Here is a 115,343-nt window from a genome sequence, read left to right as displayed (position 1 = left end):
CCGGCCAGCCGGCCGCGCATCTCGTCGGGGATCGTCTGGTTCCAGATCACCGAGCGGAACAGCACCGACACCATGTCGGCCGCGCCCGCCACCGCGAAGAACGCGATCGCGAACCAGATGTTCGGCGCCAGCCCGGCGATCCCGACCGCGGCGCCCCAGCCGATCGTGGCCAGCACCACCGCCCGGCCCTGGTGGTGGACGTGTTTCGCCCAGCCGCTGGTCAGGCTGGCGCACATCGCCCCGATCGCCTCCGCGCTGTACAGCAGGCCGAGCAGTTTCGGTTCCTTCAGGATGTCCGTCGCGAACGCCGGGAACAGCACGATGGGCATCGCCAGGAACATCCCGACCATGTCGACCAGGTACGTCGCCAGCAGGTCCTTGCGGCGGAACGCGTAGACGATGCCGCCGCCGATCGCCCGCAGACTCGGCGCCGTGGAGTGCTCGCCGGCGCGGTACGAACCGAGGCGGGCGTAGAGCAGCGTCGCGAAGACGATGCCGGCCAGCTCGACCGAGAACGCCCAGGTCACGCCGACCGATCCGACCAGGACGCCACCCAGCGCGGGACCGGCGAGCTGCCCGATCTGCGAGGTCAGGGAGCTCAGCGCGACCGCGGCCGGGATCTCCGCGTGCTTCACCACCCGCGGAAGGAGCGCTTCCCGCGAAGGCCGCTGCAGCGAGGTGGCGATCGCGTTCAGGGCGCCGCAGACGTAGATCAGCCAGACCTGCGGGTTCGGGAGCAGCGTGTTGGCAACCATCAGCGCGGAGATCACGACCTGCGCGAGGCCGGTGGCGACGAGCAGCGTCCGGCGTTCGACGTGGTCCGCGAGCGCTCCGCCGTACAGGCCGAAGACGACCAGCGGGACGATCGTCACCAGGCCCATCGCGCCGACCGCGAAGTTCGATCCGGTGAGTTGGTACAGCTGGTACGGCAGGGCGACGTACCCGACCATGCCGCCGAGGAAGAAGACCGACCCCGCGACGAGCAGGATGCGGAAATCGCGGGAACCACGCCACGGAGTCAGATCGACGCGCAACCGGGCCAGCCGCGCGCTCAGACTTGCTGCCACCGAGACATAGTGTCAGGCCCGACCGGCCGGGACGAACCTGATTTCGGCTAGTTCAGGGGGAGCAGCGCGGACAGGTCGGTGCGTTCGCCGCTGGCGCGGAGTTTGCCGGTCATCCGGGCATCGGGCCAGGTGGTGCGGCCGAGCGCCACGTCGATCCACAGGCCCGGCGGCATCTCGATGACCGCGCCCGGCGTCCCGCGAGTGTGTCGCGGGCCCTCGATGCACTGCACAGCGCCGTACGGCGGGACCCGCACCTCGACCGCGTGGCCCGGTGCTTTCGCGACCAGGCGTTGCAACAGTTCCTTGGTGAGCAGTTTCAGGTCGGCGCGTTCCGCCGTACCGTCGTCGTAGCGTTGCAAGGCCTGCCGGAACGCAGGGTCGGACATCTCCACGACGTGCCAGCGTACGCGGCAGTTTGCGGTGACGCCCCTCTCGTCGGCGATAATCGGGCGGGAGAGAGGGAAGCGAGGTCGGGATGCTCACGCCCAGGCACCAGGCGCTGCTGATGACGCTGGCGGGAATGACCGTCGGCGTCGCCGTGTTCGGCACAGTCGTCGCCGTGAACGGTGGCAATCCGTTCACCGCCCACGACACGCCGGTGGGGATCGTGAGTCCATCGCCGTCCAGCACCCCGAGCCGTGGTGACGGGCTGCAGGCCGATGGCCTTCAGTACGTCGTACAGAACTTCGGCACCGACGACGACCCGGTGTCGTCCGAGATCCCGACCGGGTGGAAGAGCGCTCAGAGCGGCACCCGCCCGAAGTTCATCGACGCGACCGGTGTGTGGCAGATCCGGTTCGACACGCGGGGCAGCAAGCAGACCCCGGACCAGCTGGTCGCGAACCGTGAGCGCAGCATCGACGAGCCCGGCCTGAAGGTGCTCAGCCGCGACAACGGCACGCTGGTCTACACGTACGTCGACAAGAGCCGCGGTCCCCGGATGGGTCTGTCGCGCTGGGTCTCGCTCGACGACGGCAAGACGTCAGCGGTCGAGATCACCGTCGGCGGCCGCCCGCAGGACGAGGCCGGCCTGCGCGCCGTCCTCCAGCAGGCCACCGACACCCTGAAACTCCCGGTCGACCCGAACGACACCCGCCCGAACTAGCACTTGATGTCGGCTGCGGGGGTGTTGCCCTGCACGAGGTAGCTCTCCACGACGTTCTTCACGCACGCGTTGCCCGACAGGTACGCCGTGTGGCCGTCACCGTCACGGGTGACGAGGATGCCGTTCTCGAGCTGGTGCGCCAGGCCGACCGCCCATTCGTACGGCGTGGCCGGATCGCGCGTCGTACCGAGGACCATGATCGGCTTCGAGCCGGCTGCCTTGATCTGGTGCGGCTTGTCCGTCGGCTTCACCGGCCAATTGATGCAGGACGCCGACGACCAGGCGAGGAACTCACCGAACCGCGGGGAGGCGGCCTTGTACTCCGGCACCTCCGCCTGGAGCTGAGCGAGCGAGGTGACGTCCGGCCGGTCGGAACAGTTGACCGCGATCTGGACCTCGTTCGCGTTGTCGGAGTACCCGGACGGCTTGCGGTCGGTGTACTCGTCGGCCATCGCGAGCAGGCGCGCGCCGTTCCCGGCGAGCCCGTCGACGACCGCGTCCTCGAGCCGCGGCCAGAACTCCTTCAGGTACAGCGGGTAGACCAGGCCGAGGATGACCAGGGCCTGCGTGACCTGCCGCTGCCCGTCACCCGGCAGCGGGTTCGCATCGCTGTCCTTGATCAGCTTGTCGACCTTGGCCAGCACCTCGTTCTTGCTGCTGCCGAGCTTGCAGGAGCGCTGCGCACAGTCCTCCGCGAACGCGTCCAGCGCCTTGTCGAAGCCCTTCGCCTGCGCCATCCCCATCTGCTGGGACGAGATCGCCGGGTCGACGGCGCCGTCCAGCACCAATCGGCCGACGTTCTTCGGGAACAACTCGGCGTACGTCGCACCGAGGTAGGTGCCGTACGACATACCCAGATAGTAGAGCTGGGGGTCCCCGACGATGCCGCGCAGTACGTCGATGTCGCGGGCCGCGTCCTTGGTGTTCACATGCGGCAGGAGCTCGCCGGAGCGCTGCTTGCAGCCGGCCGCGAAGGTCTTGGACTGCTTGTCGACGTCGGCGACCTCGGCGGGGGTGTCCGGGCTCCCGTCGGCGGCGATCATCGCGTCCAACTGCGCGGTGTCCAGGCACTTCACCGGGGTGGATTCACCGACGCCGCGCGGGTCCCAGCCGATGATGTCGAACTTCCGCAGCAGCGACGACCCGAACAGCATCGGCGCCTGCGCGGCGAAGTCCTGCCCGGACGCGCCCGGGCCGCCCGGGTTGATGAACAGCGTGCCGATCCGGCCGCCGCGGTCCTTGGCGAGCACCTTCCGGGCGCGCAGCTCGATGGTCCGACCGGTCGGCTTGGTGTAGTCGAGCGGGACCTCGATGGTCGCGCACTGCTGGTTGGAGCCGCAGCGCTCCCAGTCGGGCTGCTGCTGGTAGAACTTCTCCAGCCCGGCCGGGATCGGGCCCACCGGTCCGCTGGGCGGGTTGCTGCCGACGCCGGGCGCCGTACCGCCGTCGGCGTCCTGCGCACGACTCGCTACTCCACATCCGCTCGCGAGCACCGCCAGAGTTGCCACCAGTACGGTCGACCTGCGGAATCTCACTGCGCGGTTTCTCCCTCGTCGTCGTGGTGCAGGCGGCGCCGGCGGCGTGGTTTCCGCGCCCGCCGCTCCTCACGGGCGTCGGTCGGCTCCGGCTCTTCGGGCGCTGCACTCGCTTCCGGTACGACGGGTGCCGCGTCCGGGGTCGTCGTACCGGAGGCCTCGTACTGCTGCCGCGGCGAGCAGACGTCCGCCCGGCTGCACGCACAGCGCCGGCCCGAGGCCGCGAGCCGGACGACCACGGTGTCGCTCGGCACGTTGTGCCCGACCACCACTCCATCACCCGCGGGGGTCTCCACCGCGGACCCGAGCGCCGGAGCCTTCGCGTTGAACTCCTGGTAGAGCGGGTGCTCGTACTTCAGGCAGCACATCAACCGCCCGCAGGCGCCGGAGATCTTCAACGGGTTCAGTGGGAGGTCCTGGTCCTTCGCCATCCGCACGCTGACCGGCTCGAAGTCCTTCAGGAACGTCGCGCAGCACAGGTCCCGCCCGCATGGGCCGATACCGCCCTGCAACCGCGCCTCGTCGCGGGCACCGACCTGCCGCAGCTCGATCCGCGCCCGCAGGGCCCGCGCCAGATCCCGGACGAGCTCACGGAAATCGACCCGGTGCGGCGCCGAGAAGTACACGATCACCAACTGGTCGATATCCGGCCGCCGATCGACGAAATCGATCCCGACCACCTTCATCGGCAGGTCGTGCTCCCGGATCGTCCGCTTGGCGATCACCCGCGCGTCCGCCCGCCGCTGCCGGTTCTGCTCGTCCCGGTCCAGATCCGTGGCGGTCGCGATCCCCGCGCACAACGGCAGCCCACCGATGTCCTCGGTCACGTACTGCGGCGCCCACACACACTCCGCCACCTCGGGGCCGTCGTCGGTAGGCACCAGCACTTTTTCCCCCACCCGAGGCCGAAACTCACCCGGGTCAAGGTAGTAAAGCCGCCCGTACCGCTCGAACGACACCGCCATCACCATGCCCACGCCGTCAGAGTACGGGGTGCAGGTTAGGGCCTACTACCGGTGGCTGTTCTTCACGGTGCCGGTGAGTTTGTCGTCGTCGGGGCCGAACGCGGCGCACAGGACCCGGTGATCGCCGTCGTCCCAGGCGCCTTTGCTAGGCGTCCACCAGTCCAGGTACAGCTCGGACTGGTCACGCGACTTCCCCACGTACGTGCCGAACACGGGTGCACAAGCACGGTCAGCCGCCTTGTTGATGGCGCTGTCACCCGGGTACTTCGTACCAGGAAGCGTCACGATCCCCACCACCTCGCCGTCGTGCTCGTCCGGACAGGGCTGCCGGACCACCTCGTCCTCTTCACTGCCCTCGTCGAAGCACTCCCCGGCCGTCAACTCATCGACGTACGTCGTCGGGCCCGAGTTCGACGACGACACCGGATCCGGTCCGCTGTAGTTGTCGTCGGACGAACCGAGCGCGATCACGAGGACGATCAGCAGCGTGTAGCCGAGCGTCACCAGGGAGCCCATCACCAGTCCGGCGATCGCCATCCCTTTGCCCTCTTGCTTGCGCCGGCTGATCTGCACCAGCGCCGCGATACCGAGCCCGATCGCCACCGGCGCGGACACCCCGACGACGAACCCGCCGAGCCCGGTCACGAGCGCCGCGGTGGCCAGCCCGTTCGTCCCACCCGAACCGCCGTACCCATAACCGCCGTACCCATAGCCGTACCCGTACTGCCCCGGAGCCTGCCCGGCCGGCGGATACTGTCCGGGCCCGTACCCCTGCCCGTACGGCTGACCGCCCGGTGCCTGTCCGTACGGCGCCTGCTGCGACGGCTGCCCAGGCGCGGCCCACGGCGCCCCACCCTGCGCACCAGGCGCCTGCGGCGGTTGCGGCCGTCCGTACGTCGGGAACGCACGGGTCGGATCGTGCGGACGGTCCTGTGGCCTGTCGTCCTGTGGTCGTTCCGGCCCCGGGCCGTACGGTGGCTGACTCACGCTACTACCCCCACTGAATCCCCCGCGGGCATTACCGCTGTGATCCGCGCATCGTACCCGTCAGATGGGTCCCCGGCATGCCGACCAGACACAGGACGTTGCCGTCAGCAACAGCGCGATCCTCGAGGACCACGTAGTACATGTCCAGCTCGGAGCGCTCGTACGGCGTCCCCACGAACTCGACGAACGCGCCGGCGCACTGCTGTGTCGCGACGGTCCCGGTCTGCGCGGTCGACAACCCGACGAGGGCGGCCTGCACCTTCGCGTACGCCTCACCGGTGTGCACCGCGGCGCAGTCCGCGATCCGTACCAGCCGCAGCGTCGCGGCCTCCAGGTCCGCGTCGAAGCAGCGGCCGACCTCCACCTGCGAGATCGACACGGTCTTGCCGATGCCCCGCCGGTGCTCGCCGACCAGGTTGAGCGTGACCGCGACGCCGATCGCGATCACCCAGCACAGCGACACCGCCAAAGCGCCGTACGCCAGCCGCTTCCCGCGCCCGCCGGCGCGATTGATCCGCCGCAGCGCCACTCCGGCCAGGACGATCGCGATCGGCACCAGCCCGGGCAGGCTCGTCGCGAACGCGGCGACGGCGTACCCGTCCTGCCGGCCCTTCGGCGTCGGGATGCCCTCCAGCCAAGACTCAGCCGACGGCAACGGTGGCCGCACAGGCTGGATCGGGGAGGGCGGTTGGGTCATCTTTGTCCGTTCGGCAAGTTGTGCCGAGCGGTTCGCCCGGTTTACCCAGTCATCGGACCCGCTGGTCTCGGTGTTACAGGTTCCGCCCAGTTATCGGACGTGGCGTGATGAACGACTCAGCGCTGTGGGCGCCGCGGGATCGTGAAGCCGTCGCTGCGGCCCTCGAACAGTCCGACCGTCATGGCCTCGAGCGCCACCAGCGGCGCCACGTTCGCCTCGATCGCATCCCGGCACATCGAGATCGCGTCGATCCGGCGTACCGTCTGCTCGGGTGTCGTCCGGCTCCCGAGCTGCTCGATGTTGCGGTGCAGCTCGGCGTTGATCAGCTCGCTGCCGGACCTGGTCTGCACGACCAGCACATCCCGGTAGAGCGCCATCAGATCGACCAGCGAACGGTCCAGAACATCGCGTTCCCACCGCTTCGCGCGAGCCTTCTGCTGTTCCTCGAGCTCCTTCAGCGCCGCGTTCGCCTCGCGCGGCCGGGCGCCCTTCGTGCCGACGCCGAGCGCCTGCTCGAGCGCGGCCCGCTCCTTCTCGTCGACCTTCTCCGCGCTGGCCTTGGCCTCTTCCTTGGCGGCCTCGACCAGCCGTTGCGCCGCCTTCAGGCAGGCCCCGAGATCACGCAGCGCGAACGGCACCTCGAGCACCTTGTTCCGCCGCTCGCGAACCGCCTCGTCGCGGGCCAGCGCCCGCGCCCGACCGATGTGCCCCTGCGCGGCCCGCGCCGCGAACCACGCCAGGTCCTGGCCGATGTCGAGGGTCCGGCTCAGCATCTCCGCAACCGCGGCGACCGGCGGCGTCCGCAGCACCAGCAGCCGGCAGCGGGACCGAATCGTCGGTACGACGTCCTCGACCGTCGGCGCGCACAACACCCAGACGGTCCGCGGCGACGGCTCCTCGATGCTTTTCAGCAACGCGTCCGCGGCCTGCTCGGTGAGGCGGTCCGCGTCCTCGACGACCATCACCTGCCACCGGCCCTGCGTCGGGCTCATCGCGGCCCGACGCACGAGCTCGCGGACCTCACTGACCCGGATCGACAGCAGTTCGGTGCGGATCAGCGACACATCGGGGTGTGCGCCGCTCAGCGCCGTACGGCATTCGTTGCACTCGCCGCAGCCGTTGTTCGCGCACTGCAGCGCGGCCGCGAAAGCCCGGCCCGCGTTCGACCGGCCGGATCCGGGTGGCCCCGTGATCAGCCACGCGTGCGTCATCCCGGCGACCGCGGGACCTCGCTCGCCCCGCAGCGCGGCAGCAGCGCCGTCGACGGCCTTCCGCAGTACGGCGACCGCGGGCTCCTGCCCGACCAGGTCGTCCCAGACACTCATAGGCCCACCTTGGGAAGCATCGGTTGCAGCCGGGCGCGGATCTGTTGCGCGATGTCCTCGCGGTCCTGGGTCGCGTCGAGCACCAGGTAGTGCTGGGGCTCGGCAGCGGCCAGCTCGAGGAACGCGTTCCGCACCCGCTCGTGGAACGCGTCGGACTGCGCCTCGATCCGGTCCCGTTCGGCGAACCGGCCGAGCCCGCCCTTCGGCGGCATGTCGAGCAGGATCGTGAGATTCGGCCGGAGGTCGTTGGTGGCCCAACGATTCACCCGCTCGACGTCGGACAGATCCAGATCCCGGCCGGAGCCCTGGTACGCCAGCGCGGAGTCGACGTACCGATCGGTGATCACGACCGCGCCAGACTTCAGCGCCGGCTTGATCACCGAGTCGACGTGCTCGGCCTTGTCGGCGGCATACAGCAACGCCTCGGCGCGGTGCGAGATGTCGCCGGTCGCCGGGTCGAGGACGATCTGCCGGAGCGTCTTGCCGAGCTCGGTCGCGCCCGGTTCGCGGGTCAGCAGCACCTGTTGGCCCTGCTCCTCCAGCCATGTCACCAGGAGCGCGGACTGCGTCGACTTACCGGCGCCGTCGCCGCCCTCGAGCGCGATGAACAGCCCGGTCGTCGGATAGTCGCCACGCGTCTTCCCGAAACTTCGCCGTACGTCGCGCCAGAACGGAACCCCTGGGCGGTCGTCCATCTGCCGCCAGGCGAGCAGGCCGATCACCCCGGCCAGGACCGCCGCCGCGACCATCGTCATCGAGGCGCCGTTGTACGTCGCCGAACGGCCGCCGATCGTCCACGTGTGCCGGCCGATCGCGCCCGCGGCGAACGGCGCGATCGCCAACGTGACCGCGAGCACCGTCCGGACGGCCGACTGCACGAACGCGAACGTCCGCCCGCGCACGGCGTCCGGCACCTCGAGACCGAGCAACGTGTACCCGGAGACCCACGAGCCGCCGGCGCAGAACCCGAGCAGGACCGCGATCATCGTGGCGATCTCGATCTGCTGGATCAACGCCAGCCCGGCCAGGCAGATCCCCGACCCGACCAGCCCGGCCGCGAACAGCCGACGCCGGGACAGTCCGGAGAAGATCCGTGGCGCGAAACCCATGCCCAGCGCGAGACCGCCGAACACGGCACCGAACAGCACGCCGTACCCGGGGTCGCCGGCGCCCAGCCCTTCGACGTACGTGCGGCCGAGTCCGATCACGACCGCACCGGCCGCGAACGCGCCGGAGATCCCGATCACGAGACCGCGAACCACCGGAGTGCCGGTGACGTAGGACCAGCCCTCGACCACGGTCCGCCACAGCGTCGGATGGTCCTCGTGCTCGTGAATCGCGCGGCCGATCTCGGCGACCGACACGATCGCGAACGCCGAGATGACGAAGGTCGCGGCGTTCACGTACACGGCCAGGTCGATGGCGAAGTCGCCGGCCCAGCGCGACACCAGGGTGATCGCGGTGAAGATGGCCGCGGCCGGCAACGCGGTCCCGTACGTCGTGATCAGGCTGAGCTGATTGGCCGCCTCGAGCCGGTGCCGGGGCACCAGGTTGGGCACGCTGGCGTCCTTGGCCGGACCCCAGATCAGGCTGACGATCTCGATCAGCACCGTTGCCACCAGCACCCAGGTCAGCGTGCCGACGATCGGGATGCTGACGAAGAACGCGGCCCGGACCAGGTCGCCGACAATCATCGTCCAGCGCCGATCCAGCCGGTCCGCGATCCAGCCCGCCACCGGGCCCATCACCAGCGCGGGCAGCACACGCAGGAACAGCACGCCGCCGATCGCGAAGTTGGCCGCCTGGTAGTCGTCGCCGGCGAACGACTTCGCCATCGCGGTCAGCGCCAGCAGGCCGATCCAGTCCCCGAGGCTCGACAGCCCGAACGCGATCCACAGCCGCCGGAACGCCCGGATCCGCAACACCGCCCGCACGTCGTGCGCCGGTGCAGGATCAGTCAACGGGTCATAAGCCTCCGGCACACCGCAAGCCTAGTGGGCAGCGTGGACAGCCTCGCCCAGCGCATCCAGTGCGGCCTTCAACTCGCCCGCCGGCAGGAAGCCGAACCCGAGCCGGAACACCCGCGGCTCGTCCCCGAACCAGTCCCCCTCGGCCAGCCGGACGCCACCCTCCGCCGCCGCACGCCGGAACCGCTCGAGATCGACGGACGGCTTGAGCCGGATCACGCACAGCGCCCCGGCATCCGGCCGAACCCACTCAACAAGCTCGCTGTTCGCGTCGACCCAGTCCTGCGTCATCAGCAGGTTCTGCTCCAGCCAAGGCCGTCGTACGGCGAGGATCTCGTCCTCCTGCTCGAACACCCGAATCGCCAGCGCCTCCGTGACCGTGGACGCGGTGACCACCGTGTTGAACTTCGCCGTCGTCAACTGCTCGACCAGGCCAGCGTCGGTGCTGATCACCCACCCGATCCGCAACCCGGCCGCCCCATGGCACTTCGACAGCGACGCGACGGACACCACCTTCGGCCCGAGCCGGAGCGCTGTGTCCGCGACCGGATCGTCGCCGTACGCCGCGGTCCGATAGGTCTCGTCCACCATCAAGTACGCGTCTGGGCAGATCTCGCTCATCGCATCGACGATGTCGCGCAGGGTCTCCGGCGGTACGGCGACACCGGACGGATTCTGAGGTGTCGCCAAACTGACCAGCATGGTCTCCGACGTCAGCTGCGCACGCACCGCATCCGCAGTGAGCCGGTAGCCCGCGTCGAAGCTCAGCGGAACGACCCGCACCGACGCACCGACCGTGTCGAACGCACTGCGCGTCATCGGGAACTGCGGCGCCGTCGTCACCACCTCTCCCTCCAGTAGGTAGGCGAGGAGGAAGATCCCGTGCATCCCGCCCACAGTGACGACCACGTCCTCGGGCCGTACGCCGTGCCGGTCCGCGATCGCCGTACGGAGCCGAACGTCGCCGGCTGCCGTGCCGTAGCCGAGTTCGAGGTCGCCCAGCTCGGGCGTGAGCAGGTCCGCGAGCCGGAGATCCGGGCCGTAGCTCTCGCCCAGTTCGTGCCGCGGCTGCTCGGCGGTCAGAGACATGATCGGGTTGCTCGGGAAGGTCGGCATACCGCCATCGTTCTGGACTCGCACTGGTCGGTGGAGAGCCAATCCGGCAGAATTGGTTCGCAGATGAGACCAATCGAGGTAGTCGACCGATTGGGCCGCTGGTCGTCCGGCCGCGGCCCGCTGTACGTGCTGCTCGCGGCCCGCCTGCGGCAACTGATCGACGACGGTGAACTCCCGCCGGGCGTACTACTTCCACCGGACCGCGCGCTGGCAGGTGCTCTGGCGGTCGGCCGTACGACGGTGGTCGCCGCCTACGACCTGCTCCGGGCCGAAGGGCGCATCACGCGCAAGCAGGGCAGCGGGACACGCGTTGCCGACGTACCTCGAAACGGGCAGGTCGAGGACGCACCGGTCGACCCGATCTTCCTGGACTCCCTGGAGGCCCGGGATGACGACGTACTGCTGGCCATCTGTGCCGCACCAGGTGATCCGCCACCGCAACTGGCGGAGGCGTTCGCCACGATCGCACCCGAGCTCGCACGCGTCACCGACGACATCGGCTACTACCCGTACGGCCACCCGGCGCTCCGCGAGGCGCTGGCGGATCGCTACACGGCTCGCGGCGTACCAACCGGTCCTGGGCAGATTCTGGTGACGAACGGCGGTCAACAGGCCCTGTCCCTGCTGGCCCACGCTCTCGTGTCGCCCGGGGACCAGGTGCTCGTCGAGGCGCCGACGTACCCGGGCGCGCTGGAGGTGTTCCGGGAGGAGGGCGCCGTACTGCGTGGTCTGCCGGTGGGACTCGAGGGGCTCGAGGGGGCGATCCGGGAGCGGCGTCCGGCGCTCGCCTACGTGATCCCGACGTACCAGAACCCGACCGGCTCGGTGATGTCCGCCCTCGCACGTCAGCGGGTGGCCGGCGCAGGGATCCCGGTGATCGAGGACGAGGTGCCGGCCGACCTCAGGTTCCCTGGTGAGGCGTTGCCCACGCCGATCGCGGCGTACGGCGACTCCGTCATCTCGATCGGCTCGCTCAGCAAGAGCATCTGGGGCGGCCTGCGGATCGGCTGGATCCGCGCTGCACCACCCTTGATCAACCGCCTGGCCCGCCTCCGCGCGGTCCACGACCTAGGCGGCAACGTCCCGACCCAGCTGGCCGCCGTACACCTGCTCCCGCTCCTGGACGGCCCGGCCCTGCACCAAACCCTCAAGACCCGCCACGACCACCTACACACCGAGCTGACCCAGGCCCTCCCCACGTGGCAGACCACACCTCTGACAGGCGGCCAGTGCCTCTGGGCGCGCCTGCCGTACGGCGACGGCACGTCCTTCGCCCAGACCGCCCTCCGCCACGGTCTCGCAATCCTCCCCGGCTCCGGCCTCGACGTCACCGGCGCCAGCGACGCCTACGTCCGCCTACACTTCCGAGCCCGCCCAGAAGACCTCACCGAAGCCGTCCGACGCCTCACCAACGCTTGGTCCGCCTACCACCCACCAACCGACCGGGTACACCCGCGACCGGCCATCGCCGTCTGAGCGGATCGCCAGGCCATCACAAGTGGGGTTCGCAGGCGCACTCACGCGGGGGCGCGCCGGATTGCGGGGATTGTGATGGCCTGGCGATCCGGCATCACCGCGTCGTGAAGCGGAGCGTGAGATTCGACGCGGCGGTTTTGAGTTTGTCTCGGTCGGGGAGGGCGGGGCCGCAGGCGGCGGTGCCGACGCCGGTTTGGGCGATGTCGATGGTGACGTGGGTGGTGTCGCCTGAGGTGAGGAACGCGGTGTGGGTCGCGTTCTCCAGGTCGGCCGACGTCCAGTCGCGGACGGTCAGGCCGAAGAGCTGGTCGACCGCCTCGATCCGAAGGCCGTCGAGCGCGGCCCAGCGGGTGTCGATGCGGTGGCCGTTCTCCTGCGGGCGGACGTACGGCGTCTGCAGTTCGGCGACCGTGGCGGCGTACTTGCCGACCGCGGCGGCCTCGCGGGTGTCGACGTACGCCTCGTTCGGGCCGGTCCCGAACCACTCGACCTGCTGCACCTTCGGCAGCTCGAACGTGATGCCGAGCCGCGGCAGCACCTCCGGGAACAGCCCTTCCGGTACGACGCTCAGCTCCAGCACCACGCCGTCGTCGACAGCGGTCCAGCGCCAGGTGCTGCGCAGGCCCCACTGCAACTGCGGCGGCGCGGTCCGGGTGACGACCTCCCAGGCACCGTCGCGCTCGCCCTGCGACACGATCCGGTGCTGCACGCGGTGCAGCCCTTCCTCGCGCCAGGCCGCGGCGACGCCGGGGATCGCGTCGTTGTCGATCGGCGCCCGCCAAACATCCAGCCGAGCGTTCTTCACGCCGGCGACGGTGATCCCGTCGATCCCGGCCTCACCCGCGGCCGGCGAACCGCTCACCACAACCTCGGCGGCAGCAGGCTCGTCCAGCCGGATCTGGCCCCAGGCGATGCGGTGGCCGGCCTCGGTCCAGGACGTCGTCTCGGCCAAAGAAGCGGTGACGGTCACCCAGGTCTCGGGCTTCGAGGCATCCACCGACGGCAACTCGACCGTCACGGTCTCGCCAGGCGCGATCGCCGGAACCGACAGGCTCCCGCCATCAACACGTGAGCCTTCGGTCTCGACGACGTAGCTGAAGCTCAGGTGGCTGGTGTCGAGGACCTCGTAGCGGTTGGTGATCGACACGCGGTTGCCGTCAGCAACGATACGCAGCGGCTCGATCACCTTGATGTACTCGTGCATCCCGGGCGACGGCGTCCGGTCCGGGAACAGCAGACCGTCGCAGACGAAGTTCCCGTCGTGGATCGTCTCCCCGAAGTCCCCGCCGTACGCGTAGACCTCGCGGCCGTCGATCGTGGTCCGCAGGCCGTGATCGATGAACTCCCAGATGAATCCGCCCTGGCAGCGCGGGTACTTCTCGAAGACCTCGCGGTAGTCGAGCAGCCCGCCCGGCCCGTTGCCCATCGCGTGGCCGTACTCGCAGAGGATGAACGGCAGCCCTCGGTACGACGACGTGTCCTCGCCGATCTCCGCGACACCCGCGGGCGAGGTGTACATGCTCGAGTAGATGTCGACGAACTCGGCGTCCCGGTCGCGCTCGTAGTGCACCGGCCGCGACGGGTCGAGTTCCTTGACCAGGTCGTACATCGCCTTGAGGTTGTCGCCCATCCCGCACTCGTTGCCGAGCGACCAGAGGACGATCGACGGGTGGTTCTTGTCGCGCTGCACGGTACGGCGCATCCGGTCGACCATGTCGTCGCGGAACCGCTCGTCCATCACCGGGTTCGGCAGCTTCGGCGGCTGCGGCTCGTACCCGAACCCGTGGGTCTCGAGGTCGCACTCGTCGACCACGTACAGCCCGTACTCGTCGCACAGCGACAGGAAGTGCGGGTGCGGCGGGTAGTGGCTGGTGCGGACCGCGTTGATCCCGGCCCGCTTCATGATCAGTACGTCGTCCAGCATGTCCTGCTCGGTCAGCGAGCGGCCCCGGTCCGGGTGGAACTCGTGCCGGTTGACGCCATTGAACAGCACCCGGTTGCCGTTGACCGTGAAGATCCCGTCGACGATCGCGACGGTCCGGAACCCGATCCGCAGCCGCACGTCACCACCGGCAGTCCGCAGTACGGCGTCGTACAGCCGCGGCACCTCGGCGCTCCACGGCTGCACGCCCTCGACCCGGGTGTGCTCGCCGGTCGCCAACTCCACCCCGAGTTCGGGGACGGTCACCGTGCCGGGTACGTCGGACTCGACCAGCAGCGTGCCGGCGCCGTCGATGTGGTCCCACGCGGCCTTGACGAAGACGTCCGTCGGCGCGTCCGGACGCAGCGCGAGCAGGTTGACCTCGCGGAAGATCCCGGACAGCCACCACATGTCCTGGTCCTCGACGTAGCTGCCGGTCGACCACTGGTGCACGCGGACGGCGATCCGCGCTTCCTTGCCCGGAGCAACCAACGACGTGACGTCGAACTCCGACGCCAGCCGGGAGCCGGACGACCAGCCGACCCGCTCGCCGTTCACGTACACCGCGAACCGCGAGTCCACGCCCTCGAACCGGAGCACGATCCGGGCGCCTTCGAAGTCCGCCGGCACCGTCACGGTCCGGACGTAGTCGCCGGTCGGGTTGTCGGTCGGCACGTACGGCGGCTCGAGCGGGAACGGGTAGACCACGTTCGTGTACGCCGGCGCGCCGTACCCGTTCAGCTGCCAGTGGCCCGGGACCGCGATGGTGTCCCAGCCGGAGGTGTCCGGGTCCTTCAGATCGTCCGGCGCGTCCGCCACGGTCGGGGACAGCCGGAAGCTCCAGTCCCCGCTGAGCGCCACGCGCCCGGAGTCGTCATCCAGCCAGGCGCGCGGCGCCAGCACGTTCTCACCGGAAGCAAAGTCTTCGACATAGGTCACAGACCCTGACCCTAAGCCAACTCTGTTCATGAATCCACACCGATGAACAGATATGGACAGGTGTGACCGCAGTGGGCCAAGCGGCTACTGGCAGTTCTTGCAGACCCCGACCAGGGCCACCTGCTCGGGGGCGAGATGGAAGCCGAGTTCGCGGGCGAGCTTCTTGCGGGCGGACTCCAGGACGTCGCCAGGCGCGTCGTACACGGTGCCGCACCCGGAGCAGCGCAGGTGCAGGTGCCGCGGCGCGAGATCCCCGGCCAGGTGGTACGTCGTACCCGCCCGGCCCAGATGCACATGCGTGACGAGACCGAACTCACCCAGCGCGTCGAGCGCCCGGTAGACGGTGGCACGGTGGATGCCCGGGCGGAGCTGCTCGGCGCGTTCACCGATCTGCTCGGCGCTCAGGTGCTCCTCGGTCCCCGCCAGCACCTCGACCACCGCAAGCCGCGCCGGCGTGACCCGCTCACCCCGCTCCCGCAACCGCTGCGCGCTGACTTCGACAGCACTCGTCACAGGCGCTCCTTTGCAATCGGGCTTCAGCTACCGAGCCGTCACCCGGTGAGCAACCAAACCAATGTACTTTCCGCGTACGACGTCTCACACCTTGGGGAACTGCGATGAGTGATCAGTCGAACGCCGTCGTACGCCGCGGCGCCGGCGAGCTGAGCGGTGTAGTGCGGAACGTGCAGTTCCGCTCCGAACTGCGGGGTGAGAACGGCTCCGTCCAAGTGCTGACCTTCCAGCTCGAGCAGCACGACGCCGTCGGCAAGCAGCTGCAGCCCGTGCTGGTCGAGCTGCGCGGGCTGTCGCTCGAGGGTCAGGTCGCCGACGGCGAGCAGGTGACCGTCGCCGGGAAGTGGCGCAACGGCCGCGTCGTCGCGAAGCAGGTGGTCAGTCAGACCACCGGCGCCTCGATCCGCGCCCGGCGGCCGCCACTGTGGGTGGCGGTGCCGGCCGCGATCCTCTTCGCCGCGTTCTTCGCGTTCGTGCTCTACTTCCTCATCCGCGGCTTCGGCAGCGTCGGCGGCTGAGGCCGGTCAGCTCTTCTTCGCCGGCGCCTTCTTGGTGGTCGACTTCTTGGCGGCGGTCTTCTTGGCCGCTGTCTTCTTGGTGGTCGTCTTCTTCGCAGCAGTCGTCTTCTTCGCGGCGGTCTTCTTGGCGGCCGTCTTCTTCGCCGGACGCTTCACCGGACCGCGGGCGCGCTTCTCCGCCAGCAACTCGGCCGCACGCAGCAGCGAGATGGTCTCCACCGAGTCGTCCTTGCGAAGCGTCGCGTTCGTCTCCCCGTCGGTGACGTAGGGACCGAAGCGGCCCTCCTTCACCACCACCGGCTTCTTGGACTCCGGGTCCTCACCCAGCTCCTTCAGCGGCGGCGCGGCGGCCCGCCGGCCCCGCTGCTTCGGCTCGGAGTAGATCGCCAGCGCCTCCTCGAGCGTGATGTCGAACATCTGCTCCTCGGACGACAGCGACCGCGAGTCCGTGCCCTTCTTCAGGTACGGCCCGTAGCGCCCGTTCTGCGCGGTGATCTCGTCACCGGACTCCGGGTCCTTCCCGACCACGCGCGGCAGCGACAGCAGCTTCATCGCGTCGTCGAGCCCGACCGACTCCAGCGTCATCGACTTCAGCAGCGACCCGGTCCGCGGCTTCGCGCTCTTCGGCGCGTCCTCCGGCAGTACCTCGGTCACGTACGGCCCGAACCGGCCCGCCTTCGCCACCACGCGCAGACCGGTGTCCGGCGCCGTACCCAGCTCGTGCTCGACACCCGACGGCTGCTCCAGCAGCTCCTGCGCCTTGTCGACGGTCAGCTCGTCCGGCGGCAGGTCCTCGGGCACGTTCGCGCGCCGCTCGTCCTTGTCCTCGACGTACGGCCCGTACCGCCCGACGCGGAGCACGATGCCGCTGTCGTCGCCGCCGACCGGGAAGGTCGACATCTCCCGGGCGTCGATGTCGCCCAGGTCGGTCACCATCGACTTCAGGCCCTCGAGGTTGTCGTCGCCGAAGTAGAACCGGGACAGCACGCCTTCACGCTGCAGGTCACCGGACGCGACCTCGTCGAGCACATCCTCCATCGATGCGGTGAACGTGTAGTCGACCAGCCGGGTGAAGTGCTCCTCCAGCAGCCGCACCACCGCGAACGCCAGCCAGGCCGGCACCAGCGCCTGACCCTTCTTGTAGATGTACCCACGGGCGACGTTCGTGCCGAGGATCGTGGCGTACGTCGACGGCCGCCCGATCTCCCGCTCTTCCATCTCCCGGATCAGCGTCGCTTCCGTGAACCGCGCCGGCGGCTTCGTCTCGTGCCCCGAGGCGAGCACCTCGATCGCGGGCAGGACGTCGCCCTCCTCGACGTTCGGCAGCCGGGTCTCCTGGTCGTCGGTGCCCGCGGACGGGTCGTCCGCGCCCTCGACGTACGCCTTGAGGAACCCGTGGAACGTGATCACCCGGCCGGACGACGTGAAGTCGCACTTCTCGCCGGTGGAAGCGGTCGCGTCGATCTTGATCGACACGCTGTTCCCGGCGGCGTCCTTCATCTGGGACGCGATCGTCCGCATCCAGATCAGCTCGTACAACCGGAACTCGGCACCGCTCAGACCGGTCTGCGCCGGGGTCTGGAAGACCTCACCGGCCGGCCGGATCGCCTCGTGCGCCTCCTGGGCGTTCTTCACCTTGGAGGTGTAGACACGCGGCTTGTCCGGCAGGTACGACGCGCCGTACAGCTCCCGGACCTGGGCCCGGGCCGCGGTGATCGCGGTGTCCGACAGCGTGACACTGTCGGTACGCATATAGGTGATGTTGCCGTTCTCGTACAGCCGCTGGGCGACCTGCATGGTCTGCGACGCGGACATGCCGAGCTTGCGGCCGGCCTCCTGCTGCAGCGTGGTGGTTCGGAACGGCGCGTACGGCTTGCGGGTGTACGGCTTGGACTCGATCGACCGGACGGTGAACTGCGAGTCGCGCAGCGCGGCGGCCAGCGCGGACGCGGTCTGCTCGTTCAGGTGGACCGTGTTCGCGCCCTTGAGCTCACCGGTCGAGTTGAAGTCGCGGCCCTGCGCCACCCGCTTGCTGTCCACCGAGACCAGGCGGGAACCGAACTGCCGCGGCGTCCGGCTCTCACCGGCGTCCAGGGTCGCGTCGAGGTCCCAGTACGACGCGCTGCGGAAGGCGATCCGCTCGCGCTCGCGGTCCACCACCATCCGGATCGCGACCGACTGCACCCGGCCCGCCGACAGCTTCGGCATGACCTTCTTCCACAGCACCGGCGAGACCTCGTAGCCGTACAGCCGGTCGAGGATCCGGCGCGCCTCCTGCGCGTCGACCAGGTCCTCGTCGATGTCGCGGGCGTTGCCGACCGCGTCCTGGATCGCCTTCGGGGTGATCTCGTGGAAGACCATCCGCTTGACCGGGACGGTCGGCTTCAGCTCCTCCAGCAGGTGCCAGGCGATCGCCTCGCCCTCGCGGTCCTCATCTGTCGCCAGGAAGAGCTCGTCGGCGCCCTTGAGCAGGTCCTTGAGCTTGCGGATCTGAGCCTTCTTGTCGGCGGGCACGACGTACAGCGGGTCGAAGTGCTCGTCGACGTTGACGCCGAGCCGGGCCCACGGGAGGCCTTTGTACTTGGCGGGGATCTCGTCCGCCCCGCTCGGCAGGTCGCGGATGTGGCCGAAGCTGGACTCCACCACGTACCCGGACCCCAAGAAACCGGCGATCATCCGCGCCTTCTTCGGCGACTCGACGATCACGAGACGGGTCCCTACGGCTGTCTTCGTCCCTGCTGCCCCTGCCACTGCGCTCCCTACTCTCGACCTGCCGACAACGCCCCTACTCCGTCGTCTGTTCCCCCGGGCACAGACCGACCCCACCCGAGGACAGAGTACGGCCGACGGCAACGCATTTCTCAACGCACGGTAACCGCTGCGGCCCCCTTTATGCCCCTCAGGGTTCCAGAAAGTGGCGAACAACCCACCGTTACCGCGAGTCGCGACACTGCCACAGACTGCCCCGGGCCGTCTAACGAGAGTACGCCGTCTCAGCGTGCGAACCGGACCTCGGGGAATCTGGAGGAGTCTCCGCGCAGCAGGAGAGACGGGCGGCGGCGCAGCGTCTGGTCGAAGAAGGCAGCGACGTACTCGCGCTGGGCGAGCACGCTCCGCGCCGGCTTCGCACTGCCCACCAGAGCCTTCATCACCGACGTGATGATCGGGTCCTCGCCGTAGATCTCGTGGAACAGCTGGGAAAAGATGAACTGGTAGTCGGTGAAGGTCCGCTGCTTCGTGCTCGCCAGCGTCAGATTCAGCTTCCCGCCGCGCTGTGCCTCCCAGAAACTCGCCCACGACTTGTCGTAGTACTCCTTGCCCGGATCGGTCCGCTGCGTCCCGGCCGAGCCGAACAGCAGGAACGGCCTGTCCAGCCCCCGCTCCGCGACCTCACCGAGCGGCCCCTTGAGCCGGTCGTCCTGCAACGTGCCGTCCAGGTCGAGCCCGGCCAGCACCCGCTCGTCCTCGAGCATCGTGTTAGCGGCCGTGTACCCACCGAGCGCGAACCCGAACATGCCGACCTTGCGCAGCTCCAGCCCCTCCGCCAGCCCGCCCGGGAGATCCTTGCCCTCGGCATCGACATTCTCGCCGCGGGCGAGCCGCTCCAGCTGATCCAGCACGAACCGCGCGTCCGCGGTCCGGGTCTCGACCGCCTTCCGGATCTCCTCCGGACCGGCCGGTTCTTCCGTCGACGTGCCCGGCAGGAACCGCCCGCCCGGGAACTCCACCGGCGTCTCGTGCGAGTGGTCCATCGTCACCACGACGTACCCGCGGCCCGCCAGGTCCTCCACCTGCGCGGTGTTCACGAACCGGCTGTACTGGTAGCCGGGCGAGAACAGTACGACGGGATGCCGCAACCGCTGCATCGGTACGTCGACACGCGAATGCGTCTCGGTGTTCGCGAAGTCGAACGAACCGCTCGGCAAGGCGAGGCCGTACTCACCCGTCCAGGTGTCGTCGACCTCGACCGCGGTCCTTGGCGGCATGTACTTCGCGAACGGTGCCGGTCCGAACATGCCCGCCGGGTACCAGAGGCTGATCATCAGTTCCCGCTGCCCGCTCGGCATGCTCGGATCCGGCCGGGACCGGTCGATCAGGTGGATCGCGGTCGTCCCGAGCGCCTTCCGCCCGCTCGGCACCGGCAGCTTGAACTTCACCGGATGGAAGTCCGGATCGCCGTTCGGCCGGATCCGCCCGGCCCGCTCCGGGTCGAACGGCGAGGCCTGCGCCAGGCCCGGCGTGGCGGACGTCGCGCCCGCCGCCAGACCCGCTGTCAGGCCCGCCGCCAGCAGGTGGCGCCTGGTGAGTCTGTGACTACTGAGGCTGGTGGGACGTGAGTTCGCCATGCGACTCATCGTCATCGCGGAGTTTCACTCCGTGATAGCGACACCGTCTCAACTTGATGAAGCTGACCTGATGACAATCCGCGGCCGGTGCGTTTCAATGTGCGCATCTTGTTCATTGATGCGTGAAGTGAGGCAGTCGTGAGCATCTTTGTCCGCATGAAACGTTCAGTAGTCGCGCTAGCGTTGCTAGCCGGTGCGCTGGTGTACACGGCCGGTTCCGCGCAGGCCGCCGGCACCACGCTCGGTGACGTCAGCGGGTTCTCCGCCGACCAGGCGACGTACACCCTCAGCGCCGGGGCCGCGAAGGTCCGGGTCGTGTTCCTCAAGGACGACGTGTTCCGGCTCTGGATGGCGCCGGACGGGAACTTCACCGATCCCGCCAACACCGGCGAAGGCTCGAACATCGTCACCAAGACCGACTACGGGACGCCGCCGACGACCTGGCGGGACCGCGGCACGTACTACTCGCTGAGCACCGGAAAGATCGAGGTCCGCGCGCAGAAGCAGCCGCTGAAGTTCTCTGTGTACCGCTCCAACGGCCAGCTGGTCTGGTCCGAGGCAGCGCCGCTGTCCTGGACCGACTCGTCCACCACGCAGACCCTCGGCCGCGGGGCGAACGAGCAGTTCTTCGGCGGCGGCATGCAGAACGGCCGCTTCTCGCACCGCGACCAGACGATCAAGATCTCGCGGGACTTCAACTGGGAGGACGGCGGCAACCCGAACGCCTCGCCGTACTACATGAGCACCGCGGGGTACGGCGTACTCCGCAACACGTTCAGCCCGGGTAGTTACAACTTCACTAGTCCCGTTGTCACTACGCACGACGAGAAGCGGTTCGACGCGTACTACTTCGTCGGCGACCTGAAGACCTCGCTCGACCGCTACACCGAGCTCACCGGCCGGCCGTTCATGCCGCCGATCTACGGGCTCGAGTACGGCGACTCGGACTGCTACAACCGCGGTCACTACGGAACGGATCCGGACCCCAGCAACGACTGGAAGGTCAACCCGGACAAGGTGACGACGCTGGACGCGGTCAAGGTCGCGCAGCGGTTCAAGGACGAGGACATGCCAGGCGGATGGATGCTCGTCAACGACGACTACGGCTGCGGGTACTCCGCCAACACCGAGTCCGAGCAGGTCGACGGCACCTGGTGGGGCAAGCGTGACATCCCGGCGCTGAAGCAGGCCGGTGACGACCTGCGGGCGCGCAACATCCAGATGGGTCTGTGGACGCAGTCGAACCTGGACCGGCAGCCGGCCGAGGTCGGCGAGGCCGGTGTCCGCGTCCGGAAGCTCGACGTGGCGTGGGTCGGCCCGGGGTACCGGTACGCACTGACTGCCTGCGACACCGCGCACGACGGGATCGAGCAGTACAGCAACGCCCGCGGGTTCGCGTGGATGGTCGAGGGCTGGGCCGGCGCGCAGCGGTGCGCGGTGCAGTGGACCGGTGACCACAGCGGTTCACTCGACGCCATCAAGTGGCAGATCCCGGCGATCACCGGGTCCGGCAACTCCGGCATCGCCTACAGCGCGGGCGATGTGGACGGGATCTTCGGTGGCTCCGCGACGTCGTACGTGCGGGATATGCAGTGGAAGGTGTTCAACCCGGCGTTCATGACCATGTCCGGCTGGTCGACCCCGGCGTACAAGCAGCCCTGGGCGTACGGCGATCCGTACACCTCGATCAACCGCAAGTACCTGAAGCTGCGGGAGCGGTTGCTGCCGTACTTCTACACGTACGCCGCCGAAGCCCACCGGACCGGCGCTCCGCTGAACCGGTCGCTGGTACTGGAGTACCCGACCGACCCGAAGACCTGGGACGACACGACGAAGTACGAGTTCCTGGCCGGGAAGGAGTTCCTGGTCGCGCCGATGTACGGCGCGGACGAGGTGAAGAACGGGATCTACCTGCCCGCGGGCCGGTGGATCGACTACTGGACGGGCCGCGTGTACCAGGGCCCGACGACCGTGAACGGATACCACGCTGCACTCGACACACTGCCGCTGTTCGTGAAGGCGGGCGCGGTCGTGCCGATGTGGAAGCCCGGGATCAACACCGCCGCCGAGCAGGGTTTCGGCGACCGGGTGAGCGTCGACATCTACCCGTCCGGGAAGTCGTCGTTCTCGATGTACGAGGACGATCGCGTGACCCGGTCCGGGAAGTCCGCGACGCAGACGTTCGCGGTCGACGCGCCGACGCAGGCCCGCGGTGACGTGACCGTGAAGATCGGCGCGAGCACCGGGTCGTACGACGGCAAGCCGGCGACCCGCCCGTACGAGCTGACCGTCCACACCGGCGCCGCGCCGCGCAACGTCACGATCGACGGGCGTCCGGCTGCCTTCACCTATGCCAATGGCATCGTCCGCGTGCAGACCGCATCGATCCCGACCTCCCGCAGCGCTCTCGTGGTGCTGTCGGGAACGTCGGCGGTGGGTGGACCCGACGTCACGAACACCTTCGGGACGCCTGAGCTCACCACGCCGTCGCTGTGGAACGCTCCGGGTCAGGCGACCGAGGTGACCGCGTCGTTCCGCAACGGCACCGCGACGACGGCGCACGACGTACAGCTCGACGTGCAGGTGCCGAACGGGTGGAGCATCAGCGGCGCGAACACCTTCGCGTCGGTGGATCCCGGTCGAACCGTGACGACCAAACTGCAGGTCACGCCCGGCGCGGACGTGAAACCCGCGAGCTTCACGTTGACATTGAAGGCGTCGTACGTTGCTCAGGGCAATAGTTATACGAACACCTCGACGGGTACGGCGCAGTTGCCGTACGCCTCGGTGTCGCAGGCCGCCAACGTGGTCGGGGTCAGCGATGCGACGACGTACAAGCAAGGGAACTTCGACGGGTCGGGCAACAGCTTCAACGGTGAGGCGCTGGCGGCGGCCGGGTACACACCTGGCGCGACCGTGAACGTGCAGGGCGCCGACTTCACCTGGCCGACCGGGGTGCCCGGTACGCCGAACCTCGTGAAGAACCAGTCGGCTCCGATCCTCGTGTCCGGAACCGGATCGCATCTAGCACTGCTAGGCGCCGGCGCGAGTCTGAACGCCCGCGGGACGGTGACGGTCATCTACACCGACGGATCGACATCCGAGAGCGCGTTCCAGTTGCCGAACTGGTGCTGTCAGGATCCGACGACGGGTGGCGCCAAGCTGGCCGTGTCGGTCAAGGGCCGCTACACGGCGGCCGGATTGAGCAACACGACGACGGACTACCGGGTGTTCTACACCGCCGTACCGCTCGATCCCGGGAAGACCGTGAAGGCGATCAAGCTGCCGGGTGGCGGACTGGGCTTCTTCGCGGCCACGATCGCCGACAAACCGTTGCCACCGGCACCTACCGGGGAGAGCTGGGTCAGCGACCTCGAGTTCCTTGACTCCACCAACGGTTGGGGCCCGGTCGAACGCGACCACAGCAACGGCGAGGACGCAGCCGGCGACGGCGGACCGATCACGCTCGACGGCGTCCAGTACGCGAAGGGGCTGGGCGCTCACGCACCCTCGTCGGTGAGCGTTCGCCTCGGCGGCAACTGCACGAGCTTCACCAGCAAACTGGGCATCGACGACGAAATGGAGGACCGCGGCAAGGTCACCTTCAAGGTCCTCACCGACGGCACCGCCCGCTACACGTCGGACCAACTGACCGGCACCTCCCCAACCGCCACCACCACGGTCGACGTCACCGGCGCCCAAACCCTCACCCTCCAGGTAACCGACGGCGGCGACGGCAACACCAGCGACCACGGCGACTGGGCCGAAGCCAAACTCACCTGCAACCCCTAGTACCGCCCAGCCCTCCCACCCCACCGCCACCCGGCCGTGGGGTGGGAGGATGCGGGCATGCTGGAACTGACGGGGCATGTGGTGGAGGGGTTGCGTACGGCGTTTGCCGGGGCGGGGTACACCACGGACGGGGTTGCCGAGCGGCTCGGTGTGCAGGCGAACGCGGCGTTGGCGCGGAACGAGACCGCGGCAGCGGCCCGTCGTACGGCGTCGGGTGATGCGCTCGACACGATGATCCGGTTGTTCCTGCTCCAGCGAACTGTGCCGGAAAACGCTGTAAACAAGGCGATTCCAGGAGTTGATCTGGTTGCCTTGGGCATCGTGGAGCGTAGTGGGGACGAGGTTCGGGCGGCGGTTGATGTCAGGCCGTTTGCTGAGGATTGTTGGGTGGTGGCTGACCTCACGCCGGGGCTTGACGGGCGCCGGGAGCCGATGCGGTCGGACTACGTGCTCGGCATCGCTCCAGCGAGCCTCAGCCTCATCCACCTGACCGTCCCGATCAAGGCTGACCGAGCGCTCGACATCGGCACCGGGTGCGGCATTCAGTCGCTGCATCTCGCGGACCATGTCAACCAGCTGACAGCAACCGACGTCAACCCGCGCGCCCTTCAACTCGCCAAAGCGACGGCCGCGCTCAACCACATCGACCTCGACCTTCGCGACGGCAGCCTGTACGAACCCGTCCGCGGCGAGCGTTTCGACCTGATCGTCAGCAACCCGCCGTACGTGATCTCTCCGCCCGGCGGCGACCTCACCTACCGCGAGACCGAGTTCACCGGCGACGCCGTGGTCGAGCAGCTCGTTCGCCAGGCGCCGGACCACCTGACTGACGGCGGCTGGTGCCAGTTGCTCGCCAACTGGACCTGTGTCCGCGGCGAGGACTGGCAGGACCGCATCGCCGCCTGGACGGGCGACCGCTCCGCCTGGGCGGTCCAGCGCGAGCAGCTCGACCCGTCCGAGTACGTCGAGCTCTGGCTCCGCGACGCCGGCCTGCACGGCTCGCCGCAGTACACCACCAGGTACGACGAATGGATGCGCTATCTCGACGAGCACAACGTCGAGGCGATCGGCATGGGCTGGATCACGCTGCACAACGTCGAAGGTTCCCTCGCCGCGGAAGCTTGGCCGTACGAGATCGAGCGCCCGATCGGCCCGCACGTCCTGCACCGCTTCGAACGCATCGAGGGCCTCCCGGCCGACCTCACCGCTCTGCATCTGCACGTGGCCGACGACGTCATCCAGGAGACCACCGGGCAGCCAGGAGCCGAGGACCCGGCCACGATCGTGCTCCGACGGCAGCGTGGCATGCGGAGAGCGGAGCAGGTCGACACCGTCCTGGCCGGCTTCGTCGGCGCGTGTGACGGCGACCTGAGCACCGGACAGATCCTCGCCGCGCTGGCCGACCTCATGGACCGCCCAGTCGTCGACGTGCTCGCCGACTACCTCCCACAGATCAGAAACCTCGTCATAGAAGGCTTCCTGGACTACTGAACAGCGACTACTGGGCAGTGCGCCGGCGTCGGCGCTTCTCGGCGTACATGCGCCGATCCGCCTCGGTCAGCAGCTCGGCAACCGCCGTACCGTCCGTGCTGCTCGCCTGCCCGACACTCAACCGCAGCAGCGCGAACCACGGCTCCTCCGCCCGCTCCGCCTCGCGATCCGCCGCGGACTTGATCCGCTCGACCAGCTCGGGCGCACCCCGCTCGTCCGGGTTGTCGAGTACGACGACGAACTCGTCCCCGCCCGCGCGCGCCACGACGTCCTCCGCGCGGCACTGCTCGGTCAGCAGCGTCCCGACCCGCCGCAGCACCTCGTCGCCGCTGGCGTGCCCGTAGCTGTCGTTGATCACCTTCAGGTTGTCCACGTCGATCGCGATCACCGCGATCGAGCGGCCGGAGGCCTGCGCGACCGACATCCGCTCGTCGAGCGCACGCCGATTCCCCACGCCGGTCAGCGGATCCTCACGCGCCGCCCGCCACTCGGCATCGTGCCGGATCGACAGCTCGTGGTTGGCCAGCGCGCTCCGTACGGCGTACAGCCCGCGCAACCGCTCCGCCCACCAACCGCGGCTGATCGCCCGCGCGTACTGCAGTCCGGACGACGCACCGGTGTCCCCGGACTCCGCACTGATCTGTACGGCGGTGTGCCGGATCAGCGCCTCCACGGGCGGATCCGACGTCGGCGGCAGGTCACTGGCCGCCCGGTCCGCGGCGTCCATCGCCTCACCGATCCGGTCGCGCGCCATGTACGCCTTGGCCAAGTACGCGCCCGCGATCGCGGCGAGCTCGAGATCACCGAGCTTGGCCAGCTGGTCCCGGCAGTCCTTCAGGATCACGGCCGCCTCGCCCGCGTCCGCGGTGTCGTTGCTCGCCGCGAGCCACATCCGCCCGGCCATCGGCCAGTACCCGAGCAGGTCCGCGGCGAGGATCACCTCGACCGCCTCACCGGCCCAGCGGTGCGCGGCGCGTCGACGTTCCGTGATCTCCGCGTCGTACGACGTGTCGCCGAGCCGCTCGAGCTCGTGGGCCCAGCGCAGGTTCGACTCGGCCAGGTTCAGCCGGTTGATCGCCGGCGCCTCGGGCAGGCCGAGCGGGTCGTGGTCGCCCTCGGCGGCGAGCTCGAAGTGCGGGATGCACAGCTCGTACAGCCGGAGCAGGTCGTAGGCGTAGCCGAGGCCGGTGTGCGCCCAGCCCGCCAGACCGAGGTCGCGGGTCCGGGACAGCGCGTTCTCAGCGGCGACCAGGTCGGCAACCGAGTCACCGCCCTCACCGGTCCGGATCAGGGTGACGATCCGGAGCGCGATCGCGTTCGCCTCCCAGCCCGGCTCGTCGATCGCACGGGCGACCCGGATGCAGCTGTCGACCGCGTCCAGCGCCTCGACCGAATCGGTGGCGTGATGCGCCGCAACGGCCCGCACGTACTCCGCTGCGGCCCGTTCGTGAGTGGGCTCCGGGCCCAGCTCGGCGAGCAGCGCGTGCAGCTCGAGCGCCGCCTCGTCCGGACTGCCCGACTGCGCCCGCGTCATCGCCGCCGCGATCCGCGTCGTCACCCCGGACGTCTCCCGCACCACAGCTCCCCACCCTTCGTCACTTCTTGCGACGCTTCTCCCGGTACAGGCGCTCATCCGCCCGGAAGATCAACTGCTCCACGGCGATTCCTTCGGCGGTCGCCGCGTACCCGAGGCTCAATCCGAGCCGGCGCAGCCACGGTCTGTCCGTCGCCGCCGCGATCGCCTCGACGGCGATCCGGATCCGCTCGGCCAGCTGGGCACCGCCCTTGGCGTCGGGCTGGTCGAGCACCACGAAGAACTCGTCGCCACCCGATCGAATCACGGCATCGGTCGCTCGCGCCTGTTCTACCAGGAGATTTGCAACAACCTGCAGCAATTCGTCCCCGCAGGCGTGCCCGAACGTGTCGTTGACGAGCTTCAGGTCGTCCACGTCGATCGCCAGCAACGTCACCGCCCGGCCCGAGTCCCGGGCCGCGGTCAGCCGCTCGTCCAGGGCGCGGCGATTCCCCACCCCGGTCAGCGGATCCTGCCGCGCCGCGTGCCACTCGGCGTCGTGCCGGGCCGGCAGGTCGTGCGCGGCAAGCGCATGCCGTACGGCGTTCAGCGCGCGCTGCCGCTCCTTCCACCAGCCCCGCGCAACCGATCGCGCGTAGGCCAGGCCGGCCAGGGCACCCGCCGTACCGTCGACCGCCTCGACCTCCGATCGGGTCTGCAGCACCAGAACGTGGGTCGATGGGTCGGCCAACGGAAGCAGGTCGTCGGCCGCCCGGTCCGCCGCGGCCTTGGCCTCCTCGGACTTCCCCTGCGCCTGCAGGGCCCGGGCCAGGTAGGCGCCGGCGATCGCGAGTCGCTCGGTCTCACCCAGCTTGCTGATCTCGTCGCGGATCTCGGTCAGGTCGGCGACCGCCTGGTCCGGGTCCTCGGCGGTCGCGGCGGCGGCGATCCACAGCCGGGCGCTGAGTTTCCAGAACTCCTGGGTCTCGTCGTCGACGACCACCCGCTCGGCCTCGCGCGCCCAGTACGCCGCGGACGCCAGGCGCTCCTCGATCTCCCTTGTATACAAAGGATCGCCGAGGCGTTCGAGTTCGTGCGCCCAGCGCAGGTGCGTCTCGGCGAGGTTCAACCGGTCGATCGCCTGCGACTCCGCCAACTCGAACACGTCCTCGTCCAACTGGGTGGCGAGCTCGTAATGCGGAATGCACAGTTCGAAAAGCCGCAGGACGTCGTACGCGTAGCCGAGGCCGGTGTGCGCCCAGGCGGTCAGGCCGGCGTCCCTGGTGCGGTTCAAGGCTGCTTCAGCGGCGACCAGGTCGTTGACCGTGTCGCCACCGCGGCCGCTGCGGGCGAGGTTGATGATGCGGATCGGCAGGGCGTTCGCTTCCCAGCCCGGTTCGTCGATCGCGCGGGCGATCTCGATACAGGCGTCGACCGCGCGCAACGCTTCGTCGGCGTCGCTGGCATGGTGCGCCGTCACGCCCCGGACGTACTCCGCGGCCGCCAGCCGGTAGCTCGGGACGCCGCCCAGCTCGTTCCGGATCGCCTCGATCTCCGCTGCCGCCGTCGCATGCCCACCCGACTGCGCCGCGGTCATCGCGGCGGCGATCCGTACGGTCAGCGCGTCGTCCGCCGCAATCTCGCCATTCCCCATACCGCCGACGGCCCTTCCCTGTTCCGTCACCCGCACCTCGGGCCGGACCGCCCATTGTGACCACCCACCCCGGGTCCTGTCACGACCCGATCCGGACAACGGCCACCTAGTGCCACATCAGGCGTACTCGGCGTACAGGTTTCTCGACTCTTCTGCCAGATTCGCGGGTCATTCCCCGCACCCGCCGGATGCCCGGTCCTCGCGGCAGTGGTGACTGGAGATAGGAGATGGTCGGTGGAGACGGGCCATGTCAGGTGCCAACCCACCACGGCCTGTCCCAAGTCCCCGGATACGGCCACCACGACCCACACACCGGACCGGACAGCGGGCCCAGCCCCAGATCTGCAAGCTCGACAGGACGTATCACCAACCCGATCACCCAGCCGGCTTCCCCGGTGAGTCCGCCTGCCGGCCCGCCGGCAGGTCGCCGCTGGCGGGTTCTTTCACCGCTGGCCTGCTACTTCCCGTCATCGGACACATAACCCGTCAGCCGGCAGCACAACACCCACACATCGGGCGCAAGAGCCGTCTTGTCTTGTTTGCCTTGACCCCGGGGACAGGGTTTTACGGTTCGGTGATGAGATTCGCGGTGAGTTACAGCACGCCGGCGTACGGGATGGATCCGGAGCGGCTGGTCAGGTTCGCGCGGCGCGCGGAGGAGTGCGGGTTCGAGGGGTTGTACGTACCGGAGCACGTGGCGCTGTATCGCGGCGCCACCTTCGGCGGGTACGAGATGCCGACCGACCTGCCGTACGGCGATCCGCTCGAGCTGCTCGGGTTCGTGGCGGCGTCCACAGAACGGCTCCTGCTCGGGACGGCTGTGCTGTTGCTGCCGTACCACCACCCGGTGGTGCTGGCGAAGCGGCTGGCGACCCTCGACGTGCTGTCGAAGGGACGGATGCGGTTGCTGACCGTCGGCTTGGGCAGCTTGCCGGGCGAGGCTCGGGCGGTGGGTGTGGACTTCGCGTCGCGCGGACGACGTACGGACGAGGCAATCGACGTACTGCGGCTGCTGTGGTCAGGTGATCGCGTCAGCTACTCGGGCGAGTTCTTCGAGTTCGAGGACCTCAGCAGCTTCCCGCATCCGTTGGCGCCGTTGCCGATCCACATCGGCGGCTCCAGCCGTGCCGCTGCCCGCCGCGCAGGCACCCGGGGCGACGGGTACTTTCCAGGCGGCGCGCTAACCCCGACCGAACGCGCGACCCAGTGGAAGCTGGCCGCATCAACCCGCGACAACCTCGAGTACACCCGCTGGGCCTCCATCGACCTAACCCCAGAAGCCGTAGCCTCCTACGAGTCCCAAGGCGTCACACGCCTGGTAGTAACCACCCCAGACCTGGACGACCTAACCCACTTCGCCAAACGCTTCCAGTTGGTCTAATCCACCCGCTCGCCATGCTGACAGAGCACAACGGCGCCCTCGTCGACCGCTTGGAGCGCGGCTTCGATGCGGCTGGCGAGCATCGGCTTGCCGAGGGTACGGACCTGTGGCGGCGTGTACAGGCCGGCCGACAGGATCTCGCCGTCGGAGAAGGTGAAGGCCGCGACCTCAGCCTCGGTCACCACACCTCCGTCGAAGACGAACACCATGGCGTCCGGCCGTCCGTCGTACGCCTGCACGTGGTCGACAACCAGCAGTCGCCCCAGCGGCCGTTCCGTGTCGAGCTCCTCGAGCAACTCACGCGCCGCGGCGGCCCATGGCGACTCGTCGGCTTCGACCGCGCCACCGGGGATCTCCCAGTTCGGTTTGTACGACGGCTCGACCAGCAGCACCCGCCCGTCCGACGACCGGAACAGCACCCCGGCTGCCATCCTCTTCCGGGGCAGGTTGGCTACGTACTCCGATGTCACGGGTCAGCCGGCGACCTGTTCGGCGGTGGTTGCGTGGAGGCGGACCGGAAGGGTCTCGACGCCGTACACGATCGAGAAGTCGCGGAAGCGGAGCTGCTCCTCGGGAACAGCCAGTGACAGGTCCGGGAAGCGGTGCGCGAGCGCGGTGAACGCGGCGCGCAGCTCCATCCGGGCCAGCTCGGCGCCGACGCACCGGTGCATGCCGTGGCCGAACGCGAGATGCGCGGACGACACCGTACGACGTGGGTAGAAGTCCTCGGCGTCCGCGCCGAAGACCTGCTTGTCCCGATCCGCCCCGGACAACGACACTGCGACCAGATCGCCCTTCTTCACCTGCTGACCGAACAGCTCCTGGTCGTGCCGGGCGAACCGCGGGAACGCGACCTGCACCACGGTCAGGTACCGCAGCAGCTCCTCGACGATCACGTCGACCGCACCCGGCTCGTTGCGGATCCGCTCGAAGTTCGCCGGGTCGCGCAACAGCACCAGCGTGCCGAGCGCCAGCATGCTCGCGGACGTCTCGTACCCGCCCAGGAACACCCCGTCCGCCAGCCCGCCGAGCTCGATGTCGTCGAGGTCGTCGCCCTGCTCGCGGATGATCGACCCGATCAGCCCGTCGCCGGGGTTCTCCCGCTGCTTCCGGACGATCTCGAACAGGAAGTCCCGCGACTCCGACGCCGACCCGAACACCCCGATGCCACCGCCGGACAGGTCGAACCGGGCCGGTCCGAGCGCACGGAAGCGATCACGGTCGGACTCCTCGACGCCGAGCAGGTCCGCGATCAGCAGGAACGGCACATTGAAGGCGAAGTCGGCGACGATGTCGGCGACCGGGCCCTTGGCCTCCATCAGGTCCAGCTGGTCGTTGACGATCTTCTCGATCGCCGGCTCCAACCGGGCCAGCTTGCGCTTGGTGAACTCGGGCGTCAGCAGCTTCCGCAGCCGCGTGTGGTCCGGCGGATCGGTGAACCCGAGGCCCCCGATACCCTCCGACGGCTTGTTCGGGTCCGAGCCGACCAGCGGCCGGATGTCGTTGCTGAAGTTCGTGCTGTCGGCGAGCACAGCCTTCGCCTCGGCATGACCGCTCACCACAAAGACGTTCAGCCCGAACAGATGAGCCAGCTTGTGCACCGGCTCGGTCTCGCGCACCTGGGCCAGCTCCGGGACCGGATCGAGCCCCTCGCGGCGCAACGGCATCGAAACCTGGCTGGGAAACATCCGCATCTTCGACAGGTCGAGACCACCTCTACGGGTGGTCCTGCTCAGAATGCGGTTGCCGACCCATTTCTTCAGGTATGTCGCAACCATGACTTCCACGCGCCCTCTCTAGAACCCGCTGCCCCCAACAGGCGTTGTAACTCCAAGCTAACCTCGCCGGGGACCAGATCTGATGGTGTTTGCACTACTTCGGTAGTGGCGTTGGCTCCACCATGGGAGGGGGCCATGGCGTGCCAGCAGAGACCTTGTCACGGACAGAGCCTCCACTGCCACCTGAAACCACCTGTACTCCGCCCTGGACTGCGACATGCCGTTCCTCGGGGAGGATTCAGGGAAAGTCCAGACGAAAGTCGGATGCGCCCTACCCCACCAGGTAGTTGCCGCCGACCACTTCAGGCTCAGAGATAGTACGGCGTGACGATCCGGAGCACGTCCGCGAGCTTTGTCTTGACCTGATCGGCCTGCGGAATCCGTGTGAGTTTCTTCGCATCCCCGACCCGCAGACCGTGGTCGGCGAGCACGTACAGCACGCGCAGCGTGCGGACCGTGTTCGTCACCTCGGGCGTGATCCCTTCGGCCGGCGGGTTCGACAGCTGCCGGATCGCCGGGTCCAGCCAGTCGGTCGCGTCGCTGCCGGTCAGGTCGTCGCGCGTCAGCGTCGCCGCCAGCGCGTACCCGAGCCGGTCGTCCTCCATGTCCCGCAGCACGTACGGCGTCGGCGTCAGCAACCGCCCGATCCCGAGGCGCAGCATCTGCACCGGCTCCACGGCCGCGTGCTGCCCGAGCGTCCCGAGCAGGTCCGCACCGTGCGCCAGTGCGTGCAACCAGCCGAGCTTCTCGTCGTACCCCCGGAGGTCCTCCTCGGCGACGTACCACCGCTCGAACGGCGGCACCCAGCTCGGTTCGAAGACGCCGTTCGTCACGATCACGTCCAGGATCAACGGCGCGAACGTCCGCGCCTGGATCTCCGGGTCGGTGAACCGCGGCACCATCTCGTCGCCGAGCGCCCGCAGCTCGTCCGTCGACAGCACGCCGCGCCCGATCCAGGTCGCGAGCACGGAGTACGCCTGCCGATCCCGTACGACGGGATCCGGGGACCGCAGCATCCCGACCAGCTCGGCCACCATCTCGCCCACCGGCCGTCCTTCGGGAACCTCGAAACCCGCATCCCGCACCTGCGCCCAGCTGGTCACGGGGCCTCCCGGCCTGGACTGAGGAGCGGAAGGAGCGAAGCGACCGGAGCGACGTGGGAAGGCCGGGAGTCACAGCCCCGTGACCCGCTGCGCCGGAGGCGTGGCATCAGTGCCGTCATGCGCGGCACCGTAATCCGTCGACGGGCCACCCGGCCAGCCCCGAATCAGCATGGGAAACGGCCCGTGGTTCATCCGGAGACCGGATGCACCACGGGCCGTCGCGACCAGGACCCCTCAGCCCGGCCGGGCCCCTGCCCCGGTCAGGGCCCCTCAACCTCCGACCGGGGTGGCCTTGTCATGCGTCGCGCTTGCTCGCCGACACCAGGGCGATCGTCATCAGCGCGGCCGCCCAGCCGGCGAAGTACAGCAGCGCCCACCACGGGCCCATCGCGTAACTGGTGGCGTCGCCGGGACCTCCACCTGCTCCGACGTCCTGACCTTGGAACAGGAACGAGTTCGCGTTGGTGAACGGCGCCCACCGGTTCAGATCGTCGCCGACCTTGGGGATGAGCTGGACCAGCTGCTCCACCAGTAGCGGCCAGACGAGCAGGATCACGATGGCGCCTGCGCTCTGGCGGATCAGTGCCCCGACTGCCACGGCGATCACCGCTGACAGCGCGAAGATCAAGCCCCGGCCGGCCAGCAGACGCCACTCCGCGGCGCTGTCGATGGCCAGGTTGGCGCTGCTGTTGACCAGGTCGCCGATCGCCCAGGCCCCGAAGGACGCGATCACGCCGATCAGACCGGAGAGCATCGCCACCACGAAGGTCTTGCCGAGAAGAAGAGCGGCCCGCTGCGGTACTGCCTGGAAGCTGGTCCGGATGGTGCCGAACCGGTACTCGGTGGTGATGGCCAGCGCGGCCATCACCATGATGACCATCTGACTGAGCTGGGCGCCGCCCTGCGTGTCTGTGATGGTGGCGTGCAGCTTCTGCTCGCTGGGCGCGAGGCCGAGGAAGAGCGCGGACAGCCCGACGGTCAGCACGGCCGCGATGATCATGCACCACCACGGCGAGCGGGTGGAGAAGAGTTTGATGCGCTCGACTGCGATCACCGACATGTCAGTTGTCCTCCTTCGGACCCGCGGCCACCTCGGCGGCGTCGGGTGCGTCGAGCGAGGTCACAGCGGCGATCTCCTCGTGCGCGTGGTACTCGACCGAGTCACCGGTCATCTGCATGAATGCCTGCTCCAGCGAACCGCGCTGCAGCGTCAGCTCGTGCAGCACGATGCCGTGCGCGGCGGCGGCCTCGCCGATCTGGTCGGTGGTCAGGTCGCCCTCGACGAACAGCACCTTGCCCTGGTCCTCGACGTCCTCGATCCGGGTCGCCAGGTGCTGCTCGTTCAGCACGCCGGCGAACTGGTCGAGCTGCGGCGTCCGCACCTTCACCGTCGTACCGCTGGCGCGGTCGACGAACTCCTGGGTGGTGCTCTGCGCGATCAGCTTGCCGCGGCCGATGACGACCAGGTCCTCGGCGGTGAGCGCCATCTCGGACAGCAGGTGGCTGGAGACCAGCACGGTGCGGCCCTCGTCGGCCAGCCGGTGCATGAAGGTCCGGATCCAGACGATGCCCTCCGGGTCGAGACCGTTCACCGGCTCGTCGAACAGCAGCACCTCCGGGTCGCCGAGCAACGCGCCGGCGATCCCGAGCCGCTGGGACATGCCCAGTGAGAAGGCGCCGGCCCGCTTGTTCGCGACCGACGTCAGACCGACCATGTCGAGCGCCTTGTCGACCGATGACTTCGGCAACTTGTTCGACGCGGCCATCCACCTCAGATGGGACCGCGCCGAGCGGTTCGGGTGCACCCACTTGGCGTCCAGCAGCGCGCCGACCTTGGTCAGCGGCCGGTGCAGGTCGCGGTACCGCTGGCCGTCGATGGTGACTTCGCCGGACGTCGGGGTGTCGAGTCCGAGGATCATCCGCATGGTGGTGGACTTGCCGGCCCCGTTCGGGCCGAGGAAGCCGGTCACCCTGCCGGGTTTCACCTCGAAAGACAGGTTGTCAACGGCAACTGTTGCGCCGTATCGCTTGGTGAGGCCTTTTGCCTCGATCATCGCCGTGCTCCTCATTCGGTGGCGTGAATTGTCCCCAGTCGGGCGGGTTGTGTCGTGATGAGATCAGTATCGAGGCCTGAGGGGTGCCGGGCATCGGACCCCGGGCGGATCCGGTGTGTCCACCCGTGGGTTGATTCTGCCGCCGGTCCGCGGGCGGCTGCTATCGGTTATGCCCCTGACCACAACCCCGACGATCCCCCATGCCGCGGGCGCGCACATCAGCCGAAAGTCGACGTACGACGTACTTCGGTCTGGAAGTGACTACCAGAAGCTCAGTCGAGCGGAACGCCGTACAGGACGAGGTTCTCGCTGTAGCGGTGCGCCGTACGGTCATAGGAGCCCGTGCAGGTCACCAACGCCAGCCGGGGCTTCGCTGCACCGTGGAACAGGTCGGCGGGCAGGGCCTCCTGCTTATAGGTACGGCGCGCAACGATGCGGTACCAGTGCTCGCCGCCGTCTCCACCCGTCACCGCGACACTGGTCCCAACCGGTACGCCGGAGAGCGCTGCGAACACTCCACGCCCCTTGGCGGTGTCCACATGACCAGCGAGCAGCACTGTGCCACCAACAGAGCCCGGCGCCGCACCCGCGGCCCACCAGCCCACGTCAGCGGCCGACTTAGGTACCTCCAGCCGACCGTCGCCGCCGGTCGCAACCGGCTGCACCGACGCCTCCAGCACACCGGGCAGTTTCAGACGGACAGGCGGTACGGCGGCCTCCCGGTCCGTGGACGACTTGCCCGCATCCGGGACCTTTCCGGTGTTGTTGGGCTGCCCGCCGAACATCATCACGAGACCCGCCGCGAGTGCTGCGATCCCCACGACGCGCCGCTTCAGCGAGATCGACTTGCCGACCAGGAGCAGCACCACGCCGATACCCATCAGGATCAGCGCGGCCCGCGTGCGGGCCAGGTTGGCCTCAGCCTGCTGGCCACCCTCTCCGGTAGGCACCACCGGAGTGGTCGTCTCGGCGCGACAGGTACCTGTCATCGAGCGCTGGTGCATCTGGATGACGGGCTTGGCGCCGTCGGCCACTGCCTCGACAGCTGGCGATGCGCTGATCGGCAGCTCACCTTCTACCAGTGCCAGGTACTGCTGGTGCTGCAGCCGCTGCAAGGCCAGCCACGCCGCGTCGTACGCAGTGGTACCGGCCTTGGCCGCAAGTACGTCGAGCTGGCGACGCTGGGCCGTCGACGGTGCCGTCGGCAGCAGAATGCTGAGCCGCGTGGCGACGTCGAGCTCCTGTGCGGAGAGCTTGCGATGGTCACGTTCCAGCTGCGCGGCGACCCGCCGTACGCAGGAGGTCCGACCCTTGGTCGTCGCCGTGTGGGCGGCCTCGATGATGGTCAGGTTGAGCTGGTGAGCGGTGTTGAGATAGGCGACATCCGGTTGCGGTGTCGCCGCGTTCGCCGGCTGCAGCGTTGCCAGAACGCCCGCCGCAACGACGAGCAGCAGCGCGGGCACCCTGGCAATCCTCACCTCATGACAGTAAGTGAGCGGACGCTCCGGGGTCCAGACATACGAAACGGCCCGCCGGTCGGAACCGGCGGGCCGAATCGGGCAGATCCTGCGATCAGGCTGCGGCGTTCACCTCGGCCGGAGTGTCGGAGATGACCGACTCCCGGCGCTTGGAGACGTACACGGCCGCGGCCAGGATCACCACGGCGACGACCGCGATGACGATCCGCAACGGCGTGTTGGTGTCGTCGCCGATCGACGACATCCCGACGACGGCCGGCGCGATCAGCACCGAGACCAGGTTCATCACCTTGATCAGCGGGTTGATGGCCGGACCGGCGGTGTCCTTGAACGGGTCGCCGACGGTGTCACCGATGACGGTGGCCTCGTGCGCGGGCGAGCCCTTGCCGCCGTGGTTACCGTCCTCGACCAGCTTCTTGGCGTTGTCCCAGGCACCACCGGAGTTGGCCAGGAAGACCGCCATCAGGGTGCCGGCGCCGATCGCACCGGCCAGGTAGCCGGCCAGCGCCGCGGCACCGAGGCCGAAGCCGACGGCGATCGGCGCGGTGAGCGCGAGCAGACCCGGAGTGGCGAGCTCCCGCAGCGAGTCGCGGGTGCAGATGTCGACGACCTTGCCGTACTCCGGCTTGCCGGTCCCCTCCATGATGCCGGGGATGTCGCGGAACTGACGCCGTACCTCGTAGACGACCGCACCGGCGGCACGGCCGACGGCGTTGATCGCGAGACCGGAGAACATGAACACGACGGCCGCACCGAGGATGATGCCGACCAGGGTGCCCGGGTTGAACACCAGTGCGTCCGCCTCGAACTTGGCGTAGTTGTCGGCCAGCGAGGTCCGGATCGAGTCGGTGTACGAACCGAACAGCGCGGTGGCGGCCAGTACGGCGGTCGCGATCGCGATGCCCTTGGTGATGGCCTTCGTGGTGTTGCCGACGGCGTCCAGCTCGGTCAGGATCTGGGCCGCCTCGCCGTCCACGTCACCGGACATCTCGGCGATGCCCTGCGCGTTGTCGGAGACCGGTCCGAAGGTGTCCATCGCGACGATGACGCCGACGGTGGTGAGCAGACCACAGCCGGCCAGCGCGATCGCGAACAGCGCGACCACACCGGAACCACCGACCAGGAAGGCGCCGTACACGGCCGCCGCGATCACCACGGCGGTGTAGACGGCGGACTCGAAGCCGACCGAGATACCGGACAGGATCACGGTCGCGGCACCGGTCAGCGAGGTCTTGCCGACATCCTGGACCGGCTTGTCCTCGGTGCCGGTGTAGTAACCGGTCAGGGCCAGGATGACCGCGGCCAGCACGATCCCGATGATCACCGAGACGGTGGCGATCAGCCGCGGGTCGCCGTCGTACCCGGCGATCGTCTCGGTGGCGCCGCTCAGCTCCTTGAAGCTGCTCGGCAGATAGACGAACGCGGCCACCGTACAGAGGATCGCGGAGACCAGCGCAGAGATGTAGAACGCCCGGTTGATCGTGCGCAGGCCGTTCTCGCCGGTCCGCGGGCGGGTCAGGAAGACGCCGATGACCGCGGTGATGGCGCCGATGGCCGGCACGATCAGCGGGAAGATCAGGCCCTGCTCGCCGAACGCGGCCTTGCCGAGGATCAGCGAGGCCACCAGCATCACGGCGTACGACTCGAACAGGTCGGCCGCCATACCCGCGCAGTCACCCACGTTGTCACCGACATTGTCGGCGATGGTGGCGGCGTTGCGCGGGTCGTCCTCGGGGATGTTCTGCTCAACCTTGCCGACCAGGTCGGCGCCGACGTCGGCGGCCTTGGTGAAGATACCGCCGCCGACCCGCATGAACATGGCCAGCATCGCGGCACCGAAACCGAAGCCCTCGAGCACGGTCGGGGCGTCACCCTTGAAGAGCAGTACGACGAGCGCGGCGCCGAACAGGCCGAAGCCCACGGTCGCCATGCCGACGGTGCCGCCGGTGCGGAACGCGACCCGCATCGCGGGTTCGCGGCCCTCGTCCCGCGCGGCCGCGGCGACCCGGACGTTGGCGCGCGTCGCGAGCCACATGCCCAGGTAGCCGATCAGGGCGGAGAAGCCCGCGCCGACCAGGAAGAAGACGGAGCGGAAGATCTTCAGCGTGGTCTCGTTGGCGCCGTCTGTGTGAGCAGGCAGCAGGAACAGCAGTAGAAATGCGACCACGGCGAAGATCGACAACGTCCGGAACTGCCGGCTCAGGAATGCCGAGGCACCTTCCTGGACCGCCGCGGCGATCGTCTTCATGTTCTCGGTGCCATCGTTCGCGGCAAGCACCTGGCCCCGGAAGACCATCGCGATGGCGACCGCGAGGATCGCGATCACCCCGACGACGATCACCAGTGTGGTGTTGCTCGACGAAAGATCCACCGCTTGTGCAGCAAGCAGCGCGGACATCCGTCCTCCTTGTAGGCAACCCATCCAGGCTTGACGGCCCCCATCTGCCGCAACCGAAGGGTTGGGGAAATACGACACAGCGCCAGTGACCTGGCGCGGTGGGCTACTCTAACGGGTTCCCGACCAGACCTGACGACAGGGTGGTCTACGCCATACCCGGTCGCCCCGGCAAGTCCTGTGCCGGTACCTGGGCGGAACGATCACCGAACGTAGTGAGGCGGACACCGTTTCGCTGGGTCAGATCGCCGAGGCGACGTCCGGGTGGATGTCGAAGACCTTGGTCAGGCCGGTGATCCGGAAGATCTTCAGCAGCCGTTCCTGGGTGCAGACCAGGGACAGGGATCCGTCGTGGGTGCGCACCCGTTTCAGTCCGCCGACGAGAACGCCGAGGCCGGTGGAGTCCAGGAACTCCACGCGTTCCAGGTCGATGACCAGGTCGTAGACCCCTTCGTCGACGAGCGCGGCGATCTTCTCGCGGAGCTTCGGTGCGGTGTAGACGTCGATCTCCCCCGCCACCTCGATGACGGTGCGCCCGCCCTCGGCGCGCGCGGTCAGCGACAGATCCACTTCGGCCTCCGATCCCGTGAACTGCTGCATTCAACCATGTACGGACCGTGAGTGAGACCCGTTGCCGAAAACTCTTTCATCTCGCCCACCCGAAGTCGATTCCCGTCCGGAAAAAGGGCGTGCATCCGAACGTGCATCTCTCAGCTGGTCCTCAGCAAGCAACTGTCCGTGGCAGGGCCTAGGGTGCCGGTATGCGTGCAGGTGGTGAGGCGGCTGCCGTCCTGAAGCGCCTGGCCGCCGGTCGTGACGACCGGCTGACGCATGTCGAGTCGGTGCCGCCGCGAGTGGGACAAACGTGCGCTTGGCCGCGCTGGGTCCCGTCCGAGGTGCTCGACCAGCTGCGGGACGCCGGCATCACGGCCCCTTGGACTCATCAGGTGGCGACGGCCGAGGCGGCGTACGCCGGGAAACATGTGGTCGTCGCGACCGGGACGGCGTCCGGCAAGTCGCTCGGGTACCTGCTGCCGGCCTTTGCGACGTTGAGCATCGCGCAGGCGGCCTCACCACACCGCCGTACCGCCTCTGTGTTGTACCTGTCTCCGACCAAGGCACTCGCCCACGATCAGCTTCGCGCGGTCTCGGCGTACACCGTGCCCGGTCTGCGGGCTACGACGCTGGACGGCGACTCGGAGCGGACCGAGCGGGACTGGGCGCGCGACTACGCGACGTACGTGCTCAGCAACCCGGACATGCTGCATCGGTCGGTCCTGCCGAACCATCAACGCTGGGCGCGCTTCCTGGGCTGCGTGCAGTACGTCGTGGTCGACGAGTGCCACCACTACCGCGGCGTCTTCGGTGCGCACGTGGCCGGCGTACTGCGTCGGCTGCGTCGGGTGTGCGCGCAGTACGGGGCGCATCCGATCTTCGTCTGCGCCTCGGCGACAGTGGCCGAGCCGGCTGTGTCAGGTGAGCGTCTGACCGGGCTACCGATGGTGGAGGTCGTCGAAGACGGCTCTCCGCGCGGCGGCATCGCGTTCGGCCTGTGGGAGCCGCCCCTGACCTCTTTGCACGGCGAGAACGGCGCACCGGTACGTCGGTCCGCGACAGCCGAGGTGGCGGACCTCCTGACCGATCTGGTCATCACAGGTGTCCGTACGGTCGCCTTCGTCCGATCGCGGCGTGGAGCCGAGTCGGTAGCGATGACGGCCCGCGAGAACCTGGCTGAGGTCGACCCGACGCTGATCGACCAGGTGTCGGCGTACCGGGCCGGCTACCTACCTGAGGAACGCCGGCGGCTCGAGGGGATGCTGCAGAGCGGGGAGCTCACTGGCGTCGCGGCAACGAACGCTCTCGAGCTGGGCATCGACATTGCCGGGCTGGACGCCGTTCTGCTCTCTGGCTGGCCAGGTACGCGCGCGTCGCTCTGGCAGCAGGCTGGACGCGCAGGGCGGGCCGGTGGGGACGCGGTGGCGCTGCTGATCGCACGGGACGACCCGCTGGACACCTACCTGGTGCGACATCCGGCAGCGATCTTCGGGCGCCCGGTCGAGGCGACGGTGTTCAACCCGGAGAACCCGTACGTGCTCGGGCCTCAACTGTGTGCCGCTGCCCAGGAGCTGCCGCTTACTCCCGACGACTTCGAGATCTTCGGTGAGACGACGGCGCAGGTGATCGCGCAGCTCGTGCGGCAGGGTGCGCTGCGCGAACGGCCGCACGGGTGGTTCTGGACGCGCCGCGAGCGGGCCGTCGACGCCATCGACATCCGGTCGGCCGGCGGCAAGACGGTGCAGATCGTGGAGGACCAGACCGGCCGTCTACTCGGCACGGTCGACGGTGGCTCGGCCCACGCGTCGGTCCACGAGGGTGCTGTCTACGTCCACGCGGGTGAGTCGTACCTGGTGCGTTCGCTCGACCTCGAGGAGCACGCCGCGGTCGTCGAACCGGCCTCTCCTGACTACACGACCTTCGCGCGGGACGTCACCGAGATCAGCATCCTCGCAACCGAGGAGACGTGCTCATGGGGTACGGCGGAGTTGTCGCGCGGCTGGGTCCAGGTGACGAGCCAGGTCATCTCGTACCAGCGCAAGCTGATCGCGACCGGCGACGTACTCGACGAACAGCCGCTCGACCTGCCGGAGCGCACCCTGCGGACCAAGGCCGTGTGGTGGACCATGCCTGACACCGTTGTCGAGCACCTCGGGCTGGACGACGTACCGGGAGCGGCCCATGCCGCCGAGCACGCGTCCATCGGCCTGCTCCCACTCTTCGCCACCTGCGACCGCTGGGACATCGGCGGCGTCTCCACCGCCCGCCACGCCGACACCGGCCAACTGACGGTCTTCGTGTACGACGGCCATCCCGGTGGCGCCGGCTTCGCCGAACACGGGTACGCCGCAGCGCGCGAGTGGTTGACGGCGACACGTGAGGCGATTGCACACTGTGAATGCACGGACGGATGCCCGTCGTGCGTACAGTCGCCCAAGTGTGGGAACCAGAACAACCCACTCGACAAGAGCGGCGCGGTGGCGCTGCTCTCCGCACTACTGAGCAGTGAGGCCTGAGGGGCCGGCGTGAGCCGGCAGAGAGGCGGGTCGTCATGGCCGTTCTCGGAATCGTCCTGATCGTGCTGGCCGTGTTGTTCGGGCTGGGCGTCTCGGTCTCGTCGAGCGCTTCCACCAAGCTGGAGGTCTTCGGCGTCGACTTCGGAGTCTCGGTGCCGACCGTGTTCTTCCTCGGGGCGGTCACCGGTGCCGCCCTCGTCGTGGCCCTGTGGCTGCTGAAGAAGGGCCTCGGGCGCGATCTGCGCCGCCGCAAGGAGATGCGCCAACTGCGCGCCCAGGCGACGAACGGCGCCCCTGCGGTGACCTCGACTGCGCCCGGTGACGAGGTCGGAGGCGAGATCACGAAGAGTGATGCATCCGCCGACCTCCCGGTCAGCGCCGACAGCACCCGCGAAGCCCCCACCGACGAGCGCCTGGCCACCGAGCGGGAGCTGGCGCCGGACCCCAAGGACACCAAACAGCACCACTGACCACTCTGTTGCCTAGGGCATCAACCATGCACTGACGACTTCCGGCATCCCATCGGATTACCGTAGGATCTCGAACATCTCACAGCCTCCGCACGGCGATCGCACAGCGAGCCGACGACTCGATGTAGATGCCTTGCGCAACGAAATTCGGGTGGCAGTTAGTTGCCATTGGCATCAAGTTTCGCAAGATCGGCATAACCCCCTCGGTCACACCTGTGCCTTACTGGTTGTGGCGTCAACGTCGCGCTGAGTCACTGCCGGCATACCCGGCTCGCGCCACGGGTCCCGACGACCTGACGCCACGAGATGGCACGACCTCTGGAGGTTGTCTTGATCATCCGAAAGCTGTTCAGCCGCACCGGCGTGGTGGTGCTCGCGGTCAGCGTGGCCATCGCCACCGCGATACCGGCCCAAGCCGCGAACCCGGCACCCAGTGGTTCGAAGACCCCGGGCGTATCGGTGGGTGTGGCACAACAGATCGCCACTCGCTCCGACACGCGCTACTGCCTGACGTTCGTCGCGGCCCAAAAGGTCCCGATGGCGGTCATGATGGCGTGCGCCCCGGGCAAGGAAGGCAAGACCCAGGAGTGGATCTACACCGAGTCCGGCCAGCTGCAGGTCGCGATGAGCAAGAGCGTCGGTGGCGCCCTTGCCAAGACCGGAGCCTGCCTGGACAGCGGTGCGGACCTGGCCAAGGTGCCGGCTTCCGCTCCACTGCTGGTCCTGCCCTGCCGTAGCGGCGACGGGCAGAAGTGGAACTACGACGAGGACACCGGCACGTTCGTGAACGAAGCCAGTGGGCTCGCCCTGACGTCACTGCTTGGCAAGGGGAAGGCCAAGCAGGCACAACCGACCGGCACGATGAACGCTGCCGGCACGCCGATCCAGGCCTGGAGCGGTCTCCCGGTGCCGGGGCTGGACATCCTGGGCGCGGTACTGGCGCTCGTGAACGCGCTGCTGGCATCGCTGGGCCTGGCCCTGCCGCTGCCGATCGCGGGAGCGGCGGCCGGCCTGCTGTCGGCGATCGGCAGCCTGCTCCCGATCCCGGCCCAGATGACGACGCTGCCGAAGCAGATGATGGAGCTGGCTCAGAGCTGAGTCGATTTCGACCACTGGCCAACGAGAGGACGGCCGGCCCCGACATCGTCGGGGCCGGCCGTTTTTCACTCCTTGTCTCTCGCGTTGTCTCTCGCGGTGGGGCCTAGCGGTGCTCGGGGATGAATCCGGCAGGTCCCGCTGCTTGCGCGTCAGCGGGAGGCCGGTGTCGTCACCGCGCGGCCACTGTCACCACCAGCACCAGCAATGCCCGAGCAGGTTGTCGACAAGGCAAGCGACTCCATGGAGCAGTGTCACGTCTTTCACCTCCGATCCGCTGAACCGAACGGCTAGACAGTAGCTCCGCTAGTCACCCTCTGTATCTACTCAACTACCTGTTGCCACAGAACCTTGAGCATCCTTTAACTCTTCCGCAATGCATCACGCGGGATCCGAACTTGACAGTTCGCGGCTGGTTGCCTACAGCCCCTGACAACGTTCTCCTCGTGGTTGGAAAAAAGTCTTCACATAGTCGCGGATGAGTGCCAATGTTTGACCGGCACTGTCGCTGGACCACTTCTGCAAGGAGCCCTGATGCGATCACTCTCGCGGTTGACCACCGCCGGCGTACTCGGCGCCGCGGCCCTCGCCCTGCTCACCGGATGCCTCGGCTCGTCCGACTCCGGCAGCGGCGACCAGGACGCGAACCGGAACGCCGAGGCCAAAAAGGTCGAGCTGACCTTCGGGTCGAACTCGGTCAAGGGCGGCAAGAGCAGCGCCGGGGCAACCTTCATCCAGGACGTCCTGATCCCGAAGTTCGTCGCCGACCAGAAGGGCAAGGGCGTCGACGTCACGGTCAAGTTCCAGGGTGACGGCTCCGACGACGAGGTCTACAAGCAGAAGCTCTCCCTCGACCTGTCGAACAAGTCCGGACCGGATCTGTTCCAGATCGACGGCATCTGGGTCGGCGAGTTCGCCCAGGCCAACTACATCAAGCCGCTCACCGACACCGTCGGCGACGCCGCGAAGGTGGACGGCTGGGACGGCTGGAAGCAGATCCCGGAGTCGGTCCAGGCGCTCGGCAGCTACAACGGCCAGCGGTACGGCGTACCCGGTGGCACCGACGGCCGGGTCCTGTACTTCAACAAGAAGCTGTTCCAGCAGGCCGGACTACCCGCCGACTGGCAGCCGAAGTCCTGGGACGACATCATTTCCGCAGGTCAGGCGCTCAAGAAGATCTCCGGCGTGACGCCGATCCAGATCAACGCCGGCACCGCGATGGGCGAGGCAACCACCATGCAGGGCGTACTGCCGCTGCTGGTCGGCACCGGCGCGACAGTGAACTCCGACGGCAAGTGGCTGGGCAACACCTCGCAACTCCGACAGGTGCTGGACTTCTACCACCAGGTCTACTCGACGGGCCTCGGTGACCCGGTGCTGCAGCGCGAGGCCAAGGGCCGGGACAAGTCGTTCGCCGAGTTCGCCGCGAACAAGATCGGCATCCTGCTCGAGAGCGACTACTTCTGGCGCAGCGTCGTCGAGCCCAAGGCCGGCGTCGCGAAGATGGCCGACCGGGACGCCGCGGTCGGCTGGGCGCTGATCCCGGCGAGCAAGCCGGGCGCCGGGGTGAAGGGTCAGGACTTCGTCTCGATGTCGGGCGGCGGCGCGACCGTGATCAACCCGAACACCAAGTTCCCGCAGCAGGCCTGGGAGTTCATGCAGTTCATGAACTCCGCGGAGATGGTGAAGGAGTCGCTGGCCGGCGCCGCCAAGATCACGCAGCGGTCCGACGTCAACAGCGAGGTGCTGAAGAGCGACCCGATGCTGAGCTTCGTCGCCGAGAAGGTGCTGCCGATCACGCAGTACCGTCCGGGCCGGGCCGAGTACCCGAAGGTCTCCGCTGCGCTGCAGCAGGCGACAGCGGACGTGATCGGCGGTAAGAGCACCGACGCCGCCGCGACGGCGTACCAGAAGGTCGTCGAGACCGCGGCCGGCGGCAAGGACAAGGTCACCAGCAACTGATGACTTCTGCTACCGCACCCGCGCGGGGCCGGGCCCCCGCGCGGGACGTCGCGGGCCTCGGGGTCGGCCGCGCACTCGGCTTCGTCGCGCCCGCGATGCTGCTGATCGGCGCGTTCCTGATCTTCCCCGCGCTCTGGACCATCTACATCGGCATCACCAACTACCGGTTGACCGGCGTCGAGGCCGTGTCGCCGTCGATGGTCGGGTTGTCGAACTACACGAAGGCGCTGAACGACGCGCTCTTCCACAACGCGTTGTGGCTGACGCTGCTGTTCGTGCTCGGCTCCGCGATCATCGGGCAGAACATCCTCGGCTTCACGCTGGCGTGGGTTCTTCGCCGTGCCCGACCGGTGGTCCGCCGTACGGTCGAGGCCTTCACGCTGCTGGCCTGGATCCTGCCGTCGACCGTGGTCGCGTACCTGTGGGTCGCGTTCTACGACCGGGACGGCGGCACCCTCAACGGCATCCTGGGTACGCCGGGAACCGCGTGGCTCATCGACTACCCGATGGCGTGTCTCGTGGTGTTCAACACGTGGCGCGGCACGGCGTTCTCGATGATGCTCTACTCGTCCGCGCTGCAGGCCGTCCCGCCGTCACAGCTCGAGTCGGCGCGGATGGTCGGGGCGTCGGGGTGGCAGACGCTGCGGGACATCGTGTTCCCGCACATTCGCGGGCATGTGCTGACCAACACGCTGCTGATCTCGCTGTGGACGGCGAACGATTTCTCGCCGTTCCTGCTCACCAAGGGCGGGCCGAACCACGAGTCCGAGACGGTGCCGGTCTACATCTACAACGTGGCGCTGCAGGGCGGTGAGCTCGGGTACTCGTCGGCGATCTCGTTCCTGCTGCTGATCGCGAACCTCCTGGTCTCATTGGTCTACCTGCGGTTGCTTCGGAGGCGGTCATGACTCCGGCCTTTGTGCTGCGGCGGATCGGGTTCTACGTCCTGATCTGCGCGATCACGCTGTTCTTCGCCGTACCGATGCTGTGGATCGCGTCGGCGCCGTTCGATGCCTCGCCCGGCCTCGGCGTGCACTGGCCGGACTGGACGCTGGAAAACGTCCGGAAGACGCTCGACCATCCGTACGCGATGCACTCGATGGTCAACTCGTTGCTGATCTGCGTGACGACCGCCGTCGCGGTCACCGCGTTCGCCGCGTTGGCGTCGTACGCGTTGTCACGGGTCCGCATCCCCGGCCGGGACGCGTTGCTGTACGGCTTGCTGCTGCTGTCCTCGGTCGTCACCGGCACAGCAGCGATGGTGCCGATCTTCGTGATGATGTTCCAGCTCGGGCTGATCGACTCCCGGTTCGGCGTCGCGCTGGTGATGACCGGCGGGCTGTTGCCGGCGGCAATCTTCATCCTGAAGGACTTCGTCGACGCGGTCCCCAAGTCCTACGAGGAGTCGGCGCGGGTCTTCGGCGCGTCCACCGGCCAGATCCTGCGCGACGTCGTACTCCCGGTCGCACGCCCCGGTCTGGCGACCATCATGGTCTGGGCGTTCGTCAACTCCTGGGGCAATTTCCTGGTGCCCTTCCTGCTCATCCGGTCGATCGACAAGCAGCCCGGTGCGGTGCTGATGCAGACCCTCACCGACGAAGGCGGCAGTGTGAACCTGCAGGTGCTGCCGGTGTTCTCGCTGCTGTTCTCGATCCCGGTCGTCGTGCTGTACCTGCTGGTGAACTCGCGTTACGGGTTCCGCTTCCACGGAGGGATCAAGAGCTGATGGCGGGCATCGACATCGAAGGCCTCGCAACCGTCTACCCGAACGGCGTCCGCGCCGTCGACGGGCTGGACCTGCACGTGGCCGACGGCGAGTTCTTCGCCCTCCTCGGTCCGTCGGGCTGCGGCAAGACCACGCTGCTCCGAACGATCGCCGGCCTCGAGCCCGCGAGCGAGGGCACCGTCCGCATCGACGCCGCGGACGTGACCCGCACCGAGCCGGGCAAGCGCGGCGTCGCCATGGTCTTCCAGGACTACGCGCTCTTCCCCCACATGAGCGTCTCCGAGAACATCACCTACCCCTTGAAGGTACGCCGGGTCGCTGCCGCCACCCGCGCCGATGTCGCCTCTCGTACCGCCGGCGAGCTGTCCTTGGACGGACTCCTGGAACGCAAGCCCGGCCAACTGTCCGGTGGCCAGCAGCAACGGGTCGCTCTCGCGCGCGCGATCGCGTCCGAAGGCAAGGTCCTGCTGCTCGACGAGCCGCTGTCGAACCTCGACGCACGGCTCCGCCTCGAGGCCCGTACCTTCCTGAAGAAGCTCCAGCGCGACCTCGGCATCACCACGGTCTTCGTCACCCACGACCAGGCCGAGGCGCTCGCGCTGGCCGACCGCATCGCCGTCATGGACTCGGGCAAGCTCCGGCAGCTGGGTTCCCCACGTGAAGTCTTCGCGCGTCCCGCCAACACGTTCGTGGCGAACTTCATCGGCTCGACCCCGATGAACCTCCTCCCCGGCAAGGTCACCGCCGACGGCGCCGTCACCGTGGCCGGCGGTTCGTTGCCTGCCTCAACCTCCTCCACTCCGGCTGACGCCGAAGTCACGGTCGGCATCCGGCCCGAGTACCTGACCCTGTCGACCGGCGACGTCACCGGCCCTGCCCTCCGCGGCGAGGTCGTGGTCGCCGAAAACCTCGGCACCCAGTCCCTCGTCAGCGTCGACTGCGCCGGCACCCTCATCGGGGTCACCGTCCCCGAGGAAACCGAACCGACCCCCGGCACTCCTGTGGTCCTCACCGCCCCCGCCTCCCGAGTCCTCCTCTACACCCAGGACACCGGCGAACTCCTCACCTTCGCAGACAGCACCGCCAGGGCTCGTTCGTGAGCAGGGAGATCGCCTGATGGCTGTCACGTCGTACCGTCGGCGCTGGACACTCGACGACCGCGCCGAGTCGGTCTGGCATTCACTGCCCGTCGACATCCCGGCCGACTGCCCCGGCCTGCTCGTCACCCTCACCGTCCCGCCGGTCGAAGGCGCCGTGATCGACATCGGCTGCGAAGGCGCAGCCGGCTGGCGCGGATGGTCCGGCGGCGCCCGCCGAACCTTCGCGATCACCCCCGACGCCGCCACGCCCGGCTACGTCGCCGGCGAACTCGAACCAGGCACCTGGTGGGTCGTCCTTGGCCTGCACCGAGTACCGGTCGAAGGCGTCGAGCTCCTCGTCGAAGCAGTGACCGGCCCGGTCGACACCATCCCCGGCCTCACCGAGTACGCCGGTGTGTCAGCTGCCATCGCCGTACCCCCGCGGCCACCGCGCCGTACCCTCCCCGCATCCTCCGGTCTGAAGTGGATCGCCGGCGACTTCCACGCCCACTCCCTCCACTCCGACGGCTCGACCCCGGTCGCCAACCTCGCCGCGCTCGGTGTGTCGGCCGGCCTCGACGTACTAGCGGTCACTGACCACAACACCGTCTCCCACCACGCCGAACTCCCCTCCCTCAGCAAACGCTTCGACCTCGGCCTCATCCCCGGCCAGGAAGTCACCACCGACACCGGCCACGCGAACGCGTTCGGCGCCACCGGCCCGATCGACTTCCGCCAACCCGCCGCCACGTGGGTCACGGAGGTCGCCCGTCGCGGTGGACTCCTCTCGATCAACCACCCACTCGGCGGCGACTGCTCCTGGCGCCATCCGCTCCCTGAGCACCCACCGCTCGCCGAGATCTGGCACTCCTCCTGGCTGGACCACACCTGGGGCGGCCCCATCGCGTGGTGGCAGGCCTGGGGCCTCGAAGGCACCACCCCCATCGGCGGCAGCGACTGGCACAACCCAACCTCGATCACGCCACCCGGCTCTCCCACCACCTGGATCGCGGTAGACGCCTCCGCTGAGGGTCCCGACGAACTCCCCGCCGCCACCCTCGAAGCCCTAGGCGCCGGCCGAACCGCCCTCTCCTGGTCCTACACCGCCCCCGTACTGGTCCGAGCCGACGACGAGCTCATAGCCCTCGACGCCCCGAACTCACTCGTCATCTCGCCCGACGGCATCCGCCACCCCGTCCGCACCGAGAGAGCTCACCTCCCCGCCACCCCCGGCCCCCACCTCCTCATAACCCACACCGGCAAACTCTTATCCACCTGCACCTAACCGGGCAGTGCGTCCAGCTGCTCCAGGAGCCAGCGGGGACCGGTGGTGGTAGCCCCGATGGGTTCTACTCGTTGCCGGAGCCCGCGATCTGCGGTGACCACGGTGACTGCCGGATGATGCGACTGCGCGACAACCTCCGCGGTCACGCTCACGATGGTGTCGTCACCGGACCCTGACGCCAGCACAACCCGAACACGACCGGTTTCAGGCGCGTCCTCTCCCGACACCGCCCGGCAAGCAGCGCCCTCCAGAACCACGACCACATCCGTGTCAGGCAACCGCTCCTGCAGCGCCGCAAGCCGGGTCAGCAACCGCCGAGCCGCACCAACCCGATCCCGCCACCACCCATCCGGCCGTGACCCAACCACGTTCGCAGCATCAACAACGACGACCTGACTCCGCGCACCATCCACCACCTCAGTCTGCCCCTCGCCGCAGACCAGCGACGGCACTTAGTCGAGAAGCCAGCCGTTTCGTTCCGCAATCTCGACAGCATCGGAGCGCGTGTGCGCGCCGGTCTTACCGATAGCCGACCAGAGGCGAGTACGGATGACGCGCTCGGACACATCGAGTTCCTGCGCCATGACCGCAACCGATCCACCGTCGCGGGCCGCGCGCAGTGTGTCGGTCTCGTCCGCGTTCAGCGGAGTCTCGGAGTACCTGAGATTCTCGGCCGCGAGATTCGCATCGACCACGCGCAGGCCAAGGTGCACCCGACGTACTGCATCCGCAAGCTGCGGAGCCGGGCTGCCCTTCAACGCGAACCCTTTCGCCCCGGCATCGAGCCCGCGCCGCATGTGCACCGGCCGCCCGTACGTCGTGAGCATCACGACCCGGCACTCCGGCATCGACGTACGCAAGCTGGTCGTGACGGTGATGCTGTCGCTGCCCGGGCCGCCCGCATCGACCAGCGCGACGTTCGCACGGTGCCGTTTGGCCGCACCGACGACGTCGTCAGATCGGTTGAGCTCGGCAACGATCTCCAGATCGCGCTCACGCTCCAGACCGCTGCGAAGCAAGCCTCGGCTGAGGATCTGGTCGTCGACCAGCAGCAGCCGAATCCGGTTGGGCAAACGAGCCTCCGAGGTAACCGTCCGGGCGCCGGGGAAGTACGTCCGGGAAGATGAGCAGTACTCGGTTCCCGATCATGGAGCGCACTCCCGTACGTCGTCCACATCAACGCGGCATCTCTACCAGATTGCGACCAGATCGCGATCACTCCAGAACCGAGCGCGCAACGAGTGGTTGACGAGGCGAGGTCATAGCGGCCCGGCACGCGCCGCCGCGGTCAGAGTTGGACGCGTCAGCCGCAGATCAAGCTCAACCGACACTTCAACGGTTACTGCGTCGGAAGCAACAACACACGCAGTGAGCTGCACCTTGTTGAGCACAGCTACCCGCGCCGCTGTCGCACAGGGCGTTGCGGGTGGAGCGTTTCCGTGAGACTGCTCGTGATGCTCGAACTGACCGTTGGACCGGACGGGCCGGGCGGCACCGAGGGATTGGGCTGCGCTCAGGGCGGTCAGGTCTGCTGCGGCGGTGAGTTTGTGGCGTGCGGTGGAGATCGCCGACCAGAGGACTGCTGCGGTGAGGGCAGTGAAGAGGAGTACGGCTGCGAAGAGGGTGTGGAGGGTGGCACTGCCTCGTTCGGTACGGGTCATGGCGTGTCCGGTTCGGCTTGGAGGGTGGCGGTTGCTGTGAGGCTTGTGGGAGATAGGAAGGCGAGGAGGGGTGGCTTGTGGGCAGGAATGGCAGTGACTGTCACTTGGATGTCCGATGCGTCGCGGTTGATGACGATCGTGCCTGTGGGGACGGTGCGGCGACCGATCGCCTTCGCCTGATCGAGCGACTCCCCGCGGGCGACTGCCCGGGCTACATCGCGGGCAGCATCTATGCAGCGGATGTTCAGCACGACCAGACCGATGGACCAAATCCCCAACAGCAAAAGAGAAACCAACACCGGAAGGGCTAACGCCATCTCAGCCGTAACAGCCCCACGCTCGGCCCGGGTCATGTGGCTGGTGCGGGTCGCGGGGTCGGCTCGGGTTGGGGTGGTTGTTTGTGAGGTGGGAGTGCGCGGCGTGGGCGAGTCCGGGTGGTGGGGCATGAGGGCTCCTTGGGGTGGCGGCCGGCCGTGGAGGGGGACATCGGCCGGCCGCCGGATCGAGGGGTCGCCAGCTCGTCAAGGTCGAATGGCCTGCTGGCTTTACAGGGTTCTGGTCAGATGTGTACGCCTTCTACGCCAGCGATTTTCAGGCCGTAGTTGATGATCGCTTTGAGGGCGTTCTGCATGGCGGGGGATCTGAGGAGGGCGACCAGAACGCCGCCGATGGCGCAGGCGCCGACGATCATGATGGCGTACTCGGCGGTTACGGCCCCGCGTTCTGCGCGGTTGCGGAGGCGGTTGATGCCCTTGCCGCGGAGGACACGAATGCCTGTGCCGCGGGTGCGGTCGGCTGCTGTTCTGCGGAGGAGGTCCGTTCCTGCGCTGGGGACGAGGGCGGCTTGGGGTTCGGTGGGGAGTGGACGGTTGCTGGTGGCTGCGGCCTTGGGCATTTGGGCCTCCTGCGGGGTGGGCTGGGGCGCTGCGAAGGACTTGTCGATAAACATGCCGTTGTTGGATCGCCTTTTTTCAAAGGAGTTCTGGATTGTGGATAACGACTCGGGGTTAGGGGTGGAGGAGGTAGGGGATCAGGGCGTCGGCGATTGTTGGGACGATCGAGAGGAGGACGAACGCGGGGAGGAAGCACAGGCCCAGTGGCAGGGTGGCTCGGGATTCTGCGGCTCGGGCTTGTTGGTCGGCGGTGTGGTGGTGGGCTCGGCGGGTTTCGTCGGCGAGGTGTTCGAGGGTTTTGGAGAGTGGGGCTCCGGAGCGGAGTGAGCGGGTGATGGCTCGGGCCATTGGCGCGCAGGATGGTTCGGTGCGTAGCTGGGCCCAGGCGGTGGTTGGGTCCGTTCCTAACGCCAGGTGGTGGGCGATCTTGGTGAAGACGTCGGCCAGTGGGCCGGGGAGGGCTTCGGCTACGAGGGTCAGGGCGTGTTGGGGTGGGCGGCCGGCTCGTAGGCAGGCGGTCAGGAGATCGATCGCGAGGGGGAGGTCGCGGGCAATGCGGGCGTTGCGCTGTTTGGTGGTGGCTGGTTCGAGGCGGGAGAGGGCTCGGGGGATGGAGTAGTACGCGATCGCGGCTGGGATCAGGCCCCAGGGGAGGCCGATGAGTACGAGCGCGGCGAGAGTCGCGGCCGTGGCGACTAGACGGTGGGAGCGTGGGGACCGGCTGCGGACGCGACCTCGCGGTGGTGTGAGTCGGCGGAGGTTGGGATGGGGCGGGATCAGGAGATAGGTGCTTAGGGCAACAGCTGTGGCTGCGGTCAGTGCGTGGAGCATGCGGAGTCTCGCGTGCGGTGGGTGGGCGTCAGGTTTGGGGGGTGGCTATTTGGGTGGTCCAGTGGAGGCCTGTTGCGGTTAGGGCGAGGCCTGTCGCTAGACAGAGCCAGCCGGGTGGTGTGGTGGTTAGGAAGGTGAGGGGGTGGGCTCCTAGGAGGTAGCCGAGGGCAATGCCGAAGGCCGGGAGGATGGCGAGGATTCGGGCGGTGGAGCGGGCGCCGGCGAGGCTGGATTCGGTTTGGCGGTGGATTGCTTCGTCGGCTCTGAGGTAGTCGGCCAGGCGTTCGGTGAGGGTGGCGAAGGCGGCGCCGGATTCTTCGGTGACGCGCCAGGCTGCGGCTAGGGCTCGGAGGCTGGTTGCGCCGGGCTTGGCGGCGGCTCGGGTCAGCGCGGTGGGGACGTCGGCGCCGAGTTTGGCTGCGGCGTGGGGTAGTTCGAAGTCGGGGCTGATGGAGGCGGCGCCTTCCAGGGCGGCGATGGGTGGGCGGCCGGCGGTGAGGTCGGCGGAGAGCACGTCCAGAGCCTCGATGATGTTGGCTCGGCGGGTTGCGATGGATTTCTGGCGTTGGTGGTGGGCTCGTTGGTGGGCGATCAGGGCGAGGACGGCGACTGTTGCCAGCGCGGTGACGAGCGCTTGGGGGCCGAGGAGGGCGGTGGCCGCTGCCGTTGGTGGGGCTAGGAGCCAGATTCGGGAGACGGGGGATCTGAGGTGCCTGCAGGTTCGTTGTGGGCGGGCGGCACGAGTCAGGCGGTGGAGGCCTGGGGACCGGGGTGGGAGGGCGAAGGTGCAGCAGAAGAGGGTTAGGAGGGCGGCGAGGGCGGCTGGGTTCATGCGGCACCTGCGGGAGTTGCCTGAGCGGGGGTGGTGAAGAGGCGGGATGGGGGGTGGAGGGTGAGGGTGTTGTTGGGGTGGAAGGTGACTGCGGGGTGGGTCGTCAGGGGGCCGTTGGGTGGCCTGGTGAAGGTGTGGATCTCGTTGATTCGGCGGTGGCCAGTGGGGGTTCGGGTGAGATGGATGACGGCGTGTAGGGCGGAGGCTGCCTGGCTGTGGACGGCGGTTTGGGACAGGCCCGCGAGGGCGCCTAGGGCTTCCAGGCGGGCGGGTACGTCCGAGGCGGAGTTGGCGTGGATGGTGCCGCAGCCGCCTTCGTGGCCGGTGTTCAGGGCGGTCAAGAGATCTACTACTTCGGGGCCTCGGACTTCGCCTACGACGAGGCGGTCGGGGCGCATGCGGAGGGCTTGGCGGACGAGGTCTCTGAGGGAGATCTCGCCGATGCCTTCGATGTTGGGCGGACGGGCTTCCAGGCGGACGACGTGTGGGTGATCGGGGCGGAGCTCGTTGGCGTCTTCTACGAGGACGAGGCGTTCGGCGGGATTTGCCAATGAGAGCAGGGAGTTGAGGAGGGTGGTCTTGCCGGTGCCGGTGCCGCCGCTGATGAGGAAGGCCAGGCGGGAGTCGAGGAGGTCTTGGAGGATTGCGGCGCCTGCTTGCGGGAGCGCGCCGGCGGCGACCAGGTCGTCGAGGGTGAAGACCTTCCGGGACGGGACGCGTAGGGACAGGCAGGTTCCTGGCGCGGCGATCGGGGACAGGACGGCGTGGAAGCGGGTGCCGTCGGAGAGGCGGACGTCGACGTACGGGGTGGAGTCGTCGAGGCGCCGACCTGCTGCTGCTGCGAGGCGGGTGGCCAGGCGGCGGATGGCAGGTTCGTCTCCGGTGCGGATGGCGACGAACTCGAGGCCGCGGCCACGATCGATGTAGACCTCGTCAGGGCCGTTGACCAGGATGTCGGTGACGCCGGGCTCGGCGAGCAGGCTGTCGAGTGGGCCGGCTCCTAAGGCTTCTCTGCGCAGGGCGGTGACTACTGCTAGGACCATGGCATCGCCGCAGATGGTGCCATCGGCGCGGAGAGCTGCTGCTACGTGCACTGGGGTTGGCTCGGCGCCGGTGAGTGCGAGGGTGCTGCGGACGCGGTCCAGAAGGCCTGCAGGTACGACGGTGTTGGTCATGCGAACACCTCTCTTGTGCGGTTCAACCGGGCTAGGTGGGGGTTGGTTGGGGTGGGGGGAAGAGGTTCAGGAGGGTGGTGGCGGTTCGGGTCAGGGGGCTTCGGGGACTTAGGGGGAAGTGGCCTTGGTCCATGGCGGTGGGGAGGGTTCGGACGTGGCCGAGTTTTGTTGCTAGGGGCAAGGAGAGGTGGGTGGCGACGTCGATGGGGGCGAGGCCGGGGCGGGAGTCTCGAGCTACTATGCGGAGGTCGCCGGCGACGGCTCGGAGGGGGCCGGAGAGGCGTTTGGCGGCTGCGACGGAGCGGACGTCGCAGGGGACGACCAGGAGAGTTGCCGTGGAGCGGATGAAGCCCTCTTCGACGGCGGGGTCCGCGCGGCGCGGTAGGTCGAGGACGACCAGGTCGGTGCTGCGCTGGGCGGCACCGATGACCGAGCTCATCGTGTCCGGCGGTAGAACGGTGACGTCGGACTGGTCCCAGGACAGGACCGACAATCCGTCGAACGACGGCAGTGCGGAGCGGAGAGCGGCGGCGCTAACCCGGCCGGAGGCGTTCAGGAGCTTGGGCCAGCGGTCGCCGGGGTCGTGCTCGATGCCGAGGGCAAGCTCGATGCCGCCGCCGAGCGGGTCGCCGTCGATCAGCATCGTGCGGAATCCGCGCCGGTTGCCTAGGACGGCCACCGCGGCGGCGAGCGTCGTCGAACCCGCTCCCCCGCAGCCGCCGACGAACGCCAGGGTGACGGCGGAACGGTCGACACCGTCCAGGGCGTCGGCCAGCTTGCCGGCGAGCAGCGGCTCGTCGTCGGGTAGCCGGCAGACGGCATCGGCGCCGACGTCGAAGGCGCAGCGGTAGAGGTCGTCGCCGTCCGAGGTCGAGCCGACCACGACCACTCCCGGCCGGTGCGCGGGTTGAACGCGGGCCAGCGGCTCGGCCAGGTCGCGGCCGATGACGACCAGTGAACAGGTATGCCAGTTGCGCCGCAGGTCGAGGAGATTGGTCTCGACGAGGGGCGTGACGGATGCGGCCGCGGCCAGCCGGAGCAGGTCGTCGAGCAGGGCTTCGTTGGTAGTTGCCATCAGCACCGATGGGGTTGGTGAGTTCGTGTCCATACCAAGAACATGCCGTCGCCGGGCCGCTTCCGGGAACGCGACCGGATCCCTGTGGACAAAGAATTGTCGGGTTTCCGTCAGCAGCGGGAACCCGCCACGACGAGCCCGCGACCAACCCGCCGGGAACGGTTACGGTTCCTTTCGAAGCGTCTTTAACTAAATTTCACCGGACCGCTTCCGCCCCATCGCTCCGGAGGAACAGATGAGTCGATTGCGCATGCTCGCCGCCACAGCCACTGTCGCGGCCACCGCCCTGATCACCGCCGCCGGCGTCTCTCTCGCGAGCTCGGACGCCACACCGGCCAACGCAGCCGTCGCGGCGCCACAGGCGACCAGCGGCGGCGTCAAGACGGCGTACTTCACCCAGTGGGGGATCTACGCCAACGCCTTCTATCCGAAGAACCTGATCACCACCGGAGCCGGCGCGAAGCTGGACTTCCTGAACTACGCGTTCGCCAACATCGATCCGGTCAACCACACCTGCTTCATGGCCAACAAGGCCGCGTCGCAGGACGAGAACAACCCGAACGCCGGTGACGGCGCCGGGGACGCGTTCGCCGACTACGGCAAGTCGTACGGCGCGGACATCAGCGTCGACGGGGTCGGTGACGTCTGGAACCAGCCGATCCAGGGGAACTTCAACCAGCTCAAGAAGCTCAAGGCGAAGGTGCCGAACCTGAAGATCCTGATCTCGATCGGTGGCTGGACGTACTCGAAGTACTTCTCCGACGCCGCCTCCACCGACGCCAAGCGCAAGGCCTTCGTCAGCTCCTGCGTGAACATGTTCCTCAAAGGCGACCTGCCCGTGATCGACGGCTTCGGCGGTCCCGGTACGGCGGCCGGCATCTTCGACGGTATCGACCTCGACTGGGAATACCCGGGCTCGCCCAACGGTCACGTCGGCAACCACTACAGCGCCGCCGACAAGCAGAACTTCACACTGCTGCTGGCCGAGTTCCGCGCACAGCTGGACGCGTACGGCGGCCAGACCGGCAAGAAGTACTACCTGACCGCCGCGACCCCTGCCGGCCAGGACAAGATCGCCACGATCGAGACCGACAAGATCGGGCAGTACCTCGACTACAACAACGTGATGACGTACGACATGCACGGCGGCTGGGAGGCCACCGGGCCGACGAACTTCCAGGACCCGCTCTACACGGCGCCGAACGATCCGAGCAACCCGATCCCACCGGGTCAGGGCAAGTACTCGGTCGACTCCGCGGTGAAGGCGTGGACCACCGGAGACCCGGCGTACGGCATTCCGGGTGGGTTCCCGGCGAACAAGCTGAGCATCGGATATCCCTTCTACTACAGGGGATGGAAGGGTGTGCCGGCTACCGACAACGGTAAGTACCAGACCGCGACCGGACCGGCCGACGGACATGCGCTGAGCGGCAACGTGCCGGGGGTCTCGTTCTACAAGGAGCTCACCGGCTTCGTGGACAACCCGTCCGCCACGCACTTCGACGACGCCACCAAGTCGTCCTGGTTCTACAGCAACGGCACGTTCTGGTCCGGTGACAACGCCCAGTCGATCAAGGCGAAGGCCGACTACCAGCACTGCAACGGGCTGGCCGGCGCGATGATGTACTCGCTCGAGGCGCTGGACCCGGGGGTCACCCTCTTCAACAACGTGGTCGACTCCGTCAACGCCGACACCGCCGGCTGCAGCGGACAGCCCACTACTCCGCCGACGACGCCTCCCACGACGCCGCCGACCACACCGCCCACGACTCCCCCGACGACGCCGCCGACCACACCGCCCGGCACGGCAACCCCGTGGGCCCCGAACACGACGTACGCGACCGGTGCGCTCGTGAGCTACGACGGCGTCACCTACAAGTGCATCCAGGGCCACACGTCCCTGGCCGGCTGGGAGCCGCCGAACGTCCCCGCACTCTGGGGCCGGGTCTGATCACGTACCGCCCACTGATCGGAGCATCATGAAACGCATCACCTTGGCGATAGCGGCCATCACGGCCGTGGTCATCGCCCTGCTGACCGCACAGGCAGCGAACGCGGCAGGTGTCACTGCCAGCTTCACCAAAGTGTCCGACTGGGGCAGTGGCTTCGAGGGCAAGGTGACCGTCGCCAACGGCACCACCAGCTCTCTCAGCACCTGGTCGGTCGCGCTGGACTTCCCGTCCGGCTACACCGTCAGCTCTACGTGGGACGCCACCCACACCAGCAGCGGACAGACGCACACGTTCACACCGCCGAGCTGGGCCGGTCCGCTGGCTCCTGGCGCGACTGTCACGTTCGGCTTCAACGGCAGCCCGGGCAACTTCCCCGGTCTCGCCGCGTGCCGCTTGAACGGCGGCTCGTGCTCAGGTGGCGGTGGCGGCACCGTCCCCGGTGCACCCACAGGTCTCTCCGGTACGTCGTCCGCGTCGTCGGTGAGCCTCACGTGGTCGGCCGCGTCCGGTACGACCAGCTACAACGTCTACCGCAACGGCGCGAAGGTCGGCAGCCCGACCGGTACGTCGTACACGGACTCCGGGCTCACCGCTAACACGACGTACAGCTATCAGGTGAGTGCGTCGAACAGCGCCGGTGAGGGCGCGAAGAGCAGCACCATCTCCGTCAAGACCGGCACCGGTGGCGGGAACACGGGCACCAAGCAGGCCGCGCCGTACCTCTACATGGGCTGGGGCGACCCGCCGAACCCGGCGACCGTGATGAACGCGACCGGTATCAAGTGGTTCACCATGGCGTTCATCCTCTCGTCCGGTGGCTGCGACCCGGCCTGGGACGGCAGCCGCCCGCTGCAGGGCAGTGCCGATGCCAACGCGATCGCCCAGATCCGCGCGGCCGGTGGCGACATCGTGCCGTCGATCGGCGGTTGGAGCGGCAACAAGCTCGGACCGAACTGCAGCACCCCCGAGGCGCTGGCCGGCGCGTACCAGCAGGTCATCAACGCCTACGGCCTGAAGGCGATCGACATCGACATCGAGAACTCCGACGAGTTCGAGAACGAGGCCGTCCAGGACCGCATCCTGAATGCGCTGAAGATCGTCAAGCAGAACAACCCGGGGATCCAGACCATCCTCACCTTCGGTACGTCGACGACCGGTCCGACGTACTACGGCAACCGGCTGATCGACCGGTCGAAGGAACTCGGCGCGAACATCGACATCTTCACGCTGATGCCGTTCGACTTCGGCAGCTCGAACATCTACAACGACACGGTCGGCGCGTCCCAGGGCCTGAACAACAAGCTGAAGGCCACCTTCGGCTGGTCCACCGCGGAGGCGTACGCGCACCAGGGCGTCTCCGGCATGAACGGTCTGTCCGACCAGCAGGAGATGACCACGACCGCGACCTGGCAGAACATCACCAACTGGGCGAAGAGCAACGGGCTCAGCCGGCTGGCGTTCTGGTCGGTCAACCGTGACCGCGGCTGCGCCGGCGGCGGCGTGGTGTCCAACTGCAGCGGCATCGCCCAGGCCGACTGGGACTTCACCCGCATCACCGCAGGCTTCTGACCAAGACGGCTGGGTGCGGCGTCAGCGCCGCACTCAGCCGGCCCTGATCGCTTCGATGATCAGGCCGTTGCGGGCGTTCTGCCCGAGTGGCACCGACGGGTGCAGGCCGTCGCGGAGCAGGCGGGCCAGGCGGTTGGGGCTGGAGGCCAGGTGCTCGGCCCAGTGCACGATCCGCAGGTTGTCGTAGCGACGCTGGGCGTCGGCGAGCTGCAGGTTGATCCAGGCGCTGTTGCGCTGGTCGGAGACCTTGATGTCGGGGCCGTGCGCGGTGCGGGCCGCCTGCACGTTGACCCAGTAGACGATCCGCTCCTCGCCGACGATCCTCATGGTCCGGTCGACCTGGGCCTCGACGGCCGGCGGCGTGAAGATGTCGTTGGACCCGACCGACATCAGGATCCGGTGCGGGAGGCCGTACTGCTGCGCCCAGAGGTCGAGTGCGTCGACCGCGGGCGTCACCGGGCGTCCGGCCCAGTTGTGTACGGCGATGCTGATCCCGAGCTGGGTCAGCTGCCGGGCGAGCGCCGGCCCGTCCTGGACGCCGATGCTGTCGCCGAACATGAAGACGCCGTCGGTCTCCCGGGTCCTGCGGATCTGCTGCTCGTTAGAGATCGCCCGCGCCTGGCGCTCCCAGGCACCGAGCACGCCCGAGCCGTAGGCGCCGAGGGCAAGCTGCCCGGCCGCGGTGTCGAGGGGGGCTGCCGGGGAACCTGGGACCGCCTCCGCCGCAGTGGCGGCGACCGTCGACGCAGCCGCCGCGGTCCCGGCCGCGAACAGCAGCCGGCGACTCGGCCGGAACGAACCCAGACGCTTCCTCACGAGGGCAAGGGTGCGGGGGAAAGCCCTCTCTGTGCAAGTCGACACCGCGAAATTGGGACGAACGCTACGGAAGTCACGGCCAATGCAGTCAACTGGTCGTCACCGGACGCGATCGGACGAACGTACGGAATCGTTCGGCCGCCGGCGTCAGCGGCATGCTCAGCCGCCACGCCATACCGATCTCCCGCCGGGCCCGTACGCCGGCCAACGGCACGGACACCGCGCCGCTGTCATTCCCACGGACCGCACCGGCCGGAAGAATCGCCACACCGAGACCGGCGCCGACCAGGCTGTCGATCGTCGCGAGGTCGGTCGCCTCGAACGCCAGCCGCGGACTGAACCCCGCCTCCTCGCACAGCCGGTCTGTCACCCGCCGGAAGCCGAACCCGGGCTGCAGACCGACGAACGCCTCGTCCTGCGCCGCCTCCAACTCGACCCGGCGCCGGGACGCCAGCGCGTGACCGGGCGGCACGTGGAGATACAGCCGCTGCCGCTCGAGCAGGTGCCAGCCGAAGCGCGCCGGGTCCGGCCGGGGCGCGATGATCGCGATCTCGGCCTCACCGCTCTCCAGGTCCTGGACGATGTCGTGCGCCGGCTCCTGCCGCAGCGCGAACCCGATGTTCGGCGCCACCGCGCGGAAGGCCTTCAGCAGGTCCGGCATCAGGCTGGTCGCGACCGAGTGCAGGAACGCGAGCCGCACCGTGCCGGACTCCGGGTCGAGCAATGCGTCGATCCGGCGCTTCGCCGTGTCCACCGCCGCGGTCCCTGCCCGCGCCGCATCCAGCACCAGCCGCCCGTACGGATTCAGTCGTACGCCGCGACGCTCCCGCTCGAACAGCGGCACCCCGAACGCCCGCTCGACCCGCTGCAGCGACCGGGACAGATTCGGCTGACTCGTACCCAGCGCGGCCGCCGCCTCGGTGAGGTGCTCGGTCTCCGCGAGTACGACGAACCACCGCAGATCCTCGACATGCATGCGAGAAGCGTATCGAATCCTGCTGAGATAGACATTTTACGTATCGCTCCAGCCGTGCGACCGTCGAAGACATGCACCAGTCCGTCGCCCGCCAGACCGGGTACCTGCCCGGAGACCCGGAGTACCGCAAGCTGTCCGTCGCACTGTTCGCGGCCGGGCTGGCGACGTTCGCTCTCCTCTACAGCACGCAGCCGCTGCTGCCCCAGCTGGTCGACGCGTTCCACATCTCGCCCAGTCAGAGCGCGTTCAGCGTGTCCTTCGCTACCTTCGGTCTCGGTCTGGCGTTGTTGATCGCCGGTCCGGCGTCCGAGGTGCTCGGCCGGACCAATCTGATGCGCTGGTCGGTCGCTGCGACGTCCGTGTTCGCGCTGCTCAGTGCGTTCGCGCCGACGTGGCACCTGTTGCTCGCGCTGCGCGGTCTGCAAGGAATCGCGATGGCCGGGCTGCCTGCGGTCGCTATGGCGTACCTGCGCGAGGAGGTGCACCAGGACAGCCATGCACGCGCCAGCGGCCTCTACATCGCGGGTACGGCGGTTGGCGGTATGGCGGGCCGCCTCATCGCGGGCGGGTTGTCGGACGTCGGCGGGTGGCGGTTCGCGACCGCCGGGATCGCCGTGGTCGGCGTACTGTGCGCGGCTGTGGTCTGGCTGTTGCTGCCCGCGTCCAGGAACTTCCACCCAAGCGCCGCGCGACCACACGACTTGTTCCGCGTACTACGTGACCCTGCGCTGCTCGCGCTGTACGGGATCGCTGCGACAGCGGTCGGCGCGTTCGTGGCTGTCTACAACGGAGCGGTGTTCCGGCTGTCAGGTTCGCCGTACGAGCTAAGCGCCGGCGCGGCCGGACTGGTCTTCTGTGTCTATCTCCTCGGGTCAGCCGGGTCGGCTACGGCTGGCACGCTCGCCGATCGCTACGGGCGGCGGGCCGTGGTGCCGATCGGGTGTCTGATCACGCTGGCCGGTGTGGCGATCACTCTGGCGGCTCCGCTGCGGCTGATCGTGCTGGGGCTGGCTGTGATGACGGCGGGCTTCTTCGCGGTGCACGGGGTCGCCAGCGGCTGGGTACCGGCCCGGGCGCATGCAAGTGGCGTCGGGACCGGACAGGCGTCGAGCATGTACCTCTTCTCGTTCTACCTGGGCTCCTCGGTCTTCGGGGGCCTTGCCGGTACGGCGTGGAGCCGCGCCGAGTGGACCGGGGTGGCAGGAGAGGCCGCTGGGCTGTTCCTCATCACGCTGATCCTCGCGGTCCTGCTCCGGAATGTTCCCAGCAAGGTGCAAAACTAGCCGGGTGACCAAGGCGACCGATGCGGCTGATCAGTTGGGGCTCACCTACGAGGTGACCAGGCATGGCCGGGTGAACTCGCTGGAGGAGGCCGCGGCGGCGCGCGGCATCGAGCCGGCGCGGCTGATCAAGACGATCGTGGTGCGGCTGTCCGACGACGACTACCGGTTCGTGCTGGTACCAGGCGACCGCGAGATCGCATGGCCGAAGCTGCGGACACTGCTCGGCGTGAACCGGATCTCGATGCCGGACAAGGACACGGCGTTCGACGTCACCGGCTACGTCCGCGGGACGATCACGCCGCTCGGAAGCACGCGCGCCTGGCCGGTGATCGCGGACGAGCGGATCACCGGCACCATCTCGATCGGCGGTGGGGATCATGGGGTGGGGATCACGGTGGACGCCGAGGCCCTGACGAAGGCCCTGAGCGCCACCGTGGCGGACGTAACCGACTGAAAACGGCTAGACGAGCAGCCCTTGCTGCCCGGCCCGAAGGCCGGCTTGGAAGCGGGTGGTGGCGTCCAGGGCTTTGAGGATGCGTTGCATTCGGCGTTCTACGGTGCGTTGAGCCACGCCCAAGCGGCGGGCGATGGCTTGGTCTGTCAGTCCGGCTGCCGCCAGAGACAGGAGCTGCTGGTCGTCCGCCGTGAGTGGACCTTCGGAGACCGACGGGGTGAGAGGACTGGCCTGTCGCCACAGCAGGTCGAACAGGCACAGCAGGGCGTCCAGGAGGCTCGACGGCCCTAGCTCTACGACGACGTCCGGCCCGGTCGGGAGAAGAGCGGTGCGCCGGTCGACGACGACCAGTTTCAGCGGCACGTCGCGCAGCATCCGGCAGCAGCCCGACGACCGGGCCGCGACCAGATCACCAGGCTCGGACAGTGAGGCCATGTCGTAGATCATGCGGTAGGTCACCCCATGGGTGGCGAGCACGACGTACGGCAACCGGTCCAGCACGAGTACTTCGTCCTGTGCGCACTGTTGCGCCTGGTAGAACCGCTGGGCGATCGCTTCGGCGCCACGGATGACCGTGAACGCGTCCGGCTGTCTGAACTCGGCCGTCAGCGCCGCAGCACCCAGCCGGGCCTCCACGATCGCCGCCTGCTTCCGCAGCGCGAGCAGCTCGACCGCAGCCTCGGGTACGGCCGGCACGTAGCGGGCCGGCCGGCCTGGCGTCCGGGACGCCAGGCCGAGGGACAGTAGTGACCTGAGGTGCCGGCCGACGCGATTGGCCGGCCAGTCGACTGACAAAGCCAGAGAGGTCGCTGTGGACTCCGGGCGGGCCAGAAGCGCCCGGTAGAGCTGCTCATCCTCTGAGCAGACACCGAGCGCCTCCAGCAGGGGAGCCGGTCGATAGCTGTGCATGATCAGGGCAGCGCGTGCACGTGGCCGCCGACCTGGGTCGCGAACTGGTTGCCGTTCGACGCGTCCCAGTTGGTCGACCAGGTCATCGCACCGCGCAGCGACGGCCACGGGGTGCTCGGCTTGTAGTTCCCGCACCCGGTGCCCTTGGTCAGGCAGTCCAGCGCATTGTTGACGACAGTCGGCGACACGTACCCGCTCCCGGCCGCTTGCGACGACGCCGGCAGGCCGAGCCCGACCTGGTCGGGACGCAGGCCGCCCTGCAGCATGATGCAGGCCTGCGCGGTGATGAAGTCCACCGAGCCCTGCGAGTACACCTGGCCGTCGCAGCCGTTCATCGAGCCCGAGTTGTAGTACTGCACGTTGACGATGGTCAGGATGTCCTTGATCGCCAGCGCGAGCTTGAAGTACTCGAACGACGTGCTCTGCATGTCGATCGTCTGCGGCGCCATGGTGATCACCAGCCCGCTGCCGAACTGGCTCTGCAGGCTCTGCAGCGCCTGACCCATGTACTGCGCGTTGACCCCGTTCTCCAGGTCGATGTCGATCCCGTCGAACCCGTACTCACGCAGCACCGAGAGAGCGCTCGACGCGAAGTTGGACGCCGCCGTCGGGTCGGCGACCGAGATGGTGCCGTTCTGACCGCCGACGGACAGGATGATCTTCTTACCGGCCGCCTGCTTCGCCGCAATGTCCGCCTTGAACTGCGCGACCGTGTACCCACCGAGCCCGGCGCTGTCCAGGTTGAACGTGATGCCGCCCGGCTTCGACGGGTCCGCGTCCGCGAAGGCCACCGCGATCAGGTCGTACGCCGCGGGTACGTCGGAGATCTTCTGCACCGTCGCACCGTTGCTGAAGTTCTGCCAGTACCCGGTGAGCACGTGGGCGGGCAGGTTGCCGACGGGTGGGTTGGTGCCGCCGTCGGACGTGGTGCCCGACACGACCGCGCCGTACGGCGAGCAGTTGCCGCTGGTGTCACACGCCCGAACCTTGAACGAGTAGCTCGTCGAAGCAGTAAGCCCTGTAGCGGTCCAGCTGGTCACGTTGCCGACGCTCTGCGCGGCCCCGGTCCCCCGGACGACGTCGTAGTGGTCGATGCCGTTCGCGTCGGACGCGGCGGACCAGGTCAGCTTCAGCGAGCTCGAGGTCGGGCTACCGACCGCCAGACCACCCGGGGTCGACGGCGGCGTGGTGTCCTGCGTCCCACCAGGTCCGTCCAGTACGACGTCATCGACCTGGTACGCCGGGAGCGCGTACCAACTGTGGACGTAGATCGTCACGGAAGAACCCGTGGAGGTGAACGGGACGGTCAACAGGCTCCAGCCGGAACTGGTCGTCCACGTCGAGGGACCACCGTCCACACCGAGGTAGACGTTCGATCCCTTCACCCACGCCGACAGGGTGTACGCCGTATTGGGCTGGACCGCTATCGACTGGGAACACCGGGCGATGTCACCGCCACTGGGCGTCGCCTCGAGGGCGTACGAACCGGAATGCGGCGCGGACGTCGTGACGCCGCCGGCCGGACACGACCAGCCGGAGAGCGTGCCGGACTCGAAGCCGGCGTTCGTGACGAGATTGGCGGCCGCGGAGGCGGAACCGGGGACCAGGAAGGCCATGACAACGGCGAGCAGGCTGATGACGACCGCTGCCTGGGGGCGGTGTGCAGGCGGTTTCATGCCTTACAACCTGTGACTGCCCAATTACATTGTCAAGACCCTACATAAAGTGAGAACGCTCCCACGCGCAGAAAAACGAGAATCTTTACGCTTACTTGGCTGATCGGAGAAAGGCGACGGCCCCCGGCGGGGGGGTGACCGGGGGCCGTCTTCGGCCACGGGCTCGGGGGGAGGAGCCGGGGGCCGTTCAGGAGGCGACAGTCTGCCACTGTCAGGGAGTTTGTACCCCCCGAGATTGGGCTTCACACATCTCAGTTCGATTTCAACCGATTACGTGTCACCCAGGCGCCAGTCCCGCCCGACAGGGCGCTTCCAGACCAGTGTCACTGTCACACTGCCGACTAGTCTAACGGGATACCGGCCCACGCAAAAGCCCGGGTCCCCCGGCGTTTCTCCCGGCTGCCTATCCTCGACTGCATGGCGCATCCCGGGACGGCTCGATCCGCGGCTTTCTTCGATCTGGACAAGACCATTCTGGCCCGCTCGAGCACGCTGGCGTTCTCGCGGCCGTTCTACGCCGGCGGCCTGATCAACCGCCGGACCGTGCTGCGCAGCGCCTACGCGCAGTTCGTCTACCTGCTCGGCGGCGCGGACCACGACCAGATGGAGCGAATGCGCGAGTACATCTCCGCGATGTGCACCGGCTGGGACGTCTCGACGGTGCAGGCGATCGTCGCCGACACCCTGGACCACATCGTCCGCCCGATGATCCACGTCGAGGCGGTGGAGCTGATCGAGCAGCACCACGCGGCCGGCCGGGACGTGGTGATCGTGTCGTCGTCCGGCGCCGAGGTGGTGGAGCCGATCGGCGCGATGCTCGGCGCCGACCGGGTGATCGCCACCCGGATGGTTGTTGCCGACGGCAAGTACACCGGCGAGATCGCCGAGTACGCGTACGGTCCGAACAAAGTGACCGCGATCGAGGCCCTGGCCGCGACCGAGGGCTACGACCTCACAACCTCCTACGGTTACTCGGACTCGATCACCGACGAGCCGCTACTGGCCGCCGTTGGGCACCCCCACGCAGTCAACCCCGACAAGGCGTTGCGCCGGGTCGCGGTCGAGCGTGGCTGGCCCGTCCTGGAGTTCGCGGAGCCGGGCGAGCGGGCAGGTTTCCCCGCCGTACGACGCCCCGCACTGGCAGCCGGCCTGGTCGCGGCGATCGCCGCCGGAGCACTGCTGCTGGCCTCCCGGCGGCGGTCCCGGACGAGCTGAAAGCTGAAGCTAGCTTCATTGTTCTCAACTCCATGAAGGACTCCGCATCCCCTTCCCAGAAAGGGGTTTCAGGAGTACAAAGGAATCAACAAAGGGCCTTAGGGTCCGGTAGAGATTGCACGGCAACCCAGGTACCCACGCGGCGACCAGCCCATCCCAAACGGGCAGCGCGACCCAGGCTCGTCCTGTGGCGGCAGACAGGTGCACGCATGGTAACCAGGGTGACGTGCCAGCGACGGCGTTCTCACTGGAGAGCGCCGTTCGCACGTTCCCGGCAGCGCCCTCAGGAAGACAGCGGCGAGAGCTCGGCACCTTTTGTCACGACCTCGCAGGACCGCAGCAACCAATCACGAACCCCGGTCAATCCTTGCGCTGTGTAGTCGGTAAGACCCGACGCATAGGTCGCCCGCAACACATAGTGACCACCCTCCGGGACCGTGACCGCCACCGGATCGATGCCCCGGGCAACCAACAGCAGGCGCTCGGCGGCCCGGGCCACCAATCCGTTGGCCGCCGGGAACGGTCGCAGTACGGCGAGCTCGGCGTGCACGATCGCCGCGACGACGAGACCGGGCGCCTTGGTCGGACGGGTCAGGTTCTGCGCGAGGGCGCTCAGCCGCTCCCACATCTCGTCGGCACCGGGCGCCGGCGGCAGCCCTGGGATGTCGTCCGGCAGGGGTTCCGCACTGGTCCGGAGATGGCCCAACTGGTCCTCCGCGACCAGATCGGCCGCGGCCAGTTGGTGCAGTCTGGTCCAGACCTGCACCGGCGCCTTGTCCACCTGCGGCGCGAGCGTCATCAGCTCACTGGTCATCCGGACCGCGCCGGAGGCCAGTCCGTCGGCGGAACCCCGGCGTACGTCGTCCGGCGTGGAGGTGCTGCCGGCGAGCGCCGCTGAGGCGTGCGCGCCCCGCAGCAGGGCCTCGGCGGTCATGTCCGAACCGACCCGGCGCAGCCCGCGATCCCGGAGCAGTACGTCGACCGCGTCCCGGGCCGCCCGCGCCGCAGACCCGACCCCCTCCAGACCGGCCAATGGCTCGAACACATCAGTACTCATAGCTGCACCCTAGGATGACTAGGCATGGCGCTCGGCACCGTCCCCAGGTTCAGCATCGTGGTCCCCTGCCATGCCTCGCGGGCCTGGCTGCGGCCGTGTCTGGACTCGGTGCTCGGGCAGTCGTTCACCGACTTCGAGGTGATCGGGGTGGACGACGCCGATCCGGACGGCTCCGGCCGGATCCTGGACGAGTACGCCGCCGCGGACGCGCGGGTCCGGGCGGTGCACCTGGACGAGAACGTCGGCCTCGGGTTGGCCCGGAACGCCGGCCTGAAGGAGTGCCGCGGCGAGTACGTGCTGTTCCTGGACGCGGACGACGTCTACTCGCCGGGGTCGCTCGAGGCGATCGCGGGCCGGATCGACGCCACGACGACCCACCGGGGTCAGCCGGACATCGTGCTCTTCGACTACGAGCGGGTCTTCTGGGACGGCCGGGTCATGGGCAGCCAGCGGCACGACGCGTTCGCGCGCGAGGGCGCCGGGGTGTTCACGGCGGCCGAGCGGCCGATCTTCCTGACCTTCCTCGAGGTGGTCTGGAACAAGGCCTACCGCCGCCAGTTCCTGACCCGGCACGGATTCGCGTTCACGAGCGGCTTCTACGAGGACGCGCCCTGGACCTACTCGACGATGCTGACGGCGGAGCGGATCGCCACCCTGGACCGGGTCGTCGTGCACTACCGGCAGCACCGGACCGGCGGCAACATCCACGCCACCAGCGGCCGCCGGCAGTGGGACATCTTCGACCAGTACGACCGGGTGCACGCGTTCATCCAGTCCGACCCGGAGCTGGCCGGCTGGCGCCGGTTCACGTTCGACCGGTCGCTGGACCACATCCTCGCCGTACTCGCGAAGCCCGAGCGGATCGACACCGACGACCGGGCCGAGTTCTTCCACGCGGCGCACGCCTTCGCCAAGCGCTGGAAGCCGGAGGGGTACGGCGCCGACCGGACCGCCCGCGGGTTCAAGCGCTGGCTGCTGATCCACGACGACTACGCGACCTACTCGACGCTCAAGCTGAGCGCCCGGATGCTCCACGTCCCGAGCGCGGGCAAGACGGTCGGCAAGCTGCTGCGGCGCGGCAAGCTCGACCCGAACCTGGTCGCGTACGCCGCCTACTGGTTCAAGCAGTACGCCTGCAACCCGCGCGCGATCTACGAGAAGGCGGCCGAGCTGGCACCGCACCTGCGCGGGGTCTGGGTCGTCGACAACGAGCACGTCGGCGCGATCCCGGAGGGCATCGAGTACGTCGTCTCGGACTCCCCGGCGTACGAGAAGCTCCTCGGCAAGGCGACGTACTTCGTCAGCAACATGAACTGGCCGAAGAACCTGGACAAGCGCGCGGGCCAGATCCACCTGCAGACCCAGCACGGTACGCCGCTGAAGACCGTGACCTTCCCGGACGAGGGCAAGGACGAGGTGATGCGCGAGGTCGACCGCTGGGACTTCAACCTGTCCTCGAACCGGTACTCGTCGGAGATCTGGGAGCGCACCTACCCGTCGTACTTCGAGGAGCTCGAGTACGGCTATCCGCGCAACGACTGTCTGCTGACCGCGACGCTCGACGAGGTCCGTGCGATCCGGGCCGGGTTCGGGTACGACGACTCGCACCTGGTGATCCTGTACGCGCCGACGCTCCCCGATCGGGTCGACCTGGACCAACTCGCGGCCGCCGCAGGCGAGCACGCCCGCGTCCTGGTCGCGTCGCAGCATCCGCGGATCGAGGACCTGATGCTCGCGGCCGACGTCCTGATCTCCGACTACTCGTCGATCACCTTCGACTATGCCAACCTCGACCGGCCGATCCTGCTGCACCTCGATCAGAACAGCCGGCGTGACACGTACTTCGACGTTGCCGAGTTCCCGCCCGGCGTGGTGGCACGGTCCGCGGAGGAGCTGTACGCCGCGCTCCGGAACGGCGCGTTCGCGGCACCCGAGGCGGCCAAGCACCGGCACCTGTACCGGGAGAAGTTCTGCGAGTTCGACGACGGGCGCGCGGCAGAACGCGTCGTACGGCGGGTGTTCCTGGGCGACACCGACGTACCGGCGATCACGCCGTTGGCCGAGCGGTCACCGGCACCGTCGGCGTACTTCGTGCATAATGGCTGACATGTCGATCAGCCTGAAGCCTGTCCACGCCCGGCGCGTGCGCTTCAGCCTGCGACGACGCACTGTCTGAACACCTCAGCCTGTTCCAGTCGCGTCTCCTGAAGGACCTTCGTCATGTCCGCAGTTCTGCCTGTCCTGTCCACCAGACTGTCCGCTGCCGCGGCGGCCGCCTTCGGTACGTCGTACGATCCCGAGCTGCGGTCGAGCACCAAGCCGGAGTTCGGCCACTACCAGAGCAATCTCGCACTCCGGATCGGCAACGCCCTCGGCCTGTCGCCGCGGGACGTCGCCGCACGCCTGGTCGCCGCGCTGCGGATCGAGGACCTGTGCCGCACACCAGAGATCGCCGGCCCCGGGTTCATCAACCTGACATTGCTGCCGGAGACGCTGGCGAAGGCGGTCAACGAGCCGGAATCCTTTACCAGCAAGGGACAGCGGGTCGTCGTCGACTACTCACAGCCCAATGTCGCGAAGCAGATGCATGTCGGCCATCTCCGGTCGACGGTGATCGGCGACGCGTTGTGCAACGTGCTCGAGTTCGCCGGGTACGACGTGGTTCGGCAGAACCATGTCGGCGACTGGGGCACGCAGTACGGGATGATGATCGAGCAGTTGCTGGAGGAAGGAATCGCGGCGGAGTCCCTTGATCTGGAGGGATTGCAGCGGCTCTACGAGCGGAGCCGGAAGCACTTCGATGCCGATGGCACCTTTGCCGGCAAGGCGCGGCTGCGGGTCGTCGCGTTGCAGTCGGGTGATCCGGAGACGCGGGCGATGTGGCGGCACATGGTCGACGTGTCGCTGGACGACTTCGACAAGGTGTACGAGTTGCTCGGCAGCAACCTCGAGCGAGCCGATGTCGTCGGCGAGAGCGCGTACAACGACGACCTGCCGCGGGTCGTGGCCGAGCTCGAACAGCAAGCGCTACTGACCGAGTCCGACGGGGCGATGTGCGCCTTCCTCCCGGGATTCCTCGGTCGCGACGGCGATCCGCTGCCGGTCATCGTGCGGAAGTCCGACGGCGGATTCGGCTACAGCGCGACCGACCTCGCCGCCGTACGGCATCGGGTGAGCACGTTGCACGCGGACCGGATCGTGTACGTCGTGGACCACCGGCAGGCCCTGCACTTCGACATGATCTTCACGCTCGCGCGGACCGCCGGCTGGCTCCCGACAACTGTGCCGGCGGAACACGTCTCGTTCGGCACCGTACTCGGGCCGAACGGAAAGCCCTTCAAAACAAGGGAAGGCGGCACCGTCAAGCTCGTCGACCTGCTGGAGAGCGCGGTCGCCCGGGCCGACGCGCTACTGGCCGGCCGGGAGGGCGTCGACCGGGCCGCGACCGCGCGGGCGGTGGGGATCGGCGCGGTCAAGTACGCCGACCTGTCGAGCGACCGGGGCAACGACTACGTGTTCGACCTGGACCGGATGGTCGCGATGACCGGCAACACCGGCCCGTATCTGCAGTACGCGCACGCCCGGCTCACCCGGCTTCTCTCCAAAGCAGGGGCAACAGGTGAGCTCACCGAACTGAAGGACCCGGCCGAGCAACGGCTCGCCCTCCTGCTCACGGGCTTCGCCGCGACTGTCGAGCAGGTCGCCGAAACGCTCCAGCCGCACAGACTCTGCACCTACTTGTACGACGTCGCGTCCGCGCTCTCCAGCTTCTACGAGCAGTGCCCGGTGCTGAGCAGTGAGGGCGCGACCAGAGCAAGTCGGATCGCCCTCTGCGCGGCGACACGGAAGGTGTTGCAGGATGGACTCGGCCTGCTGGGCATCGAGGCCCCCGACGCGATGTGACCCACGTGGAACTACGGAATGCTGTCGAGCGCGAAGCTCAGAACTTGCTGCGAGAAGTCGGCGTCGGCGAGAAGGCGGCGCTGAGCCTGAGGACCTTTGCGAGCTCGCTGACCTTGTCCACAGGCAGGAGGCCATCGCTCTCGCCCGAGCCGATCATGACACCGCCGTTCTCAATCCTCAGCAGGTGCTTCTCCAAACCATCCGGCAAGACCTGCGCCCTCCCCTCAGAGACGTAGCTCAGGTATCCGACCTTTGGACCTGGCTTTCCAGCAGGCTGCACCTCGGCAAGCGCGTCCATGAGGGACCTCGACGTCACAGCGGCCCAGTCCGGATCCCAAACCGAGACAAGCCGGCGCAGTATCGGGTCAGCGAGCACCGCCGCATCCACCCCACGCCACCTGACCATGAAGCCGTTCTGCACATTCGGGGAGTCAGAATATCCCCCGACACTCATCGTGATCGCAGCCTGCTCGAGTCGCTGACCGCGCGCCCTGTAGGACTGACTGATCCCGAGATGTGCAGCGTCTGTATTTTCCCGGAACGCGTCAGATATCACCCGCAGTGCGTTTACTCGCTCGGCAATCGACTGTCCCGGCAGGCTGTGAGAGACCCACGGAATACGCTCCCCCACGACGTCATCCAGAGTCGTCAGGAACGCAACCAGCTTGTCGGCGACCCGGTCCGGCGACTGCCTCGGACCCCAAAATCCGCGTGCGATCACTGCGTCGTCCACGGTCATCAGACGGTCAGCGTACTCCGCGGCCGGTAATTGGAGTGCTGGCTGGTACGTCGACGCCGTACCTTCGAGGCATGAGCTGGCCGGAGGGGATCGAAGCGCGTCCGATGGACAAGGGCGACGTCGACGCGTGGGCGGCGTTGCTGTCGGCCGCGGAGAAGGTCGACCAGGAGGGCGAACACTTCAGCGCGGAGGATCTCGCCGAACAGCTGGACCGCCCGAATCTCGACCTGCCCAGGAACAGCATCAGCCTGTGGGCCGACGAGCGGATGATCGGCTACGGCATCGCCCACATCTCGCCGTCCGTGGTGGACGTCGACCGGGTGCGCGCCCAGGGCACCATCGACCCGGAGTTCCGCCGGCGTGGCCTGGGTACGACGCTGATGCGCTGGCTGATCCAGCGCGCCGGCGAGCTGCACGCCGCCACCCATCCAGACTTTCCCGGCCAGGTCGGCGCCGGCGCGGTCAGCAACAACGTCAGCGCGATCAGCCTGCTGGAGAGCCTGGGCTTCAAGGCAGAGCGGTTCTTCTTCGACATGCGACGGTCGCTCGACCAGGCGGTGCCCGAAGCGTCGATCTCCGACGGACTGCGGCTGACGCCGTACGACCCGTCGTACGAGGAAGCCTTGCGGCTGGCCCACTTCGAGGCCTTCTCCGACCACTGGGGCTGGGCGCCGCCGGACCCGGAGGTCTGGCGATCCCGGAACGTCGGATCGCGGGCGTTCCGTGCCGCGCAGTCGTACCTGGTGCTGGACGGTGAGACCGTCGCGGCGTACGTCAACGGCTACGAGTGGGAGGCGGACACCGAGGCGACCGGCGTCCGGGAGCTGTACATCGGCCAGGTCGGCACGCGGCGCGCGTACCGCGGCCGGGGTCTGGCCCGCGCAACGATCGCGAAGGTGCTGACCGAGGCCGCACAGGCCGGCTACCAGCGGGCTGGGCTCGGCGTCGACGCCGACAACCCGACTGGTGCGCTCGGCCTGTACGAGAACCTCGGTTTCATCACTCACAACAAGTTCACCAGCTACGCGCTGCCCATCCCGTCAGACGTGTGAGTCCACGACTGTTGGGGTCTCGACCGGCTCCGGTGCGCCGCGGAACCATTTCCACGGCTGGACCGTGAACACGATCATCGCCAGGCTCACCGCGGCGTAGACCAGCGCTCCGACGAACGCGGCGTGGACGCCGTCGACCAGCACCTCCCGGGGGATCGTCGACGTCGAGTTGCGGCTCGCCGTACCGAAGATCGTGACCAGGATGCCCAGGCCGAGCGCGCCACCGACCTGCTGGACAACGTTCAGCATGCCGGACGCGGCCCCCGCGTCCTCAGGCGCGACGCCCGAGATGGCCCTGCCGACGAGCGGGATGAAGATCATCCCGGCGCCCGCGCCGAAGAGCAGCAGCGGACCGACCACGTCGTGCAGGTACGTGCTGTGCGACCCGAGCCGGGTCAGCCAGACCGTGCCGAGCGCGACCAGCGTGGAACCGATCAGCATCAGCTTGGCCCCGTCGACCCGGGCTACCAGCTTCGGCACGATGCGCGACGCGGTGAACAGCAGACCGGTGAGCGGCAGGAAGGCCAGACCGGCCGTGAGCGGGCTCAGCGCGAGCACGCCCTGCAGGTACTGCGTCAGGAAGAAGAACATCCCGAACATCGTGCCGACCACCAGCAGCATGGTCAGGTACGACGCCGACCGCTGAGCGGACTTGAACAGCCGCAGCGGGACGATCGGGTGGCTCACCCGGCGCTCGATCAGAACGAACGACACGAGCAGCACCACACCTGCCGCGAACGCGACCAGCACCTCGGGCGACGACCAGCCGACGTCGGCGACCCGGATGAACCCGTACACCAGCGACGTGATGCCGAGCGTCGAGGTGAGCGCGCCGGCCACGTCGAACCGGCCGGTCTCCGGCTCGGTCTCGGTCAGCACCTGCCGGGCCGCGAAGACCAGGCCGATACCGATCGGGACATTGATGAACAGGCCCCAGCGCCAGGACGCCCAGTCCGTCAGCATGCCCCCGAGCACCAGGCCGACGCTGCCGCCGCCGGACGAGATCAGGCTGTAGTAGCCGAGTGCCTTCATCCGCTCGGGGCCTTCGCGGAAGGTGAGCATGAGCAGGGTCAGAGCTGCCGGCGCCGCGATCGCGCCGCCGATGCCCTGCAGGACCCGTGCGGCGAGCAGTAGTTCCGCATTCGGCGCGAGACCGCCGAGCAGCGAGGCGAACGTGAAGACGATGACACCGGTGATGAACACCCGGCGACGACCGAGCAGGTCACCGGCGCGGGCGCCGAGCAGGAGCAGACCGCCGAACGCGAGCGCGTAGGCGTTCTGCACCCACGACAGGCTCGACGGACTGAAGTGCAGGGACTGCTGGATGTGGGGCATGGCGATGTTCACGACGGTGGCGTCGAGGATCACCATCAACTGGGTGACCAGGATGACTGCAAGAACTACCCCCGGCCGCCGTCCGGGCGTGCCAGAGGTGGCGCCGGCCGGCGCCGCGGCTGATGCCGACATATTGCTCCTTACCCCTGAGGGGCTACAGTTGAGACAGAAAGCGGAGCGCTCCTCCGGATACGATACGGAGGCATCCTCCGCTTTGCAAGCGATAATGTTGGGCGGAGTTGCGAGGAGGCTGGATGGCGCCACAACCTTTGCCGTGCGCACGGCCGACCCGTGCGGACGCGGCCCGGAACTACGACCGCCTGGTGACGGCCGCCCGGGAGACGTTCGCGGAGCACGGCACCGACACCTCACTCGAGGAGATCGCCCGCCGGGCCGGCGTCGGCATCGGCACGCTGTACCGCCGGTTCCCGAGCCGGACCGCGCTGCTCGAGGCGGTCTACGTCGACGAGATCCAGTCCGTCTGCGACCGCGCGTACGACTTCGACCGGGAGCTGGAGCCGTTCGACGCACTGGCGGCGTGGCTGCGCAGCTTCCTCGGGTACGGACTGTCCAAGGGCAGCCTGGCCAGCGAACTGACCGTTGCGCTGGGCAAGGAATCGCCGTTCTTCCAGATCTGCAAGGCGAACGTGCAGGAGGCCGGGCATCTCCTCCTGGACAAGGCGAAGGCGGCCGGTGAGGTCCGGGACGACCTGGAGCTGGCCGACGTGATGCGGCTGGTCGGCGGCATCAACATGGGCCGCGACATCGAGCCGAAGCAGGCGAATCGCCTGCTGGACATCGTGCTCTGCGGACTCAGGCCCGCTGCCTCCTGAGCGCTGCCAGCGAAGGGTTCCCGGCGTCCCGCTCGGTGTACTTGAGCTGCTCGAGCGGCCACGCGATCGCCAGCTCCGGATCGAACAGGTCCACAGTGATCCGCTCCGGCGACCAGTGCTCGTTCACGAGGAAGTTGTACGTCGTGTGCGGCGTCAGCGTGCAGAACGAGTTCCCGACACCACGGGGCACGTAGAGCGCATCCGACGTACCGAGCTCGAACGTCTCCGCCTGGCCGAAGCCGTCGCCGGAGCGGAGGTCGACGATCGCGGCGAACACCCGCCCGGACGACGGCGACAGGTACTTGTCCCAGGGCTCCGCGTGGATCCCGCGGACGATCCCGGCCGCCTCGAAGTGCGCGACGTTGTGCTGCACAACCTCCATCCCGAGCTCGGCCAGCTTCTCGCGGTGGAAGTTCTCCTTGAACCATCCGTCGTCGTTCGGCTGCACGTCCAGCTCGATCCGCAGTACGCCGGGGATTGCGGTCTCCTCGATCTTCACCGGCGTACCTGCCTGCGCCCCTCGAGCTGCGCCTGATTGGCTGCGGTCACGCCAGCGTTCCACCCGGCGCCGTTGGTGATGCGAGTCCGCCGGGTAGTCGTGTTCGGGAACAGCTGGGTGAACAACGCGTCCACCTGCTCCTCGCGCTTGGCCAGCACCGGCAGCAGACGGTCCGCAGCCGCTTCGGGTACGGCGGCCTGGGTCGCGGCAGCGGTCTGCTCCAAGCGTTCGCCGATCCGTTGCGCGTAGGCCATCAGGAACGACTGCCGGAACGATCGCGTCCGGGACTCACCCCGGTGGCCGATGTGTTTGCCAGCAGCAAGCATCGCGCGATTCGCCTGCACCAGCAGGGATGTGCTGAGGATCTCGGTGTGTTGGAGGTCAACTTCGGCGCCGACGATGGTGACGACGGCCAGCTCGTCGATCACGACGGTGCGGCACCGATTCGCCGCAGCGACCGCGCCGACCAGCTGTGCCTTGGCCGAGACGTACGGCGTCTCGACCCACAACCGGCGCCCCGCGGAATCGTCCGGGATCTCCACCTCTGCGTCCAGGAGGGCACTGTCCAGAGAGAACTTGGCCATCAGCTCCTGCGCCTTACCGGACAGAGCCTCCGCCTCGTCCGGGAACTCGGTCGCCTCCGCCTTCGCGAGCAGACCGCGGATCCGCGCCAGCATCTTCCCGTTCGCCGGTACGGCGGGCTGCGTGCGGCGGACCGTCGTACCGGGTAAGGGGTAGAGCCGGGCCACGACCGGCAGGGTCTGGAGGAAGCCGGCCAGGGACAGGGCGTGATGCAGCGTGAGGTAGCGGCCGACGCGGGCGCCGGCCGCCCAAGCGGTCAGGCTCAGCTCGGTGAAGGGCTGCGGCACGCCGAGATCTGTCAGCTGGCCGAGCCAGCGAGGGTCGATGGTGGCCGGACGGTAACCGCGGTGTTCAGCCGAGATCGCTGCCAGCAGCAACGGCTCGACGCCCGCATCCAGTGTGCGGCGGCCGTGCTGGACCACATCGGTCGGCGCCCAGCCACGCTCCCAGGCGGTACGGAGCAGACCGGTGAGGAACGCCTGCACGCACCGATCCACCTGCGCCTGGTCGCGCTCGTCGTACGCACCCAGCTGGGCCAGGTGCGCGTCGGCGCGATCGTCACGCACAGCAACGACGGCAGCCGTGATCGGCAACAACCGCAGGATTTCCTGGTCACTCACGCCGTCGAGTCTGACACCCACCGAAGTTCCCGCCCAAAACGGGAATCCACCCCCTTGTGGATAACCCCGCGACTCCCGACAGTAACTCAAGACAGCGCACGAACGACTGCTGTCAACAGGGGGTCAGGCACCGAGCCTGACGGCATCACATCGGGGAGGGGAAGCAATGACTCAACTTGCGGAAACCGGATTCGACGCGTTACGCGCGACCCTGGAGGGGCTTGCGCTGCGGCCGGGTGAAGAGGGGTACGACGACGCGCGGCGGCTCTGGAACGCCGAACACGACCGCCGTCCGGCGGTGATCGTGCGGCCACGGTCGGCCGCGGACGTGCAGGCCGCGGTCCGCTACGCGGTCGCCGAGGGCTTGGAGATCGCTGTCCGCGGAGGCGCGCACAGCATGGCCGGGCTGTCGTCGGTGGACGACGGTCTGATGATCGACCTGAGCCTGTTGAACCAGGTGTCGGTGGATCCCGAGGCCCGCCGGGCGCGTGCCGCCGGTGGTGCGCTGCTCGGGGATCTCGACGCCGCGACGCAGGAGTACGGTCTCGCCGTACCGGCCGGCATCGTCAGCCACACAGGAGTCGGCGGGCTGGTGCTCGGCGGCGGCATGGGTCTACTGACCCGGCTGCACGGGCTCAGCATCGACAATCTGGAGTCGGTCCAGATCGTCACCGCGGACGGCAGCATTCTGCGCGCGGCCGAGGATGAGAACGCGGATCTGTTCTGGGCCGTCCGCGGCGGAGGCGGCAACTTCGGCGTCGTCACCGAGTTCGAGTTCCGGTTGCACCCGGCCGGGCCGATGGTGAACTACGGCATCGCGTTCTGGGGCGCGGAGCAGGGCGTCGAACTGTTCCGGGCCGCCCGCGAGGTGATCCCGGCACTGCCGCGCGAGGTGAACGTGGTGATCGCCGGCCTGAACGCGCCGCCGGCACCGTTCGTCCCCGAAGAGCACCACTTCAAGGTCGGATACGCGCTCATCGCGGTCGGATTCGGGTCGCCCGAGCAGCACGCCGAGGCGATGCGGCAACTGCGCGGGACGCTGCCGCCGCCGCTGTTCGAGTTCACGACGCCGATGCCGTACGTCGCCGTACAGCAGTCGATCGACGAGCCGAACGCATGGGGAATGTGCCGCTACGAGAAGGGCGCCTACCTCGAGACGCTGACCGACGAGGCGATCGACGTGATCACCGAGCAGTTCCCGCAGAAAACGTCGCCGCTGTCGGTCACGATGTTCTACCACCTCGACCACGGCTACTTGGAGACGGCGGACGACGCGACCGCGTTCAGCGGGCAGCGCACCGAGCGCTACGCGGTGTTCATGATCGCAACGACGCCGGTCCGCGAGGCGCTCGAGGCTGAACGCACGTGGGTGCGGACGTTCTGGGACGCCCTGCAGCCGCACACCATCAACATCGGCAGCTACGTGAACGGTATGACCGAGCCCGACGAGGCCCGCATCCGGGCGTCGTACGGCGACAAGTACGACCGGCTCCGCGAGATCAAGCAGAAGTACGACCCGGACAACGTCTTCCACCGCAACCAGAACATCAGGCCCTAGATCGAAGCGGCGCCGTCCACGACCAGCACCTGGCCGTTGAGGTTCGTGTTCTCCAGCAGGAGCATGCGGACGACCGGAAGTACGTCCTCCGGCTCGGTCAGGTGGCCGGTCGGCGTGCGGCGGACGATCTGGTCGAGCTGGGTCTGGCCGAGGACTGCGGACATCTCCGAGGCGAAGAACCCCGGGGCGACGGCGTTGGCGAGGATGCGGCCACCGAGTTCACGAGCCAGTGAACGGGTGGCCGCGTCCATGCCGCCCTTGGTCGCCGAGTACGCGACCAGGCCGGGGTAGCCGCGTTGCGCGCAGATCGAGGTGATGTTGACGATCCGGCCCTTCAGGCCCTTCGCCAGCATCCGGCGCAATACGAAGCGGGTGAGGATCAGCGGCGAGGTCAGGTTCGTCTGGATGATCTCGGCCAGGTGGTCGGCCGAGGTGTGGACGTGCAGCGAGTCCTGCCCGATCGCCGCATTGTTGACCAAGGCATCGATCGGGCCGAGCCTGCTCTCGACCGCCTTGACGAACGCCTGCCCGGCCGCGCTGTCGTTGACGTCGACCGAGCCGTAGTGCAGGTGGTTCGGGTACTTCTCACCGAGCGCGGTCAGCTCCGGTGTGACGGTACGGGCGAACGCGGCGACCTTGATACCGGCCGCGAGCAGGTCGGTGACGATCGCCAGACCGAGACCGCGGGAACCGCCGGACACCAGCACGACCGAGGCCGGCGGGACGACACTGGGGGCTTCAGACATCGCTCTTCAGGGTTTCCTTCTGCGGGATCTGGTCGAGGAACTTGATCCGCCGCGGTACGCCGTAGTCCGGCAACCGGGTCGAACACCACTGGACCAGGTCGGCGTCCGTGATCGGGCCGAGCGACCGGTTCGGGACCACCTCGGCCGCAACCATCCGGCCGACCAACGGCGCCTTGCGGGCGAAGACGCGCGCCCAGGACACGCCCGGGTGGCCCATCAGCACGTTGCGGACCACACCGGCCGAGACCTTGGACCCGCCGACGTTGATCTCGTCGGTGTCCAGGCGACCGGTGATCAGCACCCGGTCCCCGTCGTACTCGATCCGGTCGCCGGTGTGGACCGCACCGATCTGACCGGCGCCGTGGTGCGGTGAGCGGATGACGAGCTCGTCGCCGTCGACGCTCAGGACCGGGCGTTCCGGGTGGGGGTCGCGATCGAGCCAGGCCTTGGGGAACCCGGCCTTGCCGTCGTGCACCACGATCGAGGCGCCGACCTCCGAGGACGCGTAGATCCAGGAGATCCGCGTCGTCGGGAAGATCTCCCGGAGCTGGTCGAGGATCGCCTGGTCGACGGGCTCGCCGCCGAGCGTGATCTGCTCCAGCGGTACGTCGGCGAGCGCGTCGGCGTCGCGGTAGATCGCCTGCCGCCAGAATGTCGGCGTACCGGAGGCGGCCGTGACGCCGTGCTCGGTGGCGATCTTCGGCCATTCCTCGAGTTCGCTCGGCTCGATCACGACCAGACCCTGATCGGCCTGGGTGAGTGAGAGCGTGACGACCTGCCACCAGGCGTAGGTCCCCGGCGAGTACGGCAGCAGCCAGGTGCGCGGCGGTTGATCGGCGGTGACGGTGGTCAGGGACTCCAGGGTGTGGCCGATGCGCTTCGGGCGGCCGGTGGAGCCGGAAGTGAGCAGCCAGGCGCGGCCGGACTCCTCGACCCGCTTCAGCCGCGGGAGAGTGATTGCCCCATCGGGCAGGACGACCGCGAAACCGGACTCGCCCAGTTCCTCCCGCATGCGCTCGTCGACGCGGGACTCGGTCGCGACCAGTAGCTCGGTGCCATGCACCGCGTGGTGGCGGAGGGCGGCGAGCGCGTCGGCGCCGTTGTCGACCAGTACGGCCGCGGGTGACGGCAGTTGCGGCAGTTTGCGCAGCGTCCGCCAGGTCAGGCGCTTGCCTGCGACGACGACGGTGTTGTCGTCGCCGATCAAGGCGGTGGTCCGGCGCCGCGTGTTCACGCCGACTGGAGTTGCTCGATGAAGTCCAGTACGTCGCCGACCGTCGCGATCCGGCGCAGCCCAGGGGCATCGAAGTTCAGCTCGTCACCGAGTTCGTCCTCCACCCGGAGGGCCAGCTCGGAGAAGTCCAGCGATCGGAACCCGATCTCGCGCAGGTCCGCCGTGTCCTCGGCCGGCAATGCCCGGCCCTGGGCCGTCATCACCTCACCCATCAACTCCCTGACCCGACTCCGATCCACCGAACTCATAAGTCCGAAGCCTAGCGTCCCCCACCGGGGCGGTGTCCGGGTCCGGTCCGTTCCCGCGACGACGTACCCGCGCATTCAGGCGTTTGATTCGGCTGCTGATCTCCCAGCCGATCAGGGCGATCACCGGGCTCGCGGCGGCGAGTGCCGCCAGCAGGACCTCCTCCACCGGCAGGCCGGCGATGTGCTGCACGACCATCGAACCTCCCGAACGCTGCGGGGGCTGGGAGATTACTGAGTGTAAATGCGAAGTTCGTGGCAGTAAACGGCTCACCGGCCACGAGGGCGACTCGTCGGACTCATACACTTTGCCGGTGATCAGACCGGGGAAGCGGCGGGCGGCCGGGCGCGGCAAGCGAACCGCGGCCTTGGTGAGCTTGCCTGTGCTGCCGTTGGCCTGGTTCGTTGCGCTGCAGGAGCACCCGCCGTGGATGCCGGCCGCGTACCTCGCCTACCTGCTGATCGTGATCGTCGTACCGGGCACGATGTTCTGGCGGCGACTGACCGGCGGTGTCGGCTGGTTGTCCGCGGACGTGATCCTGGGTACGGCGTTCGGGCTGGCCGTCGAGGCGCTGCTCTACCCGCTCGGGATGCTGTTCAAGATGCCGTTCGCGGCGTTGCTGATGCCGGCGCTGGCGCTCGGGATGTGGCGCGCGCTGCCGCGTCGCAAACTGCCGGAGCGGCCGACGCCGTGGTGGTCGCTGGCCGGGATGATGGTCGCGGTCGGGGTCGCGGCCGCCTGGTTCGTCCGGGTCGGCTCGCAGCTCATTCCGCTCGACGGATCGAACGCGCTGCGGCCGAATTCGGACGCTCCACACAATCTCGCGCTGGCCGGTGAGGTCACGCACCACTTCCCGCCGAAGGTCCCGTACGCCGATGGCGGGTGGCTGACGAGCCATTGGGCGGCGTACGACCACATCGCGTCCACGCACTGGATCACCAGCGTGCCGCTCGACGTACTGACGCATCGAATGGCGCCGTTCACCTGGATCCTGCTGACCGTTCTGGGCGCGGCCGCGGTCGGCATGCTGCTGACCGGTCGTGCCGTCGCCGCTCCGATCGCTGCCGGGCTCGTGGTGGCCGGTGGCGACCTGGTGGCTTGGCCGTGGGCCGTGTCGGACCGGGTGTTCGCGGACGGGCTGTTCTCGCTCGGTGGGCTGACGAATCCGCCGCAGGCGTTCTCGACGGTGCTGTTGCTGCCGTTGATCGCGGTGACGGCGTTGCTGTTGCGACGACGGGCCGGGACGACGCGGGCCGAGTTGTTCCGGCTGTTTGTCGCGGCGGGTGTGCTGGTTGCCGCGTTGGCGTTGACGAAGGCGACGACGCTGCCGGTGTACGCGACGGGGCTCGCGGTCGCTTGGATCTATCTGACGGTCCGCGCAGGTCGACTGAACCTGCGTGCGCTGGTGCTCGGCGTCGGCGTTGCGGCGGCCTATACCTTGACGTTCTTCTTCGTCCTGCGGGGCGCGGCGTCGAGTGTCCGGTTCGATCCGGGCGCGACGTTCGAGAGTCTCGCGGACCGGATGGGTGGTGGGTCCGCGGTCGCGGTGATCGCGGTCGTGGTCGTCGTCGGGTGGGTCATGCCCCTGGTCGGCGCGTTGCTGATCAAGCGGCGGGTGGCCCGGGATCCGATGGTGGTGTTCCTGGTGTTCGGGTTCGTGGCGGCGGTGCTGGGCGCGTCGTTGCTGGCCGATCGTGGGGACACCCAACTGTTCTTCGTGCGGACCGGGTTCCTGTTCGGCGTACTGCTCGCGACCTGGGGGCTGGGTTCGCTCGAGCGCCGGCAGTACTGGGTCGCCGGGATCGCGATCGCGATCGGCGTCGCAGCGATCTACTGGGGCCGCTACCGATCGCCTCGTTCTTGTACGACGGCCAACTGCTTCGGGCAGGGCCTCACGGTCGCGCTCGTGATCGCAGTACTCGGGATCGGCGTATTCGGGCTGGTCCTGCGCGGTTCCCGACGTACCTGGGCTGTGATCGCAATCGCGGTGCTGGTCGGTACGACGGTGTCGCCGACGGTGGCGTCCGTACGGCGGTTCGCGAACCCGCCTCTGACGTCCTACGAGTCGATCGCACCGGGCGGGATCGAGGCGGCGCGCTTCATCCGGCGGAACTCGGGCTCGAACGACCGGATCGCCACGAACGTCCACTGCCACCAGCCGCGGGCGTCGCACTGCCAGACGGGTTCGTACTGGATCTCCGGGTACGCCGAACGCCGCGTACTCGTGGAGGGCTGGGCCTACCGGACGCGGGTCGACGACACCTACCCCGCGGGCGTGCAGGGACCGTACTGGAACCAGGACGAGCTGCGGCTGAACGACGAAGTGTTCAGCAACCCGAGCCGCCAGTTGATCGAGACGCTGCGGACGACGTACGGCGTCCAATGGCTACTGCTCGACGAGCGCGTCAGCGCCCCGCCGAAGAACCTGGACAAACTGACCGAACTCCGCTTCCAGCTGGGAACCGTCCGCGTCTACCAGATCTACCCGCCGCCCCCGGAGAACCCGTTCCCCACAAGAACGCCGTCCCCCACAGGCACCCCAACCCCCGGCTTCCCGACCGAGACGCCAGGCTCCCCGTCGAGCACGCCTAGCTTCCCGACCGGCACGCAGTTCCCCAGCCAGTCGACCCAACCCGTCCCGACCGGCCCACCACCAACCAGCACCACGCCGACGTTCCCCACCAGCCCGACGTTCCCCACGAGCCCCGTCCCGACGCAGCTCACCACCACGCCGGGCTTGAAGAGCCCCTAGTCCCTTGACTCAGGGGCCGAGCAAGGCCGCGGGGACGACCGCTATGCCGTCTTGGCGGCGGTAGGCGTCGGTACCGGTGCAGATCACCACCGCGTCCACAAGATCCTCACCGATCTCGGATCGCAGCCAGAGCAGGTGCTTCACATCGTCGTCGGTCACGTAGGGCGCGAGCTTCACCTCGATCGCCAGCACCCGGTGGTCGGCGCGTTCGACGATCAGATCCACCTCGTGATCACCGTTCCTGGTCCTCAGGTGCCGTACGACGGCCTCGGCAGCCTGTGCGTACACCCGTACATCGAGGGTGACCAGCGACTCGAAGAGCTGCCCGAGCAGAACGCCGTCCCTGATCCGTTGATGCCCCTTGACCGCATTGTCCAGCAAGGCGGTCACGCCAACGCCGAGCAGCGCCGCCGCCAGCGCCGGATCCGCGAGATGGTGCTTCGGAGACGAGGCGGCACGGCTGAGCCGGTTCCTGGTCGGCAACCAGGCCTCAACGGGATCCAGTAACCACAACTGGCTGAGTACGTCGCGGTACGCCATGGTCGTCGTCTTCGCGGGCTTGTCGACGTCTCCCGCGGTCGCGGCGTCAAGGATCGCGTTGTACGAAGCTGTTGTGGCAGTCGCTGCCGCGTACGCAGCCAGCCAGGCCCGCAGCGTCGCCGGCCGTCGCACCAGATACCCCTGCTCGGGAAAGTCCCGCTCGACGATTCGATCGAGGTACCCCGCGAGCTGTGCGCGTCGGGGCCTGTCGGTGAGTTGCCGGATGCCAGGAAAGCCTGACCGGACGATCTCTTCGGTGTAGTCCGTCAGGTGCATGTTCGTGGTGCCTTGCACCGCCTCCCGGCGACCGGTCAGCAGGCTCCGAAAGCTGACAGTGGGCGATTCGACCCCACGCTCGGACAGTGACATCGGGCGCATCCGCAAGCGGACGATCCGGCCCGCGCCGGAATGTGTCGGCGCGTTGACCGGGCTCGCACTGCCGGTCAGCAGGAAGCGGCCCGGCGTAACGTCTCGGTCGACGCTACGCCGAACCTGGTCCCATACCTGTGGATGCAGTTGCCATTCGTCGAGCAGCACGGGCGGCTCGGCGCGATCCAACCGATCAGGCTCGGCGTCGAGCAGCAGCCTCCGGGCCGGATCGTCCAACGCGTACACCGTCCGTGCCCGCCGAGCCGCCGTCGCGGTTTTTCCGACCCCCTTGGGCCCGTCCAGCGTGACCGCGGGAAGCCCGGCGAGCAGTTCGTCCAACTCTGCGTCGACAACGCGTTCCAGGTACTCATCCACTCACCCAACCTACCATTAGCAGGGATCAAACACTGCCATCAGCAGGCGTTCTACACTACCGTTAGCAGGATACTCAGCGGAGGGTGACCGCGGGGATGGGGATGCTTTGGTTGGCGAGGCGGTCCAGGGCGGTTACCGAGTAGATGTACGCCGTGCCCGGGGTGGCCGTGGTGTCTGTATAGGACTGCGCGGCGCCGGTGGAGCGGACCGTGGCGACCAGGTTGCGGGCGTCGTTGTCGGGGCAGTGGTCTCCGCCGCGGAGCTCCCGGCGGTAGATCGCGTACGACGTGGTGTCCTGCGACGTCCTGGACCAGTTGACCTGTACGCCGTCACTCGTCCGCGTCGCGTGGACCGCATGCACCGGAAGCGGCGCTCGCGAGTCGAGGGCGGGCATCGCGGGGATCAGCGCCGGCCGCGTGTACCAGGTGTTGTTGAGGAGCGTGGTCGCCCCGAGCCGGTCCGCGCGGACGTCCTTCGCGGAGAAGTAGATGTTGCCCTTCACCTCGGGGATCGTGCTGTCGAACGCCAGGTGGTCGCTCAGCTCGGCCGGGTCCGACCAGTCCGGCGACTGCGTCGACGTACCGACCTTGTACGTCGCCTCGCCGATGTAGAGGTGCACGTGCGTACCGCGGACCTGCTCCGCCCACCACGGCACGATCTTGTTGTAGTCCGCCGGCGCGAACCCACCGGCCCAGTACACCTGCGGGACGATGTAGTCGATCCAATCTTCGCGGACCCACTTGCGGGTGTCCGCCGCGAGGTCGTCGTACGTCTGCACGCCGGCCGTGGTGTCGGTGCCCTCCGGGTCGGTCGCCTTGTTGCGCCAGACGGCGAACGGCGAGATGCCGAACTTCACCCACGGCTTGGCCGCGTGGATCTTCTGGTTCAGCTCTTGGATCAGCAGGTCGATGTTGTTCCGCCGCCAGTCGGCGAGGTTCGAGAAGCCGCCGCCGTACTGCGCGTACGTCGCGGCGTCGTCGAAGACCTGACCGGCCACCGGGTACGGGTAGAAGTAGTCGTCGAAGTGCACGCCGTCGATGTCGTAGTTCGAGACCGCGTCCATGATCGCGTCCTCGACCAGCTTGCGAGCGGCCGGGATGCCGGGGTTGTAGTAGAGCTTCCCGCCGTACGTGACCACCCAGTCCGGGTGCTGCCGCGCCGGATGCGTCGGGAGCAGGCCGTTGATGTTGGTGTCCATCGAGAGCCGGTACGGGTTGAACCACGCGTGCAGCTCGAGGTTCCGCTTGTGCGCCTCGGCGACCGCGAAGGCCAGCGGGTCGTAGCCGGGGTCGCCACCCTGTACGCCGGTCAGATACTTCGACCAGGGCTCCACCTTGGACGGCCAGAAGGCGTCCGCGGTCGGACGGACCTGCAGGATGACCGCGTTGTGGTTCTGCCGCACCGCGTCGTCGAGCCAGCCGATCAGCTCGGACTGCTGCTGCGCGGCGCTCAGACCGGTCTTCGACGGCCAGTCGATGTTCACCACCGACGCGACCCAGCTCGCCCGGAACTGCCGGAGCGGCGTAGACGCGTTCGGCGCACACGTCTGCAGATCGTCCGCCTCCGCGGCGGACGCCGTACCGGTCAGCCCGCCCATCAACAGCCCCGCCGTCACGCCCAGGACACCCATCGCTCGCCAGACTCTCATGTCACTCTCCGACCGTCATTCAAGGTGAAGTCGAAAGATGTTTACACATCAAGGCACCTCAAGAGAAGGCGCTAGGTTAAGAGCATGCTGCGCGCCGCGACCGAAGACGATGTCGACACGATCCGGCGGTTGCGAAATCAGCAGGCGAACCGTGACGTCAGCATCACCTCACACGAGATCACCGCCGACGAGCACGCGGCGTGGTGGGCGAAGACCTCGGCCGATCCCAGCCGCCGGGTGCTGATCTACGAGCGGGACGGCATCGCCGGGGTGGTGAACTTCTTCGACCTCGACGGGACCACCGGCGCGTGGGGGTTCTTCCTCGACGCGGACGGGCTCGCGGAGCGCGGCGAGACGCTGCCGGCGTGGATCGAGATCATGCGCGAGGCCACGGCGTACGCGTTCGACGAACTCGGCCTCGAGGTGCTCACCGGCGAGGTCCTCGAACACAACACCGTGGTCCGGCAGATGAACCGGCGGTTCCGGTTCGCCGAAGGCACGCCGGAGACGCTGTACGCCGGCGGACGCGAGATCACCGTGATTCCGATCAGCCTGCGCAAGCAGGACCGTAGAACCCAGGGGAAAGTATGAGCACCATCGAGATCGGCGGCGTCAACGTCGGGCCGGACCACCAGCCGTTCGTCATCGCGGAGATGTCCGGGAACCACAACGGCGACCTGGAGCGGGCGCTGGACATCGTCCGCGCGGTCGCCGAGTCCGGTGCGCAGGCATTGAAGCTGCAGACGTACACGGCGGCCACGATGACGCTCGACCTCGACCTACCGGCGTTCCGGCTGCCGGCGGAGCACGAGCTGTGGAGCGAGGCGCGGCTCTACGACCTGTACGAGGAGGCGCACACGCCGTGGGCCTGGCACGAGCCGATCTTCGAGCTCGCGAAGTCCCTCGGCCTGGTCGCGTTCTCGTCCGCGTTCGACAGCACCGCGATCGACTTCCTGGAGAAGCTCGACGTCCCGGCGTACAAGGTCGCGTCGAACGAGATCGGCGACCTCCCACTGGTCCGCGGCATGGCGGAGACCGGGAAGCCGATCATCATCTCCACCGGGTCGGCGACCCTCACCGACATCGACGCCGCGGTGCGCGCGGCCCGGTCGACCGGTAACGAGCAGATCATCGTGCTGTCGTGTACGGCGAGTTACCCGGCGCCACCTGAGCAGTCCAATCTGCGCGGCATCCCGGTCCTTCGCGACGCCCTCGGCGTACAGGTCGGCCTGTCCGATCACACGATGGGGATCGGCGCAGCGGTGGCCGCGGTCGCGCTCGGTGCGACGGTGATCGAGAAGCACGTGACGCTGAAGCGCGTCGACGGCGGCGTCGACTCGGCGTTCTCGCTCGAACCTTGGGAGCTGGAACTGCTCGTCGAGAGCACGCGCGTCGCCCAACTGTCGCTCGGCGAACCGGTCATCGGCCCGAAACAAGCAGAACAGAACGTCCTCCGCTTCCGCCGCTCCCTCTTCGTCACCCAGGACGTCCGCGCCGGCGACCTCATCACCTTCGAAAACGTCCGCTCCATCCGCCCCGCCGGCGGCCTGGCTCCCGACCTGTTCACCCAGGTCGAAGGCCGCCCCTTCCGCACCGACGCCAAGGCCGGCACCCCTCTCACCTGGGACCTGCTCTGATGTACCTGCTGTTCCCTGGGCGGCATCATGTGCTGACCCGGTTTCAGGGTCAGTTTCTCAAGCAGTTTGCGGACCGGACCGTGGTGTGGGCGGTGACGTCGGCTAATCATCGGACGACCAAGCGGAATCCGGTGGCGTTTGATCGGCGGGAGGCGGCGATCGAGCGGTTCAGTGTGGCGGAGGGGATCCGGTCGCTGGTGGTCGGGGTGGTCGATACGCCGCCGACGGACGAGTTCGCCGAGGTGACGGTGAAGGCGATCGAGGCCGGTACCGACGATCTTGTGCGGTTGACGCCGGAGAACACGGTCGTGGCGTGCTCGACGCCCGAGGTGAGCAAGCTGTACGAGCAGCTCGGGTACTCCGTGATCGGCGTCGAGCCCGAGGGTACGACGCGGCCGTGGGACGTGCTGCTGATGATTGCTGCAGGCAACGAGCAGTGGAAGGAGCTCACGCACCCGGCGACCGTGGACGTGTTCGAGAGGTACGCCCTGGACGCGCACGTCGCGCGCTGCGTGAACGACCCGGTGGTCGGTGACGACGGCGGACTGACCACGACCCGCGACTACAAGACGTACGCCGACGCGTTCGAGACCGCCGCGGACCGGAAATGGCTGCAGATCAAGGACTTCGTGCATCCGGGACGGATCCTCGACATCGGTTGCGCGACTGGTGCGACCCTGCAACTCGTCGACCGCGACCCACGTTTCCACGAGTCGGATCTGATCGGCGTGGAGGTCGCGCGGCACCTGTTCGCCGAATGCGAGCACAAGAAGGAACAGGGCCTCTTCAGCAACCCGAACGTCTACTTCTACCAGCGCAACATGCTCGGATCCGCGGTCTTCCCGGCGCGCTCGATCGACACCACGCTGACGCTCGCGCTCACCCATGAGATCTGGTCGTACGCCGACGGTTCGCGGCCCGATACGGTCCAGCGGTTCGCCGACGCGCTCTACGCGCACACGGCTCCGAACGGTGTCTGGATCAACTCCGACGTCTGCGGCCCCGACGAGCCCGACCGACCCGTCGTACTGCGGCTGGCCGACAGCGACGGCGAGAACCCGGACGACATCACGGAGCTCGAGTCCCTGGACGACCCCGCGTCGTACGTCGGCAAGCTGTCGACGCGGGCGCGCTTCTTCCAGTTCGCCCACGATTTCCGGCGGAACGCGAAAGTGCCGTTCGGGTACGACGTCCGCGCCGACGGACTGGTGCTGCGGCTCGCCGACGCGATGGACTTCCTCACTCGGAAGGACTACGTCGACAACTGGCTGAGCGAGACCCACGAACAGTTCTGCGGCCTGAACTTCGCCGGCTGGACCGCCGTCGCCGAACGCGCCGGCTTCACCATCGACCCGTCCTCGACCGCCTGGCGCAACGACTGGGTCGTCGACAACCGCATCACCCCAGTCGCCTCCATCACCACCCCCGACGGCGACCCCATCGACTGGCCAGTCACCCACCAACTAATGATCGCCCGCCGCTGACCCGCCAACCGCCCCGAGCCCCCCAACCTCCACCTGCCCCGCCTCCACCTGCCCCGCCTCCACCTGCCCCGCCTCCACCTGCCAGGCCGGGTCCCGCGCCCCATTTGCTGGGTGAGCCAGCCAAATGCGGGGTTCCACACCCTGATTACAGGTACTAAACCCCCAATTTTCCTGGCCCACCCACCAAATTGCCTGGCCCACCCAGCGGATGCTGGCTGGACTAGGTGACCTCGAGGTGCAGCGTGCCGGCAAGGGGGCGTATGGCGAGGGTTCGGCCGGCTCGGTTGGCGATCAGGGGGAGACGGCTGGAGAGGAACGGTTCGCACTGGACTGCGTGGGATGTGCCGTCCGGGGCGGTGGCGAACAGGATCCACTCCGCCGGCTCCAACGCCGCCATCTCCACCACCGCGGCCCAGCCGTCGTCCGAGACGGTACGTCGGCACGCGACGTCCACGTGGTCGTCGGAATCCGGCAGGTACCGCCGCCAGCTGAAGTCCACTTCACCCCAGTCCGGCCCGCGCACCACCAACATGTTGCCCGCAGCAACCGCAGCGGTGGCGGTCATCCGGATCGGGGACTCGTGCAGGTTCACGTACCCGCCGGTCGACCGGGTCAGCATCACCGCACGCCCACCCTCGGCGTGTGAGATCAGCCGATCGCCCGCCGTCCACAGCAGCACCTGCTCCTGCCCTTCCGGCCCACGGACCCGGAACGCACGCGTCGTCCGTTGACTGAACGGGTCGTCCGGATTGATCTCCGCGAGGATCGGTCCGATCGGCAACCACGCGGTGAAGTCCCGGCCACGCACCTCGAGCGGTACCTGTTCCTCACCACCCGACAACGGCCGGCTCACGAACAACGACGGCTCGTCGAACGTCGATCGCCCGTGCAGCACCAGTGCATCGGGGGTCTGCTCGACCGACGTCAACCGGCACGGATCCGACAACCGCCGTACCGCGAACGCCCCGTCCTTGCCCGGACCAGGCTGGATCCAGTTCGTACCGTCGATCCACGCTCCCGGCGGCCACCCCGGGCTGCCGGCCTTCTGCCCGCGCAACAGGTCCCGCCGCCGGACCCCACCGACCCGCAGCCGTACGTCGAAGTGCGACGGGCCGGCTGTGCATCTGGCGAGCAGCTCGCGACTGACGCGAACCTCGAACCCCACCATGCTTTCCTCGCCGCGAAGGTCGGTCGCCGGATGGCGCCGTACCGGAAGCCGGTAGTTCTTGCCCGCGATCACCAGGTCGATGCGGAGGTTCGACGGCTTCGACTGCAGGTGTCGGATCTCGGCGGTGCCACGGACCGACAGCGCGCCGTCGATCCAGGTCACCTCGCGCACGCTGGTCGCCATCGTCAGGTCGTTCTTGGTGAGTTCGAGGTGTTCCTGGGCCGCGTCCGGGTCGAGCGCGACCTTGTGGAGCAGTTCGAGATCGCCCGCGCGCAGGGCCGCGAACTGGAGTTGAGCGAGGCGTGGCGAGTTCGCCAGCACAGCCTCGTCCAGCCGGTCGAGGAGCTCGGTGGTGAGCTCGACCAGGTGCTGCTCCTCCTCCGGCGGGACGGTGCCGAAGGCCGAGAGGATCGCGTGCAGGTCGATCTGCCGGAAGTGCGCATGTACCCGGTGCCGGATCGTCGGCGGCGCGTCCTCGATCTCGTCGAGCACCAGACCGGCCGAGACGACCCGGTCGCGGATGTTCGCGAGCTGGAACTTCTGCTGGGTGATCGAGTCCCCCGACTCGCGCTCGCGCCAGAAGTACACCGGTGCCGCGAGGGTGTCGACGGTGACCGCGTCGAGGTGCGCCTTCAGCGTGACCGGATAGTCCTCGTACCGGATCGCCGGGAACCGGTAGCCGTACTCGTCCCAGAACGACCGCCGGTACACCTTGTTCCACACCATCCGGTCCAGCACCAGCTGCGGCGTCTCGGAGATGTGCGTGGCCAGCCGATCGGCCGTGAATGCCTGTGCATGCAACCACGACGGCCGTACGCCGTAACTGTTGTTGAACCGTCGCGCGTTGCCGCCGGCGAAGTCCGAACCGGTCCGGTCGAGCGACCGGACCAGCATCCCGAACCCGTGCCGGGTGACCAGGTCGTCGCTGTCGACGAACGTGATGTACTCCCCCGACGCGTGCTCGACACCGGTGTTGCGCGCCGGTCCGAGGCCCGCGTTCTGCTGCTCCACGATCCGGAACCGCGAGTCGCGGACGCAGAACTCCTTCGCGATCACGGCACTGTCGTCCGGCGAACCGTCGTCGACCAGGATCGCCTCGAAATCGCCGAAGGTCTGCCGCGCGATCGAGTCCAGGCAGTCCCCGATATAGGCCCCCACGTTGTAGAACGGCACTACCACGCTGAGTCGTGCAGGAGGGCGCGGTGTGCTCACCGCTGTCTGATCCGGCGGGCGAGCTTGCGGGCGACGACCTTCGGCTTGCGGACCTGGGCTGCGTGGAAGATCACCCGCGAGACGGCGTACGTGCGGGATCCGCGGATCCGCTCGTGGGCCGTGGTCAGCCGCTGGAGCTGTCCGCGGAGTTCGCGGATGCGGTTCTCGCGGGTCTTCATCGCCTTGTTGCGGAAGCCGAGTGTGCGTTCGAGGCCGTAGACGTGGCCCTTCAACTCGAACAGCTCCTGCTTGGCCTCTTCGGCTTCGGCGAGGGTCGTGCGTACGTCGACAGTGGTGGTGCTCGTCTCCAGTACGACGTCCAGCGCAGCGGCGAGCTCTTTGCCGCGGGCAACTTGTTCGGTGGTGGCGGGGAGGGTGTCGGGGCTCGTGGCCTGGGTCGGCTCCGGTGCCTCGACGCCGGACATGCCGAGCCAGGCGGAGACGAGGTCGTCGCCCAGCATCCACGGCGGCCAGGGGTGTCGGCGGTGCTGTCCGATCAGGCGATCGTGGAATCGCGCCCAGGCGGCGGCCAGCAGGTTCTCTTTCTCGATGGGGTCCTCGGCTACCCAGCCCGAGACGCCGTACGCGAAGGAGTCGCCGTCGTAGATCACGTCGTCCCAGCGGACGATGATCCGAGAGGTGGTCACCCACTCACCCAGGTCGGCGGCCAGTTTGCGGAAACCGGGCACGTCCTCGGCGGACGCGAGCCGGAACAGCACACTCTCAACCGACACACCCGCGGGGATCGCGCTCGGGACAACCGAAGGGTCGAAGGCGAGCGTGGTTGTTGGGTTGGGGTCGCCTGTGACGGTCGTGTCCCAGCCGGTGAGGTTTTGGTCGGCGGTGAGGACTGCTTGGGCCGATTGGGCGTACACGTCGTGGGTGACGCCAGCGCCGGTGATTGCCAGCCAGCCTGTCGGGATCGAGGCAAGGAGTCCGGCTCGGGCGGCGGTGTCCACGCCCTCGGCTGCGGGCGACAACAGCGGTACGTCGACCGACTCGAGTGCAGCGCCGGCCAGGCGGGTGGGCAGTTCGCCGGGGCGAGCGGTTGCCGCAACGTCGGCCCGGACGAAGGTCCGCGAACCGAAGTCGGCGTACACCTCGGAGGCCCACGGGAGCGCGGACTTGAGCTGGTCGACCGAGACCGGCCGGGTCGGATCGTCGTGGAGCGGGCGCCACTCGTCGTCGCCGTGGCGTTCGTCCGCAGGGCGGCTGTCCAGCAGGTTGAGCAGCGAGAACTCGTTTTCCAGCCCCAGTACGACGACCGCGTCCGGAGCGGCCAACGCGGCGAGCGCGGTCAGACGAGCGGTCCACGACAAGTCCGCGCTGTCGTACCCCAGCACGCGATCGAGTCCGTCGCTCGCGATGATCACGTCGTACGGCTCGGTCTGCAGACCGTCCAGTGCACCGGCGATCACCTGCAGGCACGGCCCGAAGTCCTCGCCCAGCTGCTGCGCGTCCGCGACCGAGCGGACCAGGATCGTCACGTCCGCGGAGTGCGCGAGCACAGACTCGATCAGCTGCGGGGCATGCGGCCCGAGGATCAGCGTCCGCCGGTTGGCGGGTACGACGTCGGTCAGTAGCGCGGCAAGCGCCGGCCGCGGCGTCGTGTGATCGGTCCACGGCTGCATCTCGCCGCGCACCACCTGAACCTCAGACACGCTCTCTCCAATCGAACAGGCTTCGCAGTTCCGCGGGCGGCATCATCCAGGGTTTGCCGAGCTCGAGGTCGGTGGTCGCCCGGGCCGCTTCGAGATCGACGGTCTTTCCGAGCATTTCCGGCCACAGCCGCTCGATCCGGCTCTGGCCGCCGAACAACGGGTTCTCGCCGTCCATCTCCATGGGGTCGCCGTACACCGCCGGCTCACAGCCGGCCGCGACGCCGTAGAAGATCGCGGTCGACAGCCGGTTGGCCGCGACCCGCTTGTGCTTGCGCAGCTCGGCCAGCTGCTTGAACAGAAAGCGCCGGTCGGTCCCTTCGTACGAGAACCCACGCCGCCCGAACGACACGACCCGGAAACCCGCGTCCTCGTAAAACCCGCGCACCTCGGGCCGGTCGTACTCCGTGTAATACAACGAAAAGGTGACCGGGCCGGGCTCGGTCTCGCGGATCTCGTCGATCAGCCGCTGGTGGTCGCCGTGGATCTTGCCGCCCTCCCACCCATGGAAGAGGAACCACAAGGTGCCCTCGCGCTCGACCGGCTCCTCTTTCTCCGGCTCGAGCTCCATCAGGTACAAGAACGGCGCACCGATGCTGTGATAGTTCCGCCGGCCGAGCGCGTGCCCCCGCCGCTTCGGCGCATCGCTCCAGGTGAACCGCCAGGCGCCGTCGTAGAACTCGTGCACCGGGTTCCAGCCGCAACCGATGTTCCAGCCGTGCTGCAGGTAGCCCCGGAGCCGCGGTGGATGGTCGAAGTCGAACCCGGCGTAGCGAGACAGGATGTGCGTCTGACCGTAGTAGTGGTTGTGGTGATGCATCAGCGCACCTCGACGTGCAGAGTGCCGGCATGGGGTCGGACAGCGAGCGCGTGCGACCCGTGAGTGCCATGTGTAATTGCCAACGGCAACCGGCTGCACAGGAACGGCTCGCACTGTACGGCGTGAGCCGCACCGTCAGGAGGGGTGGCGAACAGGATCCAGTCGGCCAGCGCGGCCAGCGGATCGACCGAGACCTGCACCGCGGTCACCGGGATCAAAGCGTCCACGTCGACCGTCGCGGACCAGCCGTCGGCGGTGAGGGTACGACGGCACTCGACGTCGAGATGCTCGTCGGAGTCGGCCAGGTATCGCCGCCAGCCGAACGTGACGTCGCGACCCTCCGATCCGCGCACCGTCAACTGGTTGCCCTCGACAACCGCCGACACAGCGGTCGTCCGGATCGGCGACTCGTGCAGGTTCACGTACCCGCCGGTCGAGCGGGTCAGCGTGACAACCCGATCGTCAACGACCCGCGAGACCGCCGAGTCGCTCGCGGTCCACAGCAGCACGCGCTGCTGGCGCTCAGGCCCGCGCATCCGGAACACCCGGGTCGTCCGCTGGCCGAACGGGTCGTCGTGGTTCGCGGCCGCGAGGATGTCCTGGATCGGCACGCGGGCAGTGAAGTCACGCCCGTCGATCTCCAACGGAACCTCTTCTTCGCCGCCGACGACCGGCCGGCTCAGATACAACTCCGGCTCGTCGAACGAGGCCCGCCCGTGCAACACGAGCTCGTCGGCCGTCTGCTCGACCGCGGTCAACCGGCACGGGTCCGTCAGCCGTCGCAGCGAGAACCAGCCGTACTTCCCCGGCCCCGGCTGGATCCAGTTCAGCTCGTCGATCCACGCACCGGGCGGCCAGCCGGGACTCCCGGGACCCTGACCGCCGAGCATGCCCTTCCGCTCCCGCCGCCCCGACCGCATCCGCACCTCGAAGTGCGCCGGCGCACCCGTGCACTCGCCGAGCAACTCCTGGTCCAGCAGCACCTCGAACCCGACGAGCGTCTTGTCCCCGTGCAGGTCCAACGCGTCGTACCGACGTACCTCCAACGGGTACGTCGTCTTGCCGACGGCCAGTGCGACCTCGAGGGTCGACGTACGCAAGGTCTCCAGGTGGCGGATCTCCGCGGTGCCCTTGACCGACAGCTTGCCGTCGACCCAGCTCACCTCGCGCACGCTCGTCGCGAGGGTCAGGTCCTGGTCGCGGAGCTTGTAAAGCGCCTGAGGTACGGCGGACTCGCCGAGGCCCGGGTAGTTGTAGTCGAGCTGTCGCGACCGGCGCGGCCGCGGTACGGCGCGCGCTCCGCCGCGGAGTCCGCCCGAGTTCCGGAAGTCCGCGAGCCGCCGGAGCAGCTCCACGTCGCCGGACCGGAGGGCGGCGTGCTGGATCCGGTCGTACCGGTGGGTGGCGGCCAGAACGTCCTCGTCGAGCCGGTCGAGCAACTCGCGGGACAGATCCACCAAGGCCTGCTCGTCCTCGCTCGGGACCGAGCCGAACGCGGACACCAGCGTCAGTACGTCGATCTGCGCGAGATGCGCGTGCGTCCGCCGGCGGACCACCGGCACGGCGTCCTCGACGAGGTCGAGGACCATCCCGGCCGAGGTCACCCGGTCCCGGATGTTGCCGAGCTGGAACTTCTGCTGCGTGATCGACTCGCCGGACTCACGCTCGCGCCAGTAGTAGACGGCCTGCGTGATCGTGTCCACGGTCACCGCGTCCAGATGCGCCTTGAGCGCAACCGGGTAGTCCTCGTACCGGATCGGGGGGAACGTGTAGCCGTACTCGGTCCAGAACGACCGGCGGTAGACCTTGTTCCAGAGCATCCGGTCCAGGACCAGATCGGGGAACTCGGTGACGTGCGTGGCGTGCCGGACCCGCGCGAACGGCTGCTTGTGCAGCCACGACGGCCGTACGCCGAAGCTGTTGTTGAACCGCCGCGCGTTGCCGCCGGCGATGTCCGAACCGGTGCGGTCCAGCGTCCGGACCAGCGCGGCGAACCCGTACGTCGAGACCAGGTCGTCGCCGTCGACGAACGCCAGGTACTCGCCGGTGGCCTCGCGGATGCCAGCGTCCCGGGCCGGACCGGGGCCGGCGTTGTCCTGCTGGATCAGCCGGAACCGGGAGTCCCGGGCACAGAACTCCTTCGCGACGACAGCGCTGTCATCGGGCGAACCGTCGTCGACGAGGATCGCCTCGAAGTCGGACCAGGCCTGCCGGGCGATCGATTCCAGGCAGTCCCCGAGGTACTCGCCGACGCCGTAGAAGGGCACCACCACGCTCAACCGCGGGGTCACTCCGGTGGCCCTCCTCCGCGGTCGCTACGAATATCTACGTAGCGGCAACGAGGTGAACCGTCAGGAGGTTATGCACGGGCTCGAACCCGTAACGGGACCAGACCCGCTGGATGCCGATCTGATGGGTCTGGGCGGTGACGACCAGGCGTCGCGTCGTGCAGACGTCCTCGATCGCGGCCAGCAGGTGACCGTACCTGCCGCGACCCTGCTCGGCCGGTACGACGCCGGCCAGCTGGATCTCGGTCCACGACCGCTGCTCGTCGACGGCCGCCAGCGCGAGCACCCGCCGATCCGGACCCCGCAGTACGACGGCGCCCGCCGCAGCGATCCGGCGCCGGGCCCACTCCTGACGCCCCGCCAGCGCGAGCGCCCGGTCGAACATCGGGTTGGCGCAGTAGTGGTTGCCGGAGTCGCCGAAGACGTCCGCGACCAGGTCGTCCACCAGGTCGTCGTCGACCTCCGGCTCGAGCTGCGCGGTGAAACCGGCCAGCGGCGCGGGGCGCCGGCCCTTGCCGACCGGCAGCGCCCAGCCGGTGACGGCGTCGGCCAGCAATGCCTGACGCGGCCCGTCGGCCAGCGCGGCGAACCAGGTGGCCTCACGCGCCGGGTAGCGCAACACGATCACGTCCGCGGTCGACTTCTCGACGGCGGACAGCACCTCGGCGAGCGGCGTGCCGGCCGAGGCGGACACCGACATCCGGTCGATGGACACCCCGAACCGCTTGGCCGCGTCAACGGACGGACGCACGGTCAACTCACCGGCTTCGAGGGCGTCGTACCAACTCATAGGGCGCAGAGCTTAAGGCATGAGGGTTACGCCTACTCGCCCGGGCCTTACAAGGAGTGACACGTTGCATTCGTGGCGCGACGGATTTCACATTAGTGTTACGACATGCGCGCGAAGGCGAGGCGGCGGGGGCCGCGGACTGCGGGGCCTTCCCTTTCCGGTCTGGTCGCCGGGCTCGCGGTCCTGGTGCTGGCGATCGTGCTGCTCGCGCTGCAGGCGACAGTCTTCGAAGTCGTCCGCTTCGTGCTCTTCACCGGCGTCGCGGTGGCGCTGCCCGGGTTCGCGCTCTGGCGACTGATCGGCGGGTACCGGCGCAACCTGGTGGAGGACCTCGCGGCCGGGTTCGCGGTGGGTACGGCCGGGCAGGTTCTGGTCTACCTCGCCAGCGCGTCGATCGGGCTGCAGGCGTGGTCGTGGGTGTGGGCGCCCGTCGTTCTGGTGATCGCCTTCGTGGACAGCGACGCGCGGGCTCGGGTCTGGCGGCGGGTCGAGCGTCCGTTGCGTCCGCTGCAGGCCTGGCTGCTCGCGGCGTCGACCGCGGTCGTGCTGCTGATCGTGTACCGGCGCGGGCCGGGCCAGTTCCTCCCGGCGTACACCGATCCGCTGCGCGCGTATCCCGACCTCGCCTTCCAGCAGGCGCTCGCCGCCAGCGCGAAGTACGACGTACCGATCTCGACGTTGTGGCTCGGTGGCGAGCCGATGAGGTACCACACGTTCTTCCACCAGGCGACGGCCGCGACGCAGTGGGGGACGCGGATCGACCTGACCGATCTGATCCATTCGCTGAGTTGGTTGCCGCTGTTCCTCGCCGGGTGCGGGCTGGTGTTCGCGCTCACGAGTCGGCTGGCCCCGACTGCCGAGGCCGGTGCCACGTGGGCCGGACCGCTCGCGGTGTTCGTCGCCGGTCTCGGTGGGGCCGTGCAGCCGTTGGCCGGCGTCGGGCTGGGCGGGATCTCGACCGCGGTGGCGGCGTACCTGAGTCCGACGCAGAACCTCGGGGTCCTGATCGCGCTGGCGCTCTGCGTGGTGGCGGTGGACCTCCTGCGGGCTGACGGTAGGCCGCGCGGCCGCTGGGTGTTGCTGGTGCTGCTCGCGCTGATCGCAGCCGGGGCGAAGTCGACGATCCTGCCGTTGATCGGCGCGGGGTTCGCGTTCGCATTCCTGCAGCTGGGCCTGGCGCGGCGGAGTACACGGCCGGCGTTCCTCGGTGGACTGCTCTCGCTGACGGTGTTCGTGGCGGCGTTGATCGCGATCTTCGGCGGGAGTACGTGGGGGACGGAGATCAAGCCGTTCGAGACGTTCGTCCAGTTGGCGCCGTACCCGATGCTGGTGTCGAACCCGCACGCGCAACTGTTGTCGGGGGCAACGACTCTGCTGAGCTGGGCGCTGGCCGCGTCGGGGCTGTTCTTCCTCGGCCGGAGGTGGCGGGACTCCGGTGCGGTGTTCCTTGCCGGAGTCGCTGTCGCGGGTTTGCTGGGCACGTTGCTGACGACCCAGTCGGGAGTCAGTCAGCTGTACTTCCTGCGAACAGCCTTCCCGGTCATCGCCGTACTCGCGGCTGTCGGGCTGGCGAATCTCGTCGGGCGGCTCGGGGACCGGCGGGCCGTGGTCCTCGTCGGCGCAGCCGGGCTGCTCGGGCTGGTGGCACTCGCAGTTGCGCGCTCGCAGTCCGCCGATCTGCATGGCATCAAGGGCCCGTGGGGGTGGACAGGCGCTGCGGTGGCGGCTGTCGCGGTGCTGGTGGCCGTCATCTGGAAGCTGGCGCGGCGACCGGGCAACTTCTTCATTGCCTTGCTCGGCGGTGCGGTGGCGGCGTGCATGATCGGCGCGGCCCTGGTGCCGTTGCAGGGCTTCGTGTCGGACAAGGCATCGAACCTGATCTTCGCCCGCCCGTTCCGCGGCGGCGCGACGGCAGCCGAGGCCGGCGCGGCGCAATGGCTGCGCCGCAACAGCGCGCCGGGCGAGCTGATCGCGACGAACGCGCACTGCATCATCGAACGCGACGGACTCTGCGACAGCCGGCACTTCTGGCTCGCCGCACTCTCCGAGCGTCCGGTGCTGATCGAGGGCTGGTCGTACTCGAACCAGGCGAACCGGATCGCCCTCGCCAATGACAGCAACCCGAGCCTCATCCCGTACTGGAACAGCGAGGAGCTCGCCGCCAACGACATCGCGTTCAAGGCGCCCTCGCCGGCGGCGATCGAACGCCTGCGGGAGGCCGGGGTGCGCTGGCTGTACGCCGACAACCGGGCCGGGTACGTGTCACCGGCGCTCCGCAACTACGTCCGCCTGCGGCACGCCACGCTGGACGCGACGATCTACGAACTCAGATGAGCTGCAGCAGGGCGTCGGCGACTCGCTCACGCCCGCGCCCGTCGACGAGTTCCCACCCAGCTCGCGCCAGCTGACCACGCTCGGCCGAATCGGTGAGCAGTCTCTTGAGCATCGGGACCGCCGAGTTCGGATCCGCCTGCAGCGCGCTCAACAGGCCGAGCCCTGCCGCCGCGCCGGTGTCGATTGCGCGCTCGTAGCCCATCTCCTGGTTGTCGACCACGCACACCAGTCCCGCGGTCGCCCCGAGACACAGCAGCTCCCAGGTCGACGTACCGGATGCACTGATGGTCAGATCAGCGTCGCGTACACGGGCCGCCAGCTGATCCGTCGGCCCGATGACGTCGAGGTGCTGGTGCGGTTGCAGCTCGACGGCGGCGATCTTCGCGGCGAGATCCGACCCGGGTGCGACCACAGTGGCGTCGAACGGCAGACCGGTCGCGGCCAGCGCGCGGGCGACGTACGGACCGGCGCCGAAGGCATCCGTGCCGCCGAAGAACGCGAAGACCGTCGGTACGGCGCTTTGACGGTCGATGGGCGGCGCGGCGGGACGGTGGTCGAGGATCTCGTCGCGGATCATCACGTACGGCAGGCCGGCGAGCCGGATCGAGTCGCGTAGCAGCGGCGGGTGGTCGAGCTCGGCGGCGAGGTTCTGGTCCACCAGCACGTCCGCCTCGGCGCCGCGGAAGTCACCGTCGACGATCGCCAGCGTGGGCAGACCGGTCGCCCGGACGGCTGAGTAGACGACCGCGTCCAGGTCGTACGAGTCGAACACCAGCGCGTCGAGCTCCAACCGGTCGACAAGCTCGACGTGCTCGGCCGGTCTCCAGACCGCGGGCTGTACGGCGATCCCCCGGGTGGCGATCTGCTCCGCGGCCCACGGCACGGTGCGCGCATCGCAGACGAAGACGAGCTCCACGTCGCGACGACGTACCTCCTCGGCCAGCGCCAGACACCGCATCACGTGACCGATGCCCCGGGCCGGCCCCACATCACAGCGCACCCCGACCCTTTTCACGGGCCCAGCGTACGTTTGATCACGTTGTGCTGAGACGGTGGATTGAGCTGGGCGTTCACGGGGCAGCTATTGTTTCGAGGTCCGCACCGCGTGTGTGCAGTTCGGAACTGTCCGTCAGAAGGGTCCCGCTCGCGTGTCAATCCTTACCGGCTCCGACATCCTGGTCACCGGCGGTACCGGGTCGTTCGGCCGGACGTTCGTACGGCACGCGCTGAACCACCTGGATCCGCGACGGATCATCGTCTTCAGCCGCGACGAGCTGAAGCAGTGGGAGGTCCGCCAGTCGTTCGGCGACGACCCGCGGCTGCGGTTCTTCCTCGGCGACGTCCGCGACCGGTCCCGGTTGCTGCGGGCGATGCACCGGGTCGACTACGTCGTCCACGCGGCCGCGCTGAAGCAGGTGGACAGCGGTGAGTACAACCCGTGGGAGTTCGTCCAGACCAACGTGATCGGGTCGCAGAACGTCATCGAGGCGGCCATCGACTCAGGCGTGAAGCGGGTCGTGGCGCTGTCCACGGACAAGGCGTCCAGCCCGATCAACCTGTACGGCGCGACCAAGCTGACCGCGGACAAGCTGTTCATCAACGGGAACCACTACGCGGCGGCGTACGACACCCGCTTCAGCGTCGTCCGGTACGGCAACGTGATGGGCAGCCGGGGCTCGATCATCCCGAAGTTCCGCGCGCTGCACGCGGCCGGCCAGTCGCTGCCGATCACCGACCTGCGCTGCACCCGGTTCCTGATCACGCTGCCGGAGGCGGTCGAGTTCGTGGTCGACTCGTTCGACCTGATGACCGGCGGCGAGCTGTACGTGCCGCGGATCCCGTCGATGAAGGTGACCGACCTGGCCGAGGCGATCGCGCCCGGCGCGACCATGCACGACGTCGGCCTGCGCCCCGGCGAGAAGCTGCACGAGGAGATGATCAGCCCGGAGGAAGGCCGCCGCGCGCTGTCCCTCGGCGACCGCTTCGTCCTGCAGCCCGATCTCGCCACCTGGGGCTACCAGCCGCCGACCGGTGGTACGCCGGTGTCGGACGGATTCCACTACGCGTCGGACACCAACGACCAGTGGTACTCGATCGAGGAGATCCGCAAGATCCTCGAGAGCGACGCCTGACGTGCTTCCGTACGGGCGCCAGTCGATCTCGGAGCAGGACATCGAGGCGGTCACCGCCGTACTGCGCGGCGACTGGCTGACCACCGGCCCCGCGGTCACCGCGTTCGAGAACGCGATCTCCGAGCTCGCCGGCGGACACCGGGCGGTGAGCTGTACGTCGGGCACCGCGGCCCTGCACATCGCGTACGCCGCTCTCGGCGTCGGACCGGGCGACGAGGTCGTCACCACCCCCATGACCTTCGTGGCCACCGCCTCCTGCGCCGCGATGCTCGGCGCTCGCATGGTGTTCGCGGACGTGGACTACGACACCGGCCTGATCGACCCGGCCGCCGTCGAAGCTTCTTTGTCTGACCGGTCCAAGGTCATCAGCGCAGTCGACTACGCGGGCCAATCCGCCGACTACACCGCACTACAGGCGCTGGCAGATCGAGTCGGCGCGAGGACTTTGGCCGACGCGGCCCACTCGGTCGGCGGCTCAGCCGAAGGCCGCCCGGTAGGCGACCTCGCCGACGTCACCACGATGTCGTTCTTCCCGACCAAGAACCTGACCACCGGCGAGGGCGGCGCGGTCGTCTGCAAGGACCCCGCAATCGCCCAACGGGCCCACGAGTTCCACTTCATCGGCCTGGTCCGCGACCCTTCGCGCTTCGAGATCACGGACGAAGGACCGTGGCACCAGGAGGTCCACGAGTACGGCGTGAACTACCGCCTGACCGACCTGGGCGCCGCGCTCGGGCTGTCCCAACTGCGCCGGCTCGGGGAGTTCAAGCGCCGCCGGACCGAGATCACCGCCCGCTACAACGCGGCGTTCTCCGACGCCGACGGACTCCGTACGCCGGTGCAGCGCGCCGGGGTCGACCCGATGTGGCACCTGTACCCGATCCGCGTCCTCGGCGGCCGACGACGCGAGGTCTTCGAGGCGATGCGCGCCGCGGGGATCGGCGTACAGGTGAATTACATCCCCGTGTACTGGCACCCGGTCTTCGCCCACCAGGGCTACCAGCGCGGCCTCTGCCCGAACGCCGAGCGTTTCTACGCCGAGGAACTCTCCCTCCCCCTCTTCCCGGACCTCACCGACAGTGACGTCGACCGGGTGATCGAGACCCTTCTGCACTTGGTTGGCTAACGTGACTGATGTGACCCGGTCGAATCTGATCGGCGGCGAGATGCTCAACTGGTCGGACCTGCACCCGGGCGACGCCCGTCCCGCGGCCGCCGGACCCGCAGCCACAGCACTCCTGGCCGCCACCCTCCACCCTGAGGACACCGTCCTGATCGCCGGCCCGCACGGTGCCGGCGTGATCACGGCTGCCGTCGCGCAGGTCACGTCGGTCGACCTCCTGCTCCGCTCGGCCCCCGACGCGGAGGAACTCGCCGAACTACTGGACGACGCCAAGGGGCAGGTCTTCTGCGGCTCGCTCGATCGTTGGGCAGTGGATGAAACGTACGACGTGATCGTCGCGCTGGACGGGTTGGAGCGTTTGGGCGGACCCGATACGGCGAGCTTCCCGTGGGTGCAGGCGCTGGATCGGTTGCGTGAGCGGCTCCGGCCGGGTGGACGACTGCTCCTCGGCGCCACGAACTCCTTCGGATTCGAACGGTTGATTCAGCCGGACATCACGGCGGCGCTCCCGCGCGACGAGGACTGGAGCCGGGCCGTCGCGGACCGAGCGCCCGCAGGTCTCAAGCCCCTCCTCTCCGCTCTCGACACCTCCGACCTGCAGACCTTTGCTGTCTTCCCGTCGCTGGTGCGGGCAGATGTCGCGCTCACGACAGTTGACGGGTTCGCAGGAATCGTCGCGGCGCGGGAAGTTGCCTCGCGCAACGACGGTCCGGTGTTGCTGGACCCGTACCGCCTGGTGCTGGACGCGGCTGCAGCAGGAGTTGCCTTCGAGTTGGCGCCGGCTTGGTACTTCGTGATCGGCGCGGAGGCACCCGCCGTACTGCCTGCAGGTGTGGTGCCGGCGGGCGAAGGCGTCCTGCTGGAGGAGCACCTTCTGACGGCCCTGCGCTGTGATGATCAGGCGGAGCTTCGGCGGGTGATTCCGGCGTACGTCGCCTGGCTGGGTGCGCGTGGTGCGGGGTCGCCCGACAACGTGATCCTGGACGGAACGTCGTACCGGCTGTTCGGGGAGGCGCAGGAACTGGATGTTGTGGAGCACCTCCAGCGGTTCGCGCGGCGAGCTCTGGAAAGTGGCGCACGGCAACCATGGCCCGCTGCTGCCGACCCGCACGCGTTGACAGCACGGCTCGCGGCGATGGCCGGGATCACGGTGCCGGAGCAGGAGTTCACCCCGGACGAGGTCGTCCGCCCGCGCGGCAGCGCCGAGCAGTTGACCACCGTCGCCCGGCTCGCCGACGAGCTCGCCCACGCGAGCGCCCGCGCGATCCTCTTCGAGGGCACGGTCAGCGGCATCCGCCGCTCACTCCCCTATCGCGTCGGCCACGCCGTCCTCAATCCCGCACGGGTGATCCGCCGCCGCCTCAAGCGGGTGTTGCGGAAGGTACGGCGCTGATGCACCACGCCAACCACTTCTACGGGCACGCCAACATCATGGCGACGTACGCCGGACTCCCGAAACCACCGCGGATCTGGGGCTACCTGCAGCACGGCTGGAACATCCTCGACGGTTTCGCGCACGGCACGAACTTCGCGCCCGGGCTGCCCAAGTTCGTCTGGTCGGACAGCGTCCGCCGCCGCGGCCACGCGCTCGGCCTGCGGAACTACTCGGTGATCGGCTCGGTCTGGCTGTACCTGCTGAAGACCCATCCCGAACTCGCGACGCCGTCGAAACGGGCCAAGGGCACCATCTTCTACCCGTTCCACGGCTGGGAAGGCCAGCACGTACTCGGTGACCACGGCCGAATCGTTGCCTCGATCAACGAGCACGAGACCGGCCCGGTGACCGTCTGCCTGTACTGGAACGAGTTCGACAAGCCCGCGATCCGGAACGTCTACAAGGACGCCGGATTCCGGGTCATCACGCACGGCTACCGCGGCCTGCACTGGCGAAAGACCGACGCCAAGTTCTTGGTGAAACAACTGCGCGAGCTCCGCAAGCACGAACGGGTCGCCTCCAACCGGCTCAGCTCCGCCGTTCTGTACGGCGCCTCGCTCGGCCTGGGGGCGGGGGTCTACGGTGATCCCATGGTGCTGGAGAACGAGCACCCGTCGTTCGGCGGACAGGCGCGGATCAAGCGGCTGTGGCCGGAGATGGACCAGCCGTACGTCCCGCCGGCGGTCGCCCGTGAGTTCACCGACACCGAACTGGGCGTCGACCACGTCGCCGGACCCGCAGAAATTCGGGAGATGTTCCGATGGACCCCGTGACACCAGCACTGAAGATCGGCATCATCACGCAGGTTCGCGTGACCAGCACACGGCTGCCGGCCAAGGTGCTGCTGGCCGTTGCCGGGCGCTCCTATCTCGAGCACCACCTCGACCGGCTGAGCCGCACCGGCCTGCCGGTGATCGTCGCGACCACCACGAACCTCCACGACGACCTGGTCGTCCAGGTCTGCGAAGAGGACGGCATCCCGGTCTTCCGCGGCAGCGAGGACGACGTGCTCAGCCGGTTCGCCGGCGCCGCCCGCGAGCACGACCTGGACGCCATCGTCCGCGTCACCTCCGACTGCCCGCTGATCGATCCCGAGATCGTTGCCGCGGGCGTCGATCGCTGGCGCGCCGAGAACGATCTCGACCTCTACATCTCGAACTGTCTCGAGCGCACCTATCCGCGGGGCATGGACTTCGAGATCTTCTCCACCGCCCGGTTGTACGACGCGGAGGCGAACGCCACGCTCAAGGCGGACCGGGAGCACGTCACGCCGTACCTGCACCAGAACCGGTCCGGCGAGATGCGGCTGCTGAACCTGCCGTGGTCCGGCGCTCCGTCGTCCGGCCGCGCAGCGCAGTACCGGCTCACGCTGGACACCGCGGACGACTGGAAGTTGCTCGATGCCCTGATCGAGGACTTCGGCGGGACCGGGCTCGGCTGTGCCGAACTGGTCGCGATTCTGGACGAGCACCCGGAGCTGGCCGCGCTGAACGCGCACATCGAACAGAAGAAACTCGGCGAGTAGCAGGTTCCCAGCGCTCCGCTACGGCATGATTTACCGTGATGACCACCAATGATCCGGCCGGGGACTCCGCCGCTGCCCCGGACAACGGCGCGCACGCCGCGCGGGCCAAGTCGTTCGGCGCCGTCGCGGCGGCGTACGACGCGGGCCGGCCGACGTTCCCGGTCGAGGCGCTGAGCTGGATCCTGGGCCCGGGTCGCGGCCTGCAGGTGCTCGATCTGGGCGCCGGCACCGGCAAGCTCGCCGCGGTCGCCGCCGAACTCGGTCACGACGTGATCGCCGTCGACCCGTCGCAGGAGATGCTCGAGGTCTGCCGCCGGCGGCCCGGGATCGACACGATGGTCGGGGCTGCGGAGTCGATCCCGCTCGCCCACGCCTCGGTAGACGCGGTGATCGTCGGGCAGGCCTTCCACTGGTTCGACCACGCCCGCGCGCTGCCGGAGATCGCCCGGGTGCTGCGCCCGGGCGGCGTCCTCGGCCTGCTCTGGAACAACGCCGACACCGTGGTGCCGTGGGTCCGCCGGCTCTTCCAGGTGATGCAGGGTGACGGCTTCGGTGGGACCGACCGCTTCGACCCGGTGCAGGTCATCGAGCAGTCGAACCTGTTCACGCTGCTGGAGAGCGCCCGGTTCCGGCACTGGCACGACCTGAACCGGGCGGGCTTGCGGCAGCTGGCCCAGTCGCACTCGCGGGTCGCCGTACTCAAGGACACCCGGCGTGACCAGGTCCTGGACCAGATCGACCTGATCTACGAGCACACCGCGCGGCCCCCGGAGGCGTTGCGGATGCCGTACTTCACCGACTGTTTCCGGGCCCACCCCAGCGAGTTCGCGAACTATCGCCGTACGGTCGACGGCCCGGTGGCACCGCACCTTTAGAACGTTTTGGTTGCGGTAGGTCACAAATGCGCAACCAGGGGCTAACGTGCACCTGTTCTAGTCCACCGAAGGGGAACGCATGGACGAGGAAGTGGTGCGCGAGCGGGACGCCCGCGCCTATGAGGCGGTGCACGACGCAGCCGACTTCAAAGAGCTGAAGCGGCGGTACAAGAACTTCGTCGTACCGTGGACGATCGCCTTCATGGCGTGGTACCTGGCGTACGTCGCCTGCAACAACTGGGCCCGCGGTTTCATGGATCACCGGCTGGGTGGCAGCCACATCAACGTCGCGCTGATCTTCGGCCTGTTGCAGTTCGTGTCGACGTTCTTGATCGCGGCCCTGTACGGCCGGTTCGCCAACCGCAAGCTCGATCCGCTGGCCCACGGCCTGAACGCCAAGTACAAGAGGGAGCGCCGCCGGTGAACGTTCTTCTCGTCCCGCTGGCCGCTGAACCCGGCAACCGGACACTGACGATCTCGCTGTTCACCGCCGTCGTCGCCGTGACGCTGTACATCACCTGGTGGGCGTCCCGGCAGAACAAGACCGCGGCCGACTACTACGCCGGCGGCCGCTCGTTCAGCGGCGCGCAGAACGGCCTGGCGGTGGCCGGCGACTACATGTCCGCGGCGTCGTTCCTCGGTATCTCCGGCCAGATCGCCCTCTACGGGTACGACGGCTTCCTGTACTCGATCGGCTTCCTCGTGGCCTGGCTGGTCGCGCTGCTGCTGGTCGCCGAGCTGCTGCGGAACTCGGGCCGCTTCACGATGGCCGACCAACTCGCGTTCCGGATGAAGCAGAAGCCCGTCCGGACGGCGGCCGCGACCTCGACGATCGTGGTCTCGATCTTCTACCTGCTGGCCCAGATGGTCGGCGCCGGTTCGCTGGTCGGGCTGCTGCTCGGCGTGAAGAGCGAGGGCCTGAAGGCCGCCGTGATCGTGCTCGTCGGCGCGCTGATGATCGTCTACGTGACGATCGGCGGCATGAAGGGCACCACCTGGGTGCAGATCGTCAAGGCCGTGCTGCTGATGACGGGCACGGTGGTGATCACGTTCCTGGTGCTGCTGAAGTTCAACTTCAACATCTCCGACCTGCTCGGCTCGGCCGCCTCGAAGTCCGGCAAGGGCGAATCGTTCCTGCAGCCCGGACTGCTCTACGGCAAGGACCTCACCGGCCAGATCGACTTCCTGTCGCTCGGCCTCGCGCTCGTCCTCGGTACGGCGGGTCTGCCGCACATCCTGATCCGCTTCTACACCGTGCCGGACTCACGGGCCGCGCGGCGGTCGGTGCAGTGGGCGATCGGCCTGATCGGTGTGTTCTACCTCATGACGCTGGCCCTCGGGTTCGGTGCCGCGGCACTGCTGAACACCGCCAAGGGTTCCGCGGTCGAGGCGTCGAAGGGCAATGTTGCGTCGCCGCTGCTGGCCGAAGCAGTCGGCGGCGGAGCCGACTCCACCGGTGGGGCGATCCTGCTCGCGCTGATCGCGGCGGTGGCCTTCGCGACCATCCTCGCGGTGGTGGCCGGGCTGACGCTGACCTCGGCGTCGTCGTTCGCGCACGACCTGTACGCCAACGTCATCTCCAAGCAGAAGCCGACCGAGAAGCAGGAATTGCGGGTGGCGCGGTTCGCGGCGATCGGGATCGGCGCGGTCGCGATCGGGCTGGCGATCCCGGCGCAGAAGCTGAACATCGCGTTCCTGGTCGCGCTGGCGTTCGCGGTCGCGGCCTCGGCGAACCTGCCGGCGCTGCTGTTCAACCTGTTCTGGAAGCGGTTCAACACCTCGGGCGCCGTCTGGAGCATCTACGGCGGCCTGATCTCGGCCGTCGTCCTGGTGGTCTTCTCGCCGGTCGTCTCCGGCAACGGCGACAAGTCGATGATCACCGGTTCGGACTTCCACTGGTTCCCGCTGTCGAACCCGGGCATCGTGTCGATCCCGTTGGGCTTCCTGTTCGGCGTACTCGGCACGTACCTCGGCCGGGACAAGTCGAGCGAGACCCGCTACAGCGAACTCTCGGTCCGCGCGCTCACTGGCGCCGGCGCGGAAGGTGCCGCCAAGCACTGACGCAGTCCATCAAGGGCCGGCTCGCACACTGCGAGCCGGCCCTTCGCTGTCACGAGCCGTTGACGCACGGTTGATGGTGCCGTAACAATGAGCCAATCGCCGCGCAAGAATTGAGCAAGTCAGCGAAAGTTTTGGACTCCCGTGCGGCGGCTCTTCCCTGTCCCGCCCACCAGGAGAGACCCATGCGAATCCCGAAATGGCGGTTGCTGACCGCCTTGCTGGCCGCGAGTCTCGCGGCCGCTCCACTCGTCCGGCCGGCGCCCGCCGCGCAGGCCGCCGTACTCGCCGGTCCCAATCTCGCCGCCGGTAAGGCCGCGTCGGCCAGCAGCAGCACCCAGAACTACGCCGCGTCGAACGTGACCGACAGCAACCAGAGCAGCTACTGGGAGAGCGCCAACAACGCGTTCCCGCAGTGGGTCCAGGTCGATCTCGGTACGTCGGTCGCGACCAACCAGGTCGTGCTCAAGTTGCCGACCGCGAACTGGGGCGCCCGCGACGAGACCCTGGCGATCCAGGGCAGCACCGACGGGCAGAACTTCACCGACCTGTCCGCGTCCGCGGCGCGCACGTTCAGCCCGCCGAACAACACGGTGACCGTCGACTACGGCACCGCCACCACGCGGTACGTCCGGATCCGGATCACCGCGAACACCGGCTGGCCCGCCGGACAGCTCTCCGAACTCGAGGTCTACGGACTGGCAACCGGTGACACCCAGGCTCCCACCGCCCCGGGCAACCTGGCCTTCACCGAACCCGGCGCCGGGCAGATCAAACTCACCTGGAGCGCGTCGACCGACAACGTCGGCGTCACCGGGTACGACGTCTACGCGAACGGTCAGCTGCGGACCAGCGTGGCCGGCAACGTGCTCACGTACACGGACAACCAGCCTGTCAACGTGTCGATCGCGTACACCGTTCGAGGGAAAGATGCCGCTGGCAACCAGTCCGCGAACAGCAACACGGTCACCCGCAACAGCAGCGGCGGCCCGGGCAGCAACCTGGCGCTGCACAAGCCGATCAGCGCGTCCGGGTCGACGTTCACCTACGTCCCGGCGAACGCGAACGACGACGACGTGACGACGTACTGGGAGGGCAACGCCAATCCGGCCACGCTCACCACCGAGCTGGGCGCGAACGCGGACCTCAGCTCGATCGTCGTACGGCTCAGCCTCGATCCGGCGTGGGGACCGCGGACGCAGACGTTCTCGATCCTCGGGCGGGAGCAGAGCTCGTCGAACTTCACGACGATCGTTGCTTCGGCCGGCTACGACTTCAACCCAGCGAGCGGCAACAGCGTGACGATCCCGGTCAGCGCGCGAGTGGCCGACGTACGGCTGAACTTCACCGGGAACACCGGCGCACCGGCCGGGCAGGTCGCTGAGCTGCAGGTGCTCGGCGTACCGGCGCCGAACCCGGATCTCACGCCCTCCAACGTCTCGTGGACACCCACGTCGCCGGTCGAGACCGACGCGATCACGGTCCGTGCGACGGTGAACAACGGCGGCACGGCGGGCTCCGCGGCGACCGACGTGAACTTCTACCTCGGCACGACCAAGGTCGGTACGGCGGCTGTCGGCGCGCTCGCGGCCGGGGCGTCGACGACGGTCAGCGCATCGATCGGGACGCGCGACGCGGGCTCGTACGCGTTGAGCGCCAAGGTCGACGAGGGTGGTTCAGTGATCGAGCAGAACGACGGGAACAACACGGCGGCCGCTGCTGGTCCGCTCGTGGTGACCCCCGTGGCGAGCTCCGACCTCGTCGCGGCGGCGGTGAACTGGACGCCTGGGAACCCGTCCGCCGGCAACGCTGTCGCGTTCTCCGTGTCTTTGAAGAACCAAGGCAGTGTCGCCTCTGCGTCTGGTGCGCATGGGATCACGCTGACGGTGCTGAACGGATCGTCCGTCGTGACGACGTTGACGGGCTCGTACAACGGTGCGATCGCGGCCGGCGCGACCACACCTACTGTTGCTCTCGGCAACTGGACGGCCACCAACGGGCGCTACACCGTGCGTGTGGTGCTGGCGGACGACGCCAATGAGTTGCCGGTGAAGCGCTCGAACAACACGAGTGAGCGGCCGTTCTTCGTGGGTCGCGGCGCGAACATGCCGTACGACCACCTCGAGGCGGAAGACGCCGCGGTCGGCGGCGGCGCGTCCGTCATCGGACCGAACCGGACGATCGGCGACCTGGCCGGTGAAGCCTCCGGGCGCCGCGCGGTCACGCTGGGCTCGAACGGCGCGTACGTCGAGTTCACCACCCGCGCCAGCACGAACACGCTCGTCACCCGCTTCTCGATGCCGGACTCGTCGGGCGGCGGCGGGCAGACGTCGTCGATCAGCGTCTACGTGAACGGCAGCTTCGCGAAGACGTTGCCGCTGACCTCGAAGCACGCCTGGCTGTACGGCGCGGAGGCGTCGCCGAACAACTCGCCGGGGTCAGGTCCGGCGCGGCACATCTACGACGAGGCCAACCTGATGCTCGGCCAGACCTACCCGGCCGGGACGAAGATCCGGCTGCAGAAGGATCCGGCGAACAGCCTGACGTACACGATCGACTTCCTCGACACCGAGGCTGCGACGCCGGTCCCGAACCCTGGCGCGGGATTCGTCACACCGGCCGGCTTCACCCATCACGACGTGCAGAACGCGCTCGACCAGGTGCGGCAGGACAGCAACCTGCAGGGTGTGTACCTGCCCGCCGGTGACTACGACACGTCGTCGAAGTTCCAGGTGTACGGCAAGGCGGTCAAGATCGTCGGGGCCGGGCCCTGGTTCACCCGGTTCCACGCGCCGACCACGCAGGACAACACCGACGTCGGGTTCCGGTCCGAGGCGTCGGCGAACGGGTCGACGTTCAGCGGGTTCGCGTACCTCGGCAACTACACGTCGCGGATCGACGGGCCCGGCAAGGTGTTCGACTTCTCGGGTACGGCGAACATGACCATCGACAACATCTGGGTCGAGCACATGGTCTGCATGTACTGGGGTTCGAACACCGACACCTCGACGATCAAGAACTCGCGGATCCGGGACACGTTTGCCGACGGCATCAACATGACGAACGGGTCGGCCGGCAACACGGTCAGCAACAACGACGCCCGGTCGACGGGTGACGACAGCTTCGCGCTGTTCAACGCCACCGACAACGGCGGCGGCGAGGTCCGGGACAACGTGTTCGAGAACCTGTCCGCGACGCTGACCTGGCGAGCCGCCGGGTTCGCGGTGTACGGCGGGACGAACAACGTTTTCCGGAACCTGTACGCCGCGGACATGCTCACGTACCCCGGGATCACCATCAGTTCCCTGGACTTCGGGATCCCGATGAACGGGTTCGGAGCCACTCCGCCGACGCAGTTCCAGAACGTCTCCGTCGTACGGTCCGGCGGGCATTTCTGGGGCAACCAGGCGTTCCCCGCGGTGTGGATCTTCTCGGCGTCGAAGATCTTCCAGGGGATCCGCGTCAACGATCTGGACATCGTCGATCCGACCTACAGCGGGATCATGTTCCAGACGAACTACGTCGGCGGCCAGCCGCAGTTCCCGGTCGCGGACACCGTCTTCACCAACACGACCATCTCCGGCGCCCGCAAATCCGGCGACGCCTTCGACGCCAAGTCCGGCTTCGGCATCTGGGCCAACGAACTCCCCGAACCCGGCCAAGGCCCCGCCTTAGGCGCAGTCACCTTCAACAACCTAACCCTCACCAACAACGCCAAAGACATCCAAAACACCACCACAACCTTCACCCTCAACCGCAACTAACAGGGGTGCCGGCAACCGTCGGCACCTGAGCGCATGGCCTGTGTACGACGGGCGCACCTGAGCGGTCTCGGGTGCGCCCGCCGTACGTCGGCAATCATCCGATCCCCCGCGGAAACCGCCACCGGTTGGACTGCGCGATCCTCCGAAACAGCACGCCCCGCCCGACAGCACCCGCGCCTCCCCGGCCTACGTCGCACGGTAGGAGTAGGTGGTTCGGGTTCGTCACTCCCGGCGGGATGAGTAGCGCGTGCGCGTCGTCCGGAGTCGGGTTGCGGGCGCCGACGTAGTCCCGCACTCACACCACCCACTAGTGCACACCACGTCCCGGCACGGCACGCCTCGTGCGCGGCGTGGTACGGACGCGCGCGACGGGCTGCCGGGCCTGCTCGAGGATCGTGCAGAGCCGGTGGGGTCAGATTGTGGCGAAGGAGGGCGGGCCGGTGCCGGCGTCGTTCGGGGTGCGCTCGCCCCAGACCGCGAACCGGGCGGCTTCCGCGCGGGTCAGTTCGTCGGCGTGCCAGCGGCTGGGTCTCACGCCGAGTGCGGCGGCTGCGGGCGTGGCGGTGTCACCCCACGGATCGTCTGCTGGGGTTGAGATTTGGGGCTTTGGGTTGCCGCTGGACGTGAGTTGGCCGTCCGATGGATCCGAGGGCGTGGGGGACTCACCCGGTGGCTCGTGTGGCCGGGCTGCGTCGTCTGGTGGTTTGTGTGGATGGCGGGGTGGTGGGTCGGCCCAGGTGGGTCTGGTGACGTGGACTTTGCCGTTGGTGATGGTGATGGTCCAGTGGCCGTGGTGCAGGTCGGTGTGGTGGCGGCGACAGACCAGGGCGAGGTTCTCGACCTTGGTCTCGCCGCCGTCGATCCAGGAGATCAGGTGATGGGCGTCGCACATGACCGGCGGCGCATTACAGACGACGCAGCCGCGGTCGCGGGTGTTCAGGGCGCGGCGCATCGCCTTGGTGACGAGGCGTTCGCAGCGGCCGACGTCCAGAGGTTCGGAGTTGGAGCCGAGCACGACCGGGATGACCTTCGCGTCGCAGGCCAATCGGCGGATGGTGGCCGCCGACAGCCCGTTGCCGTAGACGGTCTGCCCGATCGCGTCCGCGGTGGCCGCCTTCAGGTCCTGGAAGTCGATGGTGACGGTGAGGTTCGCCTTCGCCCCGAACCCAGGCACCACATCACCAGCCACACCAGGCTGTGGGCCGGTCGCCAGCGAACCGGCCTCCGCAGAGCCTGACGCAATAGAACCAGACGCCGTGGAACCAGTCCCTGTGGAGCCGGTCTCCGGAGAGCCGGTCTCCGGGGAACTGGCTGGTTTGCCGGTGGGGCGCGGCATCGTGGGGGACGGGGTGCCTGCGTCGAGGGCGGTGGCGGCCAGCGTCAACGTGGTGCTGAGGGCATCCGCCTGGCGCTTTTCGCGGGAGCGCGGGTCGCGCTCCCCGTCGACGGTCTTGTGGGGGCGGGCGCCGGTGACGATGAGCGTCCGGAGGAGTTCGGCGTTCTCGTTGGCCAGGTAGCCGGTGAACTTCACGCCGCGGTCCGCGGTCTTCAAGGTCAAGGTTTCGCGGGCGGCGGCCTTGTCCTCTTCCGGTTCGGGGCCGTCGGTGTCGAGGATGTCGCGGGACTGCTCGGCAGCCGCACGCAGATCGGCCGGCGACAAGTGCCGGCCGAGGCGGACCAGTTCCTCTTCGGCGAACTCCAGATCAGCGACCGGCACCGTTGTCGGGACCTTTTCGAGGGCGGTCACGATCGCTTCGGCTTGCGCCGGCCGCAACAGCACTTCAGGCACCGAACCGTCGTCGGGCACATCAGGGTCGGGCAGCGCGGCGAC

General features: G+C 68.4%; 91 protein-coding genes (2 of these 91 running past the window's edge). 39 read left to right on the top strand and 52 right to left on the bottom strand.

The window, feature by feature from the left end:
- Both EV649_RS30635 and EV649_RS30630 read right to left on the bottom strand, forming a co-directional pair.
- A protein-coding gene (locus tag EV649_RS30635) for an MFS transporter (RefSeq protein WP_130387065.1) crosses the window boundary here: on the bottom strand, positions 1–1,067 show its 5' portion. The gene continues 220 nt to the left of window position 1, outside the view; only the first 1,067 of its 1,287 coding nucleotides appear in the window; the start codon lies at positions 1,065–1,067; the stop codon falls past the left edge of the window.
- A 47-nt stretch (positions 1,068–1,114) separates the two neighbouring features.
- Positions 1,115–1,453, bottom strand: a complete 339-nt coding sequence (locus tag EV649_RS30630) for a sterol carrier family protein (RefSeq protein WP_130387205.1) — start codon at positions 1,451–1,453, stop codon at positions 1,115–1,117.
- Between the two features lie 89 nt (positions 1,454–1,542).
- Between EV649_RS30630 and EV649_RS30625 the strand changes: the two genes are divergently transcribed.
- Entirely contained in the window at positions 1,543–2,172 is a 630-nt protein-coding gene (locus EV649_RS30625; protein ID WP_130387064.1) for a hypothetical protein, read from the top strand.
- On the opposite strand, the gene EV649_RS30620 is transcribed toward EV649_RS30625, so the two are convergent.
- From EV649_RS30620 to EV649_RS30590, 7 genes are all read right to left on the bottom strand, one after another.
- The gene (locus EV649_RS30620; protein WP_130387063.1) at positions 2,169–3,707 is read right to left on the bottom strand and encodes an alpha/beta hydrolase; all 1,539 of its coding nucleotides are present in this window, start codon (positions 3,705–3,707) and stop codon (positions 2,169–2,171) included. The genes EV649_RS30625 and EV649_RS30620 overlap by 4 nt on opposite strands.
- Positions 3,704–4,678: a regulatory iron-sulfur-containing complex subunit RicT gene (gene ricT, locus EV649_RS30615; RefSeq protein WP_130387204.1), complete on the bottom strand. Its 975-nt coding sequence runs from the start codon at positions 4,676–4,678 to the stop codon at positions 3,704–3,706. Before ricT ends, EV649_RS30620 begins: the two co-directional genes overlap by 4 nt.
- A 39-nt stretch (positions 4,679–4,717) precedes the next feature.
- Positions 4,718–5,659, bottom strand: coding sequence for a DUF4190 domain-containing protein (locus EV649_RS30610; protein ID WP_130387062.1), 942 nt, complete (start codon positions 5,657–5,659; stop codon positions 4,718–4,720).
- Positions 5,660–5,690: 31 nt separating this feature from the next.
- The gene (locus EV649_RS30605) at positions 5,691–6,356 is read right to left on the bottom strand and encodes a DUF4190 domain-containing protein (protein ID WP_130387061.1); all 666 of its coding nucleotides are present in this window, start codon (positions 6,354–6,356) and stop codon (positions 5,691–5,693) included.
- A 116-nt stretch (positions 6,357–6,472) separates the two neighbouring features.
- On the bottom strand, positions 6,473–7,681 hold the full coding sequence (locus tag EV649_RS30600) for a DNA polymerase III subunit delta' (protein WP_130387060.1): 1,209 nt from the start codon (positions 7,679–7,681) through the stop codon (positions 6,473–6,475).
- A complete protein-coding gene (tmk, locus tag EV649_RS30595) occupies positions 7,678–9,663 on the bottom strand; it encodes a dTMP kinase (RefSeq protein WP_130387059.1) in 1,986 nt (661 codons plus the stop codon). Before tmk ends, EV649_RS30600 begins: the two co-directional genes overlap by 4 nt.
- A 9-nt stretch (positions 9,664–9,672) precedes the next feature.
- Entirely contained in the window at positions 9,673–10,764 is a 1,092-nt protein-coding gene (locus EV649_RS30590; protein WP_130387058.1) for a pyridoxal phosphate-dependent aminotransferase, read from the bottom strand.
- A gap of 63 nt (positions 10,765–10,827) precedes the next feature.
- Here EV649_RS30590 and EV649_RS30585 point away from each other — a divergent pair, with 63 nt between their 5' ends.
- Positions 10,828–12,240 (top strand): PLP-dependent aminotransferase family protein, encoded by a 1,413-nt coding sequence (locus EV649_RS30585; protein WP_130387057.1) that lies wholly within the window; start codon positions 10,828–10,830, stop codon positions 12,238–12,240.
- Positions 12,241–12,334: 94 nt separating this feature from the next.
- Here EV649_RS30585 and EV649_RS30580 read toward each other — a convergent pair whose 3' ends face one another.
- Together EV649_RS30580 and EV649_RS30575 are read right to left on the bottom strand one after the other, a co-directional pair.
- Complete coding sequence (locus tag EV649_RS30580) at positions 12,335–15,100, bottom strand: glycoside hydrolase family 2 TIM barrel-domain containing protein (protein WP_241998837.1); 2,766 nt, start codon at positions 15,098–15,100, stop codon at positions 12,335–12,337.
- Positions 15,101–15,184: 84 nt separating this feature from the next.
- A complete protein-coding gene (locus EV649_RS30575; RefSeq protein WP_130387055.1) occupies positions 15,185–15,613 on the bottom strand; it encodes a Fur family transcriptional regulator in 429 nt (142 codons plus the stop codon).
- Positions 15,614–15,717: 104 nt separating this feature from the next.
- On the opposite strand from EV649_RS30575, the gene EV649_RS30570 reads away from it, so the two are divergent.
- Entirely contained in the window at positions 15,718–16,131 is a 414-nt protein-coding gene (locus tag EV649_RS30570; protein WP_130387054.1) for a hypothetical protein, read from the top strand.
- A 6-nt stretch (positions 16,132–16,137) separates the two neighbouring features.
- Here the strand turns inward: EV649_RS30570 and topA are convergent, their stop codons facing one another.
- A complete protein-coding gene (gene topA, locus EV649_RS30565) occupies positions 16,138–18,837 on the bottom strand; it encodes a type I DNA topoisomerase (RefSeq protein WP_130387053.1) in 2,700 nt (899 codons plus the stop codon).
- Between the two features lie 287 nt (positions 18,838–19,124).
- Positions 19,125–20,477 (bottom strand): lipase, encoded by a 1,353-nt coding sequence (locus EV649_RS30560; protein WP_130387052.1) that lies wholly within the window; start codon positions 20,475–20,477, stop codon positions 19,125–19,127.
- 156 nt (positions 20,478–20,633) lie between these two features.
- Between EV649_RS30560 and EV649_RS30555 the strand changes: the two genes are divergently transcribed.
- Positions 20,634–24,269 carry an NPCBM/NEW2 domain-containing protein gene (locus EV649_RS30555; protein WP_130387051.1) on the top strand — a complete coding sequence of 1,212 codons (3,636 nt, stop codon included), beginning with the start codon at positions 20,634–20,636 and terminating at the stop codon, positions 24,267–24,269.
- A gap of 57 nt (positions 24,270–24,326) precedes the next feature.
- The gene (locus tag EV649_RS30550) at positions 24,327–25,760 is read left to right on the top strand and encodes a class I SAM-dependent methyltransferase (RefSeq protein ID WP_130387050.1); all 1,434 of its coding nucleotides are present in this window, start codon (positions 24,327–24,329) and stop codon (positions 25,758–25,760) included.
- 7 nt (positions 25,761–25,767) lie between these two features.
- On the opposite strand, the gene EV649_RS30545 is transcribed toward EV649_RS30550, so the two are convergent.
- Together EV649_RS30545 and EV649_RS30540 are read right to left on the bottom strand one after the other, a co-directional pair.
- A complete protein-coding gene (locus EV649_RS30545; RefSeq protein WP_241998836.1) occupies positions 25,768–27,336 on the bottom strand; it encodes a GGDEF domain-containing protein in 1,569 nt (522 codons plus the stop codon).
- A gap of 19 nt (positions 27,337–27,355) precedes the next feature.
- Positions 27,356–28,927: a GGDEF domain-containing protein gene (locus tag EV649_RS30540; protein WP_130387048.1), complete on the bottom strand. Its 1,572-nt coding sequence runs from the start codon at positions 28,925–28,927 to the stop codon at positions 27,356–27,358.
- 577 nt (positions 28,928–29,504) lie between these two features.
- Here EV649_RS30540 and EV649_RS30535 point away from each other — a divergent pair.
- The gene (locus EV649_RS30535) at positions 29,505–30,308 is read left to right on the top strand and encodes a TIGR03619 family F420-dependent LLM class oxidoreductase (RefSeq protein ID WP_130387047.1); all 804 of its coding nucleotides are present in this window, start codon (positions 29,505–29,507) and stop codon (positions 30,306–30,308) included.
- Here EV649_RS30535 and EV649_RS30530 read toward each other — a convergent pair.
- The 8 genes from EV649_RS30530 to EV649_RS30495 form a co-directional block, all read right to left on the bottom strand.
- Positions 30,305–30,739: an NUDIX hydrolase gene (locus EV649_RS30530; protein ID WP_130387046.1), complete on the bottom strand. Its 435-nt coding sequence runs from the start codon at positions 30,737–30,739 to the stop codon at positions 30,305–30,307. The genes EV649_RS30535 and EV649_RS30530 overlap by 4 nt on opposite strands.
- 42 nt (positions 30,740–30,781) lie before the next feature.
- Positions 30,782–32,086 carry a cytochrome P450 gene (locus EV649_RS30525; RefSeq protein ID WP_130387203.1) on the bottom strand — a complete coding sequence of 435 codons (1,305 nt, stop codon included), beginning with the start codon at positions 32,084–32,086 and terminating at the stop codon, positions 30,782–30,784.
- Positions 32,087–32,394: 308 nt separating this feature from the next.
- Entirely contained in the window at positions 32,395–33,189 is a 795-nt protein-coding gene (locus tag EV649_RS30520) for a DUF2785 domain-containing protein (protein WP_130387045.1), read from the bottom strand.
- A gap of 295 nt (positions 33,190–33,484) precedes the next feature.
- Positions 33,485–34,249 (bottom strand): ABC transporter permease, encoded by a 765-nt coding sequence (locus tag EV649_RS30515; protein WP_130387044.1) that lies wholly within the window; start codon positions 34,247–34,249, stop codon positions 33,485–33,487.
- A gap of 1 nt (position 34,250) precedes the next feature.
- Positions 34,251–35,243, bottom strand: coding sequence for an ABC transporter ATP-binding protein (locus EV649_RS30510; RefSeq protein WP_130387043.1), 993 nt, complete (start codon positions 35,241–35,243; stop codon positions 34,251–34,253).
- 272 nt (positions 35,244–35,515) lie between these two features.
- The gene (locus tag EV649_RS30505) at positions 35,516–36,721 is read right to left on the bottom strand and encodes a DUF4142 domain-containing protein (RefSeq protein WP_130387042.1); all 1,206 of its coding nucleotides are present in this window, start codon (positions 36,719–36,721) and stop codon (positions 35,516–35,518) included.
- Between the two features lie 94 nt (positions 36,722–36,815).
- Entirely contained in the window at positions 36,816–39,119 is a 2,304-nt protein-coding gene (locus tag EV649_RS30500; RefSeq protein WP_130387041.1) for a sodium-translocating pyrophosphatase, read from the bottom strand.
- A 237-nt stretch (positions 39,120–39,356) separates the two neighbouring features.
- A complete protein-coding gene (locus EV649_RS30495) occupies positions 39,357–39,686 on the bottom strand; it encodes an STAS domain-containing protein (RefSeq protein WP_130387202.1) in 330 nt (109 codons plus the stop codon).
- Between the two features lie 191 nt (positions 39,687–39,877).
- Between EV649_RS30495 and EV649_RS30490 the strand changes: the two genes are divergently transcribed.
- The 8 genes from EV649_RS30490 to EV649_RS30455 all read left to right on the top strand — a co-directional run bounded on the left by EV649_RS30490 (position 39,878) and on the right by EV649_RS30455 (position 49,804).
- Positions 39,878–42,187 (top strand): DEAD/DEAH box helicase, encoded by a 2,310-nt coding sequence (locus EV649_RS30490; protein ID WP_198682769.1) that lies wholly within the window; start codon positions 39,878–39,880, stop codon positions 42,185–42,187.
- A gap of 35 nt (positions 42,188–42,222) precedes the next feature.
- Entirely contained in the window at positions 42,223–42,657 is a 435-nt protein-coding gene (locus tag EV649_RS41300; protein WP_198682768.1) for a hypothetical protein, read from the top strand.
- A 330-nt stretch (positions 42,658–42,987) separates the two neighbouring features.
- Positions 42,988–43,755, top strand: a complete 768-nt coding sequence (locus EV649_RS30480; RefSeq protein ID WP_157996350.1) for a ricin-type beta-trefoil lectin domain protein — start codon at positions 42,988–42,990, stop codon at positions 43,753–43,755.
- Positions 43,756–44,286: 531 nt separating this feature from the next.
- A complete protein-coding gene (locus EV649_RS30475) occupies positions 44,287–45,714 on the top strand; it encodes an extracellular solute-binding protein (RefSeq protein WP_130387039.1) in 1,428 nt (475 codons plus the stop codon).
- Entirely contained in the window at positions 45,714–46,622 is a 909-nt protein-coding gene (locus tag EV649_RS30470; protein ID WP_130387038.1) for a sugar ABC transporter permease, read from the top strand. Before EV649_RS30475 ends, EV649_RS30470 begins: the two co-directional genes overlap by 1 nt.
- Positions 46,619–47,440: a carbohydrate ABC transporter permease gene (locus EV649_RS30465; RefSeq protein WP_130387037.1), complete on the top strand. Its 822-nt coding sequence runs from the start codon at positions 46,619–46,621 to the stop codon at positions 47,438–47,440. The genes EV649_RS30470 and EV649_RS30465 overlap by 4 nt, the downstream gene beginning before the upstream one ends.
- Positions 47,440–48,540 carry an ABC transporter ATP-binding protein gene (locus EV649_RS30460; RefSeq protein WP_130387036.1) on the top strand — a complete coding sequence of 367 codons (1,101 nt, stop codon included), beginning with the start codon at positions 47,440–47,442 and terminating at the stop codon, positions 48,538–48,540. The genes EV649_RS30465 and EV649_RS30460 overlap by 1 nt, the downstream gene beginning before the upstream one ends.
- Before the next feature lie 16 nt (positions 48,541–48,556).
- Positions 48,557–49,804 carry a CehA/McbA family metallohydrolase gene (locus EV649_RS30455; RefSeq protein ID WP_130387035.1) on the top strand — a complete coding sequence of 416 codons (1,248 nt, stop codon included), beginning with the start codon at positions 48,557–48,559 and terminating at the stop codon, positions 49,802–49,804.
- Here the strand turns inward: EV649_RS30455 and EV649_RS30450 are convergent.
- Together EV649_RS30450 and EV649_RS30445 are read right to left on the bottom strand one after the other, a co-directional pair.
- On the bottom strand, positions 49,801–50,217 hold the full coding sequence (locus EV649_RS30450) for an NYN domain-containing protein (RefSeq protein WP_277875711.1): 417 nt from the start codon (positions 50,215–50,217) through the stop codon (positions 49,801–49,803). The genes EV649_RS30455 and EV649_RS30450 overlap by 4 nt on opposite strands.
- A gap of 39 nt (positions 50,218–50,256) precedes the next feature.
- On the bottom strand, positions 50,257–50,877 hold the full coding sequence (locus tag EV649_RS30445) for a response regulator transcription factor (protein ID WP_130387033.1): 621 nt from the start codon (positions 50,875–50,877) through the stop codon (positions 50,257–50,259).
- A gap of 366 nt (positions 50,878–51,243) precedes the next feature.
- Here EV649_RS30445 and EV649_RS41820 point away from each other — a divergent pair, with 366 nt between their 5' ends.
- On the top strand, positions 51,244–51,645 hold the full coding sequence (locus EV649_RS41820; protein WP_241998834.1) for a hypothetical protein: 402 nt from the start codon (positions 51,244–51,246) through the stop codon (positions 51,643–51,645).
- A gap of 379 nt (positions 51,646–52,024) precedes the next feature.
- Here EV649_RS41820 and EV649_RS30435 read toward each other — a convergent pair whose 3' ends face one another.
- From EV649_RS30435 to ssd, 5 genes are all read right to left on the bottom strand, one after another.
- Positions 52,025–52,360 carry a DUF4244 domain-containing protein gene (locus EV649_RS30435; RefSeq protein ID WP_130387031.1) on the bottom strand — a complete coding sequence of 112 codons (336 nt, stop codon included), beginning with the start codon at positions 52,358–52,360 and terminating at the stop codon, positions 52,025–52,027.
- A gap of 112 nt (positions 52,361–52,472) precedes the next feature.
- Positions 52,473–53,189, bottom strand: a complete 717-nt coding sequence (locus tag EV649_RS41815) for a type II secretion system F family protein (protein WP_241998833.1) — start codon at positions 53,187–53,189, stop codon at positions 52,473–52,475.
- A 28-nt stretch (positions 53,190–53,217) separates the two neighbouring features.
- Positions 53,218–54,021 (bottom strand): type II secretion system F family protein, encoded by an 804-nt coding sequence (locus EV649_RS30425; RefSeq protein ID WP_130387030.1) that lies wholly within the window; start codon positions 54,019–54,021, stop codon positions 53,218–53,220.
- Positions 54,018–55,196: a TadA family conjugal transfer-associated ATPase gene (locus tag EV649_RS30420; protein ID WP_130387029.1), complete on the bottom strand. Its 1,179-nt coding sequence runs from the start codon at positions 55,194–55,196 to the stop codon at positions 54,018–54,020. The genes EV649_RS30425 and EV649_RS30420 overlap by 4 nt, the downstream gene beginning before the upstream one ends.
- Positions 55,197–55,227: 31 nt before the next feature.
- Positions 55,228–56,304, bottom strand: a complete 1,077-nt coding sequence (gene ssd, locus EV649_RS30415) for a septum site-determining protein Ssd (RefSeq protein ID WP_130387028.1) — start codon at positions 56,302–56,304, stop codon at positions 55,228–55,230.
- A gap of 202 nt (positions 56,305–56,506) precedes the next feature.
- Here ssd and EV649_RS30410 point away from each other — a divergent pair, with 202 nt between their 5' ends.
- Both EV649_RS30410 and EV649_RS30405 read left to right on the top strand, forming a co-directional pair.
- The gene (locus tag EV649_RS30410) at positions 56,507–58,222 is read left to right on the top strand and encodes a glycosyl hydrolase family 18 protein (RefSeq protein WP_130387027.1); all 1,716 of its coding nucleotides are present in this window, start codon (positions 56,507–56,509) and stop codon (positions 58,220–58,222) included.
- A gap of 28 nt (positions 58,223–58,250) precedes the next feature.
- Complete coding sequence (locus EV649_RS30405) at positions 58,251–59,792, top strand: cellulose binding domain-containing protein (protein WP_130387026.1); 1,542 nt, start codon at positions 58,251–58,253, stop codon at positions 59,790–59,792.
- Between the two features lie 33 nt (positions 59,793–59,825).
- On the opposite strand, the gene EV649_RS30400 is transcribed toward EV649_RS30405, so the two are convergent.
- Positions 59,826–60,608 (bottom strand): hypothetical protein, encoded by a 783-nt coding sequence (locus EV649_RS30400; protein ID WP_241998831.1) that lies wholly within the window; start codon positions 60,606–60,608, stop codon positions 59,826–59,828.
- An 88-nt stretch (positions 60,609–60,696) separates the two neighbouring features.
- Complete coding sequence (locus EV649_RS30395; RefSeq protein WP_130387025.1) at positions 60,697–61,584, bottom strand: LysR family transcriptional regulator; 888 nt, start codon at positions 61,582–61,584, stop codon at positions 60,697–60,699.
- A 71-nt stretch (positions 61,585–61,655) separates the two neighbouring features.
- Between EV649_RS30395 and EV649_RS30390 the strand changes: the two genes are divergently transcribed.
- A complete protein-coding gene (locus EV649_RS30390; RefSeq protein WP_130387024.1) occupies positions 61,656–62,867 on the top strand; it encodes an MFS transporter in 1,212 nt (403 codons plus the stop codon).
- A 4-nt stretch (positions 62,868–62,871) separates the two neighbouring features.
- The gene (locus EV649_RS30385) at positions 62,872–63,321 is read left to right on the top strand and encodes a YbaK/EbsC family protein (RefSeq protein ID WP_241998830.1); all 450 of its coding nucleotides are present in this window, start codon (positions 62,872–62,874) and stop codon (positions 63,319–63,321) included.
- 6 nt (positions 63,322–63,327) lie between these two features.
- Here the strand turns inward: EV649_RS30385 and EV649_RS30380 are convergent, their stop codons facing one another.
- A complete protein-coding gene (locus EV649_RS30380) occupies positions 63,328–64,230 on the bottom strand; it encodes a LuxR family transcriptional regulator (RefSeq protein ID WP_130387022.1) in 903 nt (300 codons plus the stop codon).
- 2 nt (positions 64,231–64,232) lie between these two features.
- A complete protein-coding gene (locus EV649_RS30375; RefSeq protein ID WP_130387021.1) occupies positions 64,233–65,906 on the bottom strand; it encodes a glycoside hydrolase family 18 protein in 1,674 nt (557 codons plus the stop codon).
- A gap of 417 nt (positions 65,907–66,323) precedes the next feature.
- Between EV649_RS30375 and EV649_RS30370 the strand changes: the two genes are divergently transcribed.
- Positions 66,324–67,121: an HAD-IB family hydrolase gene (locus EV649_RS30370; RefSeq protein ID WP_130387020.1), complete on the top strand. Its 798-nt coding sequence runs from the start codon at positions 66,324–66,326 to the stop codon at positions 67,119–67,121.
- A gap of 283 nt (positions 67,122–67,404) precedes the next feature.
- On the opposite strand, the gene EV649_RS30365 is transcribed toward EV649_RS30370, so the two are convergent.
- Complete coding sequence (locus tag EV649_RS30365; RefSeq protein ID WP_130387019.1) at positions 67,405–68,178, bottom strand: Fic family protein; 774 nt, start codon at positions 68,176–68,178, stop codon at positions 67,405–67,407.
- 24 nt (positions 68,179–68,202) lie between these two features.
- Here EV649_RS30365 and EV649_RS30360 point away from each other — a divergent pair, with 24 nt between their 5' ends.
- A complete protein-coding gene (locus EV649_RS30360; protein WP_130387018.1) occupies positions 68,203–70,284 on the top strand; it encodes a CDP-glycerol glycerophosphotransferase family protein in 2,082 nt (693 codons plus the stop codon).
- 114 nt (positions 70,285–70,398) lie between these two features.
- Complete coding sequence (gene argS / locus EV649_RS30355) at positions 70,399–72,081, top strand: arginine--tRNA ligase (RefSeq protein WP_241998828.1); 1,683 nt, start codon at positions 70,399–70,401, stop codon at positions 72,079–72,081.
- A gap of 37 nt (positions 72,082–72,118) precedes the next feature.
- On the opposite strand, the gene EV649_RS30350 is transcribed toward argS, so the two are convergent.
- On the bottom strand, positions 72,119–72,820 hold the full coding sequence (locus EV649_RS30350; protein WP_130387017.1) for an Imm52 family immunity protein: 702 nt from the start codon (positions 72,818–72,820) through the stop codon (positions 72,119–72,121).
- Between the two features lie 71 nt (positions 72,821–72,891).
- On the opposite strand from EV649_RS30350, the gene EV649_RS30345 reads away from it, so the two are divergent.
- On the top strand, positions 72,892–73,872 hold the full coding sequence (locus EV649_RS30345; protein ID WP_130387016.1) for a GNAT family N-acetyltransferase: 981 nt from the start codon (positions 72,892–72,894) through the stop codon (positions 73,870–73,872).
- Here the strand turns inward: EV649_RS30345 and EV649_RS30340 are convergent.
- A complete protein-coding gene (locus EV649_RS30340; RefSeq protein WP_130387015.1) occupies positions 73,861–75,339 on the bottom strand; it encodes an MFS transporter in 1,479 nt (492 codons plus the stop codon). The genes EV649_RS30345 and EV649_RS30340 overlap by 12 nt on opposite strands.
- Before the next feature lie 122 nt (positions 75,340–75,461).
- On the opposite strand from EV649_RS30340, the gene EV649_RS30335 reads away from it, so the two are divergent.
- A complete protein-coding gene (locus EV649_RS30335) occupies positions 75,462–76,040 on the top strand; it encodes a TetR/AcrR family transcriptional regulator (RefSeq protein ID WP_130387014.1) in 579 nt (192 codons plus the stop codon).
- Here the strand turns inward: EV649_RS30335 and EV649_RS30330 are convergent.
- Positions 76,021–76,539 (bottom strand): dTDP-4-dehydrorhamnose 3,5-epimerase family protein, encoded by a 519-nt coding sequence (locus EV649_RS30330; protein WP_130387013.1) that lies wholly within the window; start codon positions 76,537–76,539, stop codon positions 76,021–76,023. The two genes, EV649_RS30335 and EV649_RS30330, sit on opposite strands and share 20 nt — an antisense overlap.
- The gene (locus EV649_RS30325; protein WP_241998826.1) at positions 76,536–77,741 is read right to left on the bottom strand and encodes a DUF2786 domain-containing protein; all 1,206 of its coding nucleotides are present in this window, start codon (positions 77,739–77,741) and stop codon (positions 76,536–76,538) included. Before EV649_RS30325 ends, EV649_RS30330 begins: the two co-directional genes overlap by 4 nt.
- Positions 77,742–77,907: 166 nt before the next feature.
- On the opposite strand from EV649_RS30325, the gene EV649_RS30320 reads away from it, so the two are divergent.
- Entirely contained in the window at positions 77,908–79,299 is a 1,392-nt protein-coding gene (locus tag EV649_RS30320) for an FAD-binding oxidoreductase (protein WP_130387012.1), read from the top strand.
- Here EV649_RS30320 and EV649_RS30315 read toward each other — a convergent pair.
- From EV649_RS30315 to EV649_RS30300, 4 genes are read right to left on the bottom strand one after another with little or no spacing between them, the layout of a single operon-like run.
- On the bottom strand, positions 79,296–80,045 hold the full coding sequence (locus EV649_RS30315) for an SDR family NAD(P)-dependent oxidoreductase (RefSeq protein WP_130387011.1): 750 nt from the start codon (positions 80,043–80,045) through the stop codon (positions 79,296–79,298). The genes EV649_RS30320 and EV649_RS30315 overlap by 4 nt on opposite strands.
- A complete protein-coding gene (locus EV649_RS30310; protein ID WP_130387010.1) occupies positions 80,038–81,279 on the bottom strand; it encodes an AMP-binding protein in 1,242 nt (413 codons plus the stop codon). Before EV649_RS30310 ends, EV649_RS30315 begins: the two co-directional genes overlap by 8 nt.
- Entirely contained in the window at positions 81,276–81,491 is a 216-nt protein-coding gene (locus tag EV649_RS30305) for an acyl carrier protein (RefSeq protein WP_238154955.1), read from the bottom strand. The genes EV649_RS30310 and EV649_RS30305 overlap by 4 nt, the downstream gene beginning before the upstream one ends.
- Positions 81,484–81,723 (bottom strand): hypothetical protein, encoded by a 240-nt coding sequence (locus EV649_RS30300; RefSeq protein WP_130387008.1) that lies wholly within the window; start codon positions 81,721–81,723, stop codon positions 81,484–81,486. The genes EV649_RS30305 and EV649_RS30300 overlap by 8 nt, the downstream gene beginning before the upstream one ends.
- Before the next feature lie 115 nt (positions 81,724–81,838).
- Between EV649_RS30300 and EV649_RS30295 the strand changes: the two genes are divergently transcribed.
- On the top strand, positions 81,839–84,277 hold the full coding sequence (locus tag EV649_RS30295) for a hypothetical protein (RefSeq protein ID WP_198682767.1): 2,439 nt from the start codon (positions 81,839–81,841) through the stop codon (positions 84,275–84,277).
- Between the two features lie 9 nt (positions 84,278–84,286).
- On the opposite strand, the gene EV649_RS30290 is transcribed toward EV649_RS30295, so the two are convergent.
- Together EV649_RS30290 and EV649_RS30285 are read right to left on the bottom strand one after the other, a co-directional pair.
- Positions 84,287–85,561, bottom strand: coding sequence for a DUF4143 domain-containing protein (locus EV649_RS30290; RefSeq protein ID WP_130387007.1), 1,275 nt, complete (start codon positions 85,559–85,561; stop codon positions 84,287–84,289).
- A 73-nt stretch (positions 85,562–85,634) separates the two neighbouring features.
- Positions 85,635–87,209 (bottom strand): family 10 glycosylhydrolase, encoded by a 1,575-nt coding sequence (locus EV649_RS30285; protein WP_130387006.1) that lies wholly within the window; start codon positions 87,207–87,209, stop codon positions 85,635–85,637.
- Between the two features lie 84 nt (positions 87,210–87,293).
- On the opposite strand from EV649_RS30285, the gene EV649_RS30280 reads away from it, so the two are divergent.
- From EV649_RS30280 to EV649_RS30270, 3 genes are all read left to right on the top strand, one after another.
- On the top strand, positions 87,294–87,800 hold the full coding sequence (locus EV649_RS30280; RefSeq protein WP_130387005.1) for a GNAT family N-acetyltransferase: 507 nt from the start codon (positions 87,294–87,296) through the stop codon (positions 87,798–87,800).
- On the top strand, positions 87,797–88,846 hold the full coding sequence (pseI, locus tag EV649_RS30275) for a pseudaminic acid synthase (RefSeq protein WP_130387004.1): 1,050 nt from the start codon (positions 87,797–87,799) through the stop codon (positions 88,844–88,846). Before EV649_RS30280 ends, pseI begins: the two co-directional genes overlap by 4 nt.
- A 131-nt stretch (positions 88,847–88,977) precedes the next feature.
- Positions 88,978–90,330, top strand: a complete 1,353-nt coding sequence (locus tag EV649_RS30270) for a class I SAM-dependent methyltransferase (RefSeq protein ID WP_241998824.1) — start codon at positions 88,978–88,980, stop codon at positions 90,328–90,330.
- Between the two features lie 220 nt (positions 90,331–90,550).
- Here EV649_RS30270 and EV649_RS30260 read toward each other — a convergent pair whose 3' ends face one another.
- The 5 genes from EV649_RS30260 to EV649_RS30245 are packed head-to-tail and all read right to left on the bottom strand — an operon-like array spanning position 90,551 to position 98,266.
- Complete coding sequence (locus tag EV649_RS30260) at positions 90,551–92,710, bottom strand: glycosyltransferase family 2 protein (protein WP_198682766.1); 2,160 nt, start codon at positions 92,708–92,710, stop codon at positions 90,551–90,553.
- Entirely contained in the window at positions 92,707–94,371 is a 1,665-nt protein-coding gene (locus tag EV649_RS41295; RefSeq protein WP_198682765.1) for a hypothetical protein, read from the bottom strand. The genes EV649_RS30260 and EV649_RS41295 overlap by 4 nt, the downstream gene beginning before the upstream one ends.
- A complete protein-coding gene (locus EV649_RS30255; protein WP_130387001.1) occupies positions 94,364–95,188 on the bottom strand; it encodes a hypothetical protein in 825 nt (274 codons plus the stop codon). Before EV649_RS30255 ends, EV649_RS41295 begins: the two co-directional genes overlap by 8 nt.
- Positions 95,188–97,479, bottom strand: a complete 2,292-nt coding sequence (locus EV649_RS30250) for a glycosyltransferase (protein WP_130387000.1) — start codon at positions 97,477–97,479, stop codon at positions 95,188–95,190. Before EV649_RS30250 ends, EV649_RS30255 begins: the two co-directional genes overlap by 1 nt.
- 34 nt (positions 97,480–97,513) lie before the next feature.
- The gene (locus EV649_RS30245) at positions 97,514–98,266 is read right to left on the bottom strand and encodes an N-acetyltransferase (protein ID WP_130386999.1); all 753 of its coding nucleotides are present in this window, start codon (positions 98,264–98,266) and stop codon (positions 97,514–97,516) included.
- A gap of 105 nt (positions 98,267–98,371) precedes the next feature.
- Here EV649_RS30245 and EV649_RS30240 point away from each other — a divergent pair, with 105 nt between their 5' ends.
- Complete coding sequence (locus tag EV649_RS30240; RefSeq protein ID WP_130386998.1) at positions 98,372–100,600, top strand: hypothetical protein; 2,229 nt, start codon at positions 98,372–98,374, stop codon at positions 100,598–100,600.
- Here the strand turns inward: EV649_RS30240 and EV649_RS30235 are convergent.
- Positions 100,593–101,615: a spore coat protein gene (locus EV649_RS30235; RefSeq protein ID WP_130386997.1), complete on the bottom strand. Its 1,023-nt coding sequence runs from the start codon at positions 101,613–101,615 to the stop codon at positions 100,593–100,595. The genes EV649_RS30240 and EV649_RS30235 overlap by 8 nt on opposite strands.
- Before the next feature lie 133 nt (positions 101,616–101,748).
- On the opposite strand from EV649_RS30235, the gene pseB reads away from it, so the two are divergent.
- From pseB to EV649_RS30190, 9 genes are all read left to right on the top strand, one after another.
- Complete coding sequence (pseB, locus tag EV649_RS30230; protein ID WP_130386996.1) at positions 101,749–102,732, top strand: UDP-N-acetylglucosamine 4,6-dehydratase (inverting); 984 nt, start codon at positions 101,749–101,751, stop codon at positions 102,730–102,732.
- Between the two features lies 1 nt (position 102,733).
- Positions 102,734–103,858 (top strand): UDP-4-amino-4,6-dideoxy-N-acetyl-beta-L-altrosamine transaminase, encoded by a 1,125-nt coding sequence (pseC, locus tag EV649_RS30225; protein WP_130386995.1) that lies wholly within the window; start codon positions 102,734–102,736, stop codon positions 103,856–103,858.
- A gap of 10 nt (positions 103,859–103,868) precedes the next feature.
- Positions 103,869–105,248, top strand: a complete 1,380-nt coding sequence (locus EV649_RS30220) for a class I SAM-dependent methyltransferase (protein WP_241998822.1) — start codon at positions 103,869–103,871, stop codon at positions 105,246–105,248.
- Positions 105,248–106,063: a hypothetical protein gene (locus EV649_RS30215; protein ID WP_130386994.1), complete on the top strand. Its 816-nt coding sequence runs from the start codon at positions 105,248–105,250 to the stop codon at positions 106,061–106,063. The genes EV649_RS30220 and EV649_RS30215 overlap by 1 nt, the downstream gene beginning before the upstream one ends.
- Entirely contained in the window at positions 106,060–106,815 is a 756-nt protein-coding gene (locus tag EV649_RS30210) for a glycosyltransferase family protein (protein ID WP_241998820.1), read from the top strand. The genes EV649_RS30215 and EV649_RS30210 overlap by 4 nt, the downstream gene beginning before the upstream one ends.
- A 38-nt stretch (positions 106,816–106,853) precedes the next feature.
- Complete coding sequence (locus EV649_RS30205; protein WP_130386993.1) at positions 106,854–107,690, top strand: class I SAM-dependent methyltransferase; 837 nt, start codon at positions 106,854–106,856, stop codon at positions 107,688–107,690.
- Between the two features lie 79 nt (positions 107,691–107,769).
- Positions 107,770–108,114 (top strand): DUF485 domain-containing protein, encoded by a 345-nt coding sequence (locus tag EV649_RS30200; protein ID WP_130386992.1) that lies wholly within the window; start codon positions 107,770–107,772, stop codon positions 108,112–108,114.
- Complete coding sequence (locus EV649_RS30195) at positions 108,111–109,751, top strand: cation acetate symporter (RefSeq protein ID WP_130386991.1); 1,641 nt, start codon at positions 108,111–108,113, stop codon at positions 109,749–109,751. Before EV649_RS30200 ends, EV649_RS30195 begins: the two co-directional genes overlap by 4 nt.
- Before the next feature lie 182 nt (positions 109,752–109,933).
- Positions 109,934–113,512 carry a discoidin domain-containing protein gene (locus EV649_RS30190; protein WP_130386990.1) on the top strand — a complete coding sequence of 1,193 codons (3,579 nt, stop codon included), beginning with the start codon at positions 109,934–109,936 and terminating at the stop codon, positions 113,510–113,512.
- 412 nt (positions 113,513–113,924) lie between these two features.
- Here EV649_RS30190 and EV649_RS30185 read toward each other — a convergent pair whose 3' ends face one another.
- Positions 113,925–115,343: the 3' portion of an HNH endonuclease signature motif containing protein gene (locus EV649_RS30185; RefSeq protein WP_130386989.1), read on the bottom strand. It continues 249 nt past the right edge of the window; the window shows 1,419 of its 1,668 coding nt (coding positions 250–1,668); its start codon lies beyond the right edge, outside the window — the gene reads right to left on this strand; its stop codon occupies positions 113,925–113,927.

Origin of the sequence: Kribbella sp. VKM Ac-2569 (assembly GCF_004216905.1) — a bacterium.
Taxonomy (GTDB): domain Bacteria; phylum Actinomycetota; class Actinomycetes; order Propionibacteriales; family Kribbellaceae; genus Kribbella.
The sequence above is the reverse complement of the archived record's forward strand: the minus strand, read 5'-3'. Positions and strand labels throughout refer to the sequence as shown.

What these genes read in the sequence shown, in the direction of transcription:
- EV649_RS30630 (WP_130387205.1), bottom strand. Translation starts at nt 1,453, where the DNA reads ATGTCCGACCCTGCGTTCCGGCAGGCCTTGCAACGCTACGACGACGGT.
- EV649_RS30625 (WP_130387064.1), top strand. Translation starts at nt 1,543, where the DNA reads ATGCTCACGCCCAGGCACCAGGCGCTGCTGATGACGCTGGCGGGAATG.
- ricT (WP_130387204.1), bottom strand. Translation starts at nt 4,678, where the DNA reads ATGGTGATGGCGGTGTCGTTCGAGCGGTACGGGCGGCTTTACTACCTT.
- EV649_RS30605 (WP_130387061.1), bottom strand. Translation starts at nt 6,356, where the DNA reads ATGACCCAACCGCCCTCCCCGATCCAGCCTGTGCGGCCACCGTTGCCG.
- EV649_RS30600 (WP_130387060.1), bottom strand. Translation starts at nt 7,681, where the DNA reads ATGAGTGTCTGGGACGACCTGGTCGGGCAGGAGCCCGCGGTCGCCGTA.
- EV649_RS30590 (WP_130387058.1), bottom strand. Translation starts at nt 10,764, where the DNA reads ATGCCGACCTTCCCGAGCAACCCGATCATGTCTCTGACCGCCGAGCAG.
- EV649_RS30585 (WP_130387057.1), top strand. Translation starts at nt 10,828, where the DNA reads ATGAGACCAATCGAGGTAGTCGACCGATTGGGCCGCTGGTCGTCCGGC.
- EV649_RS30570 (WP_130387054.1), top strand. Translation starts at nt 15,718, where the DNA reads ATGAGTGATCAGTCGAACGCCGTCGTACGCCGCGGCGCCGGCGAGCTG.
- EV649_RS30560 (WP_130387052.1), bottom strand. Translation starts at nt 20,477, where the DNA reads ATGGCGAACTCACGTCCCACCAGCCTCAGTAGTCACAGACTCACCAGG.
- EV649_RS30555 (WP_130387051.1), top strand. Translation starts at nt 20,634, where the DNA reads ATGAAACGTTCAGTAGTCGCGCTAGCGTTGCTAGCCGGTGCGCTGGTG.
- EV649_RS30550 (WP_130387050.1), top strand. Translation starts at nt 24,327, where the DNA reads ATGCTGGAACTGACGGGGCATGTGGTGGAGGGGTTGCGTACGGCGTTT.
- EV649_RS30540 (WP_130387048.1), bottom strand. Translation starts at nt 28,927, where the DNA reads ATGGGGAATGGCGAGATTGCGGCGGACGACGCGCTGACCGTACGGATC.
- EV649_RS30535 (WP_130387047.1), top strand. Translation starts at nt 29,505, where the DNA reads ATGAGATTCGCGGTGAGTTACAGCACGCCGGCGTACGGGATGGATCCG.
- EV649_RS30530 (WP_130387046.1), bottom strand. Translation starts at nt 30,739, where the DNA reads ATGGCAGCCGGGGTGCTGTTCCGGTCGTCGGACGGGCGGGTGCTGCTG.
- EV649_RS30525 (WP_130387203.1), bottom strand. Translation starts at nt 32,086, where the DNA reads ATGGTTGCGACATACCTGAAGAAATGGGTCGGCAACCGCATTCTGAGC.
- EV649_RS30515 (WP_130387044.1), bottom strand. Translation starts at nt 34,249, where the DNA reads ATGTCGGTGATCGCAGTCGAGCGCATCAAACTCTTCTCCACCCGCTCG.
- EV649_RS30510 (WP_130387043.1), bottom strand. Translation starts at nt 35,243, where the DNA reads ATGATCGAGGCAAAAGGCCTCACCAAGCGATACGGCGCAACAGTTGCC.
- EV649_RS30500 (WP_130387041.1), bottom strand. Translation starts at nt 39,119, where the DNA reads ATGTCCGCGCTGCTTGCTGCACAAGCGGTGGATCTTTCGTCGAGCAAC.
- EV649_RS30490 (WP_198682769.1), top strand. Translation starts at nt 39,878, where the DNA reads ATGCGTGCAGGTGGTGAGGCGGCTGCCGTCCTGAAGCGCCTGGCCGCC.
- EV649_RS41300 (WP_198682768.1), top strand. Translation starts at nt 42,223, where the DNA reads ATGGCCGTTCTCGGAATCGTCCTGATCGTGCTGGCCGTGTTGTTCGGG.
- EV649_RS30475 (WP_130387039.1), top strand. Translation starts at nt 44,287, where the DNA reads ATGCGATCACTCTCGCGGTTGACCACCGCCGGCGTACTCGGCGCCGCG.
- EV649_RS30470 (WP_130387038.1), top strand. Translation starts at nt 45,714, where the DNA reads ATGACTTCTGCTACCGCACCCGCGCGGGGCCGGGCCCCCGCGCGGGAC.
- EV649_RS30465 (WP_130387037.1), top strand. Translation starts at nt 46,619, where the DNA reads ATGACTCCGGCCTTTGTGCTGCGGCGGATCGGGTTCTACGTCCTGATC.
- EV649_RS30460 (WP_130387036.1), top strand. Translation starts at nt 47,440, where the DNA reads ATGGCGGGCATCGACATCGAAGGCCTCGCAACCGTCTACCCGAACGGC.
- EV649_RS30455 (WP_130387035.1), top strand. Translation starts at nt 48,557, where the DNA reads ATGGCTGTCACGTCGTACCGTCGGCGCTGGACACTCGACGACCGCGCC.
- EV649_RS30435 (WP_130387031.1), bottom strand. Translation starts at nt 52,360, where the DNA reads ATGCCCAAGGCCGCAGCCACCAGCAACCGTCCACTCCCCACCGAACCC.
- EV649_RS41815 (WP_241998833.1), bottom strand. Translation starts at nt 53,189, where the DNA reads ATGCTCCACGCACTGACCGCAGCCACAGCTGTTGCCCTAAGCACCTAT.
- EV649_RS30425 (WP_130387030.1), bottom strand. Translation starts at nt 54,021, where the DNA reads ATGAACCCAGCCGCCCTCGCCGCCCTCCTAACCCTCTTCTGCTGCACC.
- EV649_RS30420 (WP_130387029.1), bottom strand. Translation starts at nt 55,196, where the DNA reads ATGACCAACACCGTCGTACCTGCAGGCCTTCTGGACCGCGTCCGCAGC.
- ssd (WP_130387028.1), bottom strand. Translation starts at nt 56,304, where the DNA reads ATGGACACGAACTCACCAACCCCATCGGTGCTGATGGCAACTACCAAC.
- EV649_RS30410 (WP_130387027.1), top strand. Translation starts at nt 56,507, where the DNA reads ATGAGTCGATTGCGCATGCTCGCCGCCACAGCCACTGTCGCGGCCACC.
- EV649_RS30405 (WP_130387026.1), top strand. Translation starts at nt 58,251, where the DNA reads ATGAAACGCATCACCTTGGCGATAGCGGCCATCACGGCCGTGGTCATC.
- EV649_RS30395 (WP_130387025.1), bottom strand. Translation starts at nt 61,584, where the DNA reads ATGCATGTCGAGGATCTGCGGTGGTTCGTCGTACTCGCGGAGACCGAG.
- EV649_RS30390 (WP_130387024.1), top strand. Translation starts at nt 61,656, where the DNA reads ATGCACCAGTCCGTCGCCCGCCAGACCGGGTACCTGCCCGGAGACCCG.
- EV649_RS30380 (WP_130387022.1), bottom strand. Translation starts at nt 64,230, where the DNA reads ATGCACAGCTATCGACCGGCTCCCCTGCTGGAGGCGCTCGGTGTCTGC.
- EV649_RS30375 (WP_130387021.1), bottom strand. Translation starts at nt 65,906, where the DNA reads ATGAAACCGCCTGCACACCGCCCCCAGGCAGCGGTCGTCATCAGCCTG.
- EV649_RS30370 (WP_130387020.1), top strand. Translation starts at nt 66,324, where the DNA reads ATGGCGCATCCCGGGACGGCTCGATCCGCGGCTTTCTTCGATCTGGAC.
- EV649_RS30365 (WP_130387019.1), bottom strand. Translation starts at nt 68,178, where the DNA reads ATGAGTACTGATGTGTTCGAGCCATTGGCCGGTCTGGAGGGGGTCGGG.
- EV649_RS30360 (WP_130387018.1), top strand. Translation starts at nt 68,203, where the DNA reads ATGGCGCTCGGCACCGTCCCCAGGTTCAGCATCGTGGTCCCCTGCCAT.
- argS (WP_241998828.1), top strand. Translation starts at nt 70,399, where the DNA reads ATGTCCGCAGTTCTGCCTGTCCTGTCCACCAGACTGTCCGCTGCCGCG.
- EV649_RS30350 (WP_130387017.1), bottom strand. Translation starts at nt 72,820, where the DNA reads ATGACCGTGGACGACGCAGTGATCGCACGCGGATTTTGGGGTCCGAGG.
- EV649_RS30345 (WP_130387016.1), top strand. Translation starts at nt 72,892, where the DNA reads ATGAGCTGGCCGGAGGGGATCGAAGCGCGTCCGATGGACAAGGGCGAC.
- EV649_RS30340 (WP_130387015.1), bottom strand. Translation starts at nt 75,339, where the DNA reads ATGTCGGCATCAGCCGCGGCGCCGGCCGGCGCCACCTCTGGCACGCCC.
- EV649_RS30335 (WP_130387014.1), top strand. Translation starts at nt 75,462, where the DNA reads ATGGCGCCACAACCTTTGCCGTGCGCACGGCCGACCCGTGCGGACGCG.
- EV649_RS30320 (WP_130387012.1), top strand. Translation starts at nt 77,908, where the DNA reads ATGACTCAACTTGCGGAAACCGGATTCGACGCGTTACGCGCGACCCTG.
- EV649_RS30315 (WP_130387011.1), bottom strand. Translation starts at nt 80,045, where the DNA reads ATGTCTGAAGCCCCCAGTGTCGTCCCGCCGGCCTCGGTCGTGCTGGTG.
- EV649_RS30305 (WP_238154955.1), bottom strand. Translation starts at nt 81,491, where the DNA reads ATGGGTGAGGTGATGACGGCCCAGGGCCGGGCATTGCCGGCCGAGGAC.
- EV649_RS30300 (WP_130387008.1), bottom strand. Translation starts at nt 81,723, where the DNA reads ATGGTCGTGCAGCACATCGCCGGCCTGCCGGTGGAGGAGGTCCTGCTG.
- EV649_RS30285 (WP_130387006.1), bottom strand. Translation starts at nt 87,209, where the DNA reads ATGAGAGTCTGGCGAGCGATGGGTGTCCTGGGCGTGACGGCGGGGCTG.
- EV649_RS30280 (WP_130387005.1), top strand. Translation starts at nt 87,294, where the DNA reads ATGCTGCGCGCCGCGACCGAAGACGATGTCGACACGATCCGGCGGTTG.
- pseI (WP_130387004.1), top strand. Translation starts at nt 87,797, where the DNA reads ATGAGCACCATCGAGATCGGCGGCGTCAACGTCGGGCCGGACCACCAG.
- EV649_RS30255 (WP_130387001.1), bottom strand. Translation starts at nt 95,188, where the DNA reads ATGCATCACCACAACCACTACTACGGTCAGACGCACATCCTGTCTCGC.
- EV649_RS30245 (WP_130386999.1), bottom strand. Translation starts at nt 98,266, where the DNA reads ATGAGTTGGTACGACGCCCTCGAAGCCGGTGAGTTGACCGTGCGTCCG.
- EV649_RS30240 (WP_130386998.1), top strand. Translation starts at nt 98,372, where the DNA reads ATGCGCGCGAAGGCGAGGCGGCGGGGGCCGCGGACTGCGGGGCCTTCC.
- EV649_RS30215 (WP_130386994.1), top strand. Translation starts at nt 105,248, where the DNA reads ATGCACCACGCCAACCACTTCTACGGGCACGCCAACATCATGGCGACG.
- EV649_RS30205 (WP_130386993.1), top strand. Translation starts at nt 106,854, where the DNA reads ATGACCACCAATGATCCGGCCGGGGACTCCGCCGCTGCCCCGGACAAC.
- EV649_RS30200 (WP_130386992.1), top strand. Translation starts at nt 107,770, where the DNA reads ATGGACGAGGAAGTGGTGCGCGAGCGGGACGCCCGCGCCTATGAGGCG.
- EV649_RS30190 (WP_130386990.1), top strand. Translation starts at nt 109,934, where the DNA reads ATGCGAATCCCGAAATGGCGGTTGCTGACCGCCTTGCTGGCCGCGAGT.